The 99,145-nt window shown below is 71.3% G+C and carries 88 protein-coding genes, 3 tRNA genes and 1 pseudogene; 46 read left to right on the plus strand and 46 right to left on the minus strand.

Translation table 11 applies throughout. The annotated features are described in order from the left end of the window. Together IEY71_RS03600 and IEY71_RS03605 are read left to right on the plus strand one after the other, a co-directional pair. A partial coding sequence (locus tag IEY71_RS03600; protein ID WP_189083908.1) for a M15 family metallopeptidase domain-containing protein occupies positions 1–253 on the plus strand: 253 nt, incomplete at its 5' end. Then, positions 250–399: a hypothetical protein gene (locus tag IEY71_RS03605; protein ID WP_189083909.1), complete on the plus strand. Its 150-nt coding sequence runs from the start codon at positions 250–252 to the stop codon at positions 397–399. The genes IEY71_RS03600 and IEY71_RS03605, both read left to right, overlap by 4 nt. Here the strand turns inward: IEY71_RS03605 and IEY71_RS03610 are convergent. The 5 genes from IEY71_RS03610 to IEY71_RS03630 form a co-directional block, all read right to left on the minus strand. Then, positions 396–1,787, minus strand: coding sequence for an MFS transporter (locus IEY71_RS03610; protein ID WP_189083910.1), 1,392 nt, complete (start codon positions 1,785–1,787; stop codon positions 396–398). The two genes, IEY71_RS03605 and IEY71_RS03610, sit on opposite strands and share 4 nt — an antisense overlap. Next, the gene (locus IEY71_RS03615) at positions 1,771–2,445 is read right to left on the minus strand and encodes an ArsR/SmtB family transcription factor (protein ID WP_229781509.1); all 675 of its coding nucleotides are present in this window, start codon (positions 2,443–2,445) and stop codon (positions 1,771–1,773) included. Before IEY71_RS03615 ends, IEY71_RS03610 begins: the two co-directional genes overlap by 17 nt. Before the next feature lie 28 nt (positions 2,446–2,473). Beyond that, on the minus strand, positions 2,474–3,301 hold the full coding sequence (locus IEY71_RS03620; RefSeq protein ID WP_189083911.1) for an anti-sigma factor: 828 nt from the start codon (positions 3,299–3,301) through the stop codon (positions 2,474–2,476). Continuing rightward, complete coding sequence (gene sigK, locus IEY71_RS03625) at positions 3,298–3,870, minus strand: ECF RNA polymerase sigma factor SigK (protein WP_372458678.1); 573 nt, start codon at positions 3,868–3,870, stop codon at positions 3,298–3,300. The genes IEY71_RS03620 and sigK overlap by 4 nt, the downstream gene beginning before the upstream one ends. A gap of 68 nt (positions 3,871–3,938) precedes the next feature. Beyond that, positions 3,939–5,690, minus strand: a complete 1,752-nt coding sequence (locus IEY71_RS03630; RefSeq protein WP_189083913.1) for a cytochrome c biogenesis protein CcdA — start codon at positions 5,688–5,690, stop codon at positions 3,939–3,941. A 214-nt stretch (positions 5,691–5,904) separates the two neighbouring features. Here IEY71_RS03630 and IEY71_RS03635 point away from each other — a divergent pair, with 214 nt between their 5' ends. Next, positions 5,905–6,564: a fasciclin domain-containing protein gene (locus tag IEY71_RS03635; protein WP_189083914.1), complete on the plus strand. Its 660-nt coding sequence runs from the start codon at positions 5,905–5,907 to the stop codon at positions 6,562–6,564. Between the two features lie 122 nt (positions 6,565–6,686). Here IEY71_RS03635 and IEY71_RS03640 read toward each other — a convergent pair whose 3' ends face one another. The 6 genes from IEY71_RS03640 to IEY71_RS03665 form a co-directional block, all read right to left on the minus strand. Further along, on the minus strand, positions 6,687–8,507 hold the full coding sequence (locus IEY71_RS03640) for an oleate hydratase (RefSeq protein WP_189083915.1): 1,821 nt from the start codon (positions 8,505–8,507) through the stop codon (positions 6,687–6,689). 154 nt (positions 8,508–8,661) lie between these two features. Further along, positions 8,662–9,759, minus strand: a complete 1,098-nt coding sequence (locus IEY71_RS03645) for a LacI family DNA-binding transcriptional regulator (RefSeq protein ID WP_189083916.1) — start codon at positions 9,757–9,759, stop codon at positions 8,662–8,664. Continuing rightward, positions 9,756–10,784 carry a DUF2804 domain-containing protein gene (locus tag IEY71_RS03650; protein ID WP_189083917.1) on the minus strand — a complete coding sequence of 343 codons (1,029 nt, stop codon included), beginning with the start codon at positions 10,782–10,784 and terminating at the stop codon, positions 9,756–9,758. The genes IEY71_RS03645 and IEY71_RS03650 overlap by 4 nt, the downstream gene beginning before the upstream one ends. After that, positions 10,759–12,609: a glycoside hydrolase family 2 protein gene (locus IEY71_RS03655; RefSeq protein ID WP_189083918.1), complete on the minus strand. Its 1,851-nt coding sequence runs from the start codon at positions 12,607–12,609 to the stop codon at positions 10,759–10,761. The genes IEY71_RS03650 and IEY71_RS03655 overlap by 26 nt, the downstream gene beginning before the upstream one ends. After that, a complete protein-coding gene (locus tag IEY71_RS03660; RefSeq protein WP_189083919.1) occupies positions 12,606–13,934 on the minus strand; it encodes an MFS transporter in 1,329 nt (442 codons plus the stop codon). The genes IEY71_RS03655 and IEY71_RS03660 overlap by 4 nt, the downstream gene beginning before the upstream one ends. Before the next feature lie 145 nt (positions 13,935–14,079). Then, a complete protein-coding gene (locus tag IEY71_RS03665) occupies positions 14,080–14,730 on the minus strand; it encodes a GntR family transcriptional regulator (RefSeq protein WP_189083920.1) in 651 nt (216 codons plus the stop codon). Between the two features lie 77 nt (positions 14,731–14,807). Here IEY71_RS03665 and IEY71_RS03670 point away from each other — a divergent pair, with 77 nt between their 5' ends. After that, on the plus strand, positions 14,808–17,633 hold the full coding sequence (locus IEY71_RS03670; RefSeq protein ID WP_189083921.1) for an FAD-binding and (Fe-S)-binding domain-containing protein: 2,826 nt from the start codon (positions 14,808–14,810) through the stop codon (positions 17,631–17,633). A 202-nt stretch (positions 17,634–17,835) separates the two neighbouring features. On the opposite strand, the gene IEY71_RS03675 is transcribed toward IEY71_RS03670, so the two are convergent. The 6 genes from IEY71_RS03675 to IEY71_RS03700 all read right to left on the minus strand — a co-directional run bounded on the left by IEY71_RS03675 (position 17,836) and on the right by IEY71_RS03700 (position 23,048). Further along, on the minus strand, positions 17,836–18,984 hold the full coding sequence (locus tag IEY71_RS03675) for an FAD-dependent oxidoreductase (RefSeq protein WP_189083922.1): 1,149 nt from the start codon (positions 18,982–18,984) through the stop codon (positions 17,836–17,838). A 5-nt stretch (positions 18,985–18,989) separates the two neighbouring features. Then, positions 18,990–19,280, minus strand: a complete 291-nt coding sequence (locus tag IEY71_RS03680) for a YHS domain-containing protein (protein ID WP_189083923.1) — start codon at positions 19,278–19,280, stop codon at positions 18,990–18,992. Positions 19,281–19,335: 55 nt separating this feature from the next. Beyond that, the gene (locus IEY71_RS03685; RefSeq protein WP_189083924.1) at positions 19,336–21,606 is read right to left on the minus strand and encodes a heavy metal translocating P-type ATPase; all 2,271 of its coding nucleotides are present in this window, start codon (positions 21,604–21,606) and stop codon (positions 19,336–19,338) included. Beyond that, entirely contained in the window at positions 21,603–22,409 is an 807-nt protein-coding gene (locus tag IEY71_RS03690) for a DUF8832 domain-containing protein (RefSeq protein ID WP_229781510.1), read from the minus strand. Before IEY71_RS03690 ends, IEY71_RS03685 begins: the two co-directional genes overlap by 4 nt. A gap of 125 nt (positions 22,410–22,534) precedes the next feature. Beyond that, complete coding sequence (locus tag IEY71_RS03695) at positions 22,535–22,744, minus strand: heavy-metal-associated domain-containing protein (RefSeq protein ID WP_189083926.1); 210 nt, start codon at positions 22,742–22,744, stop codon at positions 22,535–22,537. A gap of 124 nt (positions 22,745–22,868) precedes the next feature. Next, the gene (locus IEY71_RS03700) at positions 22,869–23,048 is read right to left on the minus strand and encodes a hypothetical protein (RefSeq protein WP_229781511.1); all 180 of its coding nucleotides are present in this window, start codon (positions 23,046–23,048) and stop codon (positions 22,869–22,871) included. A gap of 148 nt (positions 23,049–23,196) precedes the next feature. On the opposite strand from IEY71_RS03700, the gene IEY71_RS03705 reads away from it, so the two are divergent. Then, the gene (locus IEY71_RS03705; RefSeq protein ID WP_189083927.1) at positions 23,197–23,505 is read left to right on the plus strand and encodes a DUF7882 family protein; all 309 of its coding nucleotides are present in this window, start codon (positions 23,197–23,199) and stop codon (positions 23,503–23,505) included. On the opposite strand, the gene IEY71_RS03710 is transcribed toward IEY71_RS03705, so the two are convergent. The 3 genes from IEY71_RS03710 to IEY71_RS03720 all read right to left on the minus strand — a co-directional run bounded on the left by IEY71_RS03710 (position 23,465) and on the right by IEY71_RS03720 (position 26,595). Continuing rightward, a complete protein-coding gene (locus IEY71_RS03710) occupies positions 23,465–24,946 on the minus strand; it encodes a VaFE repeat-containing surface-anchored protein (RefSeq protein WP_189083928.1) in 1,482 nt (493 codons plus the stop codon). The two genes, IEY71_RS03705 and IEY71_RS03710, sit on opposite strands and share 41 nt — an antisense overlap. A gap of 173 nt (positions 24,947–25,119) precedes the next feature. After that, a complete protein-coding gene (locus tag IEY71_RS03715) occupies positions 25,120–25,791 on the minus strand; it encodes a DUF6766 family protein (protein ID WP_189083929.1) in 672 nt (223 codons plus the stop codon). A 174-nt stretch (positions 25,792–25,965) separates the two neighbouring features. Then, positions 25,966–26,595, minus strand: coding sequence for a TetR/AcrR family transcriptional regulator (locus tag IEY71_RS03720; RefSeq protein WP_189083930.1), 630 nt, complete (start codon positions 26,593–26,595; stop codon positions 25,966–25,968). 78 nt (positions 26,596–26,673) lie between these two features. Between IEY71_RS03720 and IEY71_RS03725 the strand changes: the two genes are divergently transcribed. Further along, positions 26,674–27,054: a DUF1761 family protein gene (locus tag IEY71_RS03725; RefSeq protein ID WP_189083931.1), complete on the plus strand. Its 381-nt coding sequence runs from the start codon at positions 26,674–26,676 to the stop codon at positions 27,052–27,054. 11 nt (positions 27,055–27,065) lie between these two features. After that, positions 27,066–27,353, plus strand: coding sequence for a DUF1905 domain-containing protein (locus IEY71_RS03730; protein WP_189083932.1), 288 nt, complete (start codon positions 27,066–27,068; stop codon positions 27,351–27,353). On the opposite strand, the gene IEY71_RS03735 is transcribed toward IEY71_RS03730, so the two are convergent. Continuing rightward, positions 27,346–30,429 (minus strand): right-handed parallel beta-helix repeat-containing protein, encoded by a 3,084-nt coding sequence (locus IEY71_RS03735; RefSeq protein WP_189083933.1) that lies wholly within the window; start codon positions 30,427–30,429, stop codon positions 27,346–27,348. The genes IEY71_RS03730 and IEY71_RS03735 overlap by 8 nt on opposite strands. 443 nt (positions 30,430–30,872) lie before the next feature. Between IEY71_RS03735 and IEY71_RS18515 the strand changes: the two genes are divergently transcribed. Further along, positions 30,873–32,753 (plus strand): CLIPPER-2 domain-containing protein, encoded by a 1,881-nt coding sequence (locus tag IEY71_RS18515; protein WP_189083934.1) that lies wholly within the window; start codon positions 30,873–30,875, stop codon positions 32,751–32,753. Positions 32,754–32,804: 51 nt separating this feature from the next. Here the strand turns inward: IEY71_RS18515 and IEY71_RS03745 are convergent, their stop codons facing one another. Beyond that, positions 32,805–34,580: a sigma-70 family RNA polymerase sigma factor gene (locus tag IEY71_RS03745; RefSeq protein WP_189083935.1), complete on the minus strand. Its 1,776-nt coding sequence runs from the start codon at positions 34,578–34,580 to the stop codon at positions 32,805–32,807. A 238-nt stretch (positions 34,581–34,818) separates the two neighbouring features. On the opposite strand from IEY71_RS03745, the gene IEY71_RS03750 reads away from it, so the two are divergent. From IEY71_RS03750 to lnt, 11 genes are all read left to right on the plus strand, one after another. Then, positions 34,819–35,505 carry a helix-turn-helix transcriptional regulator gene (locus IEY71_RS03750; protein WP_189083936.1) on the plus strand — a complete coding sequence of 229 codons (687 nt, stop codon included), beginning with the start codon at positions 34,819–34,821 and terminating at the stop codon, positions 35,503–35,505. Positions 35,506–35,566: 61 nt separating this feature from the next. Continuing rightward, complete coding sequence (locus tag IEY71_RS03755) at positions 35,567–35,971, plus strand: VOC family protein (protein WP_189083937.1); 405 nt, start codon at positions 35,567–35,569, stop codon at positions 35,969–35,971. Then, positions 35,968–36,249, plus strand: a complete 282-nt coding sequence (locus tag IEY71_RS03760) for a winged helix-turn-helix transcriptional regulator (RefSeq protein WP_189083938.1) — start codon at positions 35,968–35,970, stop codon at positions 36,247–36,249. The genes IEY71_RS03755 and IEY71_RS03760 overlap by 4 nt, the downstream gene beginning before the upstream one ends. Positions 36,250–36,374: 125 nt before the next feature. Further along, positions 36,375–36,818 carry a hypothetical protein gene (locus tag IEY71_RS03765; protein WP_189083939.1) on the plus strand — a complete coding sequence of 148 codons (444 nt, stop codon included), beginning with the start codon at positions 36,375–36,377 and terminating at the stop codon, positions 36,816–36,818. A 370-nt stretch (positions 36,819–37,188) separates the two neighbouring features. Next, complete coding sequence (locus IEY71_RS03770; protein ID WP_229781512.1) at positions 37,189–37,830, plus strand: M23 family metallopeptidase; 642 nt, start codon at positions 37,189–37,191, stop codon at positions 37,828–37,830. Next, entirely contained in the window at positions 37,827–39,041 is a 1,215-nt protein-coding gene (locus IEY71_RS03775; protein ID WP_189083941.1) for a M23 family metallopeptidase, read from the plus strand. Before IEY71_RS03770 ends, IEY71_RS03775 begins: the two co-directional genes overlap by 4 nt. Beyond that, entirely contained in the window at positions 39,034–39,957 is a 924-nt protein-coding gene (locus IEY71_RS03780; protein WP_189083942.1) for a F510_1955 family glycosylhydrolase, read from the plus strand. The genes IEY71_RS03775 and IEY71_RS03780 overlap by 8 nt, the downstream gene beginning before the upstream one ends. A gap of 96 nt (positions 39,958–40,053) precedes the next feature. Then, positions 40,054–40,941 (plus strand): prolipoprotein diacylglyceryl transferase, encoded by an 888-nt coding sequence (gene lgt, locus IEY71_RS03785; RefSeq protein WP_189083943.1) that lies wholly within the window; start codon positions 40,054–40,056, stop codon positions 40,939–40,941. A 52-nt stretch (positions 40,942–40,993) separates the two neighbouring features. Further along, entirely contained in the window at positions 40,994–41,251 is a 258-nt protein-coding gene (locus IEY71_RS03790; protein ID WP_189083944.1) for a hypothetical protein, read from the plus strand. Beyond that, a complete protein-coding gene (locus IEY71_RS03795; RefSeq protein ID WP_189083945.1) occupies positions 41,248–42,786 on the plus strand; it encodes a multicopper oxidase family protein in 1,539 nt (512 codons plus the stop codon). Before IEY71_RS03790 ends, IEY71_RS03795 begins: the two co-directional genes overlap by 4 nt. A gap of 55 nt (positions 42,787–42,841) precedes the next feature. After that, a complete protein-coding gene (lnt, locus tag IEY71_RS03800; protein ID WP_268243552.1) occupies positions 42,842–44,344 on the plus strand; it encodes an apolipoprotein N-acyltransferase in 1,503 nt (500 codons plus the stop codon). Between the two features lie 110 nt (positions 44,345–44,454). Here the strand turns inward: lnt and IEY71_RS03805 are convergent. Continuing rightward, positions 44,455–44,541, minus strand: a tRNA-Leu gene (locus IEY71_RS03805). A 297-nt stretch (positions 44,542–44,838) separates the two neighbouring features. Here IEY71_RS03805 and IEY71_RS03810 point away from each other — a divergent pair. The 9 genes from IEY71_RS03810 (at position 44,839) to pknB (ending at position 57,169) form a co-directional block, all read left to right on the plus strand. Further along, the gene (locus IEY71_RS03810) at positions 44,839–45,624 is read left to right on the plus strand and encodes an HAD family hydrolase (RefSeq protein ID WP_189083947.1); all 786 of its coding nucleotides are present in this window, start codon (positions 44,839–44,841) and stop codon (positions 45,622–45,624) included. After that, a complete protein-coding gene (locus tag IEY71_RS03815) occupies positions 45,621–48,131 on the plus strand; it encodes a glycoside hydrolase family 65 protein (protein WP_189083948.1) in 2,511 nt (836 codons plus the stop codon). Before IEY71_RS03810 ends, IEY71_RS03815 begins: the two co-directional genes overlap by 4 nt. A 66-nt stretch (positions 48,132–48,197) precedes the next feature. Further along, complete coding sequence (locus IEY71_RS03820; RefSeq protein WP_189083949.1) at positions 48,198–48,932, plus strand: FHA domain-containing protein; 735 nt, start codon at positions 48,198–48,200, stop codon at positions 48,930–48,932. Next, entirely contained in the window at positions 48,929–49,477 is a 549-nt protein-coding gene (locus IEY71_RS03825) for an FHA domain-containing protein FhaB/FipA (RefSeq protein WP_189083950.1), read from the plus strand. Before IEY71_RS03820 ends, IEY71_RS03825 begins: the two co-directional genes overlap by 4 nt. 3 nt (positions 49,478–49,480) lie before the next feature. Continuing rightward, a complete protein-coding gene (locus IEY71_RS03830; protein ID WP_189083951.1) occupies positions 49,481–50,710 on the plus strand; it encodes a Stp1/IreP family PP2C-type Ser/Thr phosphatase in 1,230 nt (409 codons plus the stop codon). A 148-nt stretch (positions 50,711–50,858) separates the two neighbouring features. Continuing rightward, the gene (locus IEY71_RS03835) at positions 50,859–52,208 is read left to right on the plus strand and encodes an FtsW/RodA/SpoVE family cell cycle protein (protein ID WP_229781629.1); all 1,350 of its coding nucleotides are present in this window, start codon (positions 50,859–50,861) and stop codon (positions 52,206–52,208) included. Next, a complete protein-coding gene (locus tag IEY71_RS03840; protein WP_189083952.1) occupies positions 52,205–53,659 on the plus strand; it encodes a peptidoglycan D,D-transpeptidase FtsI family protein in 1,455 nt (484 codons plus the stop codon). Before IEY71_RS03835 ends, IEY71_RS03840 begins: the two co-directional genes overlap by 4 nt. Then, positions 53,656–55,407 carry a protein kinase domain-containing protein gene (locus IEY71_RS03845; RefSeq protein WP_189083953.1) on the plus strand — a complete coding sequence of 584 codons (1,752 nt, stop codon included), beginning with the start codon at positions 53,656–53,658 and terminating at the stop codon, positions 55,405–55,407. Before IEY71_RS03840 ends, IEY71_RS03845 begins: the two co-directional genes overlap by 4 nt. Before the next feature lie 67 nt (positions 55,408–55,474). Next, positions 55,475–57,169, plus strand: coding sequence for a Stk1 family PASTA domain-containing Ser/Thr kinase (gene pknB, locus IEY71_RS03850; RefSeq protein WP_189083954.1), 1,695 nt, complete (start codon positions 55,475–55,477; stop codon positions 57,167–57,169). Positions 57,170–57,205: 36 nt separating this feature from the next. Here the strand turns inward: pknB and IEY71_RS03855 are convergent, their stop codons facing one another. The 3 genes from IEY71_RS03855 to IEY71_RS03865 are packed head-to-tail and all read right to left on the minus strand — an operon-like array spanning position 57,206 to position 58,721. Beyond that, positions 57,206–57,838, minus strand: coding sequence for an anthranilate synthase component II (locus tag IEY71_RS03855; protein ID WP_189083955.1), 633 nt, complete (start codon positions 57,836–57,838; stop codon positions 57,206–57,208). Continuing rightward, a complete protein-coding gene (locus tag IEY71_RS03860) occupies positions 57,839–57,994 on the minus strand; it encodes a hypothetical protein (protein WP_189083956.1) in 156 nt (51 codons plus the stop codon). A gap of 1 nt (position 57,995) precedes the next feature. Further along, entirely contained in the window at positions 57,996–58,721 is a 726-nt protein-coding gene (locus tag IEY71_RS03865; RefSeq protein ID WP_229781513.1) for a class E sortase, read from the minus strand. Between the two features lie 176 nt (positions 58,722–58,897). Between IEY71_RS03865 and IEY71_RS03870 the strand changes: the two genes are divergently transcribed. Then, positions 58,898–59,137, plus strand: coding sequence for a cell division protein CrgA (locus IEY71_RS03870; protein ID WP_189083957.1), 240 nt, complete (start codon positions 58,898–58,900; stop codon positions 59,135–59,137). Between the two features lie 240 nt (positions 59,138–59,377). On the opposite strand, the gene IEY71_RS03875 is transcribed toward IEY71_RS03870, so the two are convergent. Beyond that, a complete protein-coding gene (locus IEY71_RS03875) occupies positions 59,378–60,004 on the minus strand; it encodes a rhomboid family intramembrane serine protease (protein ID WP_308426115.1) in 627 nt (208 codons plus the stop codon). Here IEY71_RS03875 and IEY71_RS18580 point away from each other — a divergent pair. Beyond that, positions 59,997–60,173, plus strand: a complete 177-nt coding sequence (locus IEY71_RS18580; protein ID WP_308426116.1) for a hypothetical protein — start codon at positions 59,997–59,999, stop codon at positions 60,171–60,173. The two genes, IEY71_RS03875 and IEY71_RS18580, sit on opposite strands and share 8 nt — an antisense overlap. Before the next feature lie 84 nt (positions 60,174–60,257). Here the strand turns inward: IEY71_RS18580 and IEY71_RS03880 are convergent, their stop codons facing one another. Then, positions 60,258–60,809, minus strand: a complete 552-nt coding sequence (locus IEY71_RS03880) for a peptidylprolyl isomerase (RefSeq protein ID WP_189083959.1) — start codon at positions 60,807–60,809, stop codon at positions 60,258–60,260. A 120-nt stretch (positions 60,810–60,929) separates the two neighbouring features. Between IEY71_RS03880 and IEY71_RS03885 the strand changes: the two genes are divergently transcribed. Both IEY71_RS03885 and IEY71_RS03890 read left to right on the plus strand, forming a co-directional pair. Next, positions 60,930–61,439, plus strand: coding sequence for a DNA helicase (locus IEY71_RS03885; protein ID WP_189083960.1), 510 nt, complete (start codon positions 60,930–60,932; stop codon positions 61,437–61,439). A 530-nt stretch (positions 61,440–61,969) separates the two neighbouring features. Further along, entirely contained in the window at positions 61,970–62,218 is a 249-nt protein-coding gene (locus IEY71_RS03890) for a hypothetical protein (protein ID WP_189083961.1), read from the plus strand. A gap of 123 nt (positions 62,219–62,341) precedes the next feature. On the opposite strand, the gene IEY71_RS03895 is transcribed toward IEY71_RS03890, so the two are convergent. Together IEY71_RS03895 and IEY71_RS03900 are read right to left on the minus strand one after the other, a co-directional pair. Next, positions 62,342–62,779 (minus strand): NUDIX hydrolase, encoded by a 438-nt coding sequence (locus IEY71_RS03895; protein WP_189083962.1) that lies wholly within the window; start codon positions 62,777–62,779, stop codon positions 62,342–62,344. 78 nt (positions 62,780–62,857) lie between these two features. Beyond that, the gene (locus tag IEY71_RS03900) at positions 62,858–65,230 is read right to left on the minus strand and encodes a hypothetical protein (RefSeq protein ID WP_189083963.1); all 2,373 of its coding nucleotides are present in this window, start codon (positions 65,228–65,230) and stop codon (positions 62,858–62,860) included. Positions 65,231–65,398: 168 nt separating this feature from the next. Between IEY71_RS03900 and IEY71_RS03905 the strand changes: the two genes are divergently transcribed. After that, positions 65,399–67,936 carry a helix-turn-helix transcriptional regulator gene (locus IEY71_RS03905; RefSeq protein ID WP_189083964.1) on the plus strand — a complete coding sequence of 846 codons (2,538 nt, stop codon included), beginning with the start codon at positions 65,399–65,401 and terminating at the stop codon, positions 67,934–67,936. A 12-nt stretch (positions 67,937–67,948) separates the two neighbouring features. On the opposite strand, the gene IEY71_RS03910 is transcribed toward IEY71_RS03905, so the two are convergent. The 10 genes from IEY71_RS03910 to dnaA all read right to left on the minus strand — a co-directional run bounded on the left by IEY71_RS03910 (position 67,949) and on the right by dnaA (position 78,866). Continuing rightward, on the minus strand, positions 67,949–68,497 hold the full coding sequence (locus IEY71_RS03910; protein WP_189083965.1) for a putative immunity protein: 549 nt from the start codon (positions 68,495–68,497) through the stop codon (positions 67,949–67,951). A gap of 23 nt (positions 68,498–68,520) precedes the next feature. Further along, a tRNA-Ala gene (locus IEY71_RS03915) sits at positions 68,521–68,596 on the minus strand. Between the two features lie 41 nt (positions 68,597–68,637). Then, positions 68,638–68,711 (minus strand) — tRNA-Ile (locus IEY71_RS03920). A 91-nt stretch (positions 68,712–68,802) separates the two neighbouring features. Continuing rightward, positions 68,803–69,207, minus strand: coding sequence for a DUF3566 domain-containing protein (locus IEY71_RS03925; protein ID WP_189083966.1), 405 nt, complete (start codon positions 69,205–69,207; stop codon positions 68,803–68,805). A 24-nt stretch (positions 69,208–69,231) separates the two neighbouring features. Continuing rightward, complete coding sequence (gene gyrA, locus IEY71_RS03930) at positions 69,232–71,820, minus strand: DNA gyrase subunit A (RefSeq protein ID WP_189083967.1); 2,589 nt, start codon at positions 71,818–71,820, stop codon at positions 69,232–69,234. A 55-nt stretch (positions 71,821–71,875) separates the two neighbouring features. After that, a complete protein-coding gene (gyrB, locus tag IEY71_RS03935) occupies positions 71,876–73,894 on the minus strand; it encodes a DNA topoisomerase (ATP-hydrolyzing) subunit B (RefSeq protein ID WP_189083968.1) in 2,019 nt (672 codons plus the stop codon). A gap of 123 nt (positions 73,895–74,017) precedes the next feature. Beyond that, complete coding sequence (locus tag IEY71_RS03940; protein ID WP_189083969.1) at positions 74,018–74,503, minus strand: DciA family protein; 486 nt, start codon at positions 74,501–74,503, stop codon at positions 74,018–74,020. After that, on the minus strand, positions 74,500–75,789 hold the full coding sequence (recF, locus tag IEY71_RS03945; protein WP_189083970.1) for a DNA replication/repair protein RecF: 1,290 nt from the start codon (positions 75,787–75,789) through the stop codon (positions 74,500–74,502). The genes IEY71_RS03940 and recF overlap by 4 nt, the downstream gene beginning before the upstream one ends. 64 nt (positions 75,790–75,853) lie before the next feature. After that, a complete protein-coding gene (gene dnaN / locus IEY71_RS03950) occupies positions 75,854–77,005 on the minus strand; it encodes a DNA polymerase III subunit beta (protein WP_189083971.1) in 1,152 nt (383 codons plus the stop codon). 442 nt (positions 77,006–77,447) lie between these two features. Continuing rightward, positions 77,448–78,866 (minus strand): chromosomal replication initiator protein DnaA, encoded by a 1,419-nt coding sequence (gene dnaA, locus IEY71_RS03955; RefSeq protein ID WP_189083972.1) that lies wholly within the window; start codon positions 78,864–78,866, stop codon positions 77,448–77,450. Positions 78,867–79,301: 435 nt separating this feature from the next. Between dnaA and rpmH the strand changes: the two genes are divergently transcribed. From rpmH to IEY71_RS03995, 8 genes and pseudogenes are all read left to right on the plus strand, one after another. Next, entirely contained in the window at positions 79,302–79,439 is a 138-nt protein-coding gene (gene rpmH / locus IEY71_RS03960) for a 50S ribosomal protein L34 (protein ID WP_021010601.1), read from the plus strand. 8 nt (positions 79,440–79,447) lie between these two features. After that, a complete protein-coding gene (gene rnpA, locus IEY71_RS03965; RefSeq protein ID WP_189083973.1) occupies positions 79,448–79,822 on the plus strand; it encodes a ribonuclease P protein component in 375 nt (124 codons plus the stop codon). 1 nt (position 79,823) lies between these two features. Next, positions 79,824–80,114, plus strand: a pseudogene (gene yidD / locus IEY71_RS18310) (membrane protein insertion efficiency factor YidD); the annotation flags it as partial. A gap of 195 nt (positions 80,115–80,309) precedes the next feature. Continuing rightward, positions 80,310–81,281 (plus strand): membrane protein insertase YidC, encoded by a 972-nt coding sequence (gene yidC, locus IEY71_RS03975; RefSeq protein WP_189083975.1) that lies wholly within the window; start codon positions 80,310–80,312, stop codon positions 81,279–81,281. A gap of 5 nt (positions 81,282–81,286) precedes the next feature. After that, positions 81,287–81,784, plus strand: a complete 498-nt coding sequence (locus IEY71_RS03980; RefSeq protein WP_189083976.1) for a Jag family protein — start codon at positions 81,287–81,289, stop codon at positions 81,782–81,784. A 32-nt stretch (positions 81,785–81,816) separates the two neighbouring features. Beyond that, positions 81,817–82,458 (plus strand): 16S rRNA (guanine(527)-N(7))-methyltransferase RsmG, encoded by a 642-nt coding sequence (gene rsmG / locus IEY71_RS03985; protein WP_189083977.1) that lies wholly within the window; start codon positions 81,817–81,819, stop codon positions 82,456–82,458. Between the two features lie 2,994 nt (positions 82,459–85,452). Further along, positions 85,453–86,391, plus strand: a complete 939-nt coding sequence (locus tag IEY71_RS18315) for a ParA family protein (protein WP_271202658.1) — start codon at positions 85,453–85,455, stop codon at positions 86,389–86,391. After that, entirely contained in the window at positions 86,391–87,374 is a 984-nt protein-coding gene (locus IEY71_RS03995; RefSeq protein WP_189083978.1) for a ParB/RepB/Spo0J family partition protein, read from the plus strand. Before IEY71_RS18315 ends, IEY71_RS03995 begins: the two co-directional genes overlap by 1 nt. Before the next feature lie 261 nt (positions 87,375–87,635). Here the strand turns inward: IEY71_RS03995 and IEY71_RS04000 are convergent, their stop codons facing one another. The 6 genes from IEY71_RS04000 to IEY71_RS04025 all read right to left on the minus strand — a co-directional run bounded on the left by IEY71_RS04000 (position 87,636) and on the right by IEY71_RS04025 (position 95,681). Next, the gene (locus IEY71_RS04000) at positions 87,636–88,592 is read right to left on the minus strand and encodes a D-alanine--D-alanine ligase family protein (RefSeq protein ID WP_189083979.1); all 957 of its coding nucleotides are present in this window, start codon (positions 88,590–88,592) and stop codon (positions 87,636–87,638) included. Positions 88,593–88,668: 76 nt separating this feature from the next. Continuing rightward, the gene (locus tag IEY71_RS04005; RefSeq protein WP_189083980.1) at positions 88,669–89,994 is read right to left on the minus strand and encodes an aminotransferase-like domain-containing protein; all 1,326 of its coding nucleotides are present in this window, start codon (positions 89,992–89,994) and stop codon (positions 88,669–88,671) included. Between the two features lie 141 nt (positions 89,995–90,135). Beyond that, positions 90,136–90,459 (minus strand): thioredoxin, encoded by a 324-nt coding sequence (gene trxA, locus IEY71_RS04010; RefSeq protein WP_189083981.1) that lies wholly within the window; start codon positions 90,457–90,459, stop codon positions 90,136–90,138. Between the two features lie 70 nt (positions 90,460–90,529). Beyond that, entirely contained in the window at positions 90,530–91,504 is a 975-nt protein-coding gene (trxB, locus tag IEY71_RS04015) for a thioredoxin-disulfide reductase (protein ID WP_189083982.1), read from the minus strand. 129 nt (positions 91,505–91,633) lie between these two features. Continuing rightward, positions 91,634–93,259: a murein biosynthesis integral membrane protein MurJ gene (murJ, locus tag IEY71_RS04020; protein WP_189083983.1), complete on the minus strand. Its 1,626-nt coding sequence runs from the start codon at positions 93,257–93,259 to the stop codon at positions 91,634–91,636. Next, the gene (locus tag IEY71_RS04025; protein WP_189083984.1) at positions 93,252–95,681 is read right to left on the minus strand and encodes a DUF6049 family protein; all 2,430 of its coding nucleotides are present in this window, start codon (positions 95,679–95,681) and stop codon (positions 93,252–93,254) included. The genes murJ and IEY71_RS04025 overlap by 8 nt, the downstream gene beginning before the upstream one ends. A gap of 106 nt (positions 95,682–95,787) precedes the next feature. Here IEY71_RS04025 and IEY71_RS04030 point away from each other — a divergent pair, with 106 nt between their 5' ends. The 5 genes from IEY71_RS04030 to rplI all read left to right on the plus strand — a co-directional run bounded on the left by IEY71_RS04030 (position 95,788) and on the right by rplI (position 99,106). After that, the gene (locus IEY71_RS04030) at positions 95,788–97,224 is read left to right on the plus strand and encodes a CCA tRNA nucleotidyltransferase (RefSeq protein WP_189083985.1); all 1,437 of its coding nucleotides are present in this window, start codon (positions 95,788–95,790) and stop codon (positions 97,222–97,224) included. A gap of 161 nt (positions 97,225–97,385) precedes the next feature. Then, complete coding sequence (rpsF, locus tag IEY71_RS04035; protein ID WP_189083986.1) at positions 97,386–97,757, plus strand: 30S ribosomal protein S6; 372 nt, start codon at positions 97,386–97,388, stop codon at positions 97,755–97,757. Positions 97,758–97,762: 5 nt separating this feature from the next. After that, positions 97,763–98,290, plus strand: coding sequence for a single-stranded DNA-binding protein (locus tag IEY71_RS04040; RefSeq protein ID WP_189083987.1), 528 nt, complete (start codon positions 97,763–97,765; stop codon positions 98,288–98,290). Positions 98,291–98,387: 97 nt separating this feature from the next. Then, positions 98,388–98,642, plus strand: a complete 255-nt coding sequence (gene rpsR, locus IEY71_RS04045; RefSeq protein WP_189083988.1) for a 30S ribosomal protein S18 — start codon at positions 98,388–98,390, stop codon at positions 98,640–98,642. Positions 98,643–98,653: 11 nt separating this feature from the next. Next, the gene (rplI, locus tag IEY71_RS04050; protein WP_189083989.1) at positions 98,654–99,106 is read left to right on the plus strand and encodes a 50S ribosomal protein L9; all 453 of its coding nucleotides are present in this window, start codon (positions 98,654–98,656) and stop codon (positions 99,104–99,106) included. The last annotated feature ends 39 nt before the right edge of the window (positions 99,107–99,145 follow it).

The raw sequence follows: 99,145 nt of genomic DNA on the forward strand, positions 1-99,145 counted from the left end.
GCACCTGCTCGACGACGCGGTGCTCGAGTACGGCAGCCTGGAGGAGGCCCGTCGCTTCGTCAGCACCCCGGAGGCCTCGAACCACGTCACCGGCCGGGCGATCGACATCGGCCCCACCGACGCCGACAGCTGGCTCTCGCAGCACGGCGCCGACTACGGGCTCTGCCAGACCTACGCGAACGAGATGTGGCACTTCGAACTCTCGACCGAGCCCGGCGGCGAGTGCCCGGTGATGCTGCCGGACGCCTCGTGAGCCGGCTCGACGGCCTCGGCGCCGCGTGGTCCGCCCTCGCGCTGCTCGCGCTCGGCGTGCTCGCCGTGCCGCTCCTCGCGGTGTGGCTCATGCTGCCACTCGTGCCGGCGGTGGCGATGCTCGCCCAGCTGCTCGGGGTGTTCTAGGCGGGCCGCTCCGCCCGGCGATGCGCTCGGCTCGCCCAGAACAGCACCGGGATGAGCACGAGCGAGAGGATGCCGCCGCCGAGCGCCAGCGCCGCATAGCTCGACGCCGCCATCACCACGCCGGACATCACGCCGCCGCCGGCCCCCGCGAGCGCGATCAGCACGTCGATCGTGCCCTGGGTGCGCGCCCGGTTCGCGGGTACCGTGGCGTCGACGACGAGCGCGGTGCCGGCGATGAGGCCGAAGTTCCAGCCGAGGCCGAGCAGCACGAGCGCGAGGATCAGCAGGCCGAGCGAGTCCGCCGGGGCGACCGCCGCGACGATGCCGGCCGCGAGCAGGGTCACGCCCGCGGCGATCGCCATCGGCGTGCGGCCCACGCGGTCGACGAGCACGCCCGTGACGAGCGACGGCAGGTACATCGCCGCGATGTGCAGGCCGATGACGAGGCCGACCTCGCTGAGGCCGTGATGATGGGCGCGCATGTGCACCGGGGTCATCGTCATGATCGCCACCATCGCGATCTGCGTGAGCACCATCACGGTGGCGCCCGCGTACGCGCCGGGGCCGGGGCGTACGGGCGCAGGCGGAGCGGATGCCTCGGCAGGAGCGGATGCCGCACCGGGCGCGGATGCCTCGGCGGGCGGCACCGCCTCGGCCGGGTCCGGTGTCTCGACGGTCGCGGGCGCCTCGGCATCCGGCAGCCGGCGGGCGAGCAGGAAGGGGTCGGGCCGGAGCAGTGCGAGCAGCACCGCACCCGCGGCGACGTAGGCGGCCCCGCCGAGCAGGAACGGCCCCGCGAGCGCCGGGATGCCCCAGGACTCGGCGAGCCGGCCGAGCGGCTCGACGAGGTTGGGGCCGGCGACCGCGCCGAGCGTCGTCGACACCATCGCGATGCTGACGGCGGTGCCGCGGGTGCGCGGCGTCGCGAGGTCGGCTCCCGCGTACCTCGCCTGCAGGTTCGTCGCGGTGCCCGCCCCGTAGACGAAGAGCGAGAGGAACAGCAGCGGCACGTTGTCGGCGACGGCGGCGAGCACGACGCCCGCCGCGCCGATGCCGCCCGCGGCGAAGCCGAGGCCGAGCCCGAGTCGGCGACCTCGGCGCTGAGTGACCCGGCCGACGAGGAACGCGGCGAGCGCCGAACCGAGGGTGAAGAGCGCCGTCGGGACGCCGGCGAGGCCGTCGCTGCCGAGCACCTCCTGGGCGAGCAGCGCGCCGACGGTGACCCCGGCGGCGAGGCCGGCGCCGCCCAGCACCTGGCTCGCGACCACGACCGCGAGGGTGCGGCGCTGCAGCAGGCGGCGCAGCTCGTCGTCGGCGGCGACCTCGCGGGCGAGCTCGTCGAGCGCGGCGGCGCCGTGCGACGCTCGCGGCTCAGGCGATGCGGGCAAGGTCGTCTCCGTCCGTCGCGCGCCATTCGATGACGCCCTCGTTCATGGCGGAGGCGCGCAGGCCCTTCGCCCGGAGCAGGAGGGCCGCCTCCCGGGCCATCCGGCAGAACTCGCCGCGGCAGTAGACGACGACCTCCCCGTCGGGGTCGAGCTCGACGTGGCGTGCCTCGAGCTCGTCGAGGGGGATGGAGACGGCGCCCGGCACGTGTCCGGCGTCGTACTCGAGCCGCGGGCGAACGTCGAGGACCGTGGCCGACGGCGCGACCTCGGCGCGCGAGACGAGCGGCAGCTCGGCGGCGCCTTCCGGTGCCCCGAGGTAGCCGTCGAGCGTCGCCCGGAGCGTCGGCGAGTGCCGGAGGGCGACCCGCTTGGCCACGAGGTAGAGCTCGGCGACCTCCGGGCCGGCGAGCGAGTAGTGCACGGTGGTGCGCTCGCGCCGGGCGCGCACGAGTCCGGCCTGGCGCAGCGTCTGCAGCGCCGAGGAGACGGTGGTGAGCGGCATGCCGGTCATCCGGGCGAGCACCTCGACCGAGTGCTCGCCCTGGGCGAGGAGCTCGACGAGTTCGAGCCGACGCCCGTTGGCGATGGCCTTCAGCGCCTCGGCGAGCGCGTCGTAGACCTCGAGCTTGTCGCCCGATCCGATATTCCGTGGATTCACGGAATAAGCCTAACGGCTGGATCGGGCGCTACGTCTGGACCGCGGCGATGGGCTCCGTGGTGGGCTGCTCCGAGCCCCCGGCCGGTTCGACCGTGAGGCCGACGACCATGCCGTCGACGAAGTCGCCCTCGAGCACGCGCCAGCTGTTCGCGCCGACGAGTCCCGCCGGCGCCGGCCCCGCCTCGTCGATGTACCAGAGCTCGTAGTCGTGCGTGGAGCCGAGCTCGGGCAGGCCGTTCGCCATGACCGCGCTGCGCCCGAGTTCGGCCGACCAGAGCACCGTCACCTCGCCGCCGCCGGACACCTCGACCGTCTGCCGCTGGGCGTCCGGGGCCGCCTCGAGGGCGGCGAGCTCGCGCTGCGCGCCCCAGCCGTTCGGGCCGGACCAGCCGATCCCGATCGCGACGCCGATCGCGAGGATCGCCACGGAGGCCGCGGCGGCCAGCGTCGTCACGAGGCGACGCCGCCGGCGCCGGGCGGCGAGCTCGTCGACGGGCCCAGCGTCGGGCTCGGGCGCAGCGGGCTCGGGCGCAGCGACGGGCTCGGGCGCCGTGTCGGGCTCGGATGCCGACGCCGGGAACGCGGTGGGCTCGGCGAGCGGTTCGGCATCCACCGGCGGCAGCTGCGGCGTCTCGTCGAGGCGGGCGAACAGCCCGGCCTTCAGCGAGGGCGGCGGCGCGAGCTCGGGCGCCTCCGCCCCGAGCCCGGCGGCGACGGCGCGGAAGCCGTCGACCTCGGCCCGGAGCTCGGGCGATCGGGCGAGCTCAGCCTCGAAGCGGCGCAGCTCTTCGCCGTCGAGCGCGTCGAGCGCGTAGGCCGCCGCGAGCGCGCGGAGCTCCTCGTCGGGTTCGGTCATGAGGTCACCCCCAGCAGGTGGCGCAGCCGGATCATGCCGTCGCGCAATCGGGTCTTCACCGTGCCGAGGGGCAGTTCGAGCGCGTCGGCGATCTCGGACTGACTCTTCCCCTCGTAATAGGCCATGGCGAGGGCGGTGCGTTGCGCCTCGCTGAGCTCGCCGAGCGCGGCGCTCACGCGCTCGTGCTCGACGCTGAGCTCCACGCGCTCCTCGACGTCCTCGGCGGGCGTGGCGAGCTCGCGGATGCCGGCGCGGAGATCGCGCTCGGCGCTCGCCTGCGCCGAACGCACCCGGTCCACCGCACGGCGGTGCGCGATCGTCAGGAGCCAGGCGACGGCGGCGCCGCGGCTCGCGTCGAAGCGCGCCGCCTGCTGCCAGACCTCGAGGAACACGTCCTGGGTGACCTCCTCCGCCTGGGCGGCGTCGACGAGGATCCGTCGCACGAGGCCGAACACCCGCGGCGCGGTGCGGTCGTAGAGCTCGCCGAACGCGGCGCGGTCGCCGCCCGCCGTGCGCGCGAACAGCACGTCGATCGACGGCTCCCCGCTGCTGCCCTCGCCGTCGCTCACCCGACCAAGCATGGCAGACCCCCGGCCGAGCGTCGCCCGGTCGGCCCGAGGTCGTTCCAGCAGCTGGGTCATCCGAAGGTGAAGGAGTAGGCCTGCACGTCGCCCTCGACCGTGACGTCGAGGGTGCCGCGCTCGGGCGAGTCGGACTGGTGGACCGCGTAGGAGCGGGGGACGCCGGAGATCTCGATCCGCTGCGTCGTCCCGCCGTCGCGCACGGTGATGGTGCCCTCGCCGCCGAGCACCATGCGCACCTCGCTCGCGAGGTACGAGAGCCGCACGGCGGCCTTCCCGCCGTCGGCGGGGGCGATCGACTGGGTGTCGAGCGCCCACGAGCCGTCGAGGGCGAAGCGGTCGTCGGCGAGCTTCGCGGGGAATGCGAACGCGCTCGTGCTGCGCCGGTAGGGCTCCTCGCCGCCGAAGTTCGCCTGCTTCGTGGTGCCGAGGAAGGTCTCGGGCGTGGTCGAGCCGGCGTCGGGCGTCTCGTCGGCCACCTCGGTGGCGGCCGGCAGGGCGACGCCCGGGTCGGCGTCCTCGAGGAGCTGGCGGATGAGCCGCTCGGTGTCGGCGTAGTGGCCCTCGCCGAAGGAGACCTGGCGCACGACGCCGTCGGCGTCGACGAGGTAGTGCGCGGGCCAGTAGCGGTTGCGGAAGTTCGTCCAGGTCGCGAGGTCGTTGTCGAGCGCGACGGGGTAGTCGATGCCGAAGTCGCGGATGCCGGCCTCGACGTTGCGCGGCTCCTTCTCGAAGGCGTACTCGGGCGAGTGCACGCCGATCACGCTGAGCCCGGCGTCGCGGTAGGCCTCGTCCCACGCGACGACGTGCGGGATCGAGCGCTGGCAGTTGATGCAGGAGTACGCCCAGAAGTCGATGAGCACGACCCGGCCGCGCAGCTCGTCGAGGTCGACGGCCGCGCCGTCCGGCGTGTTGAACCACTGCTGGATGCCGCGGATCGAGGGCACGGGCCCGCACGATTCGAGCTCGGCGGCCCCGTTGGTGCACTGGTCGAGCTGGCGGTTCTCGTCGGTGACGAGGCCGCCGAGGTCGAGGGCCTGGGTGACCTCCTCCGACTGCGCGAGCTGCCGCTGCAGGTCGCTCGTGTAGTCGGGCACGAGCCGCTGCAGCGCGCCGGGCAGGTCGAAGACGAGCCCCACGGCGAGCGCGATCATGACGATGCCGCCGGTGATGCGCACGCCCCGCTGGTGCTTGCGGAACGCGGCGACGCGCTCGGCGACCCGGCGGCCGGCGAGCGCGAACAGCAGCAGCGGCGCGGCCGCGCCGAGCGCGAAGGTCACCGTGAGCACGATCGTCTCGACGCCGATGCGACCCGTCGAGCCGGCGACGGTGATCGCGGCGAGCACGGGGCCGGCGCAGGGCACGTAGACGGTGCCGAGCACGAGGCCGAGCACGAAGCCGTTGCCCTCGGTGCCGACGCTGCGCCGCGGGATCCAGGCGAAGGGCTTCTCGAGCAGCTCCTCGAAGCGCGGCACGATGAGGCCGATGCCGATGAGCACGAGCACGACGAGGCCGGCCCAGCGGAGCACGTCCTGCGGCAGGCCGAGCAGCCCCAGCACGAGCGAGCCGGCGAGGGTGATCAGGCTGAAGCTCACGACGAGGCCGGCGATGACGAGGTAGGGCCGCCACCGGCTCGGGCCGGGCGGGGCGGCAGCCGGGACGCCGTCGGGGTCGACCGCGGTCCCCGCGGCGCTGCGTGCGCTCTGCGCGCCGCCCGAGAGCAGGATCACGGGCAGCACGGGCAGGATGCACGGCGAGATCCCGGTGATGAGACCGCCGGCCAGGCCGATCAGGGCGAGCGCGATCATGGGGTCCCTCGATTCAGCTGGGCGACGGGTGGGCTGCCAGGGATTCGGAGCGGACGCCGGATCGGATGGCCCGAGGCATCCGGCGGGGCGGACGCCGCGGTACCCGGCGAGGCCGCCCCGAGGCATCCGCGATTCCGTCCAATCCGATCGGCGGATGCCTCCGAATCCCCCGTGTCGGCCAGAACCGGGCCGACGCATCCGAAGGAGGAAGTCCATGCGCACGATCCGCACTCGCACCGCATCCGCCCTCGTCGCCCTCGCGGCGATCACCTCGCTCGGCCTCGCCGGGTGCAGCATGGGCGGCTCGTCCACTCCCAGCGAGGAGTCGACGCCGAAGACGGAGTCGACGCCCTCGGCCGAGTCGATGGAGACCGACCCCGCCGCCGACCTCGTGGGCTCCGGCTGCGCGGCCTACGCCGAGCAGGTGCCCGACGGCGCCGGCTCGATCGTCGGCATGTCGCAGGACCCGGTCGCCGTCGCGGCCTCGAACAACCCGCTGCTGACGACGCTCGTCGCGGCGGTCTCCGGTCAGCTGAACCCCGACGTGAACCTCGTCGACACGCTGAACGGCGACGAGTTCACCGTGTTCGCCCCCGTCGACGACGCCTTCGCGAAGATCGACCCGGCGACGATCGAGTCCCTGAAGACCGACTCGGCGACGCTCACCTCGATCCTCACGTACCACGTGGTGCCCGGTCAGCTCTCGCCCGACGAGGTCGTGGGCACGCAGACCACGGTGCAGGGCGGCACGGTCGAGGTGACCGGCTCGGGCGACTCGCTCAAGGTCAACGACGCCAACGTCATCTGTGGCGGCGTGCACACCGCGAACGCGACCGTCTACCTCATCGACGGCGTGCTGATGCCCCCGATGTGATCCCCGCGTGCGTCGGCAGCACGACGCACGCGCTCACATCGGGACCCCCGAGTTCATCGGGAACCCCCGAGTTGCCCGACTTTCATGGAAGTCGGGCAACTCGCCTGTTCAGGGGGTGCCGCTCACTCGACGGCGTCGTCCGAGCGTTCGCGCTTCGTCGTCGCCCCGCGCTCGGGGATGAGCGCGTAGTCGGTCAAGAGCTCCCCGATCTGCGTGCCGTCGAGCTTCGCGAACAGCCGCTCGCGCAGGAACTTCGGCCCCGGCAACCCCACCTCGGCGCCGTCGCGCAGGCGGCTCGTCGCGTTCAGCAGCCAGCGCACGTCGTACGTCGAGCCGAACACCTCCGGCACCCCGCGGTCGACGCCCAGCAGCTGGTACGCGGCCTCCATGCCGGTGCGCACCGAGTACTCGGTGGTGAAGATGCAGTCGCGCGTGGTCTCGGCGAACTGCCCGATGAAGGCGAAGTTCTGTGCGCCCGCCGGCACCACCGCGGGCCGGTCGCCCGCCTCCCGCGGCATGAAGAACGAGGTGACGTACGGCATCATCACCGGCACGCAGCTGGCGGCCTCCGCGGCGAGCCCGTCGATCTCCTCGACCGGGACGCCGAGGTGGTACAGCCACTCGCGGGTGATCTCCTCGCCCGTCGACTCCTGCAGCGTCTTGCCCGTGTAGTCGCCCGGCACGTCGACGAACAGGCCGTACACCCAGACCACGATCTGGTCGGCGGGCTGCTGCTTGAAGTGCGGCTGCCGGTTCACCGTCCAGCTCATCAGCCACGCCGAGTCGCGCGCGGTGACGATGCCGCCGGTCACGACGCGGCCGCTGAACGGGTCGCGCTTCGCGATGCGGCGGATGTACTCGGGGATCCGCTCGTCGAGCGTCGTGACCGTCGCCGACTCCCACTTGGTCTTCGCGATGTCGCCGCAGAAGACCTCGGGACGACCGAAGGACGAATGCTTCGCCGCGATGTTCTGCCAGAGCGCCCAGCCGGCCGCGGGGGACTCGTCGAGCTTCGCGGGCGTGTGCTGGTCGCCCTCGTTGGAGTTCTCGGTGAGCCCGCCGATGGTCGCGAGCACGAGGTCGTCGTCGCCGAGGTCGACGCCGCCCTCCACGCCGTCCTGCACCCAGTGGATGCGGGTCGCGCGCTTCGAGGCATCCGGCTCGTCGCCGTCGATCGCGAAGTCGATGTCCGTGACCTGCGTGTCGAAGTGGAAGGTGACGCCCTGGTCGAGCAGCCAGCGGTACATCGGCAGCACGAGCGACTCGTATTGGTTGTACTTCGTGAACTTCAGCGCCGAGAGGTCGGGCAGCCCGCCGATGTGGTGCACGAAGCGGTGCAGGTAGAGCTTCATCTCGAGCGCCGAGTGCCACTCCTCGAAGGCGAACATGGTGCGCCAGTACAGCCAGAAGTTGCTCTCGAGGAAGTCCTTCGAGAACACCTCGTCGATGCGCTTGCGCTCCATCTCCTCGCGGGTGGCGAGGAAGATGCGCACGATGTCCTTCTGCGCGGTGTCGTTGAGCCCGAAGAGGTTGTTCGTGTGGGCGTCCTGGCCCTGCTGCTCGGTGACGCGGCAGAGCGAGAAGTTCGGGTCGTCCTTGTTGAGCCAGAAGAACTCGTCGAGCACGCTCGCGCCCTCGATCTCGAGCGACGGCACCGTGCGGAACGCGTCCCACAGGCACTCCATGTGGTCTTCCATCTCGCGCCCGCCGCGGATGACGAAGCCCTTCGCCGGCTTCTTGATGCCGTCGAGCGCGCCGCCCGGCAGCGGCAGCCGCTCGAGGATCGTGATGCGCTCCCCCGGCAGCTGGCCGTCTCGGATCATGAAGAGCGCGGAGGACATGGAGGCGAGCCCCGCCCCCACGAACCACGCCGACGCCCGATCCGATCGCTCCGGCTTGCGCGGCCTCGCGAATGCCTCGTAATTGCCCGTGCTGTAGTACATGCGTCTCCCCCCGGAACGTCGCGTCGCGACGATGCGCGGCGCACCCTGTTCCCCACGCTAACCCGGTTCGCGCGGATTGCACCCGCGGATTCGGGTTCGCTGAGGCCCCCTGGTTCGCTGAGCCTGTCGAAGCGGGGGCATCCCTTCGACAAGCTCAGGGAACCAGCTGGCCCGCTGAGCTGGTCGAAGCGGGGGGCGCGGAGGCGCGGGGCACCAGACGGTACGGCGCCTGCTCGACGCGCGGCGGCGAGTCGGGGTCGTCGACGAGCCGCAGCACCGAGGCGACGGCGAGCCGGGCGAGCTCGCCGAGATCGGGCGCGATGCTCGTCAGCGGCGGCACCGTGTACGCCGACTCCGGGGCGTCGTCCCAGCCGACGACGGCGACGCGGCCCGGCACCTCCACCCCAGCCTCGCGCAGCGCGCGCAGCGCACCGATCGCGAGCAGGTCGTTCGCGCAGACGAGGCCGTCGAGCCCCGCGAGGCCGTCCGGCCCGGCGAGCAGCGCCCGAACTCGCGCGTGGCCCTCCTCTCGGGAGTAGTCGCCGTCGGGCGAGCGCTGGTCCCACGGCGAGACCTCGAGCAGGTGCCTCGGGTCCGCCTCGAGCCCGGCCGCGCGGAGCGCCGTGCGGAACCCCTCGAGCCGCAGGTCGGCGGCGGCGGCGCCGCTCGAGGCATCCGGAACCGTGCCGAGGAAGCCGAGCGTGCGCCGACCCGCGGCGATGAGGTGCGCGGTCGCGTCGCGCGTGCTCGTCACGCTGTCGACGACGACGCGGTCGACCCGGGCGGCGCGGATGCGCTCGCCCAGCACGACGAGCGGGGTGCGACCGCGGGCCGCCATCAGCTCCTCGTCGCCGATCGACATGGCCGACAGCAGGATGCCGTCGCTCAGCAGGGTGCGGTACCCGGATGCCGCGCGCAGCTCCCGCTCGGGATCGCCGTGGGTCTCGTCGACGACCACGTCGTAGCCGACCGCCTCCGCCGCGGTGACGACGGCGTGCGCGAGCTGGGCGAAGTACGGCAGCGAGAGGAACGGCACCGAGAGGGTCAGCAGGTTGCTGCGCCCGACGCGCAGCTGCCGTGCCGCGAGCTGCGGGCGGTAGTCGAGCTCGGCGACCGCGGCCTCGACCCGGGCGCGCGTCGAGGCGCTCACGGGCGCCTTGCCGCTGATCACGTTCGAGACGGTGCGGTACGAGACGCCGGCGATCGCCGCGACGTCCTTCAGCGTCGGCCCGGCCGAGCGACGGGGGCTCACCAGCGGTTCCGGACGTCTTCGGCCCAGCCGAGCAGGCCGTCGAGTTCGATGCGCTCACCGTCGGCCTCGACCCACCCCGAGTAGTGGCCGAAGCACTGGTGCCCGTGCGAGCCGAACACGCCGAGCTCGGTCGCGCTGACCCGGTCCCAGAACGGCTCGAAGCGCAGCTCGGCGCTCGCGCCGTGGATGCGCCAGGGGGCGAGCCAGTTCCGCTCGTCGTACTCCCAGTCGAGCTCCTCGCTGAGCTTGCGGAGCCGGCCGTCGACGACGATCGCGTTCTCGGTGGAGCCGGTGCCGTCGGTCCACTTGCCGCCGAGCTGCAGTCCGACGACGCGGTCGCCGACCCGGCCCGAGGCGGCGCCCCAGTTCCACACCATGCGGTAGGGCCAGCGGCCCCGGCCGTGATCGAGCACCGCCCAGCTCTCACCGAGCGGCAGCTCCACGATCTCGGGGGCGCCAAGCTCCGGCGCGTCGAGCTCGAGCCGGCCGCGCGCGGGGCGGGCGACGTCCTTCACCGTGTACTGGAACCGCCGCTTCGACCACGGCACCACGACCCCGAGCCGCTCGTGCCCGGCCGGCAGCTCGGCCAGGATCTCGATGCGGGCACCCGGCACCTCGGCGCGCAGCAGCGTGCCCTCCGCAGTCTCCTCGAGGTCGATCGCGAGGTGCTTGGCCCGCGCCCGGGCCGGTCCGTCGCCGAGCGAGGCGGGCAGCATCGCACCGCGGCCGAACGGCACGATCGCCCCGCGGTCGAGCGTGCGCCCGGTGCGCCGGTCGTGCACGAGCACGCCGTGCACCGCCGCGTAGTCGATCGAGGAGACCGTGAGCGCCACGAGATGAGTCGGCGTCGTCACCGCCCAGTACTCCCAGCGCTTGTTGCGCCCCCAGCTGCGCCGGCCGTCGATGCCCGAGGTGTCGTGCAGGGGCGTGCGCGTCCAGCCGACCGCGGCCGCGTTCAGCCGGTTGTCGGCGCCACGCAGCGCGATGGGGGCGGTGAGCTCACGCTCGGTGATCGTGCGAGGCATCCTGGGCCTTTCTCGTGGGGTGCGGCGCGGGCGCGACCGCCTTCGCGAACCGGGCGGCGAGCTCGGCGTTCACCTCGCGCACGCGGTCGGCGTGCAGCTTCCGCACCGTGCGGTCGGCCGTGAGGAGCCCGTTCAGCTCGTCCTCGACATCGGAGAGCTGGGTGTAGACGTAGCCGCCGAGCCCGGCGTCGATCGCGGGGGCGATCTCGGCGCGGTGCAGGGCGACGAAGGCCTCCGTCAGCTCGTCGACGCCGGCGTACCGACGGTAGCCGAACTCGCGCGGCCCGAACTCGTGGCCCGGCAGGCGCAGGCTGTAGCCGCCGTACTCCGAGACGACGATCGCCCGCCGCTCGCGCCGCCAGCCGCGCTCCGGCCGGAGCTTGCGGAAGTACACGTGCAGGCTGCGCAGGTCGCCACCGCCCTGGTCGTGCCAGCCGCTCGCGTGGTCGATCACCCGGTCGGGGTCGAGCTCGCGCAGCCGCGCGGTGACGGCGAGCGCATCGAACTGCCCCCAGCCTTCGTTGAACGGCACCCACACGGCGATGCTCGGGGCGTTGCCAAGCAGGCGGACCGTCTCCTCGAGCTCCGCCAGGAACTCCGCTCGCCCCTCGGCGTCCTGCCGGCCGAATCTGCGATGCCGGCGATCGTCGAGCCGCAGCGGCAGCTTCACCGGCAGCGTCACGACGGCCGGGTGATAGCGGCGTCCGCCGTTCACGAAGTCCTGCCAGACGAGCATGCCGAGCCGGTCGCAGTGGTGGTACCAGCGCAGCGGCTCGATCTTGATGTGCTTGCGCAGGGCGGTGAAGCCGAGCGCCTTCATCTCCTCGATGTCGTGCACGAGCGCCGCGTCGGACGGCGGCGTGTAGAGGCCGTCCGGCCAGTAGCCCTGGTCGAGCACGGCGGCGTGCAGGATCGGCTCGCCGTTCAGCACGAGCCGCGGCCGGCCGTGCGCGTCGGGCGCGATGCCGACGGAGCGCATGCCGAAGTAGCTCTCGACGCGGTCCTCGCCGAGCCGCACCTCGAGCTCGTAGAGGAAGGGGTCGTCGGGGTGCCAGCGGCGAGGCTGCGGCACCGGCAGGCGCAGCGGCTCACCGGTGGGGCCGGTGGCCCGCGCGATCTCGCGGCCGGCGTCGCGCACGATCACGCTCGCCTCGGGCCGAGCGGATGCCTCGGGAGGAGCGGATGCCTCGGGCCATCCGCCCGCCTCGACGACGAGCTCGACCGCCTCCGCATCGAGGAGCGGCCGCACGCGGAGCGCCGCCACGTGCACCGCCGGCACGCGCTCGAGCCAGACCGTCTGCCAGATGCCCGACTGCGCGGTGTACCAGATGCCCCCGCGCTTCAGCGCCTGCTTGCCGCGCGAGTGGAACGAGGTGTCGCTCGGATCGACCACGTCGACGACGAGCTCGTGCGGCTCGCCGTCGCCGAGCTGCGCGGTCACGTCGAGCGTGAAGGGCAGGTACCCGCCGTAGTGCCCGCCCACCTGCACCCCGTCGACGAGCACCCGGCAGCGCTGATCGACCGCGCCGAAGTGCAGCAGCACCCGGCCGCCGCGGGCCCCGCCGTCGAGCCGCACCGTGCGCCGGTACCAGAGGTGCTGGGCGGGCTGCAGCTGCCGTCCGACGCCGGAGAGCTCGGCCTCGGGCGAGAACGGCACGACGATCTCACCGTCCCACGCGCGCGGTTCGAGCGCGTCGTCGGTGATGGCGTACGACCAGCGGCCGTTGAGGTTCTGCCAGTGCTCGCGGACGAGCTGCGGGCGCGGATACTCGGGCAGCGGGTGGTCGGGGTCGAGGTCGTCGGCCCAGGGGGTGCGCCGGCTCATCCGCGGTCCGCCATGGCGGGTTCGGTGCGACGCAGGACGCGTGTGCGGAGCGCGATGCCGAGCGGCACGAGCAGCAGCACGACGGCCGCCGCCGCGAATATCTCCGGGCCGGGCACCGGATGCGCGACCCCGAGCTCGACGTAGCTGTGCGCCGAGCCGGAGATGACGGCCGCGCCGATCGCCGGGCCGATGATCATCGGCAGCATGACGGCCACGATCATGCGCGCGCCCTGCACGCCGCCCGCTCGGTCCTCCGGCGTGTGGTCGCGCGTCAGCGCGGACACCGCGGCGATCGAGCCCATCATCCCGGCCATCATCACGGTGGCCGCGGCGATGACGCCGACGGCGTCGCGCACGAAGATCATCGCGACGAGTCCCGCCGCGAAGGCCGCGACGGCAAACGGCAGCACGCGCGCTTTGCCCAAGCGGTCGATGAGCCGTCCGCCGACGACGCTCAGCGCGGAGGCGAGCAGCAGCACGACGCCGAGCACGATCGCGGAGCCGTCGAGTTCGAGCGAGTAGCGCAGGTAGATGAGCACGTAGGGCAGGAACACCTGCGAGCTGACGCCGATCACACCCCAGATCGCGAGCGTCGCGAACAGCGCGGGTTCGCGCCGCACCGTCGCGGGACGGAGGCCGTCGACGACGGCCTTGAGCACGCCGTGCTCGTGCCGGGCGACGCCGCGGTCGCGAACCAGGAACCACGCCGCGACGCCCGTGGCGGCGGTGAGGCCGCCGACGGTCCCGAAGAAGAGCTCCCAGCGGCCCTCCTGCGTGAGCGGGTCGAGCAGGGCGAAGACGAGCAGCATCCCGACGAGGGGCATGATCGCGAGCCAGCCGTCGACGCGCCCGCGGTTCGCCGGCACGGTGGAGTCGGTGACCCAGGCGGCGAAGGCGGCGTCGTTGGCGCCGGAGCCGATGAAGCTCATCACGCAGTCGAGGGCGATGATCGCGATCACGGCGGTCGCGACGGTCGCGCCGGCGCTCGCGACGGCGGATGCCTCGCCGGCGGCCGCACCCGCGGCGCCCGCGCCGACCAGGCCGAACGCGGCGGTCACGAGCCCCCAGGCGACGTAGCCGATCGCGATGAACTCGCGGCGGCGGGCGAGGCGGTCCGACCAGGCGCCGAAGAGGAGCGTGGCGGCGGTCGCGGCGATCGCGCTGAGCGCGACCATCCAGGCGATGACGGCGGGATCGGTCGAGATGGTGTCGTAGACGAACACGTTGAGGTACATGTTCTCGATGACCCAGGCGAGCTGGCCGACGAGGCCGACGACGAGCACCGCCGTCCAGGTGCGGGCGCCGAGCGGCGCGGGGGAAGCCATGGCTCGGGGACTCCTTGCGGTCGGGCGGGGCTGACCCGGGTTTCAACGTTGAAATCACGGGAACCCTAGCAGGGTGCACGTCCGAACCGCACCTCGAGTTGCCCGACTTTCATGAAAGTCGGGCAAGTCGGGGACTGGGCGCCGGCTACGGCGCGGCGACCGCGGCGGCGAGGCGCTCCTCGGCCCGGCCGAGGTGCTCGGCGAGCACGGCGACCGCGGCCTCGGCATCGCCCGCCGCGATGAGCTCCAGGATGCGCTCGTGCTCGGCGAGGATCGTGTCGACCGAGATCAGCCCGCGGCCCTGCACCTGCGCCATGCACTGCCGCACCTCCTCGATGAGCGAGCGGTAGGCGCGGCTCGTGCGCTCGCTGCCGAGGGCGTCGACGATCGCCGAGTGGAACCGCAGGTCGGGGTCGACGATGTCGACGCTCGAGCCGCCGAGGTGCGTCGCGATCTCGGCATCCGCCTCGGCCGCGGCATCCGGCCGGCTCCGCGTGGCCGCCAGCTCGCGGATCGCGGCGCTCTCGATGCGGCGGCGCGTGCGGTAGACGTCGCGCACCGCGTCGGCGTCGAGCCGGCGCACCCTCGCGCTCCGGTGCGCGGCGCGCTCGAGCACGCCCTCGCCGACGAGCTTCTCGATCGCGGCCTTGGCGCTCGGTCGGGCGACGGCGAAGCGGGCGGCGACCCAGGCCTCGGTGACGGGGCGGTCCGGCTCGAGCTCGCCGCCGATCGCGGCCGCGCGCAGCGCCTCGGCGACGGCGTCGACCACGCCGGTGACCCGGATCCCTTCGACCATGCGCTCGCCCTTCCGCCGCGCGTCAGTATACTTGTCCGACCATCCCGGTATACTTGTCTAACAATCTGGAGCCACCAATGTCGCCTGCCGCCGTCGCCAGCGTCCTCGACTCCGCCCTCCTCGGCGAGCGCGTCGCGGTGAGCCAGCGCTCCATCGACCGCTTCGCGAAGGCGCACGACGCCTCGCACTACCTCTTCGTGCCCGAGGCCGTCGTCACCCCGCACGACGCCGACGCCGTCGCCTCGGTCTTCGCCGCCGCACGGGCGGCCGGCCGCAGTGTGACGTTCCGCTCCGGCGGCACGAGCCTGTCCGGCCAGGGCGTCACCGACGAGCTGCTCGTCGACACCCGGGCGCGCTTCCGAGGCATCCGCGTCGGCGAGGAGGGGCGCACCGTCCGCGTCGAACCCGGCGCCACCGTGCGCCAGGTGAACCAGCGGCTCGCGCGGCACGGCCGCAAGCTCGGCCCCGATCCGGCGAGCGAGATCGCCTGCACCATCGGCGGCGTGATCGCGAACAACTCGAGCGGCATGGCGTGCGGCATCACCCAGAACGCCTACCGCACGATCGCCTCGCTCCGGCTCGTGCTGCCGAGCGGCACCGTGCTCGACACGGGGGCGCCCGATGCGGCCGAGCTCCTCGCCGCCCGCGAGCCCGAGCTGCACGCGGGCCTGCTGCGGCTGCGCGAGCGCCTGCTCGCCTCCCCCGCCTCGGTCGAGCGCGTGCGGCAGCAGTTCTCGATGAAGAACACCATGGGCTACGGCCTGAACGCCCTGCTCGACTTCGCCGAGCCGCTGCGCATCCTGGAGCACCTCGTGATCGGCAGCGAGGGCACGCTCGCCTTCGTCGCCGAGGCGGTGTTCGACACCGTGCCGCTGCTCCCCCACGCGGCGACCGCCCTGCTCGTGCTGCCCTCGCTGCGCGAGGCGACGGCCGCGCTGCCCGAGCTCGTCGCGACGGGCGCCGCGACGATCGAGCTGATGGATGCCACGTCCCTCCTCGTCGCCCAGCGGGCCGCCGACGTGCCCGCGCAGATCGCCGCCCTCGCGATCGACGGCCACACCGCCCTGCTCGTCGAGTACCAGGCGGAGACCGCCGACGCACTCGACGCGGCGCTGGCCGGCGCCGCGCCGCTGCTCGACGCGCTGCCCCTCGCCGCCCCCGCCGCCTTCACCCGCGACGCCGCACAACGGGCCGCGCTCTGGCACGTCCGCAAGGGCCTCTACACGACCGTCGCGGGCGCCCGCCCGAGCGGCACCACCGCCCTGCTCGAGGACATCGTCGTGCCGGTCGAGCACCTGCTGCCCACCTGCGAGCGCCTCATCGGGCTCTTCGCCGAGCACGGCTACGACGACTCGGTGATCTTCGGCCACGCGAAGGACGGCAACCTGCACTTCATGCTCGGCGAGCGCTTCGACGACCCCGAGCAGCTCGCCCGCTACGAGCGCTTCACCGAGGATCTCGTGCAGCTCGTGCTCGAGCAGGGCGGCTCGCTCAAGGCCGAGCACGGCACCGGCCGCATCATGGCGCCCTTCGTGCGACGCCAGTACGGCGACGAGCTCTACGCGATCATGCGCGAGGTGAAGCGGCTGTTCGATCCGAGCGGGCTGCTGAACCCGGGCGTGGTGCTCTCCGACGACCCCGACTCCTACCTGCGGCACCTGAAGCTCGTGCCGACGGTCGAGGCCGAGGTCGACCGCTGCGTCGAGTGCGGCTACTGCGAGCCGAGCTGCCCGAGCAAGGACCTCACGCTCACCCCGCGTCAGCGCATCGCCCTCCGCCGCGACATCGCGAGCGCCGAGGCCGCCGGCGACACCGCCCTCGCCGCCGAGCTCCGCGACGACTACGAGTACGACGGCGAACAGACGTGCGCCGTCGACGGGCTCTGCGCCATCGCCTGCCCGGTCGACATCAACACCGGCGACCTCGTGCGGCGGCTGCGCGCCGAACGCCGGAGCCCGGTGCTGAACGCCGGCTGGTCGGCCGCCGCCGCGGCCTGGGGCCCCGTGACCCGGCTCGGCGGCGCGGCGCTGACCGTCGCGAACGCGCTGCCCGCGGCGCTGCCGAAGGCGGCCACGACGGTCGGTCGCGCGCTGCTCGGTCGCGACACGGTGCCCGAGTACGACGGCGGCCTGCCGCGCGGCGGCGCGAAGCGCCCGGAGCCGGGCGGCGACCCGGCGACGGCCGAGGCGGTGTTCTTCGCGGCCTGCATCGGCACGATGTTCGGCCCGGAGCCCGGCGGCATCGGCGCGACGGCGGCGCTGCTCGAACTCGCAGGCCGGGCCGGCGTCGGGCTCGTCGTGCCCGAGGGCATCGGCTCGCTGTGCTGCGGCACGCCGTGGAAGTCGAAGGGGTTCCTCGACGGCTACCGGTCCATGACGGAGCGGGTGCTGCCCGCGCTCCTCGCCGCGAGCGACGGCGGCCGGCTGCCGATCGTCTGCGACGCGGCCTCCTGCACCGAGGGGCTCGAGACGATGCAGCACCTCGCCGCCGTCGCGGGCCGCGAGGCGCCGGCCCTGCGCTTCGTCGACGCGACGCAGTTCGCCGCCGATCGCATCCTGCCGCGGCTGGAGGTGACGGCGCCCGTCGGCCGGGTCGCCGTGCACCACACCTGCTCGACGACGGCGCTCGGCGCGGGCGGCGCGATCGACCGCATCGCGCACGCCCTCGCGGCCGAGGTCGTGCTGCCCGACGACTGGAGCTGCTGCGCGTTCGCGGGCGACCGCGGCCTCCTGCACCCGGAGCTCTCGGCGAGCGCGACGGCACGCGAAGCCGCCGAGGTCATCGCCGCCGACGCCGACTGGCACGTCTCCGCGAACCGCACCTGCGAGATCGGGATGACCCGGGCGACGGGTCGCCCGTACCGCCATCTGCTGGAGCTGCTCGAGGCCGCGACCCGGCCCTGACGACCGCCGCCGAGAGGCCGCACGAAAATTCTCGAAAAATCTTGGATTCGCCTGTAACGCTTTGCCCTCTGGTGGAAACAGAGCAATTGAGGTGGCCGGCGTGGTCCGCAGGTTCGGGGGAGCTTCGGACCCCGGCCACCTTCAACGTCGAGCTGTCGACCCCTCGAGCCGTCACGTCGGCGAGCCGGCGCGCGCGGCCCGATCAGGCGGATGCCTCGTGCAGACGCGGGCTCCACTGCACCACCGTGCCCACCGCGCCGATCCCGCTCACGCCCACGACCCGGCCGCCGAGCTCGTGCCGGGCGACGAACTCCTCGCCGTCCTCGAGCCGAGCCTCGCCGCACGCCGGCGCGCCGACCCCCGAGACGACGAGCCCGTGCACCATGGCGAGGTACGAGCTTCTGGGCCGGTAATCGCCGGGGTCCGCTCCCGCGCCGAACTCGTGAAGCACGGACTGCGCCGCGTGCGCCCCCTGCGCCGCGGCGTCCTCCCAGTGGTCGATCCGCCAGCTGCCGAGCACCTCGTCGCGGTGCACGGCCACGCCGCCCGCACCGAAGACCCCCGGCGCGTCGGCCCGCAGCCGGCCGTCGACGTGCACGCCGTCGGCCCACGGCGCCGGCCCGGACGGCTCGGTGCCGAACGCGAGCAGCGCGAAGTCGGCGACGACGCGTTCGCCCCGATCGAGTTCGATCACGAGCCCGCCGTCGGCCGCCGCGACCGCGTCGACGCTGCGCCCGAAGCGGGTGAGGACGCGGGCGCTGTGTTCGGCGGCCAGCCGCTCGGCGACGGGAGCGCCGAACGCGGCGATGCCCGGCACGCGGCTGCGGGCGATCAGGATCACCGTGTGCCCCTGCGCCCGCAACGTCGAGGCCGTCTCGGCGGCGATCGCCCCGCCGCCGAGGATCGCGATGCGTGCGGCGCCCGCGAAGCCGGCCAGCCGCTCCCGCAGCCGCAGCGCGTCGTCGAGCGAGTGCAGCCCGTGCACGAGGCCGGCAGAGCTCGCCTCGGCGGCGCCGGGCAGCTCGGGCGGCAGCCCGCGAGGCCGGCTTCCCGTCGCGACGATGAGGGCGTCGTACCCGAGCCGGGCGCCGGAGGCCAGCCGCACCCGCCGCGCGCCGAGCTCGACCTCGTTCGCGGTGTCCGCGACGAACTCGACCTCGGGCAGCGGCAGGGCGACGGCCTCCGGCGGGAGGGGGCCGAACGCGACCCCCGTGATGAGCATCCGCGTGGACGGCGTCTCATCGCTCCGGGCCACGAGCGTGACCCGGGTGTCGCCGCGCGACGCGAGCATCCTGGCGGCCCCCACCCCGGAGGCTCCCGCCCCCAGGACGACGACGTGGCGCGACGACACGTCGGCTACGCCATGTTCGCGGCGTACTTGGCCGGGTCGGAGTCGAAGGCGGGCCCACAGCCGGCGCAGCAGAAGTAGTAGCGCTGGCCCTCGTAGTCGCGGAACAGTCCGACGGCCTCCGCCGCGGCCTTGCTGACCGGGCTGCCGACCATCACGGGGCAGGTGGTCTGGTCGTCGGCGGAGGCGCCGCCGAGCAGGTTCGCCTTGCCGTGGCCGCTGACCGCGGCGGTGTGGGCGGCGTCGCTCGCCGCCGCGCCGGTGCTGCAGCAGGAGCCCGTCTGGGTGTCGTTCGTCATGGTGGTGCCTTTCGTCTCTCGGTTGGAGCTGGTGGATCGGGCCGGGCGGCCCGGGTCAGGACTTGGCGACGCTGCGGAACCCGCGCAGCCGCAGGCTGTTGCCCACGACGAACACGCTCGAGAACGCCATCGCCGCGCCCGCGAGCATCGGGTTGAGCATGCCGAGGGCCGCGATCGGGATGGCCGCCGTGTTGTACGCGAAGGCCCAGAACAGGTTCGTCTTGATCGTGCTGAGGGTCTTGCGGGAGAGCCGGATGGCGTCGACCGCGCTGCGCAGATCGCCGCGCACGAGCGTCAGGTCGGATGCCTCGATCGCGACATCCGTGCCGGTGCCCATCGCGAGGCCGAGGTCGGCCTGCGCGAGCGCCGGCGCATCGTTCACGCCGTCGCCGACCATCGCGACGACCTTGCCCTCCGCCTGGAGGCGGGCGACGACGTCGACCTTGTCCTGCGGCAGCACTTCGGCGTACACATGCTCGATGCCGACCTCGCTCGCGATCCGGCGCGCGACCGCCTCGTTGTCCCCGGTGAGGAGCACGGGGGTGAGCCCGATCTCCTTCAGCTGGGCGATCGCCTCGGCGCTCGTCGGCTTGACGGTGTCGGCGACGACGAGGATGCCCCGCGCCTGCCCGTCCCAGCCGATGGCGACGACGGTCTTGCCCTCGCCCTCGGCGCGCGCCTTGGCCGCGGCCACCTCGGGGGACAGCGTCAGCGCCCAATCGGCGAGCAGCGACTCGCGGCCGATGACGACGGATGCCCCGTCGACGATGCCCTGCACGCCCTTGCCCTCGACGTTCGCGAAGTCCTCGGGCACGGGCAGCTGGCCGACCTCCTGGGTCGCCCCCTTCGCGATGGCCTGCGCGATCGGGTGCTCCGAGGCATCCTCCAGCGCGCCCGCGAAGCGGAGCAGCTCGGCGCGGTCGACACCCGACTCGGTGATCACCTCGACGAGCGTCATCTTGCCGGTGGTGACCGTGCCGGTCTTGTCGAGCACGACGGTGTCGACCTTGCGCGTCGACTCGAGCACCTCGGGTCCCTTGATCAGGATGCCGAGCTGCGCGCCGCGGCCCGTGCCGACGAGCAGGGCGGTCGGGGTCGCGAGGCCGAGCGCGCAGGGGCAGGCAATCACGAGCACCGCGACGGCGGCGGTGAAGGCCGCCGCGACCGGGAAGCCGGCGCCGAGCCACGCGCCGAGCGTGACGAAGGCGATGACGATCACGATCGGCACGAACACGCCGGAGATGCGGTCGGCGAGGCGCTGCACCTCGGCCTTGCCGGTCTGGGCGTCCTCGACGAGCTTCGCCATCTGCGCGAGCTGCGTGTCCGAGCCGATGCGGGTCGCCCGCACCACGAGCCGGCCGCCCGCGTTGACGGTGGCGCCCGTGACCGGGTCGCCCGCGGCCACCTCGACCGGCACGGACTCACCGGTGAGCATGGAGGCGTCGACGGCGGAGCTGCCGGAGACGACCACGCCGTCGGTCGCGATCTTCTCGCCCGGGCGCACGATGAACTCGTCGCCGACTGCGAGCTCCTCGACCGGGATCTTCACCTCGGCGCCGTCGCGCAGCACCGAGACCTCCTTGGCGCCGAGCTCGAGGAGCGCGCGCAGCGCGGCCCCCGCCTGGCGCTTGGAGCGCTTCTCGAAGTAGCGGCCCGCGAGGATGAACATCGTGACGCCCGCGCCGACCTCGAGGTAGATGTTCGCGGCGCCGTCGGAGGGCGCGATCGTGAACTCGAAGGGGTGCGTCATGCCGGGGACGCCCGCGGTGCCGAGGAAGAGGGCGTAGACCGACCAGAGCAGCGCGACCGAGGTGCCCATCGAGATGAGCGTGTCCATCGTGGCGGCGCCGTGCTTGAGGTTGGTCCATGCGGCCTTGTGGAACGGCCAGGCGGCCCACACGATGACCGGCGCCGCGAGGGCGAGCGACGCCCACTGCCAGTACGTGAACTGCAGCGCGGGGATCATGGCCATCGCGATGACCGGAACGGTGAGCACGATCGAGCCGATGAGCCGCTGGCGCAGCGAGGTCAGCTCGGGGTCGTGCTCGGCGTCGTCGGCCGAGCCGTCGCGCGAGCGCTCGCTCGCCTTCGGGGTCGGCAGCAGGGCGGTGTAGCCGGTCTTCTCGACCTCGGCGATGAGCAGTGCCGGGTCGTAGCCCTCGGGCACGGTGACCTTCGCCTTCTCGGTCGCGTAGTTGACGGTCGCCTGCACGCCGTCGAGCTTGTTCAGCTTCTTCTCGATGCGGTTCGCGCAGGAGGCGCAGGTCATGCCGCCGATCTCGAGCTCGATGCCGGTGCCGCCGGCGAGGGGCGCGGTGGTGCTCATCGGTGCGCCTCCCCCGTCGCTCCGGCCGACGCGTCGACCACGAACTCGGCCGTGTGCACCTGTCCGTCGACCTGGAAGTCGAGGTAGAGCAGGTAGCGACCGGGCGTCGGGGCGTTCGCGGCGAACGCGATCTCCGGGCCGCCGGTCGACCCGGCCTCGGGCTCCTCGCCCTCGGGGTGCACGTGCAGGAAGGCGAGGTCGCCCTCGCGCAGGGCCACGAGGTGGCCGAACGCGCCGAGGTACGGCTCGAGTTCGGCGACGGGTCGCCCGTCGCGCTCCACCGAGAGGGTCAGCTCGCTCGAGGCGCCCGCGGCGAGCTCGCCGTCGAGGGTGACGACGAAGCCGTCGACCTCGCTGCGGCGGTTCGGCTCGGCCGTGACCGGCACGAACTCGCCCGCCACGTCGATCGTGCGGGTCAGGGTGATGCCCTCGGCGCCGTCGCCCGCGGGGGTGAAGTCCGCGTAGAGCCGGTAGCTGCCGGCCGCGTCCCACGTCCAGGGCAGCGACCAGACGCCGCTCGCCTCGTCGAGCACGGGGTGCACGTGCCGGAAGCCGGCGCCGTCGGAGCGCACCACGATGGTGTGCAGCTCGCGCTCGTGCGAGGTCGTGTACTCGGTGACGGGGTGGCCCGAGGCATCCAGCACCTGGAAGCGGAGCTCGCCCGCCTCGCCGACCGTGCCGGGCGCCGTCACCGGCGAGAGCAGATAGCCGTCGGCGTCGATCGAGACGCCGTTCGGCGCGTGCGCGGCCGTCTCGGCGCCGGCTCCGCCGTGCGCGTTCTGGTCGTCACCGTGTGTTTCCATGTCGCTTCCTTCCGCCCATGCCGCTACGAGGGAGTCGGGGACGACGACCCCGGCGAGCGCGAACGCGCCGCCGAAGGCCACCGCGACCCCCGCCCCGTAGAGGGCGAGTCGTGCCCCGGCCTGCATCAGATGCGCACGGCCGAGTAGCCGGCCTCCTCGACGGCCGCGAGCACCGCGGCGTCGTCGATCTCGTCGGCCGAGCTCACGACGAGCCGACCGGTCTGCGCACTGACCTGGATGTCCTGGATGCCGGCGAGCTCGCCGACCTCTTCGCGGATCGACAGCTCGCAGTGCCCGCAGGTCATGCCGGTCACCTGGTACTCGTTGGCGGTCATCGCTTCTCCCTTTCAAGCCCGTACCCGTCGGGGTACCTGTGCACGAGACAACGATATACCCTCCGGGGGTATTCCGCGAGTCGCGCAGAAGCGCAGAAAGGCGGCGGGCGGACGCCGGTGCGCGCTACTCCTCGCGGCTCGGGCCCGGCTTGCCCGGCCGGACGGCCGCGGAGTCGGCGACGTCGATGCGCGTCACGTCCTCGTCGCTCTCGGTGACCTTCACGCGCGGCGCGGCGTCGCCGGGGTCCGCCTTCGGGGCCGCGGTGAGCTGCTCACGGCGCTGGTCGGGATCGGCTGCGGGCACGGTGATCCTCCGTTCCTGGGGTGACTCCCCCAGTCCATCGCGGAGTCCCGTCGCGCAGAAGCGGGTTGACACGGATCGGGCGGAGCACAGCCGGCCGGCCGCTGTCAACGCGCTCGCCCGGACATCCGGGCGGGCGTACGGTCGCCGGATGGGCAGGATCGGATACAGCACCCGCGACTTCGAGGTCCCGGACCGCACGCTCGCGCACCTGCAGGTGGTCATCCTCGACAAGCTCCGACGCTCGGAGACCTTCAGTCTGACCCTGGGCAGCGGAAGCGACGGCGGCGCCCGCACCTTCGTCATCGGGCCGGGCACCGAGCTCGCCTTCGTCTACGCGGGCAACCGCCCACCGCGATTGAACCGCCGCTGGCTCGCCCAGCTGGCCGGGGTCGCCTCGACGAACAGCGGCCTGCTCGTCATCTCCGAACCGGACGACGGCGAACCACTGCCGGAGTGACGGCCGCGAGCCCCAGCGCGATCAGCAGCAGGCCCGCCGTCGCCGGTCCGGCCAGCGGACTGCCGGTCGCCGCGAGCTCCTTCGCCCCGCCGTGCTGCGCCGGCGCCGACACGACCGGCGCCGCCTCCACCGTCACCGTCTGGGCGGCATCGGCCAGATCGTGGTGCACGGCGACGGGCTCGGCGATCTCCGCCTGCGTCAGCGTCTCGAAGGCGACGAGCTGCTGCCCGGCGTAGCCGGACGGCACGGTGAACGACACCTGCACGGTGCCGTCCGGCACGGTCGGCGTGAACGTGGCCGAGGCGGTGATGCCGGTCGCGGATCCGTCGCTCTTGCGCATGAGCTCGCCGGACACCGTGTACTCGACGCCCGGGATGAGGTGCTGGTACGCGATCGTGTCGGTCGCGGTGCCGCCGTTCCAGGGCAGCGTCTGGTCGCCGTCCGCGGCGTCGACGAGCGTGGTGCCGATCACGGGCGGGACCGCGTCGCCGACCCACTCCGCGGCGGCGCTGGCGGTGGAGACCGCACCGGCGGGCGCGACGAGGGCGATGGTCTGCGAATGGGCGGCCTCGCTCGGGGTGCCGCCCGGCGTCGTCGGGACCGAGACGATCCGGCCGCCGACGGTCGTGCCCTCGGCGGTGGCGGTGACGGTCGCGCTGCCGCTCGTGTTCGCATCGCGCAGATCGAGGTAGAGCTCCTGGCCGTCGACGACGGCATCCGCGTCGATCGGGGTGCCGGCGGCGTCGGTGATCGCGAACGCCGGGTCGGCCGTGACGCGCACGCTCGGCCGGTCGGTCGTCACCGTGAACGGTCCGACCAGGGTGCCGGCCTCCTGCGGGCCGGAGGGCCCGGAGATCGACAGGGTGATCGAGAGATCCGCGGGCGTGAGTCCGCCGCTCGCCTCCGCCCCGTCCGCGAGGTAGTGGTACACCGCCTCCGAGTTGGGGGTCTCCCACGGCCAGGTCGCGTCGAAGCCGAGGTCCGTGTACCGCCAGATCGCGTACTGGGTCGCCTCGAACGCGTCGTTGGCGTCGAGCCCGGGCGCCCCGGCGGCCGTGCCGAGGTCCGCCAGTGAGACCGCCGGATAGCTGTGCGCGAGGATCCACAGCACCTTGCCCTGCACGACCGGGTCGAGGAACAGGTTGTCGCCGAGGAATTCGTCGGCTTCGCCGATCGTGCCCTCGAGCCCCGTTCGCGCGGTCACGTCGTGTTCGATGCAGAAGGCCCAGAGGTCGGGCTCGCCGGGGGCCGACGGGTCGACCGGGGTGTCGAGATAGATGGGGAAGGCGCCGGTGCCGCTGTAGCCCTGCCGCGGCCCGATGTAGACGGAGTCGCCGGCCTCGGGCGCCGCGACGGCCCCGAGGGGCACCGCCAGCAGTGCGCCGATCGCCAGCGCGCCGATCGCCCCGATGCTCCGCAGTCGACCAGTCCGTGTGCTCACCACAATCCCACCGCCCTTTCGGTTCAGCGCGCGCGGGATCACCCCCGGCGGGCATCACGCTAACCCCGCAGGGGCGACTGTGGCGAGAGGCGGCACCGGATCGCCCCCCGAACGGGGTCCAGGGCAGGCCCGACCGAGCAGCGCTGGTCGACCCTGCTGAGCGGATGGCCCGCCTACTCGGCTGCCACCGCGCTCGCCTCGTGCGGCGCTCCCACCGGCTTCGACTCGGACGAGCCGCGCTGCCGGAGGAAGATCGAGAACGCCACCATGCTGCCGACGGCCAGGAACTCCGACTGCCAGTTCTGCAGCGTCCGGTTCCAGAAGTCGGCCGAGACGGCGTAGCCGAGCCAGTCGACCGCCGCCTGGCCGTGCTCGGCCTGCTCCGCGTTGAAGGCGACCATGCCGGCGATCGACTGCGCGAGCCACGACAGCAGGAAGACGGCCCCCATCACGAGCAGCAGCGAGTTGGAGAAGAGCCAGCGACGCCATCCGTCGGCCCGGGCCCAGGCCGGCGAATCCGGCCGGGCGTAGCGCCCGACCAGCTGGGACTCGTCCGAGCCGACTCCCTCGTCGCCCGGCTTCTTCGACTCCGGGCTGCCGCGCTGCACGAGCCAGATCGTCGTCAGGATGAAGAGGAAGAACTGCAGGTATTCCGACTGCCAGTTCTCGGCCACGTCGACGACGAACTGCGAGGACAGCAGGTACTCGCCGAGGCCGGCCGACGGCAGCCCGTGCGAGGCCTGCTCCTCGTTTGTCAGCGCGAGGCCCGTGAGCGCCTGACCCGCGAGCGCCGCGAGGAAGATCGCGGCGAAGAACACGCTCAGGGCGTGCTGACGGACGCGCATCACACCGACCTCCCGAGCAGGCCGATGACCAGCATGTAGACGATTCCGGCGGCGATGAACACCAGCCATCCGGTGAACACGACTCTCATGCCCGCACGCTAGCCCTGGGGCGCAAGCGGCCGGCAGGGGCTTGAAGCGCGGTGCGCGACGCGGTACGGATGCCGCGGCGTCCCCTTACCCCGTCGAGGTGCCGTAGCGGGCGAGGAACGTCGTGACCGCGCTCGTCACGTGGGCGTCGAGCCCCTCGAACCGCTCGCCGAGGAGCGCGGCGTTGAGCGGGGCGCCCACGACGAGCCACGTAAACTCGGCGGCCGCAGCCAGGGGGTCGTCGACCGTGAGTGCGCCGGCGCGGTGGAGCGTTTCGAATGACGTCGCGAGGGCCGCGACGTTCCGCTCCCAGCTGTCCCGGCGGTAGGCCGCGGCCACCTCGGGCTGCACGTTCGCCTCGGTGATCACGAGGCGGCGCATCTCGACGACGGGCGGCGAGAGCATGCCGCGCAGCATGCCGTGGCCGAGCTCGACGAGGCCGTCGCGCGGCTCGGCGGCCGCGGCGAGCCGCTCGAGCATCGGCCGCGTCGCGTCGCTGCCGGAGGCCGCCCAGTCCGCGACGACCGCGGCGAACAGCTCGGACTTCGACGGATGCTCCCGGTACAGCGAGCTCTTCGAGATCCTGGCGCGGGTGGCGATCTCGTCCATCGTCGTGGCGGTGTAGCCGCGCTCGAGGAACACGGCCCGCGCCTCGGCCAGCAGCGCCGGCCCGGCCAGGCCAGGGGGGCGGCCTCGGGTTCGGGGGGCGACGGGCATGGTCCCACTTTAGTACTTGACGGGACTAAATCACGCGACTACCTTGATTAGTACTCACCAGTACTGAAAGGACCGCGCATGGCTCTCCTCGGCGTCGCACTCGCGACCATCGTCTCCTTCGTCGCCAGCGCGGTGCTCTACGCCACCCCGCCGGTCGCCCGGCTCATCGCGGCGAACAGCACACCGCGTCCCGGCATCCCCGCCGTGGTGCAGATGCTCCTCGTCGTGCTCCGCAGCCTGCTCGTCTCGCTGCTCGTCCTCGGGCTCATGGTCGCCGCCGACTGGCACGGTGCCGGCCCGGGCGCCCTGCTCGGGCTGGCGCTCGCGGTCCTCCCCGCCGTGCTGCTGCTCGGATCCGTCGTGCACGAGAACACCCCGGTCGCCGTCGCCGCCGTGCACTTCACCGACTGGCTGGCCAAACTCGTCATCATCGGCGCCCTCGTCGGCGCCTTCCTCTGAACGGAGTCGTCATGACCGACCACCCCACCCCGCTCGACCTCACCTTCACGTCCGTGCTGGGCAAAGTCCGCGAGGGCGACACCTGGACCTGCGCGCAACTGCCCGGCTCCGCCGAGATCTTCGGCACCCGCGGCCTCGTCAAGGTCGAGGGCACCGTCGACGGCGAGCCGTTCCGGGGCGCCTTCATGGCGCTCGGCGACGGCACCCACAAGCTGCCGGTCTCCGCCGCCGTCCGCTCGCGCATCGGCAAGGGCGACGGCGACACCGTCACGATCCACCTCACCACGCGACTCAACTGAACGGCGCGACGCGGCGCGAACGGCGCAGCGTCAGGATGCCTCCCTCGATGACGAGCAGCCCGAGCACCAGCGGCACCAGCGGCTCGGCACCGGTCGAGGCGAGCCCGCCGCCCTTCGATCCGCCGCCGCCTCCGCCCGATCCGGCCGTGACCGCCCAGACCCCCTGCGCGTCGTTGTCCGTCGGCGAGGCATCCGTGTCCGTGTCGATCGTCGGCACGACGAGCGGGCCGAACTGCTCCACGACCGTGTCCACGAAGCCGTCCCCGTCGAGGTCGCTCGGCGAAGCCGGAGCGACGTAGGCGACGTTCCGCATCGTCGCCGCACCGACCGGCACCGCGACGACCCGGGCGACGATCGTGAGCGGCGGGCCGTCCTCACCGGCCGGGATCTCCCCCGCGGCGGTCGCGACGTCGCCCGAGCGCGCGTAGCCGTCGCCCGACATGCCGACGAGCTCGACGCCCGACGGCAGCAGCTGCGTGATCGACCACCCGGCCGGTGCGGCACGCGGGCCGGCATTGTGCGGCGTCAGCGTCCACGACAGCGTGTCGCCGGCGCGAAGGGCGCCATCGGGCGCCGCGAGCTGCTCCGTGAGGGAGAGGTCGATGCACGTCATCGGGTAGAGCACCGGCGCGACCGCGAGCTCGCGAACCGCGGCCCCGCCGCCGTCGTACCAGAGCGCGCCGTCGAGGTACCCCGTCGCCCGGCACGCCGAGCCCCAGTCGTTCGGATCGTCGTAGTCGCGGGCGTCGACCGCCACCGGCCCGCCGTCCGGGAGCGACTGCAGCGCGGGTGCGGCGTCCTCCCCCTCGACCGCGTTCGGGAAGGTCACCACCGCGGTGGATGCCGCGGGGAACACGTTGCCCGTCACGAGCACCGGGTCGCGGAGCGTCCGCCGCTCGGCTTCCGGGGTCTCCGAGTCGGCCGTGCCGACCGAGATCCAGGTGCCGGTGCCGCGGAAGACGTTGCCCTGCACCCGGATGCCCGAGGACGAGTACGAGCCGGCCAGGGCGCCGTCCTGCCAGAGCGGCTCGACCGAGACCGCCACGGCCCCGTCGGCCTGCTCGACCGTGTTGCCCGCGATCGTGAGCCGGTGCGCGCCGCCCGCCGTGACGAACGCCGGCTGCCCCGAGACCGTGTTCCCTTCGATCGCGACGTCGCTCGTGCCCTGCAGCACGCGGATGCCGTCGCCGTTGCCGGTCATCTCCACGTCGTGGATGCGCACGTCGTGGCTGATCCCGTCACCGGGGTTCGTCACGACGAAGAGCCCCGCCGCGCCGTTGTCCGCGAGCGTCGATCCGCTCACCTCGAGATTCGCGACGCTCCGCCCGTAGAGCGCGCGTTCGACGACGCCCTCGACGGTGGCGTTCACGACCGTCGCGCCGTCCGTCGCGGAGTAGAAGAAGCCGTAGGAGCCCGCGTCGATCGAGGCGCCGTCGACGTGGACGCCCTGCGAGCCGTACGCACGGAGGATCGCCGCCCCGGTGACGGACGTGGGGCCCTCCCGGCCGTGCACCACGATGCCCGAGGCGGTGACCCCGGTGGACTGATGCACCACGAGCGCCGCCCCGGTGAGCTCCGCCTCGACGTCGCTGACCACGGCGTCGACCGCTCCGAGCAGGTAGATGCCGCTCGAGGCGTCGGGCGCGCCCGTCGCGGTGACGTCGCTGATCGAGATGTCCGCGCGGTCCGAGCCGGGCAGCATCGACGACTGACTGCCGATCGCGTAGAGGAACCCGGTCGCCGTCAGCGCCGTCACCGTCGCGCGGCCCGCGTTCACGAGGTTCACCCCGGTGCCGCCGGGGCCCCAGGCGCCGGCGTCGACGACCGCCCCGGTGACCGACGCGCCCTGCGTCGAGCCGAGCGTCACCGCGCCGAAGGCGGTGATCTGCGGGGAGGTGATCACCGGCCCCTGGCCGGTGTTGTCGAGGTGGGTCGTGATGCCGTACATCATGCCCGTCACGACGGCGTCCTCGATCTCGGTCTGCGTCGAGCGCAGCACGAGGATGCCGGTGGACTGCGCGGCATCGGCCCCCGTGATGCGCGGCCGGACGACGCTCGGCGCCGCCGTGGCCCCGAGCGCGATGCCCTCGCGGCTCGTTCCCGTGATCGTCGCGTCCGTGATCGTCGGGCCGGCGGCGGCGTTCGTCGTCGCGGTGCCGATGCCGCGGGCGAAGCCGTCGACGGTCACCCCGTCGACCACGGCGCTGCTCGAGTTGGCGAGGTCGATGCCCGTGCCCGTCCCCGGGGTGCCGCTGACCTCGACGCCGGTGACGAGCGGCGCGGTGGCCGAGCCGAGGCTGATCCCGGCGGTCTGCGCGGCGATGGTCCCGCCGGTGACCTGGATGCCCGAGGTCGTCGCCGCCGCGGTGACCGCGATGCCCGTTGCGACACCGCTGATCGCGGCGTCGGTGATCGTCGCCGAGCCGGTCGTCAGATTGACGCCGTAGGAGGATGCCTCGCCGGCACCGTTCATCGTGAGCCCGTCGATGACGACGCCGGTCACGCCCGCGGCGAGCTGCACCCCGATCGGCCTGGCCACCGGCGTGGGATTGCGCACCGTCACATCGCGCAGCGCGACATCCGATCCCGTGACCTGCACGATGGCACCGGTCGCCGCGGCCGCGATCGCGACGTCGGCGCCGAGCGCCAGCCCGCCGGCCGAGACGGTGAACCGCGAGTACAGCGTGGATGCCGCCGAACTGTCGATGGTCACCGAGCGCGCGACGGTCAGCGCCCCGGTGAACGCGTAGTCGCCGGGGTCGAAGGAGACGGTGCCGCCCGCGGCGACCGTGTTCAGCGCCACCTGCAGCGTCACGAGGCCCGCGGGGTCGACGGGCCGTTCCGCCGGAGTGCCGAGCCACGCGATCCGCAGCGCGTTCGCGTTCGGGGTGATCGCCGGGTCGGTCGGCGGCGAGTCGACGATCGAGTCGTCGATCGGCGGCGTCGGCTCGTCGAGGCCGTCGGGCACGTCCGCTCCGGCCGGGGGCGGCGGGTCCCCGGTCGCCGGATCCTCCGGCGCCAGCAGGGCGGGACGTACGGCCGCGCCCGGCGCGGCGGTCGCCGGTGCCGCCGTCACGCCGATCGCCCCGACGGCGACCCCCGCGCAGAGCAGCACTCCGAGCCAGCTCGGAACGGCTCGCCGACGTCGAACGGTGTGCGCATCGCCCATTGCATCCCCCCGGAGCCGTCGGCCGTCCAGGGCGGGCCGACGCTCCGAAGTGTACCGAGCGGCCGGAGGAATGCCCAGGGTCGATCCGCCGACGCGGCGCTGCGCGACGCGTCGCGAGCTGCGGCTCCGTGACCCCTCTCGGGGAGCATTTCGCCGATTCGCTCGGAGCTGACGAACGACCCTCCTTAGCGTGAGCCGAAGGGGGTCGTTCCCCTGTCGCGCGTTCGGTGCGCTCTTCGCCCCTGCCCGGTCGGGCATCCTTTCGCGCGCCCGACATGGCAAAGAGGTAAGGACGCATTTCGATGACGCTACGTAGAGCTGAACGCCAAAGATCCGCACGAATCCCGCTGTTGGCGGGCGCCGCCGCCGTCGCGCTGCTGGCCCCCGCGCTGAGCGCCACGGCCGCGTTCGCGAGCCCGGCCCCGGATGCGGAACCCACCACGATCTCGGCCGCGGGCGCCTTCAGCCAGACGGTGCCCGACGGCGTCTGCAGCGTCCGGGTGACGGTCGCCGGGGCGCCGGGCGGGATGGCGATCATCGCCGGCGGCGGCGGCCCCGGCGGATCCGTCAGCCCGAACGGCGCGGGCGGCGCGATCACGGCGACGCTCGCGGTCGGCGCAGGATCCGTCCTCACCGGAACCGTCGGAGGCGCCGGTGCCGACGGCGGAACCGGCGGCGCGCCGGGCGGCGGCGAGAGCGGCACCGGTCAGCACCGCGGCGGCGGCGGAGGCGGGTACTCCGAACTCTCCGCCGGGGGCGCGCTGCTCCTGCTCGCCGGCGGCGGCGGCGGCACCGGCGGCGGCCACACGGCCGAGTTCGGCCAGGGCGGCGACGGCGGCTCCGAGCTCGGTGCGGGCGTCGCGGTCGCCGGCGGCACCGTGTTCCCGGGCGGCGACGGCATGCAGGGCCAGGACACCGGCGTCGGCGAGACGCCGGCGACGGCGCCCGGTGGCGGTGCCGGCGGGAGCGCCGTGGGCGGCGCTGCCGGCACGAACCCCCGCAGCCAGACCGACGCCGAACTGCCCGGATTCGACTGGAACGGGAAGCCCGGCTCGGAGCGCCAGGGCGGCGCCGGCGGCGACGACAACAGCGCCGACACCGGCGGCGCCGGCGGCGGCGGCTACTTCGGCGGCGGCGGCGGTGCGGCCACCGACGGCGACGTCGGCAGCGGCGGCGCCTCGTTCGTCGGAGGCGGCGGAGGCGGCGGCTCGAGCTTCGCGGCCGACTCCGCGCTCATCGGCTCGGGTTCGGTGGCCCTCGCGACGAACCGCGACAGCGACGGAGAGGCGCTCGCCGGCCACGTCACCTTCGACTGGGTGATGTGCGAGTACGACCTCGCCGTCACCAAGGCCGTCGTCGGCGACGCGGTCTTCGAGGACGGCGCCACCGTGCGGTACGCCGTGACGGTGACGAACGCGGGCCCCGACGACATGGCGATCGGCGACACGGTCTCGCTCGTCGACGAACTCGCGACCGGGGGCACGCTGATCTCCGTCGACGGGCTCGGCGCCTCCGTGCCGGCGGTCGGCGAGGAGATCCCCGCCGACGGCATCCAGGCCTACGACCTCGTCGACCTCGGCATCCCCGACGCCCCGGCGGCCCAGCGCGGGCTGCCCGCCGGCGCCACCGTGGAGTTCGTGTACGAGACGACCGTGACCGGCACGGAGGACGTCACGAACATCGTGACGGTCACCGACCGCGGCGACCAGAGCAACAACCGCGCCGAGGCGACGGTCGTCCCCGCGGCCCCCTCGCTCGCGCTGACGAAGAGCGCCGACACCGAACGCGCGACGAAGGTCGGCCAGCAGATCACGTACACGTTCGTCGTCACGAACACCGGCAACATCGAGGTGCGCGACGTCGCGATCGAGGAGCAGGAGTTCGACGGCGCCGGCACCCTCCCCCAGCCCAGCTGCGAGGACACGGTCCTCGCGGCCGGCGACCGCACCACCTGCACCTCCGTGTACACGGTCGTCGCCGCCGACCTCACCGGCGGCGCCCTGCGGAACACCGCGATCGCGAGCGGCACGACGCCGCTCGGCGCCGCGGTGGAGAGCGCCGAGTCGGCCGCGGAGCTCCTGACGGTCAAGCCGCAGCTCCCCGCGAAGGCGGCGCTCGCCGACACCGGTGTGGACGAGGGGCTCGGCCTCATCGCCGGCGGCGCGGCGCTGCTGCTCCTCCTCGGGCTCGGCCTCCTGGTGATCCGGCGCTTCTCGCCGAAGTCGTCGTAGTCGATCCGACCGGGAGAGGTGGGGCGTGCAGGAGCGCGCCCCACCTCTTCGTCATTCCTCGGAGATCTCCCAGCTCTGCACGTCGTCCATCACCCACGGATCGAAGACGCCCTCCACGACGGAGACCGTCCGCGGGGTGTCGGGGCCGAAGGCGTCGCCGTCGCAGGGCGTGACCCGGAGCACGTACAGGCCGTAGTTCCAGAAGCGGAGCACCCGCTGCGCCGAGCCCGTGCCGTCGAGCGCGACCTGCGCCGACTGGCCGGTGTCCGAGTCGATGCAGACGGTGCCGCCCGGTGCACCGCGGAGGGTGAAGCGGAGGCCGTCTCCCATGCCGTCGCCCAGGGTGATCGGCTGGTACTCGGAGAGGCCGTCGATCCCCAGCGGCTCGATGGTGAACTCCGCGATCGCGGGCGTCGAGGCGACGCCGTCGGCGACCGTCCACACCCGCGCGAGGTGCGTGCCCGCGGCCAGGGGCACGGTGCGCAGGTCGAACGTCCAGTCGCCCGCCTCGCTCGGCTCCGTCGTGTAGGTCAGCCCGTCCACCGCGACGGCGATCACGGTCTCCGGCTGAGCCGTTCCGCTCAGCACGGGCGCGAGGAACGTCGACGAGGGCGCGGACACGACGACGCCGGGCGGCGGGGCGGCCGAACCGTCGTCGGGCGGAACCACCGTCCCCGGGGTCGCCGGCGTCGCGGGCGGCGGGCGCTCGGGAAGGCCGGCGTTCGGAGAGGCCGGGTCCCAGAAGATGTCGATCGACTCGACCGGCGGCGTCTCGGGCCCGACGAGGGGCGGCGGGAGCTCGATGGGCAGCTGCGACGACTCCCTCGGCGGTGCGACGGGACCGGTCGGAGCAGCGACCTCCTCGCGGGGCTGGGCCGGACCGGGCAGCGCTTCGACCCTGGGGATCCACGGGTCGAGGAGACCGGGCACCAGACCCGTGACGAGCGCCCCGGCGACGACGGCGGCGGACCCGGCGAGCGCGAGGCCGGCCGCCACGGCCGTCGCCGTTCCGCCGGCCAGTGACGTCGCCCCCGGGAGGACGACGCCCAGCGCGCCGAGCCCGCTGATCGAGACGACCGTCTTCCGCCCCGCGCGGTACGCGGATCGCAGCTCGAGCTCGACGGCGCGGCAGCGCTCGCAGGCCTCGAGGTGGCGGATGACGCGGTCGGCGGTGTGCGCCCCCGCTCCCACGATCAGGGCGGGGAGGGCGTGCGCGACGTGGCCGGTGTCGTCGCGAAGCTCCTCCGGGATCTGGTGGTGCAACCACTGCACCCGGAGCCCCTGTCGGGCCCGGCCGTGGAGCGCCGAGAGCGCATTGGGACGGATGCCGAGCTCGGCGGCGACCTCCGCGCGCCTCGCGTTCTCGATCTCGGTGAGCCAGAGCACCCGCTGCCACCGGTTCGGGAGCGAACGGAATGCGCTGAGCAGGAGCGCGCCGTCGTACTCGCGTTCCAACGACCGCAGGCCGGACTCCTCCACCGTGTCGTCGACGTCCGGGGTGGCGACGAACTGCGCGTCCGTGCGATGCCACCGCGCGGCCGTGTTCCGCATGATCGTGAAGAGATAGGCGCGGAAGGAGCTGACGGGTCCGCCGCCGCGCACTCGGACCTGGTCGTAGATCGCGAGGAACGCCTCCGAGACGAGGTCGTCGGCGTGCAGCGGCGCGATGCGCCGGGCGGCGCGGCGGGCGGCGTCGACATGCCTGACCCACAGCGCCTCGTACGCCGCGTCGTCGCCATCGCGCAGCGCGGCGAGCAGGTCCTCGTCGCTCAGGACCGGATCCCGCGGGGAGGCCGTGCCGGACGAGGCAGCGATGGGCTGCGACACCCGAGCATGCTATCCAGCCGATCACCTCCATTTTCGGGCGAACGCCTGATCAGGCCCAGATGACCCCCGTTGGGGGTCGATTCCGTCGGTGTCGCGTCACTTCGGCGCGCGTTCCGACCCTCGTGGGGTGAGGACGTCGCAGCGGCGGACTCGCCGCCCTTCCGGGCGGATCCCGCGGGGAGGCGATGTGAGGCGAGACGGGCTGGGCTCGGCACCGCGGCTGCGGCGTGCGGCGGTCGTGGAGGAATCCGTCCTGCAGCGGAGCTACGCGGCGCAGCTGCTGGCCGCCGCCGGCATGGACGTGGTGCTGGCGTGCGGGACGTTCCAGGAGTTCATGCGCTGGCTGCCGCAGTCCGAGCCGGCGTCCCGGCCCGAGCTCCTGGTCGTCGATCTCGCCCGCGACGTGCACTCACGGCGGCGGTTCGAGGCGGTGGCCGCACTCCGAGCGGCCGGGATCCGCGTGCTGGCGCTCTCGCCGATGCGGTCGCGCGCGACCGCCCGCTACCTGCTCGATCTCCAGGTCGAGGCGATCGTGTCGACGAGCGACAGTGTGGAGGAGTTCCTCGCCGCCGTCGAGGCCGTGCGCGCGGGTGGAACGGCGATCGCTCCTGTGGCGAGCGCGGCGATCCACGGACTGGAGTCGGCGCCCCGCCTGAGCGCGCAGGAGGAGCGGACGCTCGCGCTGTACGCGACGGGCCTGACGATCCTGCAGGTGGCCGAGCAGATCGGCGTGCGGCCGGACACCGCCCGCAAGTATCTCAAGCGGGTGCGCGCCAAGTACGCGGCGGCCGGGCGGCCCGCGCGCACCAAGCTGGAGCTCGCGCAGATCGCCTGGGCCGAGGGGTACGCGACGCTCGGTCGCGGCGCACCGGCCGGGCGGACGGATGCCGCGTCCGCCCCCGCGGATGCCGCATCGGAGGCGTAGCTCCGAGCCGGTCGTGCGATTGGGGCTTGACGCCGCACTTTCATTTTACAAGTATGTGCCCATGAGCCTCTTCATCAGCTGTCCCGTCGCGGACGTCGAGCGCGCGACCGCCTTCTACACCGCCCTCGGGTGGGTCCTCAACACCGAGATGTCGGATCACAACGTGTCCTGCTTCGCCATCGCCCCCGAGCAGTACGTCATGCTCTCCAGCCGCGAGATGTACGCCAGCGTCGGCGGCACCGAGGAGCTGATCGGCGGCCCCGACACCCCCTCGAAGGTCACCGTCTCCTTCGACCTCCCCAGCCGCGAAGCGGTCGACGAGCTCGTCGAACGGGCGCGCGCCGCCGGCGGTCGCATCGGCGACATCGACGACTACCCCTTCATGTACCAGCGCCAGTTCGACGACCCCGACGGCTACCACTACTCGCCGTTCTGGATGAAGCCGGACGCCGATCCGACCGCGTGAGCGACCTCGCCGCCGCCCTCGACGTCGTCGGATCCCGCTGGGCGCTCCGCATCGTCGAGCAGCTGCTCGACGGCCCGCAGCGCTACGGCGACCTGCAGCGCGAGCTCGGGGCGCCCACCAACATGCTCGCGATGCGCCTGCGCGAGCTCGAGGAGGCCGGCTTGCTGTACCGCCTGCCCCTCAAGCACAACACCCGGGCCTACGCGCTGACCGAGCGCGGCCTCGCCCTTCGCGACGCGATCACCGCGCTCGGGCGCTGGGGCGCCGAGCAGGCCTAGCTCGACCCCCGACGGCATCGAGTCGACGGCTCACGAAACTCTCAGGACCGTCGGAAACCCCCTGAGGTACGCTGTGGGGTATTCGTGTTGCCGCCGAGTCCGACGGATCAAGGGAGGTGCGTCGCGTGCTGAACCTGACTCGTTCACTGTCGATGCGTCGCCTCCGACTCCTGCGGAACACCCTGCTGAGCGCGCTCGGCATGGCCGCGATCGTGATGGGGCTGCTGGCCATGCACTCGTCCGGTGCCGAGCACGGCGGCCTCCCCGGCTCCGCAGTCGTGAGCTCCGCTTCCGTCGATGCCGCCCAGTCGCCTGCAGTGCAGGCAGCGGCCTCGAGCGGTGCGCACTGCGACGGTGACTGCTGGCACGACCTCATGGGTTGCGCCCTCGCGGTCATGGGTTGCGCGATGCTCCTGGGCGTCGCCGTGTCGCTGCTGTTCGCGCACCGCCCCGGCTTCTTCCGGTCGCTCCTCGACGCCGGCGGCCGTGCCGGGATCCGACTCCGCGGCCTCCTCCCGCCATCCGCGCCGCGCCCGGACCTCGTCATCCTCTCCATCAGTCGCACCTGAACCCGGCCGCCCCACCACCGCGGCCCCTGCGACCGCGCTCGCCCCAACTGGCCTGACCTGTGGCGCGCCATGCCGGCGTGGACCCGGAGCAGCCCACCGCACTGAGTCGACCGAACTGAGTTCACCGCACTGAGCCCCGGCGCGGTCCGCTGCCAGCTGCGGAGCCGTCACCCCAGCCCCGAGATCTCAAGGACCTTCTTCATGCCTCCCCTCTCCCCCATTCCGGCGTGCCATGACTGAGCCGCCCCTGACCCGCCGCGCCCTCCGCGAGGCCGAACGTTCCCGACCGCGTCGACACCGCGCCTCCCCGGCGCCCCGAGCGGCGAGACGACGCCTCCTGCCGACCCTGGCACTCACCTCCGCGGCCCTGATGCTCGCGAGCACCACCCTTCCCGCATTCTCGGCCGGCCCAGCCGGCGCAACGGCGACCCCCGCCACCGTCACCGCCGGCGAGGAGCCGCAGGACGTCATCGTCGGCCCGGAGGTCGCCCAACTCGACCTCCAGCGCGACAGCTACACGGCCGGCAAGGCCGCGACGAGCGGCGACTATGCGCAGACCGCGGCGACCTTCGTGAACTACTCCGGAGCGATCCAGTGGCCGTTCCTCACCGGGGTGCCGATCAGCACTGATTTCGGTCCGCGCATCCCGCCCTGCGCCGGCTGCTCCAGCTACCACAAGGGCATCGACATGAACCCCGGCGACGGGTCCCCCATCCAGGCCATCGCCGCCGGCGTCGTCCGAGAGGTGTCGGCCTCCGACAACGGCGGACTCGGGGTGTACGCCGTCATCGATCACGTCGTCGACGGGCAGCTGGTCAGCAGCGTCTACGCGCACATGCGGGAGGGGAGTCTCGCCCTCTCCGTCGGCGAGACCGTCGCGGTCGGCGACCTCGTCGGCAAGGTCGGCAACACCGGCCAGTCCACGGGGCCGCACCTGCACCTCGAGATCCTGCTCGACGGCACCACCCCCACCGACCCGGTCGAGTGGTTGTCGGAACGGGTCGTCCCGTGACGGGCACGCGCCCCGCCGTCGCCGCGATCGCGGCCGCGGCCGCCCTGAGCTTCGCGATCGTCGGCGGGGTCGCCCCGGCGGCGGCCGGCAGCGACTACCCCTCCTGGCAGGACGTGCAGAACGCCCGCGCGTCCGAGTCGGAGAAGCAGACGCAGGTCGCCGAGTTGCAGGCGCTGATCCGATCCCTCACCGCGGAGGCGCAGGCGGCGGAGGAACTCGCGACCCGCCGCGGCGACGAGTACGAGCAGGCGCAGGGCAAGTTCGACGAAGCCACCTACGCCGCGAACACCCTGCAGGCCGAGGCGGATGACGCGGCCGCCGATGCGGAGTCCTCCGGCCGGGCCGCGGGCCAGCTGGCCGCGATGATGGCCCGCACCGGCGCATCCGATCCGGCCCTGACGATGTTCCTCGATGCGAGCGTCGCCGACGACCTCCTCGGCCGGCTCGCATCGATGGACAAGCTCACCGAGCGCATCTCCCTCGTCTATGAGGCCGCGGACGCCAGCCGGAACACCGCCGAAGCCCTCACGGAGCAGGCGCGGCTCGCGCAGAACGCGCTCGGCGAACTCGCCGAGGCCGCCGAGTCTGCCCTCGCCGCCGCGATCACGGCACGCGAGGACGCCAATCGCACGCTCGCCGAGCGGCAGGCCAACGAGGCGACGATGCGGGCGCAGCTCGCGGTCCTCACCGAGAACCGCGAGGCCACCGAGGCCGACTACGAGAAGGGCGAGGCGGCCCGTCGCGCCGCCGAAGCCGCCCGCGGCGGCGGCGACGGCGGCCTGGATTCCGGGCAGCTCAGCGGCCAGGGGTGGGCGCTCCCCGTCTCCGGATGGATCAGCGACCCGTTCGGCCCTCGCCCCAACCGTCCGGTCGCGGGCGTCGGTGCGTTCCACTACGGCACGGATCTCGCCGCCGGCTGCGGTCGACCGGTGTACGCCGCGACCGGCGGAACCGTCGTCTACGCCGACTGGCTCGGCAGCTACGGCTTGTGGGTCCTCATCGACCACGGCAACGGGGTGCAGACCGGGTACGCGCACAACAGCGCCCTCCTCGTCTCCCCCGGCCAGTCGGTGCCCGCCGGCGCGAACATCGCCGAGGTCGGCACCACGGGCGCGTCCACCGGCTGCCACCTGCACTACGAGGTGCGAGTGGACGGCGCCCGGATCGACCCGCAACCGTTCATGAGCAACAGAGGAATCACCCTTGGCTAAGTCCGCCCCATTCATCACCACCGGCGCGGCGGTGCTCGCGCTTGCCCTGACCGGATGCGCCGCCGGAAGCCCGACGACGACCGTGCCGCAGGCCGCGCTCGGCCATGTGCACGGCCTGGGGTTCGACCCCGACTCCGGTGGAACCTACGCCGCCACGCACAACGGCGTGTGGTTGCTCCCCACCGAGCAGCTCCCCGCTTCCTACCCGAGCCAAGAAGCGGCCTCGATCGGCGCCCCGCGGAAGGTCGGCGGCCACACCCAGGACACCATGGGGTTCACCGTCGCCGACGGCGGAGAGCTCTTCGCCTCCGGCCACCCCGGCCCGGACGATCAAGAGGACCTCGGCGATCCGCTCGGCCTCGTTCGCAGCACCGACCGCGCGAACAGCTGGGAGACGGTGTCGCTCGCCGACGTGGTCGACTTCCACGATCTCGACGCTGTTCCCCTCCCCGGTGGGGAGCTGCGCGTGTACGGGTACGACGCCACCGCCGGGGTCGTCCGGGTCAGCGACGACGGCGGCGCGAACTGGCAGCAGAACGCAGCCATCGAGCTCCGCGACCTCGCCGCCGACGCCGCGAACCCCGACCGGGTGTACGCGACGACGTCGAACGGGTTCCTCGTCAGCGACGATCGGGGCGCGACCTTCGACCGGGTCAAGGGCGCCCCGCCGCTCTATCTCGTCGACCTCCTCGACGACGGGGGCGGGTTCGTCGGCGTCGACGTCACCGGTCAGCTCTGGAGCTCCGACAGCCGGAGCTGGGTGAAGCACGGCATGGTCGAAGGCACGCCCGAAGCGCTCACCTCCGTGACCGGCGACGACGGCGAGCACTGGATCCTCATCGCCGACGCCCGCGGCATCGTCGCGACCTCCGACTTTGGCGAGACGGTCACGGTGCTCACCACGAACGGCGGGTGACCCCGTGCGTTCAGCCGTACGCAAGTTCGCCCCAGCCGCTGTGGTGCCGGAACTGCCGCTCACCGGCCGCGCCCCGACCTTGACGGAGACGGATTGATGCTCGAACTCGCCAACGGGATCCCCAGCCCCGACCTCACCTCCTTCCAGCTCGGCCCGATCACCGTCCGCTTCTATGCGCTGTTCATCCTGACCGGCATCGTCCTCGCGGTCTGGCTCACCTCTCGTCGGCTCACCCGACGCGGCGGCGCGCCCGGCGTCGTCCTGGACATCACGCTGTGGGCCGTGCCGTTCGGCATCATCGGCGGCCGGTTTTACCACGTCATCACGCACCCCAGCGACTATTTCTTCCCCGGCGCCGATCTCTGGAAGACGCTGTACGTCTGGGAGGGTGGACTGGCGATCTTCGGCGCGGTGCTCCTCGGCGGGGTCGGCGCCTACCTCGGATGCCGGCGCGCCAGGATCCGCTTCCTCTCCTTCGCCGACGCGCTCGCCCCGGGGCTGCTGCTCGCCCAGGCGGTCGGCCGGCTGGGAAACTACGTCAATCAGGAGCTGTTCGGCACTCCGACCACGCTGCCCTGGGGCCTGCACATCGACCCGGCGTCGCCGGCGTTCCCCGAGGGCCTGCCCGACGGAACGCTCTTCCATCCGCTGTTCCTCTACGAATTGCTCTGGAACCTCGCGGGTGCCGCCCTGATCCTGCTCCTGGACCGGAGGCTCTCGCTTCGATGGGGCAAGGCGCTCGGTCTCTACCTGATCGTCTACGGCACCGGCCGCGCGTGGTTCGAGTCCTTCCGGCTCGACCCCACCGAACTCCTCCTGCTGGGCATCAAGGTCAACCTCCTGACCGCGCTCGTCGTCGCGCTCATCGGGGTTCTGCTCATCGTCGTGCAAACGCGTCGGCACCCTGAACCGGAGACCAGCGTGTACCTCCCGGGGCGCGAGCCCTCGGCCGGCGAGGCACCCGCTCAGCCTGGTTCGAGTTGACCGGGTCCACCGCTTCCACTCGTACTCGGATCTCACCACGCAAAGGAGCATCATGACCCCTCGCACCCCCGCTCCGCCGGGAAGCCCCGAAGACGCCCAGCGCAGGTACCGGCGCCGGCAACGATTCCTCCGCATCGGTCAGGCGGTGATGGCGCTGGGCTTCCTCGTCGCCCTGATCCACTGGCTGGCCCATCTGGAGGCCTTCGGGCCGGCCCAGCCCGAAGGCTGGATCGACCTGGTCGCTGGCTACCCGATGGGGGCGCTCCTCCTCGTCGCGGGCGCGATCCTCGCCAGCCGGAAGACGACATGAACCACGGCGCATCCTCACGAGTCGGGCGGGCGGACTCCCCGCGCGGGCCACGCCAGCTGAGTCGTCGCACCCTCCTCGGCGGAGCGGTCGGCAGTGCGGCACTGCTCGCCCTGGCCGCGTGCACGCCCACGCCGCGCTTCCTCTCCCCCACCTCTGCCGCGGTGGCCGCTACAGAGGCGGCCCGCCAGACCACCGGAGCCGTCACGAAGGTGGCCCTCGACGCGGCCCCCACCACGATCGACCTCGCCGGAGCGCAAGTGCAGACGTGGGCGTACGGCACGATCCCCGCTCCCGTGATCAGGGTCCGGCAGGGCGATCGGGTGCAAGCGACCTTGCGCAACGGCCTGCCCGACGCGTCGAGCGTCCACTGGCACGGGGTCGCACTCCGAAACGACATGGACGGGGTCCCCGTGCTCACCCAGGACCCGGTCTCGGCGGGCGGGTCGTTCACGTACGACTTCGTGACGCCGCACTCGGGGACGTACTGGTTCCATCCGCACTCCGGCACCCAGCTCGACCGCGGGCTCTACGGTGCGCTCATCATCGACGATCCGCGCGAGCCCGGGGGCTACGACGACGAGTGGGTCGTCATCCTCGACGACTGGCTGGACGGCGTCAGTGCCACCCCCGATGACGTCCTGCAGGAGCTCTCCGGCGGCATGGGCGGGATGGGTGAGATGGATGGCTTCATGCGGATGGGCAACCTGCTGATGGGCGCCGATTCCGATGCGCTGGGCGGCGACGCCGGCGACGTGTACTACCCGCACTACCTGCTCAACGGCCGGCCCTCGGCGGATCCGGAGACCTTCCGGGCGAGTGCCGGCGCGCGAGTGCGGATCCGCTTCATCAACGCGGGGTCGGACACCGCCTTCCGGGTCGCGCTCGCGGGACACCGGATGACGGTGACCCACACCGACGGGTTCCCGGTCGAGCCGCTCACCGGTGACGCCGTCCTGATCGGAATGGGAGAACGCTACGACGTCGTGGTCACCCTCGAGGACGGCGCATTCCCACTGGTCGCCGGGGCGGAAGGGAAACGGGAGCGGGTGCGGGCCGTCGTCCGCACCAGCGACGCGGCGACGCCACCGGCGGACGTGGCCGTGCCCGAGCTGTCGGGGCAACTGATCACGGCGGATCTCCTTCGGGCCGCCGCGGACGTGCAGTTGGACGGCCGCTCACCGAGCCGGAAGCTGACGGTTCGGCTCACCGGGGGGATGGCGGCCTACGACTGGGCGCTCGATGGGCGGGCGTTCGATATGGACGACCCGATGAAGAACGCCATCCCGATCACCGAGGGCGACCGGGTCAGACTCACGTTCGTGAACGACACGAAGATGTGGCATCCGATGCACCTGCACGGCCACACCTATCAGCACGCGGGCGGGGGGCCGCGGAAGGACACGTCCATCGTGCTGCCCGGCGAGCGGCTGGTGGTGGACTTCGATGCCGACAACCCGGGGCGGTGGCTCACCCATTGCCACAACCTCTACCACGGCGAAGTCGGGATGATGGGTGTCCTCGCCTACACCGACTGAGTTCGTCCGGCCCCGCCCGGTCACGCCTTCCTCCCGCCGGAGCGCGTCGGCCGTGATGCCGTTCGCGAGCGCAGCCGCCGGTGGACTGGCGACCGCGCTCGCGTTCCCCGGCGTCGGGTGGTGGCCGTTGCTCTTCGTCGGCGTCCCGCTGCTGATGGCGGCGATGACCACCCCCCGTCTCGGCGTCGCGCTGTCGGCGAGCGCGTTGGGCGGCGGCGTCTTCTGGGGCGTGCACGTGTTCTGGCTCACGGTTTACCTGGGTCCGGCGCCGTGGCTCGGCTTGGCCGGGTTGCAGACGCTGTTCTTCGTGGTGGGCGGCGCAGCGACCTGGGCGGTCCACCGGGCCCTGAACCGGGAGGCCGGGGTCCGCCGGCTCCTCCTCGTTCCCGCGGCCTTGGCGGCGATCTGGGCCGCCCGGGAGTGGGTGACCGGGGTGTGGCCGTACGGCGGGTTCGGCTGGGGCAAGCTCGCGTATTCGCAATCGGAGAGCCCGTTCGCCGAGCTGATCGGCTGGACCGGTGCGACCGGGATGTCCTTCGTCCTGGCTTTCCTGGCCGGCGTCCTCCTCCAGTCCGTCCGGTATCGCTCGACCGCACCGGCCCGGGGCGGCTACGTCGCGATGGTCCTCGTGCTGGCAGCCGCGCTGGTCCCCGCGTTCCCGGTCGCGAGCTCGGGAACCCTCCGGGTCGGCGCGGTGCAGGGAAACTCGGAGGCGGGCCTGCTCGCCGTGAACCGGCCGGGGCGGATCCTCGAGGACCATCTGCGGGCTGCGACCCCGTTGCTGGCCGAGGACCTCGACCTGCTCGTCCTCCCCGAGAACGCGGCGGACCTGAGCCCGCTGGACGACCCGGGGGCCGCCGACGCGATCGACGGACTCTCCCGCCTGGTCCGCGCGCCGGTACTGCTCGGGACGATCACTCGTAGCGGTGACGACACCTACAACTCGGCACTCGTGTGGGAGGAGGGCGACGCCGTCGCCCAGTACGACAAGAAGCACCCGGTCCCGTTCGCCGAGTATCTCCCCGATCGTGAGTTCTGGTTCCCGCTCGCACCCGATCTGTTCTCGCTCATCCCCCGAGACTTCTCGTTCGGCGAGCGCAGCAACGTCCTCGACATCGGCGATGTGCGAGCCGGTGTCGCGATCTGCTACGACATCGTCGACGACGCGCTCATCCGGGAGATGATCGCCGGCGGCGCCCAGGTGATCATCTCCCCCACGAACAACGCGGACTTCGGCCGCACCGATCAGAGTGCGCAACAGCTCGCAATCGCACGTCTGCGCGCCATCGAGAGCGGACGCAGCCTCGTGAACGCATCGACCGTCGGCGTTTCGGCCATGATCAGTCCCGATGGGCGGACCATCGAGGGGCTCACTCCGTTCACGCCGGGTGCGATGGTGAACGATGTCCCCTTGTCCGCGACGGTCACGCCGGCGATGGCCTTCGGCGACGCCGTCGAGATCCTGCTGGTCGGCGCGGGCGCGATGCTCGTCGTCGGGGCGACCCTCCGGATGCCGGGCGGCGGCCGGAGGCGGGCTTCGGCGAACGGAGAGCGGTGAACTCACCGAGCTCGCCGACCTCGCCGAGGGCGTCAGCGACCGGCCACGCGCGTCACGGCTGGAGGGCGAACGACGAAGGCCCCGGCGAACCCGCCGGGGCCTTCTCGTGGTGGTGCGCAAGGGGGGAGTTGAACCCCCACGCCCTTTCGGGCACACGGACCTGAACCGTGCGCGTCTGCCTATTCCGCCACTTGCGCATGCCGGCACTCGCGTGCCAGCCGATCGAGACTAACACTTCACCCGCCCGAACTCCATTCGACGGCCGCCCCCTCGCGCCGTGCGAGTCGCACTACAGACCAGGGCACGCGCCCGTTCGGGTGGCGCTGCCGACGAATCGTCGTGCAACTCGCACCCCGGCGCGCGCCGCACGACGCTTCGAACCCGCTGAGCGTCCTCGCCTCCCCTCGCGGGCCGCGCGCCTCCGGGCATAGCATCGGACGCGGGTGTTGACGCCCAGACCGACGTGACGACGACGACGTGACGAAAGGACCGGCGTGACTACCGTCGACCCCTCCCCCGATCTCTCCCCCATCCGCGCGTGGCTCTTCGACCTCGACGGGGTGCTGACGCCGACCGCGGTGGTGCACATGCACGCCTGGGCGCGGCTGTTCACCCCCTACCTCGCCGAGCACGGAGCGGCCCCGTACACCGAGGCCGACTACTTCGCGTACATCGACGGCAAGCCCCGCTACGACGGCGTGCGCAGCCTGCTCGCGAGCCGGGGCATCCGCATCCCGGAGGGCGAGCCGAGCGATCCGCCGAGCGCCGACACGGTGCACGGCCTCGGCAACCGCAAGAACGCCGTCTTCACCGACACCCTCGCCGAGGAGGGCGTCTCGCCCTATCCCGCGAGCGTCGCCTTCCTCGATGCGATCGAAGCGGCCGGATGCCTCGCCGCGGTCGTGTCGAGCTCGAAGAACGCCCCCGAGGTGCTGCGCGCCGCCGGCCTCGCCCCGCGCTTCGAGGTCGTCGTCGACGGCGGCTACGCGGCCGCCGAGCAGCTGCCCGGCAAGCCCGCGCCCGACACCTACACGCGCGCGGCCGAGCTGCTGGGCGTGCCGTCGCAGGCCTGCGCCGTCGTCGAGGACGCCGAGTCCGGCGTGCAGGCGGGCGCCGCGGGCGACTTCGGTCTCGTCGTCGGCGTCGACCGCGGCGTCGGACGCGATACGCTGCTGCGGCTCGGTGCCGATGTCGTCGTCGACGAGCTCGACGAGCTCGTCCCCGCGCTGAGCACCGCACCGCCCTGCCCCGACCCCACGACCGGAAAGCGCACTGCATGAGGTTCGCCGACACCGACCCGCTGAACCGCACCCGGTTCCCGCTCGACGAGTGGGCGCTGGTCGAGACCGATTTCCAGGCCGACGACCAGGGCCGCACCGAGACCCTGTTCGCGGTCGGCAACGGCTACCTCGGCCTCCGCGGCAACATCGAGGAGGGCCGCGACGGCTTCGCGCACGGCACCTTCGTCAACGGCTTCCACGAGACCTGGCCCATCCGGCACGCCGAGGAGGCCTTCGGCTTCGCCCGCGTCGGCCAGACGATCGTGAACGCGCCGGACGCGAAGATCATCCGCCTCTACGTCGACGACGAGCCGCTCGTCATCACCGAGGCCGAGATCCTCGCCTACGAGCGCCGGCTCGACTTCCGCACGGGCGTGCTGAGCCGTTCGATCGAGTGGCGCACCCCGGCCGGCAAGCGGGTGCTCATCACGAGCCGCCGCATGACGAGCTTCGTCGACCGGCACCTCGCGGTGCTCGACTACGAGGTGGAGCTGCTCGACGCCGACGCCGCGGTCACGATCACGAGCCACATCCTGAACCGTCAGGACGGCCGCGACGAGTACCGCTCCGGCGTCACCGAGGCCCCGGGCGCCTTCGACCCGCGCAAGGCCGAGACGTTCACCGAGCGGGTCCTGCAGCCGCGGGTGAAGCGGCAGCACGGCGACCGCTACCTGCTCGGCTACCAGACCACGAATTCCGGGATGGCCCTCGCGGTCGGCGCCGAGCACGCCATCGCGACCGACAACCCGTACACCGAGACCGGCACGATCGACGACGACCTCGCCAAGCACACCTACCGGGTGCAGGCGAAGCAGGGCCATCCGATCCGCGTGACGAAGCTCGTCAGCTACCACTCGGCCCGCTCGGTGCCGGCGCGCGAGCTCGGCGACCGCGCCGACCGCACGCTCGACCGGGCGCTCGAGCAGGGTGTCGCCGAGCTCTTCACGCAGCAGCGCGACTGGCTCGACGACTACTGGGTCCGCTCGGACGTCGAGGTCGGCGGGCAGCCGCTGCTGCAGCAGGCGATCCGGTGGAACCTGTTCCAGCTCGCCCAGGCCTCCGCCCGCACCGACGGCGGCGGCGTCGCGGCGAAGGGGGTCTCGGGGTCCGGCTACGGCGGCCACTACTTCTGGGACTCCGAGATCTACGTCATGCCGTTCCTCACGTACACGGCGCCGATCGTGGCGCGGAACGTCATGCGCTTCCGGCAGAAGATGCTGCCGGCGGCCCGCGCCCGCGCGCTCGAGCTGAACCAGCAGGGCGCCCTGTTCCCGTGGCGCACGATCAACGGTCTCGAGTCGAGCGCGTACTACGCGGCGGGCACCGCGCAGTACCACATCGACGCCGACATCTCCTACGCGCTGATGCACTACGTGCAGGCCACGGGCGATGAGGACTTCCTCGCCCGCGGCGCGATCGACATCCTCGTCGAGACGGCGCGGATGTGGGAGGACCTGGGCTTCTGGCGGCACAACGCCGACGACGTGTTCCACATCCACGGCGTCACCGGGCCCGACGAGTACACGACCGTCGTGAACGACAACCTGTACACGAACGTCATGGCCCGGGCGAACCTCGAGGACGCGGCGAGCGCGGTCGACCAGCTGCAGGTGCGGCATCCGCTCGAGTACCACAAGCTCGTCGAGCGGCTCGGCGTGACCCCGGCGGAGGTCGCCGGCTGGCGCCGCGCCGCGGCGCACATGCACATCCCCTTCGACGCGAAGCTCGGCGTGCACCCGCAGGACGCCGCGTTCCTCGACAAGGAGCTGTGGGACCTCGAGCAGACCCCCGAGCAGCTGCGCCCGCTCCTGCTGCACTACCACCCGCTGGTGATCTACCGCTTCCAGGTGCTGAAGCAGGCGGATGTCGTGCTCGCCCTCTTCCTGCAGGGCGACCGGTTCACGACCGAGCAGAAGCTCGCCGACTTCGAGTACTACGACCCGCTGACCACGGGCGACTCGACGCTGTCGGCGGTCGTGCAGTCGATCATGGCGGCCGAAGTCGGCTATCACGAGCTCGCGCTGCGCTACTTCCGCTCGGCGCTGTTCGTCGACCTCGCCGATCTGCACCACAACGCCGCCGACGGCGTGCATGTCGCGTCGACGGGCGGCGTGTGGAGCGCACTCGTGTTCGGCTTCGGCGGCTTCCGCGACCACAAGGGCAAGTACGGCTTCGACCCGCGGCTCCCCGACGGCTGGGACGAGCTGACCTTCCGCATCACGCTGCGCGGGGCACGGGTCCGCGTCACGGTGCAGCCCGAGGCGATCCGCTTCGCCCTCGAGACGGGCGAGCGGGTGGAGCTCGCGGTGCGCGGCACGCCGGTCGTCGTGACCGCCGAGGCGGAGGTCTCCGTGCCCCTCGACGGGCAGGGCCCGCGCATCCTCGGCCGGCCGACGATGCGCGACGTGGAGGGGGCCCGCCGGGCCGACGGCACGCTGCTCACCGCGTCGGTGCCGACGCTCTCGCTCGACGTCGACGAGGGGGATGCGACCATCCCCCTGGACTGATCACCCAGCATTTTCAGCCGCTCGCGCTAACATGACGCGAAGTCAGACACCGGAATCGGGAGACCTGTGGGCCTACTGGACAACTTCGAGAAGGGTCTCGAGCGCGCCGTCAACGGCGCGTTCGCGAAGACCTTCCGTTCCGGTCTCCAGCCGGTGGAGATCACCTCCGCCCTGAAGCGCGAGATCGACACGAAGGCCGCCGTCGTCTCGCGCGACCGCGTCCTGGTGCCGAACACCTTCACGGTGCGGATGTCGGCGGAGGACTACGACCGGATGTCCCGGCTGGGCCCCGCGCTCACCGACGAGCTCGTCGACCTCGTGCAGAAGCACGCCGCGAGCCAGCGCTTCCAGTTCGCCGGCGGCATCACCATCGAGCTGCAGCCCGATGCCGAGCTCAGCGTCGGCATGGTGCAGGTCGACTCGCAGAACGTGAAGGGCCAGGTCGCCTGGACGCCGGTGCTCGACATCGACGGCAAGCGCTACCCGATCATCAAGGGCCGCACGGTGCTCGGCCGCGGCAGCGAGGCCGACATCGCCCTCGGCGACACCGGCGCCTCCCGCCGGCACGCCGAGGTGCAGTGGGACGGCTCGCGCGCGCGCGTGCGCGACCTCGGCTCGACCAACGGCATCCAGCTCGACGGCGCCCCGGTGTCCGACTCCGTCCTGGAGCCGGACTCGGTGATCACCATCGGGCGCACCCGCATCGTGTTCCGCGTCCTCGCGCAGGCCGCGGCCGCGCCGCGCCGCGAACCCGCGACGGAGCGCCACGACATGAACGGGTTCTGGGGGCCGGCCGAATGAGTCAACTCACCCTCCTCGTCCTCCAGATCGGCTTCCTGCTGCTGATGTGGGTGTTCGTGTTCGCCATCGTGTACGCCCTGCGCAGCGACCTGTTCGGCCAGCGGGTGCGCAAGCTCCAGCCCGATGCGGCGCAGGCCGGCACCCCGGCGGCGTCCGGCTTCCCGAGCTCGCCGATCACGCCCGGCGGCGGCACCCGCAAGCCGGCCCCGGCCCCGGCTCCTGCCCCGGCCAACGGCGAGATCGCCTCGGCGCAGAACGCCCGCACGCTCGTGATCACCTCCGGCCCGAAGGCCGGTGCCGAGTTCCCGCTCGGCCGCGACGAGATCACCATCGGCCGCTCGGCCGATTCGGCGATCATCATCCGCGACGACTACACCTCGACCCACCACGCCCGGCTCATGCTGTGGAACGACCGGTGGATGATCCAGGACCTCGATTCCACGAACGGCACCTTCCTCGACGGCTCCCGGGTGAGCGTGCCGACCCCGATCCCGCTCGGAGTCCCGGTCAAGGTCGGCGCGACGACGTTCGAGCTCCGGCGGTAGCCCATGACGCACGTCAAGGCGAGCGCGGCGGTCTCACACGTCGGCCGGGTCCGGAGCAACAACCAGGACTCCGGCTTCGAGGGCAACCACCTCTTCTTCGTGGCCGACGGCATGGGCGGTCACGCCGGCGGCGATGTGGCGAGCGCGATCGCGACGCACCGCATCGCGGAGGTCGACCACGCCTTCACCGACCCCACCGAGGCGGCCGCGACGCTCGAGGGCGCCCTGATCGCGGCGAACCGGCGGCTCGCGGAGACGGTCGCCGAGCACTCAGAGCTGACCGGCATGGGCACGACCGTCAGCGCGATGATGCTGACGGGCGACCGCGTGGTCATCGCGCACATCGGCGACTCCCGCATCTACCTGCTCCGCTCGGGGGAGCTCAACCAGGTCACGATCGATCACACCTTCGTGCAGCGGCTCGTCGACGCCGGCCGCATCACCGCCGAGGAGGCGATGGTGCACCCCCGCCGTTCGGTGCTGATGCGCGTGCTCGGCGATGTCGAGGCCTCCCCGGAGATCGACACGATGGTGCTCGAGACCCGACCGGGCGACCGCTGGATGCTGTGCTCCGACGGCTTGTCGGGCGTCGTCTCCTTCGAGGAGATCCACGACTTCCTCGCGAGCGATCAGAGCGCGAAGCCCGTCGCCGAACGACTCGTCAAGGCCTCGCTCGACGGCGGCGCCCCCGACAACGTGACCGTCATCGTCGTCGACATCGGCGAACCCCCCGCACCGGAGACGCCCGGCGTCATGGTCGGCTCGGCCGCCGCGCCGCTCGCGTTCAAGACGCCCGAGCCCGCCCGGCCCCGCGGCATCCGGCTCACCCCGTTCCGCCCGCACCCGGTGCAGGAGACGCACTTCGAACCGGACTCGGTCGACTACTTCGACGAGCTGATCGAGGAGGACGAGCGTCGCCGGCGCCGCCGCCGCATCGTGTGGGGCGCCTGGATCGTGCTGCTCGTCGGCGCGATCGTCGCGGCCTTCGTCATCGGCTACCAGTGGACGCAGACCCGCTTCTACGTCGGCGAGCACAACGGGCGCGTGGCGATCTACCAGGGCATCCAGCAGAACCTCGGGCCGATCTCGCTGCACGAGCTGCACACCGAGACGACGATCGACGTCTCCGAGCTGCGCACCTACGACCAGCAGCGGGTGGAGCAGACGATCAGCGCCGACTCCTATTCCGAGGCGTCCCGCATCGTCCAGCGATTGGAGGCGTCGCTTGACTGACCCCATCGCCCCCATCGCCTCGGGTTCCTCGAGCTCGACTGGTTCCCCGAACTCGGCCGGTTACCCGAGCTCGACTGGTTCCCCGAGCTCGTCGAGGGGCGGCCGTCGCGCCGCCCGGGCCGCCGGCGAGCCGACGCCGCCCTCCGGCATCCGCCGCATCCGCCTGCCACAGAAGCTCCGCAACCTCGAGCTCGCCCTGCTGCTCTTCGCCTGCGCGATCAACGCCGGCGCGATCGTGCTCGTGCAGCTCGGCGCGCTCGGCGCCATCGACACGCAGCTGATCCTGCTGGGCGCCGGGCTCTCGGCGCTCGTCCTGGCGCTGCACATCTCGATGCGTTTCGTCGCGCGCGACGCCGACCCCTTCCTGCTGCCGATCGCGACCCTGCTCAACGGCATCGGCATCGCGATGATCTACCGCATCGACATCGCCGAGGGCGACACCGGCTGGGACAGCGCGGCCGTGCGCCAGATCGTGTGGAGCGCGATCGCGATCGTCTGCGCGATCGTGACGATCCTCGTGATCCGCAACCACCGGGTGCTGTTCAAGTACACCTACCTGTCCGGACTCGTCGCGATCGTGCTGCTCCTGCTCCCCCTCGTGCCGGGGCTCGGCGACGACCACGACGGCGCGCAGGTGTGGATCTCCATCGCCGGCGTCATGAACTTCCAGCCCGGCGAGATCGCGAAGATCGCCCTCGCCGTCTTCTTCGCCGGCTACCTCGTGCGCAACCGCGACTCCCTGTCGATGGTCGGCCGCACCTTCCTCGGCATGCGCTTCCCGCGGGCGCGCGACCTCGGGCCGCTGCTCGTCGTGTGGGCCCTGTCGATGGCGGTCATCGTGTTCCAGCGCGACCTCGGCACCGCCCTGCTCTACTTCGGGCTGTTCCTCGTGATGCTGTATGTCGCGACCGGTCGCCTGTCGTGGATCGTGCTCGGCCTCTCGCTGTTCCTCGCCGGCGCCCTCATCGCCAGCCAGGTGCTCGAGTACGTGGGCAACCGCTTCGCGAACTGGCTGAACCCCTTCGACCCGGCCCGCTACGAGGCCGAGGTGGGCGGCAGCTACCAGCTCGTGCAGGGCCTGTTCGGGCTCTCGAACGGCGGGCTGATCGGCACCGGCTGGGGTCAGGGCCGCCCGGACATCACGCCCGTGCCGCAGTCGGACTACATCATCGCGAGCCTCGGCGAGGAGCTCGGCCTCGCCGGCATCTTCGCGATCCTCGCGCTCTACCTGCTGTTCGTGTCCCGCGGTTTCCGGATCGGCTTCGCCGGGCAGGACGACTTCGGCAAGCTGCTCGGCGTCGGGCTCTCCTTCGTCGTCGCCCTGCAGGTGTTCATCGTCGTCGGCGGCGTCATGCGCGTCATCCCGCTCACCGGCCTGACGACCCCGTTCCTCGCGGCCGGCGGATCCTCGCTCGTCGCGAACTGGATCATCGTGGCGCTGCTGCTGCGGCTCTCCGACACGGTCCGCAACCATCCGAGGCTGGTGATCGACGGATGAACCGGGAACTGAAGCGCATCACGATCCTCGTCTTCGTGATGTTCCTGTCGCTCTTCGTCGCCTCGACGATCGTGCAGTACGCGCAGGCGGAGGCGCTGGCCAACGACCCGCGGAACTCGCGCACGCTGTACGAGAGCTACTCGGTCGAGCGCGGCCCGATCCTCGTCGGCGGCGAGCCGATCGCGTACTCCCAGCCCTCCGACGACGACTACAAGTTCCAGCGCGTCTACGCGAACGGCCCGCTGTACGCGCCGATCACCGGGTTCCTCCCGGTCAACGGCGAGGCGACCGGCCTCGAGCGCTCCCTGAACTCGTACCTCAGCGGCCAGTCCTCCACGCAGTTCTTCGACCAGCTGAACCGGCTGATCTCGGGCCAGGACCCGATGGGCGCCTCCGTCGAGGTCGCGATCGATCCCGTCGCCCAGCAGGCGGCGTGGGACGCCCTCGGCGACTACACCGGTGCGGTCATCGTCACCGAGCCCTCGACCGGCCGCATCATCGCGATGGTCACGAAGCCCACCTACGACCCGAACTCGCTCGCGGTGCACAACAGCGGCGAGGTCCAGGACACCTACCAGGCGCTCCTCGACGACCCCTCCGACCCGCTCTACAACCGCGCGACGGGCGGCGACATGAACCCGCCCGGCTCGGTCTTCAAGCTCGTCGTCACCGCCGCGGCCCTCGAATCCGGGCAGTACACGCCGGACAGCACCTTCCCGAACCCCGCCGAGCTCACCCTCCCCGGCACGAACTCGGTCGTCCGCAACACCGACGGTGGAACGTGCGGCGGCGGTGCCCAGGTGACCCTCGCGGACGCCCTACGGCTCTCGTGCAACATCCCGTTCGCCGAACTCGGCATGGCCCTCGGCGACGACGCCATCCGCGAGCAGGCGGAGAAGTTCGGCTTCGACTCGGAGTTCGACATCCCGACCGCCACGGAGCCGAGCACGTACCCGCGGGCGCTCGACGAGCCGCAGACGGCGCTCACCGCGTTCGGCCAGGGCGACGTTCGGGCCACGCCGCTGCAGATGGCGATGGTCTCGGCCGCGATCGCGAACGGCGGCATCGTGATGAACCCGAACCTCGTCGACCAGATCACCGCTCCCGACTTCACTCCGCTGCAGGAGTTCCAGAAGAGCGAGTTCGGCCGCGCGATCAGCAAGCAGACGGCCGACACCATGGTGCAGATGATGGTGAACGGCGTCGAGAACGGCGCCGCGAGTAATGCAAGAATAGACGGCGTCAGCGTGGCTGGGAAGACGGGCACCGCGGAGAACGGCGAGAGTGACCCGTACACTCTCTGGTTCACCGGTTTTGCCCCGGCCGACGCCCCCCAGTATGCGATCACGGTCCTGGTGGAAGACGGCGGGGGACAAGGGCAAGAGGGGTTCGGCAACGGAATTGCCGCACCGGTGGCGAAACAGGTACTAGAGGCGGTGCTGAACAAATGAGACCGAGCGCAGGGCTCACCTTCGGTGGGCGCTACGAACTGCAGTCGCGCATTGCGATCGGCGGCATGGGCGAGGTGTGGCAGGCCACTGACCTCGTCATCGGCCGACAGGTCGCCCTCAAGATCCTGAAGGACGAGTACCTCGGCGACCCGGGCTTCCTCGAGCGCTTCCGCGCCGAGGCCCGGCACGCGGCGCTCGTGAACCACGAGGGCATCGCCAACGTCTTCGACTACGGCGAAGAGGACGGCAGCGCCTACCTCGTGATGGAGCTCGTGCCCGGCGAAGCGCTGTCGACCATCCTCGAGCGGGAGCACGTGCTCTCGACCGACAAGGTGCTCGACATCGTCGCGCAGACCGCCGCCGCGCTCCAGGCCGCGCACGCGGCGGGCCTCGTGCACCGCGACATCAAGCCCGGCAACCTGCTGATCACGCCCGACGGGCGCGTGAAGATCACCGACTTCGGCATCGCCCGCATCGCCGACCAGGTGCCGCTGACGGCCACCGGCCAGGTGATGGGCACCGTCCAGTACCTCTCGCCCGAGCAGGCCTCCGGGCACCCGGCGTCGCCGACGACCGACATCTACTCGCTCGGCATCGTCGCGTACGAGTGCCTCGCCGGCCGCCGCCCGTTCACAGGCGAGTCGCAGGTCGCCATCGCGATGGCGCAGATCAACGAGACGCCGCCGGAGCTGCCGGTGACGGTCTCGGAGCCGGTTCGCAACCTCGTCTACGCGTGCATCGCGAAGAACCCGGCCGACCGGCCGCAGTCGGCGGCCCACCTCGCACGGGCCGCGACCGCGCTGCGCCGCGGCGACGTCCAGGCCGCCGCGGCCGCGGTGCCGGCGGTGCTCGGCGCCGGAGACGGCACCGCCGCGACGATGCTCATGCCGCAGCAGGGGGCGCCGACCGCGGCGACCACCGTGCTGGCGGCCGGAGCCGGTGCAGCCGCCGGCGCGGCGCTCGGCGCCGACGGTGCGGCGGAGGCCGACGACCCCGAAGCGGGCAAGAAGAAGCGCAGCAAGTGGACGTGGCCGCTGATCATCCTGATCGCGATCCTCGCGATCGTGCTGATCGGCACGATCGTCGCGCTGCTGCTCAACGGCGGCAAGGCGGGTCCGGCGACGACGAGCGCGCCGCCGAGCTCGAGCGCGCCGCCGAAGACCACCAGCGCGCCGCCGACCTCCGAGGCACCCCAGACCGTCCAGATCGACCGCACGCACTTCATCGGCATGAACGTCGACGCGGCGCGAGCGGAGATCGAGGGCATGGGGCTCCCGGTGAACGCGGTCGAGGGCGGCCCGGCCACTGAGCCCGGCCTCGCGAACACCGTCTCCGACGTCAACCCGAGCGGTCCGGTGCAGCCGGGCACGACGATCACCCTCACCTACTACGGGGAGCCGGAGACGCCGGCGGCCCCCGGCTCGGCGCCCACGGTGAACCCCGCCTCGGTGAGCCCCGGGCAGTCCTTCGACGTGTCGTGGCCGGCCGCCAACTGCCCCGCCGGGCAGACGCTCTCGGGCTACGCAATCACCGTCGAAGGTCCCGCCACCCAGCCGTCGCCGGTGTCGGACAAGGTGCAATCGGTGACGATCGCCACGAACGGTAACGCGACCGGCGAGGTGAACGTGAGCTACAGCTACTTCTGCGGTCAGCTCAACTCGCCCTCGTCCCCGGCCGCGACCGTGACGATCACCTCCTCCCCGCTGCCCGGCAACGGCAACAACGGCAACAACGGCAACAACGACTGACCCGCACTGGCGCGGCGAGCGGGGCCCCGAGCACCCGGGCTCGCGCCGATGGAAAGGACTGCACGACGTGAACGATGAAGGACGCATTCTCGCGGGTCGCTACCGCGTGGGCGCGCTCATCGGGCGCGGCGGCATGGCCGATGTGCACGTCGGCACCGACACCCGGCTCGGTCGGCAGGTCGCCATCAAGCTGCTGAAGCCGCAGCTGGCGACCGATCCGGCCTTCCGGATGCGCTTCCGGCAGGAGGCGCAGTCGGCGGCGCGGATGGCGCACCCGACCATCGTGCGCGTCTTCGACGCGGGCGAGGAGACCGTGGTCGACCCCTCCGGCCACGAGGTGCAGCTGCCGTTCATCGTGATGGAGTACGTCGAGGGCCGGCTGCTGAAGGACGTCATCAGCGACGGCCCCCTCGAACCGCAGGCGGCGGTGCGGATCGCCGAAGGCGTCCTGACCGCCCTCGAGTACTCGCACCGCGCCGGCGTCGTGCACCGCGACATCAAGCCCGGCAACATCATGATCACCACCGCCGGCCAGGTGAAGGTCATGGACTTCGGCATCGCCCGGGCCGTCTCCGACTCGTCGACGACGGTCGCGCAGACCACCGCCATCCTCGGCACCGCGGCGTACTTCTCGCCGGAGCAGGCCAAGGGCGAGACCGTCGACGCCCGCACCGACCTGTACTCGATGGGCGTCGTCCTCTTCGAGATGCTGACCGGGCGGCCGCCGTTCCGCGGCGACACCCCGGTCGCGGTGGCCTACCAGCACGTCAGCGAGCGCCCGGTGAAGCCGAGCGTCATCAACCCGAAGGTCTCGCCGGCGCTCGACGCCGTCGTGCTGCACGCGCTCGCGAAGAGCCGTGACGACCGCTACCAGACTGCGGCGGAGTTCCGGGCGGATGTCGAGACGGCGGCGTCCGGCCGCGTTCCCGTGCACCGCGAGCCCGAGGGCGCCGCACTGCTGTTCGACGCGCCCACCGGCTCGCTCTCCAGCTCCGAGCTCGCCCTGCGGCAGCTCACCGAGGACGAGACGATGACGCGCACGCAGCGTCGCCCACCGGCCGTCTGGATCTGGTCGGGCATCGTCGCGGTCGTGGTCATCGTCATCGCGGTCATGTACTGGGCGCTGAACCTGCAGCCCACGACCGAGCTGCCGTCCGACGTCGCGCGGGTCCCGGACCTCACGGGGCAGACGTACGAGCAGGCCGTCGATCAGCTGCAGGACCTCAACCTGCCGGCCACCAGGGTCGATCAGACCGACCCGTCGATCCCGGCGGGACAGGTAATCGACACCGACCCTCCGGCCGGCGAGACGGTCTCGAGCGGCACGACCATCACCGTCTTCGTGTCCAGCGGGCGCGAGGCCGTCGCCGTGCCGGATCTCGCGAACCTGACGCTCGACCAGGCGAAGCAGGCCATCACCGATGCCGGCCTCGTCCCCGGCAGCGAGACGCGCGAGAACTCCCCCACCGTGGCCGAGAACACCGTGCTCGGCAGCGACCCGGCCGCCGGCACTTCGGTCGAGCTCGGGTCGACCGTGAACTTCAAGATCTCGAACGGCCGGGTCACGCTCACCGACCTGACGGGCCAGTCCCTCGCGGCGGCGAGCTCGTTCCTGCAGTCGCAGAACCTGCAGCTCGTCCCGGTGCCCGTGCCCGATCCGGAGTGCCCCTCGCAGCCCGGTTCGCCGGTCACCCAGCAGTCGCTGCCGCCCGGCGAGGTCCCGCAGAAGTCCGAGGTCGAGCTGAGCTACTGCGCCGGCTGAGTCCTCGCAGGCTGAGCTCCTGCGCGGGCTGAGCGCCTACTTGAGGAGCGGGTTCAGGCCGGCGGCGCGCTCGCGCGCCTCGGGGAGGCCTGCCGCCGCGAGCCAGTTGCCGAGCATGCGGTATCCGCCCTCGGTGAGCACCGACTCCGGGTGGAACTGCACCCCGTAGATGGGCGCCCGCTCGTGGCGCAGCCCCATGATGACGCCGCCCTCGGTCCGGCTCGTGACGACGAGCTCGGGGGGCAGGGTGCCGTCGACGACCGCGAGCGAGTGGTACCGGGTCGCGGTGAACGGCTGCGGGACCCCCGTGTAGAAGTCGCCGTCGTCGTGGCGCACGTTCGAGGTCTTGCCGTGCATCAGCTCTTCGGCGTTGGTCACGACGCCGCCGAATGCCTCCGCGATCGCCTGGTGCCCGAGGCACACCCCAAGCAGCGGCTGCCCGCTCGCGAGCGCCGCCTCGACCGCGGGGATGGAGATGCCGGCGTCGGCCGGCTTGCCGGGACCCGGCGAGACGAGCACGGCGTCGAACTCCGCGAGGCGCGCCGGCACGTCGGCGACGGCGATGTCGTCGTTGCGGATGACCTCGGTCTCCGCGCCGAGCTCCTGCAGGTAGCCGTTGAGGGTGTAGACGAAGCTGTCGTAGTTGTCGATGACGAGGACGCGGAACATTTACTCCACCGTGACGTTGATCGGGTTCAGGATGTGGTCGACCCAGGGGAACACCCAGGTGAAGAGGGCGTAGACGGCCGCTGCGGCCAGCACGAGCATGATCAGCAGCCGCAGCCACCACGGACCGGGCAGAATGCGCCAGAGGGCTCCGTACACGTCACTGCTCCCATCGTGCGACGTCTGCCGCGATCTCGGCGGGCGGCCCGGCGGACAGCGGCTGCCACGACTCGAGCACCCCGTAGGCGATCAGGCGCTCGGCGGTGGAGTACAGCGGGTTGCAGGTCGTGAGGGTGACGATCCGGTCGGTCGCCTGCAGGTCCGGGCGGTGCGGCACCGGGGCGAGGACGTCGACCGTGTCGGGGGTGACGTACTCGAAGTCCCGGAAGCGGTAGGTGTACCAGCCGTCCTTCGTCTGGATGAAGATGCCGTCGCCCAGCTGGAGCTGCTCGATCTCGTGCATGCCGCCGCCGTAGGCGCTGCGGTGCGCGGCGATCGCGAAGTTGCCGACCTCGCCGGGCATCTGCGTCTCGGGGTAGTGCCCGACGCCGAGGTCGAAGCTGTTCAGCACGTCGAGGCCGTAGCCCTGCGCGATCGTCCGCACCGAGTCCACCGTGTCGGGGCTGTTGAACCGGGGCACGTACATCACCGCGAACGGCTCGGCGTTGCCGTACTCGCTCGTGTCGACGACGGGATCGCCGTAGTCGGCCGGATCCGGCGGCGGGGCGTCGCCCCGCGTCGCGCGCTCCTCCTCGATCCACTTCGACGACTGGGTGGATGCCGCGGCGGACTGCTGCCCGGCCATGATCGCGTCGTTCCACCAGAGCTGCCAACCGAGGAAGAGCAGGATGAGCACGCCCGCGGTCACGAGGAGTTCGCCGAACACCCCGACCACGCTCACCCGTGGGCGCGGCCTCGCCGGGCGACGCGAGGCGCGTCGCCCACCCTCAACCGGCGCGGGCGCGGACATACCCGTGAGTCTACTGCCGCCCGGCTGTGCCGGAACCGTGCGCTTCGCCGCCGGGATGGGCTCCGCGCCCCGCCTCGGCTAGAATCTCGGGCATGGCACGTGCGAAATCCCCGAAGCCCGCGAACGCGGAGCAGCCGAGCGGCGAAGAGGCCCCGAACCCCGTCTGGTTCAAGCCCGTCATGTTCGGCTTCATGCTGCTCGGACTGGCCTGGATCATCGTGTTCTACGTCTCCGGCGGGGCCTGGCCCATCGCCGACCTGGGTCCGTGGAACATCCTGATCGGATTCGGCATCGCCTTCATCGGCTTCCTCATGACCACCCGCTGGCGCTGACGCCGGACGGACCGACGACGAGAAAGGGGCGGGTGCTTCGGCACCCGCCCCTTTCTTCATGCCGAGCGAACCGCTTTCCACAGCTCTCCACAGCGTTCTCCCCATTCTCCACAGACTCCTGTGGAATCTGGGGATAACCCCGCTCGCGGCGAGATTGCCGGGAATCCGGGCCTCTGGAGCAGCATCCACTGAATCACACCTCTGTAATTCTCCCCAGACTGTGGAGAGGGTGTGGATAACTCAGAAGGCGCCGATCTTCCAGCGGGCCACGAGGAAGCCGAGCACGAAGAGCGCGACGACGAGCCCGGCAAGCAGGCCGATCTGGAGTCCGCGGCGCGAACGGTCCCGCGTCTCGAGGTAGATGAGCCCGACCAGGGCGCCGCCGATCAGGCCGCCGAGGTGGGCCTGCCAGGAGATGTTCGCGCCGGGCAGGAATCCGATCGCGAGGTTGATGGCGAGCAGCACGTAGAGCTGGGTGAGGTTGCCGCCCAGCCGTCGCTGGATCACGACGAACGCGCCCATCAGGCCGAAGATCGCTCCGGATGCGCCGAGCACCCAGGTGAACGGGTCGGCGAACACGACGACCCCGATCGAGCCGGCGAGCCCCGCGATCAGGTACAGCGCGAGAAAGCGCCAGCGGCCGAGCATCGACTCGAGCAGCTGGCCGAACAGCCACAGCGTGTACATGTTCAGCAGCACGTGCAGGATCGACCCGTGCAGCAGCAGGCTCGTGAGCGCCCGCCACGGCTCGATCGACAGCACGAAGGCCTGCGGCGTGAACGCGAAGAGGTTCGTGAGCAGCGAGCCGGTGAGGAACTGCAGCAGGTAGACGACGAGCGTCACGCCGATGATCGAGTATGTGACCACCGGAGCGCCGCGGCCCGCGGCGCTCCGCATGCGGGTGAAGGCGGCCGGTTTCGTGCGCGGCGCCTGTGCGCGCTGCTCACGCATGCACTCGGGGCAGATCACCCCGACGGGCGCCGGGGTCTGGCACTCGCCGCACACGGTGCGGCCGCAGCGCTGGCACAACACGTAGCTCCGCCGATCGGGATGCCGATAGCAGAAGTCCTCGCGGGACGGCGCGCCCTCGCTCACCCGATGCTCGAGATTCTCGGGCGGGTCAGCGCTGCTCGATGGCGATCGACTCGATCACCACGTCCTCGAGCGGCTTGTCGCGGCCGTCGGTGGGAACCGCGGCGAGCTTGTCGACGACCGCCTGGCTGGCGGCGTCGGTCACCTTGCCGAAGATGGTGTGCTTGCCCTGGAGCCAGGTGGTCGGCCCGACGGTGATGAAGAACTGGGAGCCGTTGGTGCCGCCGCCGGTGATGCGGTCGGGGCCGGCGTTGGCCATGGCGAGCACGTAGGGCTCGGTGAAGTCGAGCTCGGGGTTGATCTCGTCGTCGAACTGGTACCCGGGACCGCCGATGCCCTGGCCGAGCGGGTCGCCGCCCTGGATCATGAAGCCGGGGATGATGCGGTGGAACACGACGCCGTCGTAGAGCGGCACACCGCTCTGCTTCTGGCCGGTGCCCGGGTGGGTCCACTCCTGCTCACCGGTCGCGAGACCGATGAAGTTGCGCACCGTCTTCGGCGCGTGGTTGCCGTAGAGCTCGACCTCGATCGGGCCGTGGTTCGTCGTGATCGTCGCAACAGCGGTGGGGAGAGCAGCCATGTCGGCCATTCTCTCATGCACGAAGCGGCATCCGCTGGCAACCCCCGACGACTCCCACCTCGTTTCCAGGCGGTTCGGTGGCAAGATGGAGGAGTTCGCTGCACAACGATGGAGGTCGACATGAGCCTGTCACGCAAGCGCCGGAAGGAACTCAAGCGGCTGCGGGGGAGTGCGGAAGAACTGTGGGGGAACCAGCAGGCCGTACTGGAGCACGCGAATTCCGTCGCCCGTGAGGCCAGCCGCCAGCTCGGCAACCTGACGCGCGAAGAGGTCGTCCCGCGGGTTCGAGACGGGTACCAGACGTACGTCCGGCCCGGAATCGACACCGCGCGCGTCGTCGCGAAGCGCGCGGGCGACACCGCCGAGCGCACGGTGGGCGGCTTCCTCGGCTCGCTGCTCTCGGTCGGCGACATCGCCAACGACACCCGGGTGCGCCGCGCGATCGAGCGCGTCAACCCGCGCGCCGTGGTCGTCGAGCAGAAGAAGGGCCCGGGCGTCGGCACGATCCTCGCGATCGGCGCCGGCGTGGTTGTCGCCGCCGGCGTCGCGTACGCCGTCTGGCAGACGTTCCGCGCCGACGACGAGCTCTGGGTCGCCGACGACGAGCCCGAGAGCCCCGCGGCATCCTGATCCCCCGCGTCCCTTCCGACGCGCACCACTGAGCGATGGCCCCGCTGATCCAGCGGGGCCATCGGTGTTTCCGGATCGTTCGGATCCGATTTCGGCCAGGCACTTGCGCGGGCGGCGCGAACACCGATAGGTTCGTGACCGTTCGTTTCCGCCGAGTTTCAGAGAGGAGTGATGACCGATGATGAAGCAGACGTTCCAGTCGCCCGCCGGCCACACCTTCCTCGGCGCAGCGTTCGCGGCCTCCGTCGCCGCCTGCTGAGCCCGGGCTGAGCGCCGCCAGTCTGCACTGGCCCCGTCGCTCTTGAAGGCTCCAGCCCCACGGGCACGTCGCGCCATCGAGGCGCATCGCCCATCACCGAGTCGGTGACTCGGACGCCGTACGCTGCGGCTCCCCGCTCCGGAACCTCCGGTGCGGCCGCGCGACGCCGGTCCGCCCGGACCCGTCGCGACTGAGACTCGGCGCGCCCGCGCGCGTCGACCCGGCTCCGAGCATCCTCGGGCGCCGACCATCCTGAAACGAAGGAACCATCGTGAATCCCACGACCATCACCACCATCGGGACCACCGAATCCCGAGCGAGCGACGTGCGCACCGGTGCGCGCATGCTCCGCGAGCGCGTGGCCGCACGGCTCGGGCTCGCCCTCCTCGAATGGAGCCGTCGTCACGACGAGCGGCGCACGCACCGAGCGGTGGCGCACCACCGCGAGGCGCAGCGCATCGCGACGGCGCTCCGTGACGAGGAGTTCGCCCGCATCGCACTGAGCGTCACCGCCAGGTGACCCCGTGAGCACCGTACGTCCCGCCGGGTGCACCGCCCCGGCGCCGATCCAACGGCCCCGTCCGCTCGGACGGGGCCGTTCCCTTTTCTCCGAGGCGGCGACGTGCTGCGGGGCACGGACCGCTCAGCGCTGACGCCCGTCCGCGGGCTCCTCGGCGTTGAGTCGCAGCCCGATGTCCAGCAGGCTCACCCGCTTCAGACGCGGGATCTCCTCGAGCCGCACCCAGCGCGCCTCGTCGCTCGACCCGCCCACCTCGTTGCGCAGCTCGCCGCCGACGACGTGCGCGCGGTAGACCACCCGCATCGCGTAGAGCGGCGCCTGCCCCGTGTTCCGCCGCTCCGCCGGGATCACCATCGTGTCGATGCCGAGCAGGCGATCGATCTCGGCGTCGTAGCCGGTCTCCTCGCGGATCTCGCGGACCGCCGCTTCGAGCGGATGCTCCGACCCCTCGATGCCGCCACCGGGGAGGGTCCACCCCGAGCGGCCGTGCTCGTTCCAGTGCGAGAGCAGCATTCGCCCCTGGTCGATGATGACGCCATACGCCGCGATGCGGATGTCCATTCGGTCACTGTACCCGCACGAGCCGAAGCCCCGGCGCCCGCACTGCACGCGGACGCCGGGGCGGTCGGATGCCGGGACTCAGCCCAGACGGCGGCGCAGGAACACCGTGCCGCCGGCGGCGAGCAGCGCCATGGCGAGCAGCGTCAGGCCCCCGATCGCGGCACCGTCGACGCCGGTGTCGGCGAGGCTGCCCCCGTCGCCCGTGCCCGGGTTCGGGCTCTGGCCCGGAGCGGGCGTGCCCGGACCCGGCGTGCCCGGACCCGGTGTGCCCGGCCCGGACGCCGCAGTCACGGTGAGCGTCGCGCTGGCGACCCGGTCGCCGCGGCCCACGGTCACCTCGTACTCACCGGGCTCGACCCCGGCAGCCCGAAGGGTGTAGCGCACCTCGCCGTCGCCGTCGGGCACCGCCGTGCCGATCTCCTCGCCGTCGAAGAACACCGAGACCTCCTCGCCCGCGATGAAGCCGCTCGCGGTCAGCGCCACCCCGGCGCCGGCGAGGGCGTCGCTCGCGATGCTCGTCTGGGCGAGCTCGAGCGTCGGCTCGCCCGGGCCCGGGTCGGCCGTGACCGTGAGCGTCGCCTCGCCGAGCACATCGCCGGCCGCGAGCGGGCCGACCAGCGCGAACGGCTGCACCGGCAGGATCGGAGCGAATCCCGGACCCTCGACGAGCTGCACGAGGTATGAGCCCGGAGCGACGTCCGCGACGCTGAACTCCAGCGACCCCCCGCCCGTCGGCGAGCTGGTGAAGGCACCGACCTGGTCGCCGTCGAACAGCACGCGGACCGGAACCCCGGCGGGGAGGCCGTTGACGTCGAGCGTGACGCCGTCCCCCTCGAGGTCGCTGCTGCTGAGCTCGTTCGGCGTCAGCACGACCTCGGCCGGGACCGCCGGGTCCTCGGTGACGACGAGCTGCGCCGAGGCCTCCCACTGCCCGCTGCGGAGCAGCACGGTCGACGTGCCGACCGGCGCGCCGGCCCGGACGAGCTGGGTCGAGACCGCGCCGTTCGCATCCGACCGCACGGTGGTGACGAGCTCGCCGTCGAAGCGCAGCTCCACGTCGGCGTTCTCGGGGAACCCGGCTCCCGTGACCCCGACCCCGGTGCCGGCGAGTCCGCTCTGCGTGACCGACCCCGGCGACACGGACGTCTCGGGCTCGTAGACGATCGGGTCCTCGGTCACCTCGAAGCCGGTCTCGGCGCTCCACTGCCCGCTGCTCAGCACGACCGTGTGCGGCCCCGTCGCGACGTCGGCCCGGACGAACACGTGCGTGAGCCCCCCGTTCGCGTCGGCCGCGACCGTCGCGACGGTCTCATCGTCGACCGCGATCGCGACCGGCTCGTTCGGCGGGAAGCCGACGCCCTCGATGGTCACACCCTCGGTGCCGAGCTGCTCGACCGTCAGCGACGCCGGCGAGGCGCTCGCCTCCGGGTCGTACTGCACCGGATCCGCCTCGACGGTCAGCGCCGCCTCGGCCGACCACTGCCCGGCGGTGAGCTTCACCGTGTGCGCACCCGGCGCCACGCCGGCCCGCACGAGCGTCGTCGCCACGGACCCGTCCGCGCCGCTCGTCACCGTCGTGACCGGCGCGCCGTCGAAGGCCAGCTCCACCGCCGTCGACGGCGGGAAGTCCGTTCCGCTCACGGCGACGCCCGCGCCCGCGAGCCCGGAGACGGTCACCGTGGCCGGGTCGACGGCAGCGGTCGGCGAGTAGCTCGGGTCCTCGACGATCGTGAGCGTGGTCTCGGCCGAGCGCGAGCCGCTGACGAGACGCAGCGTGTGCTGCCCGACCGTGGCGTTCAGCCACGCGAGCTGCACGGCGACGTCGCCCTGGTCGTCGGCCGTGCGTTCGGCGGCCTGCTCGCCATTGACCGTCAGCGCGACGGTGGAGCCCGGCACGAAGCCGGAGCCCGTGATGTTCAGCGCGCCCGCCGGGTCCTGCGCCTGCGAGAGGGTCGCGGGGTTCGGGGCGACGTCCATCTCCGGCGCGGCCGCCGCGATGGCCGCATCCCAGGTGAACTGCTGGCCTGAGCAGAGGAGGCCGACGCCGACCATGTCGGCGGCGTTCGATCCGGCGCTCGTGGCCGTCCCGTCGTCGGCGATGACCCCGCCCAGCCAGTACTCGGCCGTGTAGTCCGCGTCGACCTGGTAGGTCCAGTGCGCGGCGAACGAGCCGTCGGCGGCGATGGGCGTGACCGGGATGTCGTTGTACGGGAGCGGCGTCTGGATGCCAGAGCAGACGACCCAGGCCGTGGTGACGACGTCGGTCACCGCCCCGCCTTCCACCGTGATCGAGAAGTCGAAGCCGCTGCTCGTCTCGCCGGTGTAGACGCCGTCCTGCGGAGCGGCGTGGGCGGGCAGCGCGACGGCGAGGCCGCTCGCGCCCACCGCGAGCACCGTACCGGTGAGTGCGGCGAGCAATCGCGACCATCGTGGTCGACGGGTCGTGGTCATTTCGTGTTCCTCAAGGTTCGGGCGGACACAATCAGGCACACGCTACGGCGGCCCCCGATCGGGGCGCATCCGTAGAACCACGCAACATCGGGAATGTCATCCTCTGGAGTGAGCCGGGAGATGCGGGATTCCAGATAATCTGACGCGAACCGTGTCGGAGGGGACCCGATGATCGTTGGCAGAACAGCAGAGTTGGCGCGTCTGCGCTCCGCGCTCGGCGCGGAGCCGCCGAGGGCATCCCACCGTTTGGTATTCCTCGAAGGCGCGATCGGCATCGGCAAGTCCGCCCTCGTCAACGAGTTCCTCGCAGCCTGGCGAGGGGCTCGCATCCTCTTCGCCCGGGCCGACGAACTCGACTCGCGCATCCCGTTCGACGGGATCCGCGGCATCCTCGAATCCCTCCTCGACACCGAGCTCGGCCCCCTCCTGCAGGCGCACCGCTCGCCGCGCGCACTGCTCCGCTCGGTCCGGACCGGCCTCGTCGCCTCCCCCGCCCTCCTGGTGATCGATGACGCCCACTGGCTCGACGCCGCGTCGATCACGCTGATCGAGCAGCTCCTGCTGGAGCCCGCGTCCCCCGGCCTGCGACTCCTGATCAGTCACCGCACCGGGCGCGCACCGGGTGCCCTCGCGGCGGCGGCGCGTCGGAGTGGGAGCTCGATGCACCGCATCGTGCTCGCCCCGCTCGCCCCGGAGGACGCCAGTGCCCTCCTCTCGACGCAGGGCGTCGACGACGCCCGACTCGTCGCGCTCGGCGGCGGGAACCCGCTCTTCCTCCGTCTGCTCGCCGAAGGCCACCACCGGAGCGGGGCGATGCAGATCGATCCCATCGAGGCGGTCGGAGCGAGCCTCGACGATGCCCTGAGAGGCGAACTCCTCGCGCTCGACGAGGAGGCCCGTGCGCTCCTGGGTGCCATGTCGCTGCGCCAGACCGTGCCGCCCGGTGCGCTGCACCTCGTCGCCGGCCTCTCGGAGGAGGCCGGGGCTCGTGCGGCGGATCGGCTCGCCGCGCGCGGGCTGATCGACGTCGAGCGGATGCGGGTCGCGCATCCGCTCGTCCAGGCGGCCGCCTACCGCGGCATGTCCTCGTCCAGCCGCCATCGAGCGCACCGACGCGCGGCGCAGCACGCAAGCGACGCGATCGAGCGGGCGTCGCAGCTCCAGCACCTCGGTGCGATGCTCGACAACGCGGAGCTCGCGGTCATCGTCGAAGCGGCGGCGATCGTGCTGGCGACCTCACCGCAGAGCTGCATCGGACTGCTCGAGCGAACGCGACGGGTGCCGTCGCGCGAACGCGACCTCCTGCTGGCCCGCGCACTCCTCCTCGACGGGCGACCGGCTGAGGCCGAGGGCCTGATCCGCGCGGCGTACCGGGCCGAGGAGCCGAGCGGGGCCGCACTGGCCCTGCTCATCCAGTGCCTGCGCATCCAGGGACGGCCCGACGAGGCGCTCGAGCTCGCCCTTGATGCGAGCCCCGCGGCTTCCTCGCCCGAGGTGGCCGTCGAGCTCGCGACGCTCGAGGTGATGCACGACGGGAGCCCGAGCATCCGGTCGAACGACCGCCTCGAAGCGCTCGATCCGGCGAGCAACCCGCCGCTCGCGGCGGCGATGTCCGCGCTGCGCGCACTCGCCGGTCTCCGCGACGGCGAGCTCGAACTCGCGCGGCGGGAGTATGCGAGTGCCAAGCACGGCTTCGCCCGGCTGTCCGGGAACGAGGTGCTCTCCGTCATCGACGCAGCGACGGCGCTCGGCTGGTGCGCGCACTTCCTCGGCGACTTCGAAGCGGGAGCCGAGCTCCTCGAGCGCGCGCTCGGACTCGCGGAGCGGCACGGTCGTTTCCACGCGCTCCCCCACCTCTACGTGGTCCTCGCCTTCATCTGCATTCCGCTCGATCGCTGCACCGAAGCCGAGGAGTTCGTCGAGCTCGCGATCGATGCCGGGCGACGATACAACTGGCCGGACGCGATCCCGCTCGCGGCGACCGCGGCGCTCGTCGCAGCACCGGGACGCGTCTCGCCGGCGGACTTCCACACCCGCTACCGCCGGCTCCAGGACGCGGGCCTCCCGCAGATCGCGTGGTGGCGCCGCATCGTCGAGCTGTTCAGCGTGCGCGCGGCCATCCGGCTCGGCCTCGAGGTCGATCGCGCGCCGCTCGCGGTGGGGCCGCACGACCTCTTCGGCGGTCAGAAGCACCTCGGTCTCGGCGAGCTCGCGCTGGCGTCCGGCGACCCCGCGACCGCGCTCGAGCACGCCGAGGCCGCGATCGCGGTCGGGTTGCGTGCGCGGCATGCCTCTCAGACCGGGCACGGCCTGCTGTTCCGCTCTCAGCTGTTCCATGCGCTCGGGCGGAACGCGGACGCCCGCGAGGACGCGAACCGCGCAGCCGATTGCTTCCGTCGCGGCACTGCGCCGTTGTACGCCGGCTTCGCAGAGCGTTGGGTGCAGCAGCTGTCGGCCCCCGGCCCTTCGACCCCGGGTACGCTCACCGAGCAGGGCGGTCGAGCTGCCGCCCTGGAGGGCGCGGCGCTCACCCCGCGCGAGCGCACCGTGGCCGAACTCGTCGCCGAAGGGCGCAGCAACCGCGACATCGCCGCGACGCTCCACCTCAGTCCGCGGACGGTGGAGACCCACGTCTCACGGATCCTGCGCAAGACGGGGCTGCGCTCGCGGGCGGGCCTGGCGCGGCGCCTCGACGCGGCGGGGTGAAGTCCAGGGCCGCTATCCGGTCGGGCGAGAGGCGCCGAGCGCGGCCTGGATCTCGCGGATGGTCGTGGCGAGCACGCCCGTCGTGAGCAGTCCCGGTCCCAGCGGGCCGGCGGAGTCCGTGCCGAGCAGCGGGAGGCGCGACAGCGCGTCGCGCGCCTCGGGCGTCAGCCGCTGGAGCTGCCACTGCACTTCCTCACGCCGAGCGGATTCCGGATCGCCCGCGGCGAGGGCGGCCGCCTTCGCCGCGTAGGCCGCCGCGCCGAGCGCGTGCGCGCCCATGTGCGCGACCCCCGCGGCCTGACCGGCCGCTCGCGCGGCGGCCACGGCGGCGGGGCTCTTCGCCGAGCCGGCGGCCCGACCGGCGACGAAGCGGATGCGGATCTGCTCCGCGGTGTCGAGCTCACCGCGCCCGAAGGCCCGTGCCCGGTCGATCCCGTCGCGCGCGCGATCGTCGGCGGCGGCCTCCGCCTCGAACAGCGGCAGGACTCGTTCGGCGCAGTCGGCGGCCCAGGATGCGACGATCCTGCGGTCGGCCTCGCTGAGCGCCTGCGGTGTGGTCATGCGGAACCCCCCGGTGACCGAACTGGTGGAGCCTAGGAGAATCGAACTCCTGACATCCTGCTTGCAAAGCAGGCGCTCTACCAACTGAGCTAAGGCCCCGGAACCGGCGGAACGCCGCCGGTGAGTGTGGAGTTTTGGAGTGGGGATACGAGGACTTGAACCTCGGACCTCTTCGTTATCAGCGAAGCGCTCTAACCGCCTGAGCTATATCCCCGAATCGGTGCCGGCCCGTGAAGGCCGAAGGACAGCCTACCCGACCGTGGGCGAAACTCCGAATCGGGTTCCGCCACGCCGGCACCGTCGGATCAGTTGTTGGTGAAGCCGACCAGGATGCCGCCGGTGACCTTCACGCTGAGGTTGTAGAGCACCGCCATGATGGCGCCCAGCGCGGTCGTGACGACCAGGTTCAGCAGCGAGACGACGATCGCGAAGCCCATGACGTTGCCGAGCGAGAGGATCGACGTGAGGTCGCCCCCCTGGCCCGCGACGTCCTGCACCAGCTCGTTCACCTTGCCGAAGATGCCGGTCGAGTTGAGCACCGTGTAGACGAGGAACGTCGCGACGATGTTCACGACTGCGAGGCAGACCGCGATCAGGAAAGACAGCTTCACGGCCGACCAGAAGTCGATGTAGACCAGGCGCAGGCGCACCTGCTTGGCCGGGGCCTTCCGGCCGGACTTCTTGGCCAGCTTCTCGGCGACGCTACTCATCGGTGGTGATTCTCCCTCAAGCGGTTACTCGGTGTCCGTCGACTCCACCGACTCTTCGGTTTCCTCGTCGAGGTTCCTCTCAGAATTCTTCGCAATCGCGATGATGCGGTCGTCGTTCGCGAACTTCGCGAACACGACGCCCATCGTATCCCGGCCCTTAGCCGGGACTTCGGCGACATGGGAGCGTACCACCTTGCCACTGGCAAGAACCACAAGGACCTCGTCGTTCCGCGAGACCATCAGGGCGCCGGCCAGATCGCCGCGGTCCTCGGAGAGCTTGGCCACCTTGATGCCGAGGCCGCCGCGGTTCTGCTTGCGGTACTCCTCGATGCGGGTGCGCTTCGCGTAGCCTCCCTCGGTGACGACGAAGACGTACGCGTCGCTCGGGCTGAGCTTCTGGCCCGCGGAATCCTCCGGGGCATCCGCCTCGTCGTCGTCATCGGAGGACGGGACGACGGATGCCGCGAGCAGCGCGTCCCCGTCGCGGAACGACATGCCCTTGACGCCCGAGGTGGCACGGCCCATCGGACGCAGCGCCTCGTCGGTCGCCTCGAAGCGGAGCGACATGCCCTTCTGCGAGACGAGCAGGATCTCGTCGGTCTCGTTCGCGAGCATCGCGGAGACGAGCTCGTCGCCCTCGCGGAGGTTGATCGCGATCACGCCGCGCGAGCGGTTGGTGTCGTACGCCGCGAGCTCGGTCTTCTTGACGAGGCCGTCGCGGGTGGCGAGCACGAGGTAGGTGGCCACCTGGTAGTCGCGGATGTCGACGATCTCGGCGATCTGCTCGTCGGGCTGCATCTCGAGCAGGTTCGCGACGTGCTGGCCCTTGGCGTCGCGGCCGGCCTCGAGGATCTCGTAGGTCTTCGCCCGGTAGACGCGCCCCATGTTCGTGAAGAACAGCAGCCAGTGATGCGTCGTCGTGACGAAGAAGTGGTCGACCACGTCGTCGGCGCGCAGCTGCGCGCCCTTCACGCCCTTGCCGCCGCGGTGCTGCGAGCGGTAGTTGTCGCTGCGGGTGCGCTTGATGTAGCCGCCGCGCGTGACGGTGACGACCATCTCCTCTTCGGGGATCAGGTCTTCCACCGACATGTCGCCGTCGAAGCCCGGCATGATGTGCGTGCGCCGGTCGTCGCCGAACTTCGCGACGATCTCGGTGAGCTCCTCGGAGATGATGGTGCGCTGGCGCCCCTCGTCGGCGAGGATCGCGAGATACTCGGCGATCTCGAGCTCGAGCTGCGCGAGGCGGTCGATGATCTTCTGCCGCTCGAGGGCCGCGAGGCGGCGGAGCTGCATGGTGAGGATGGCGTCGGCCTGCAGCTGGTCGACCCCGAGCAGGTTCATCAGGCCGGTGCGGGCCTCGTCGACGTCGGGCGAGCGGCGGATGAGCGCGATGACCTCGTCGAGCGCGTCGAGGGCCTTCACGTAGCCGCGCTGGATGTGCGCGTCGGCCTCGGCCTTCTTCAGACGGAAGTTCGTGCGGCGCACGATGACGTCGATCTGGTGCGCGATCCAGTGCGTGATGAAGCCGTCGATCGAGAGCGTGCGCGGCACGCCGTCGACGATCGCGAGCATGTTCGCGCCGAAGTTCTCCTGCAGCTGGGTGTGCTTGTACAGGTTGTTCAGCACGACCTTGGCGACCGCGTCGCGCTTCAGCACGAGCACGAGGCGCTGGCCGGTGCGGCCGGAGGTCTCGTCGCGGATGTCGGCGATGCCGGAGAGCTTGCCGTCCTTGACGAGCTCGGCGATCTTCACCGCGAGGTTGTCGGGGTTCACCTGGTACGGCAGCTCGGTGACGACGAGGCAGGTGCGGCCCTGGATCTCCTCGACGCTGACGACCGCGCGCATCGTGATCGAGCCGCGGCCCGTGCGGTAGGCGTCGTGGATGCCCTTGACGCCCAGGATCTGCGCGCCGGTCGGGAAGTCCGGTCCCTTGATGCGCTCCATGAGCGCCTGCTGCAGCTCCTCGTGCGAGGCATCCGGGTGCTCGAGCGCCCAGAGCGCGCCCTCGGAGACCTCGCGCAGGTTGTGCGGCGGGATGTTCGTGGCCATGCCGACCGCGATGCCGACGGAGCCGTTGACGAGCAGGTTCGGGAAGCGCGCCGGGAGCACGGTCGGCTCCTGGGTGCGACCGTCGTAGTTGTCTTGGAAGTCGACGGTCTCTTCCTCGATGTCGCGCACCATCTCGAGGGCGAGCGGCGACATCTTGGTCTCGGTGTATCGGTGCGCGGCCGCGCCGTCGTTGCCGGGAGAGCCGAAGTTGCCCTGTCCGAGCGCGAGCGGGTACCGCAGCGACCACGGCTGCACCAGGCGCACGAGCGCGTCGTACACCGAGCTGTCGCCGTGCGGGTGGAACTGGCCCATGACATCGCCGATGACGCGCGTGCACTTCGAGAATGCGCGGTCGGGACGGTAGCCGCCGTCGTACATCGTGTAGATCACGCGGCGGTGCACCGGCTTCAGGCCGTCGCGGACGTCGGGCAGCGCGCGCCCGACGATCACGCTCATCGCGTAGTCGAGGTACGAGCGCTGCATCTCCAGCTGCAGATCGACTTGGTCGATCTTGCCGTGGTTGTGCTCGCCGTCTGCGGCTTCGGTGCTGAATTCGTCAGTCATGTCTTCTCGTCGATTCGAACTGCTCGCGGATCGCGCGCCGGGTCACGGCGCGCGCTCAGATGTCGAGGAAGCGGACGTCCTTCGCGTTCTTCTGGATGAAGGAGCGACGGCTCTCGACGTCGTCGCCCATCAGCGTCGAGAAGATCTCGTCGGCGGCCGCGGCATCCTCCATCGTGACCTGCAGCAGCGTGCGGGTCTCGGGGTTCATGGTGGTGTCCCACAGCTCCTGGTGGTTCATCTCGCCGAGACCCTTGTAGCGCTGGACGCCGTTCTCCTTCTGGAGGCGCTTGCCCGCGGCCTGGCCGGCGGCGAGCAGCGCATCGCGCTCACGGTCGGAGTACACGTACTCGTGCTCGGAGTTGGTCCACTTCAGGCGGTACAGCGGCGGCTGCGCCAGGAACACGTAGCCCATCTCGATGAGCGGCCGCATGAAGCGGAACAGCAGCGTGAGCAGCAGCGTGGTGATGTGCTGGCCGTCGACGTCGGCGTCGGCCATGAGCACGATCTTGTGGTACCTGGCCTTCTCGGGGTTGAAGTCCTCGCCGATGCCGGTGCCGAAGGCGGTGATCATCGCCTGGATCTCGGCGTTGCCGAGGGCCCGGTCGAGGCGCGCCTTCTCGACGTTCAGGATCTTGCCGCGCAGCGGCAGGATGGCCTGGGTCGCCGGGTCGCGGCCGGTCTTCGCCGAGCCACCGGCGGAGTCGCCCTCGACGAGGAAGATCTCGGAGATCGTCGGGTCCTTCGAAGTGCAGTCGCTCAGCTTGCCGGGCATGCCGCTGGTCTCGAGGAAGCCCTTGCGTCGCGTCGCCTCGCGGGCCTTGCGCGCCGCGATGCGGGCCGTCGCCGCCTGGATGGCCTTGCGGATGATGTCGCGGGCCTGGTTCGGGTTGCGCTCGAACCAGTCGCCGAGCTGGTCGCCGACGATGCGCTGCACGAACGACTTCGCCTCGGTGTTGCCGAGCTTCGTCTTCGTCTGGCCCTCGAACTGCGGCTCGGAGAGCTTGACCGAGATGACCGCGGTGAGGCCCTCGCGCACGTCGTCGCCGGAGAGGTTGTCGTCCTTCTCCTTGAGCAGGCCCTTCTCGCGCGCGTAGCGGTTGACGAGCGTCGTCAGCGCCGCGCGGAAACCCTCCTCGTGCGTGCCGCCCTCGTGCGTGTTGATCGTGTTCGCGTAGGTGTGCACCGACTCGGTGTACGCCGTCGTCCACTGCATCGCGACCTCGAGCGCGATCTTGCGCTCGGTGTCCTCGGACTCGAAGGAGATGATCTCCTCATTGACGAGCTCGGCGCGCTTCGACTTGTTGAGGTACTCGACGTAGTCGCTCAGGCCGCGCTCGTAGAGGAACGTGTCGCTGCGCGGCACGAAGGCCTCGGGGTCGGCGTCCGCCTCGACGTCGGCGGGGTCCACCGGGACGCCGCCGTTCGGCCGCAGGTCGGTGAGCGTGATGCTGAGGCCCTTGTTGAGGAAGGCCATCTGCTGGAACCGGGTGCGGAGCGTCTCGTAGTCGAAGACGACCGTCTCGAAGATCTCGGGGCTCGGCCAGAACGTGATCGTGGTGCCGGTCTCGTCGCTCGCCTCGTCCTGGGAGAGCGGGGCCTCGGGGACGCCGATGTTGAAGGCCTGGCGCCAGACGTTGCCCTCGCGCTTCACCTCGACCTCGAGTCGCGTCGACAGCGCGTTCACGACGGAGGAGCCGACGCCGTGGAGACCGCCCGAGACGGCGTAGCCGCCGCCGCCGAACTTGCCGCCGGCGTGCAGCACGGTGAGCACGACCTCGACGGTCGACTTGCCCTCGGTCTTGTGCATGCCGACGGGGATGCCGCGGCCGTTGTCGATGACCCGGACCGCACCGTCTTCGAGGATCGTCACGTCGATCGCCGTGGCGTAGCCCGCGAGCGCCTCGTCGACGGAGTTGTCGACGATCTCGTACACGAGGTGGTGCAGGCCGCGCGGACCCGTCGAGCCGATGTACATGCCGGGACGCTTGCGGACCGCTTCGAGGCCCTCGAGTACCTGGATGTCGTCGGCGCCGTATTCGGATGCGCCCTGGGCCTTCGTCGGTTCCGCTGTCATGGGTGAATCGAGGCTCCGCTCTGTCGTTCTGGCGACTCTCGATCCTATCAAATCGCCCGACTCAAAAGGCCGGAAACGCCGATCTGAGGCAATGAACGGGGCAGGTTGACCGAATTTGTCGTCTCAACCGTAGGTGTCGCGCGGACCGCGGCCTGGAACCGATCTGGGACCGCGTTTCCAGGTGGGGGCGTCCGGCCCTTGGAACCGGATCGATTCCACCCCCGCCCCCGGGTGCACTTCGGCGATGCGCGCGAGCAGCTGCTGGCGCATCAGCCGCAGCTGGGTGGCCCAGGCCGTGGAATCGCAGCGGACCTGCAGCGTGCCGCCTTCGATGGCGATCGGCTCGGAGTGCCGCGCCGTCTCCTCTCCGGCGATGTCGCGCCACGTGGTGAGCAGGTCGGCCTGCGAGAGCGGGCCGCTCCAGCCGAGCTGCGAGGAGAGCTGATCGATCGCCGTGCCGAGCGGGCGCGGGTCGCGGCCCGGGGTGAACGGCTCGCTGCCGGACGTCTCGCGCGTGCGGCGCGCACGGCCCGGGCGGTAGCGCGGCTCGCCGCCGAAGATCTCGCGGAAATGCTGATAGACCCGGACGGCCTCGGAGGCGTCGCTCATGCCGTCGCCCCCTCTTCGGCGGCCGGGGCGTCGTCGGGCGCGGACGCGGAGGCCGGATGGGCGGGGGGCGCCGGGGCATCGACGATGCGGCCCGCGTCGATGTGCACGATCGTCGCGGTGAGCGGCTCGGGTACGTCTTCGAGCACTGCTGCGGTGACGAGCACCTGCTCGTAGCCGCCGATCGCCGCGGCCAGACGTTCCCGCCGCAGGCGGTCGAGTTCGGCGAAGACGTCGTCGAGCACGAGCACCGGGTCGCCGGTGGCCGAGTCGCGGCGCAGCAGCTCGGCGGCGGCGAGGCGCAGCGCGAGGGCGAACGACCAGGACTCGCCGTGGCTCGCGTAGCCCTTGGCCGGCAGGCCGTTGAGCAGCAGCAGCACGTCGTCGCGGTGCGGGCCGGCGAGCGTCACGCCGCGCTCGAGCTCCTTGCGGCGGAGCCCGCGGAGCGCGGCGGCGAAGCGCTCGGCCGTCGGCACGGCGGCGGCTCCCGTCGCGCTCGCGGCGGAGCCGTCGGCGGATGCCTCGCCCGAGGCATCCGCTGCGTCCGCCCGCGGTGCCGAGCGCGGCTCGTCGTCGTCCTCGGCGACCGCCCCGTCGATGGAGAGCACCGGCTGCAGCGACGGCCCGTGGTCGGCGTCGACGATCGAGTGGTACGCGGCCGCGAGCGGATCGGCGAGCTCCGCGAGGAGCGCGAGCCGCTGGTCGATGAGCTCGGCGCCGAGGGCGACGAGCCGCTCGTCCCAGATGTCGAGCGTGGTGAGCTTGTCGGCGCCGAGCCCTCTGGCGCGGGCGCTCTTCAGCAGGGTGTTGCGCTGGCGGAGCACCCGGTCGTAGTCGCCCATGACGCCGGCGAGCCGGGGCGAGCGCTGCACGAGCAGCTCGTCGAGCATGCGCCGGCGGACGCCGGGCTCGCCGCGCACGATGGCGAGGTCTTCGGGCGCGAACAGCACGGTGTGCGCATAGCGCGGAAGCTCGCGGGTCTTGACCGGCGAGCGGTTGAGCTGCGCACGGTTCGCGCCCTGACGGTTGAGCTGCAGCTCGAGGAGGAGCTGGCGGTCGCCGTGCACGAGGAGGGCGCGGACGATGGCCGACTCGGCCCCGGCCCGCACGAGCGCCTGGTCGCCGGAGACCCGGTGCGAGCCGAGCGTGGCCAGGTAGCCGATCGACTCGACGAGGTTGGTCTTGCCCTGGCCGTTTCGGCCCACGAGCACGGTGGCGCCCGGGCCGAGCTCGAGCTCGGCGCGCTCGTAGTTGCGGAAGTCGGTGAGGGAGAGGCGGGCGACGTGCACCGGCACCACTCCTCTCGCTCGACCTCCGTCTACGGTACCCGCGACCGCCGACAGCGGCGCGGGATCAGCGCAGCAGCAGGTTCGGCTGCAGCAGGTAGCGGTAGCTGTCGCTGCCGGCCTGCTCGCGCGAGGTCTGGCTGGTGATGAGCACGGGCCCCGGCTTGTTGGGGTTCTCGGTCTTCGTGAACGAGACGCGCACGAACTCGGAGTGCACGGCGCCGAGCCCGTCGAGCAGGAACTGCGGCTTCAGCGAGACGACGGTCTCGTCGCCGGTGAGGATGGCGTCGATCGACTCGGAGGCCTGGGCCTGCTCGCTGCCGATCGCCTCGAGGGTGAGGCCGTCGGGCGTGAACGAGTAGCGGAGGGCCGCCTCGCGCTCGAGCACGAGCGCGACACGTCGGGTGGCCTCGATGAGCTCGGCGGTGTTCACCACCGCGTAGTTGTCGACGACCTCGGGGAAGAGCCGGCGCACGGGCGGGAAGTTGCCCTTGATGAGCAGGCTCGTGACGGTCTTCTTGTCGGCGCTGAAGGCGATGAGCTCACGGTCGTCACGGCTCGTGATCGAGACCGAGATCGTGCCGGAGTGACCGAAGGTCTTGCCGACCTCCTGCAGGGTGCGGGCGGGGACGAGCGCGGTGAGCGCCTCCTCGGCCGTGGCGACGGAGCCGCCGTCCCAGTCGATCTCGCGCACGGCGACGCGGTAGCGGTCGGTGGCGACGAGGCCGAGGCTGTTCTCGCGGACCTCGAGCTGCACGCCCGTGATGACCGGCGTGACGTCGTCGCGGGACGCGGCGACGGCGACCTGCGCGACGGCGGCCGCGAACTCCTCGGCCGGGACGACGCCGGACTGGTCGCCGATCTCGGGGATCGAGGGGTACTCCTCGACCGGCATCGAGAGCAGCGTGAAGCTCGCCGAGCCGCAGCTGACCTGGATGCGGTTCTCTTCGGTGGCGATGCGCACCGGGGCGTTGGGCAGACGGCCCGCGATCTCGGCGAGGAGTCGGCCGGAGACGAGCACGGTGCCCGGCTCCTCGACGTCTGCCTGGATCTCGGTCTGGCTGGAGACCTCGTAATCGAAGGAGGAGAGGACGAGCCCGTCTTCGTTCGCCTGGATCAGGACGCCGGAGAGGATGGGCAACGTCGTCCGCTGCGGGAGCAGCTTGACCGCGAACGACACGGCCTCGCTGAAGACGTCGCGGTTGACCTGGAACTTCACGGCTCTCCTGTCGTCATGGCGCGTGCTCCGCACGACCGTGCCCTCCCGCGTCGGTGGACGCGGGTTCCCATGCTATCGAGCGACCTTCGAGGCATCCACACCGTCAGGTTGTCGAATCCCCGTCATTGAAGGCTTAAGTCTCTTAACGGTGTTAACCGCTGTGGAAACTGTGGATGGTGTTCGGAGATCCGCGGAGTGATGCCGATCCGGGCCCATTCGATCTGTGCACACCGTGTGGGAATCACCGAGGGGACACTGAACGGTGTGCTGGGACGAATTCGGGTTGTACACAGGCCGAGCTCGCGTCTCAACAGCTGGGAGCCGGTTGCTCGTTAACAATCCACAGGCTTTCCACAATTGTGGGGAACGCCCCGAACGGCCCGCAGAACGCGGTCTGCGGCCGCTCCGAGGCATCCTTCGAACCCGCCGCGACGGCCGGAACTCAGCGGTAGCGCGCGGTCTGCTTGATGCGGGCGGTGAGCTCGGTGACCTGGTTGTAGATCGAGCGGCGCTCCTTCATGAGCTCCGAGATCTTCTTGTTCGCGTACATGACCGTGGTGTGGTCGCGATTGCCGAACAGCTGCCCGATCTTCGGCAGCGAGAGGCTCGTCAGCTCGCGGCAGAGGTACATCGCGATCTGCCGCGCCGTGGCGACCGCCTGTGAGCGGCTCGAACCGTAGAGGTCGTCGACCGTGAGCTTGAAGTAGTCCGCCGTCGCCGTGATGATGTCGACCGGCGCGATGACGTTGTCGGAGTCGTCGGTGATGAGGTCCTTCAGCACCGTCTGCACGAGCGGCATGTCGACCGGCGTGCGGTTGAGGCTCGCGAACGCGGTGACGCGGATCAGCGTGCCTTCGAGCTCGCGGATGTTGCTCGAGACCTTCGAGGCCATGTACTCGAGGATGTCGTCGGGCACCTGCAGCCGCTCCGACTGGGCCTTCTTGCGGAGGATCGCGATGCGCGTCTCGAGGTCGGGCGCCTGCACATCCGTGATGAGGCCCCACTCGAAGCGGCTGCGCATGCGGTCCTCGAAGCCGGTCAGGTGCTTGGGCGGCACGTCGCTCGTGATCACGACCTGCTTGTTGTGGTCGTGCAGCGTGTTGAAGGTGTGGAAGAACGCCTCCTGCGTCTCCGCCTTGCCCTGCAGGAACTGGATGTCGTCGATCAGCAGGATGTCGATGTTGCGGTAGCGCTGCTGGAAGAGCGAGCCGCGGTTGTTCGCGATCGAGTTGATGAAGTCATTCGTGAACTCCTCGCTCGAGACGTAGCGCACGCGGATGCCGGGATAGAGGCTCATCGCGTAGTGGCCGATGGCGTGCAGGAGGTGCGTCTTGCCGAGACCGGAGTCGCCGTAGATGAAGAGCGGGTTGTACGCCTTGGCGGGCGCCTCGGCCACGGCGACGGCGGCGGCGTGCGCGAAGCGGTTCGACTGGCCGATGACGAAGCTGTCAAAGGAGTACTTCGGATTCAGCCGCGAGTCGCGCGGGCGGTCCTGCGGGGAGCTCTCGAAGACGGCCGGCGGGGCGGCGTGCAGTTCCACGGGCTCCGCGTACTCGTCGCCCGGGCCCTGCGGCTCGCTCGGGCGCACCTCTTCGAGCTCGGGGTTCACGACGACGTAGAAGGAGGTCACCGGTGACGGCACGTCGAGCTCCGACATCGCCGCCAGCAGCGGCACCCGCATCCGCTGGTTGAGCATGCTGGCGGTGAACTCGTTCGGCACCTCGAGGTAGAAGGTGCCGGCGGCGATGCCCTTCGGCTCGACGAGGTTCAGGAAGCCCTGCAGCATGGGGGTGATCGCGTCGTCCTGCGAGAGTCGCTCGAGCACCGTCGCCCACGTCTCGGAAATGGGCTGTTCCGTCATTGCTCCCCGCAATCTGCCGCGCTCGGCTGTGCGCCGTCGATCGAACGCATTCTCCGGTCCCCCTCCGGAGCGCGAAACGGCGCCAGGCGAATTGTTCACAATGTTGTCCACCGCCTGTGAGCAGATCGGCCGGAAACCCGATGATTCCGCGTTCGAGGCTGGGGATAACTGGTCACTCACGCTAGCGAATGGATGTGCCGCCGACAAATGCCGCGAGCGGGATTCGACGCGCCCGGCGTGTCGATCCTCAGCGCTCGCGCAGGATGGCGGGATACTGTGTGGTTCGATCGCCGAAGGTCTCGGTCGTGGTCGGTTTGACCCCAGCGCGCCCAGGCCGTAGTTTTAATAGGTTGACCGCCGCCCTTTGGGCACCCAGTTTTCCCGCAGACGCACCGTTGACGCGTCGCGAGGAGAGTCCGACAGCCGGAGAGAAGAATGAGCAAGCGTACCTTCCAGCCCAACAACCGTCGTCGTGCCAAGAAGCACGGCTTCCGTCTGCGCATGCGCACCCGTGCCGGCCGCGCCATCCTGGCCGCTCGTCGTCGCAAGGGCCGCACCGAGCTCTCCGCGTAGTTCTTCCGGTGCTCGCCAAAGCCAATCGCCTCACGAGCGCCGATGACTATCGAGTCGTCGTGCGCCGTGGAGCGAAGGCGGTCGGCCCCAACACCGTGAGCTATCTGCGATCGGGTGAACCGGGATCGGCCGCACGCTTCGGCTTCATCGTCTCGAAGAAGGTCGGCACCGCCGTGCGACGCAATCTCGTGAGACGCCGCCTCAAGGCCGCGTGCTCCGAGCTCGTCGACAGCGGTGCCGTCGGCGTAGACATGGTGGTGCGAGCGCTCCCGACCGCGGCCGACGCCGATTGGGCGTCGTTGCGCGCGGAGGTCTTCTCGGCGTTCGAGCGCCGGGGCCGCCGCGTCGCCGCCCAGGCATCCGCTCCCTCTCGAGACGTGTGACATGCGAAACCTTGCGCGATTCGTGCTGCTGCTCCCCCGCAATGCCGGGGTCCTGCTGCTCCGCGGCTACCGCGCACTGATCTCGCCCCTCTACGGCGACGTCTGCCGCTACTACCCCTCGTGCTCGGCGTACGGGCTCGGCTCGGTGCAGCAGCGTGGGCTGATCGTCGGCTCGGCCCTGACCGCGTGGCGCATTCTCCGGTGCAACCCGTGGTCCGCCGGCGGCATCGACGACGTGCGGGCGGCTCGCCACGACCGGGATCGGATCACCCGCTTCGGCTGGGTCGTCCCCGCCGGCATGTTCCCCAAGGCCGAGGCCGCTGCAGAGGCGGCTCGACAGGCCCACCTGAGCGAGCACCTTCGTCGGGACGAGGCCGCGGCGGCTCGTCCGGCGGCGTCGCCCGCTCCAGTTCTCCGCACGCCCGCGCCGCTCGGCGCGCCCGTGCTCGCGACCTCCTCCCCCATCCCGTCCCGGAAGGACTGATCCTTGGATCTCATCGGCACGCTCCTATGGCCCATCAAGTGGGCCATCGAGCTGATTCTCGTGGCGTTCCACTGGCTGTGGACCACCATCGGCATGGACCCCGACGCCGGGGTCACCTGGGTGCTGTCGATCGTCGGCCTGGTCATCGTCGTCCGTGCCGCGCTCATCCCGATCTTCGTCAAGCAGATCAAGAGCCAGCGCCGCATGCTCGAGGTGGCGCCGCAGCTCAAGAAGATCCAGGACAAGTACAAGGGCAAGAAGGACCAGTTCTCGCGCGAGGCCATGTCGCGCGAGACCATGGACCTCTACAAGCGCACGGGCACCAACCCCCTCTCGTCGTGCCTCCCCCTCCTGCTGCAGATGCCGATCTTCTTCGGCCTGTTCTCGGTGCTGAACGACGCGCAGCACGACAAGGCGGGCGTCGGCCTGTTCACGCAGCAGCTCGCGAACTCCTTCGCGAACGCCGAGTTCTTCGGCGCGCCCCTGAAGTCGACCTTCATCGGCGAGTGGAACCACATGACGGCCGGCCAGCCGTTCAGCCTCTCGGTGATGCTCATCGCGCTCACGATGATCGTGCTGATGACCGCCTCGCAGTTCATCACCCAGCTGCAGATCGTCTCGAAGAACATGTCGCCGGAGACCAAGGCGAGCCCGATGTTCCGTCAGCAGCGCATCCTGCTGTACCTGCTCCCCCTCGTGTTCGCCTTCTCCGGCGTCGCCTTCCCCCTCGGCGTCATGTTCTACTGGCTCGTCTCGAACTTCTGGACCATGGGCCAGCAGTTCGTCGTCATCCGCAACATGCCCACCCCCGGTAGCGAGGCGGCGAAGGCCCGCGAGGCCCGCCTCGCCAAGAAGGGCAAGCTCGTCGCCCCCGACGCTCCCGCCGCGGACGCCGAGGAGCCGGCGAAGCCGAAGACCACGCAGCGCCAGCAGCCCATCAACAAGTCGCGCGCGAAGAAGCAGAGCGGAAAGTGACCGACATGACTGACGTGAAGCAGGACACCGAGGAACGCACCCTCTCGCAGATCGAAGAAGAGGGTGACATCGCGGCCGACTACATCGAGGAGCTGCTCGACATCTGCGATCTCGATGGCGACATCGATATCGACGCCCGCAACGGCCGCGCTTACGTCTCGGTCAATGCCGGTGACGGCGCGAACCTCGAGTTGCTGTCGAAGCCCGACACGGTCAATGCGCTGCAGGAGCTCACTCGCCTCGCCGTGCAGAGCCGGACCGGGGCGTTCTCGCGCCTCATCCTCGACATCGGCGGCTCGCGTGACGCGCGTCGCACGGAGCTCGCGGCGCTGGTCTCGCGTGCTGCCGAGCGCATCGACGGTGGTGCCGCCGAGGCTGCGTTGCCTCCGATGTCGTCGTACGAGCGCAAGCTGGTGCACGACCTCGTGGCTGAGCGTGGCCTGCACTCGGCGTCGCGGGGTGAAGGCGCCGACCGGCACACGGTCATCACGCGCGTCGGCTGATCACCGCGGTGGCGGATGTTTCACGTGAAACGATGACCGAGAACCTGGAGCCGGAGCCGGCTTTTGCGGCTGAGTTGTTCGGCGAGACGCTGCCGAAAGCTCGCGCCTTCACGGAGGCGCTCGCGAAGCACGGCGAGGAGCTGGGTCTGATCGGCCCGCTCGAACTGCCGCGCCTGTGGACTCGCCATATCATCAACAGTGGTCTGGTCGCACCCTTGCTGCGGCCCGGCCACGTGGGAGACGTCGGCTCGGGAGCCGGGCTCCCGGGGCTCGTGCTCGCGATTGCACGACCGGACGTTTCATTCACGCTTATCGAGCCGATGGAGCGTCGCGTGGCGTGGCTCGAGCAGCAGGCGGCCGAGCTCGAGCTGACGAACGTCTCAGTGATGCGGGCGCGAGCCGAAGAGGCGAAGCTCAAGGGCGCCCTGGATCAGGTGACCGCGCGAGCCGTGAGCGCACTGCGCACGTTGATTCCCATGACCGCTCCCCTGCTGAAGCCAGGGGGTGAACTCGTGCTGATGAAGGGCGCGAGTGTCGAGCAGGAGATCGCGGGCGCCGAGAAGGCGATGCGCAAGTTCCGCCTTCGCGACGCGGAGGTCATCGTGCTCGGCGAGGGCAAGGTCGACGAGCGCGAAGTGACGCGCGTGTTCCGCGCGACGGTCGCCGTCGGCTGACGCGGGCTTGGGCTGTTCCTGCCTACTGTCTCAGCACGGCGGGTGGCCCCATGGTTCGGTGGTTCACGTGGCACGCTCGCGCGATGCGTCAGGTTCTTTGAAGAGATCTCGCGCCGTCTCGGTCTCGCCGTTGCTCCTCGTCATCGACGCACGTCGTAGGGGTCACGTCGGGCTTGGCTGCTGGTGCGCAAAGGGAACTTGGCCGTGGTGGGAAGGAACGAGCGAACCCCATCTGCTCGCGCTGACGTGTTTCACGTGAAACATCGCTGGACAGCCACGCCCGCCGGCTCACACCAGCTGGTCAGCTAGGCGCTTGATCGGGAGTCCGCGAACTGGATCTGCCGGGGTTCGCCTTGGCTCTTCTCACCGAGCGGTGTGAGAGAGCCCGAGGTGAACATGTTCCGCGGTTGGCGGGCGTGCGATGGCGTGTGGGTACGTGTTGACTCCTTGGGGCCGGCGGACCCGTCGAACGTCTCCGACCCGTCTGAGTCATCGGTCTCTCCACACTTGTCGGGTTCCTCGGGTTCCTCGGGTTCCTCGGACGTCTTCGGTGTCTTCGGTGTCTTCGGACTCTCCGGACTCTTCGGACCTCTCGGAGTCCTCGGTCTCCTCGGATGTCTTGGCCGGTCCCGGCGGACACCGTCGTACAGCACAGACGCCCCCGGTGCGCGCCGGGCCAGAGCGTGCGCTGGACAGAACGGACGGGTGGGCGATGCGCCGTCCTTCAGTGACATCGGCTGCGCTGGATGCGACGCTCACCGACATGGCCTCCGCTTGCCTTCGGCCTGTGGGCTGGCGTTGGCGCGAGGTGGACGCTGCTGAGCATGCTTGTGCTTGCCTCGCGTGAGGGAGGTCACCTGAAGTATGAGTTGACACGCCTACCGCTGACTCTCCCGCTGCTTGACGGGCGAGCGTGCGAGTTTGGCGGCACGAGCTTGCTGGCGCGAGTCGGCCTACCGAGGCGCGATGGATGTGGTTTCCGTCGCCGATAGCTCAGACTGCGCTCTTCCTGCCCGATCGCGAGACCTGGCGTCAGTGTGGCGGCGGTATGCAGGCTGACCCATTCGTGACTTCGCAGCTGTCGAGGCTGGCGGCGGAGAGCCACTGCGCCTTGGGGAGTGTCGACTACACGCGCTCCCCGACCATGGCCCTCAACGGTACTACCTCGCGGCTCGCGGTGTCGACGCGCATCAATCTTTAACCAACCGATGAGTGCGCTGTTCTCCGACCGGACCCGCGTCGCTCTTGGCCAGGGACTCTGCGCCTTGTGCAAGGAGCTCGCGAAGCTCTCGAGGTTCCGACGCGGGTCCACCTCCTCGCGGCACGGCGAAGTTTCACGTGAAACACTGCGCTGATCGAGCTCGTCCCGATCCCTGCACCTACCGTTCAACGTGCTCTTGGGTCGGTCGCCTGTGGTGGCTCTGCGGCGCACAAGCCGCGAGGCTTCCTCCGCGAGCGGCGGTTCGTCGGCTGAAGTCATGGAGAGCCCTTGCGAACTCGCTCAGTCGTCATGTTTCACGTGAAACGATGCGAAGTTCCGCGCCTGGGACCAGGGCGATCCGTGGTGATCGCGGAAGGCAAACTCTTTCCGCACCTCGTCCACTGGCCGCGCGTACGCGGCCCGAAATCGCGCAGCGACGAACACTGTCGTAGCGCCCAGCCCGGGACGCGGGCTCGCCACAGCGAGCGTCACCGGCGACGGTGGGACAGAGATCATCACCGAGGGCCGAATTCCAGGCACTCCTCCCCCAGTGCTTCTGAGGGGCGCGAGGCCTCGGTGTTCAAGTGCTATGCGCGTGCTGATTCAAGCCGAGGGCGAATCGCTCGTGCAACTGCGGCCACGCCCGTCCGACCAAGGACCCAGCCACACCACGCCGCGCCATGTTTCACGTGAAACATGGCGCGGCGAATGGCATCGCTCCTCCGCGCACAGCGCTGATTTCCGCAATGTGCCCACAGAATCGTCACCTCCGCGTAGCTGCTGCTGGTGCTGACGGTTAGGCTTGTGGAGGCCACTCGCGAGATGTCTCTCGCGCAACTGCATGGCATTTCGGTTCGAGGTTTCGGGAGTCTCATCACATGGCACAGAGCGGGGGTCGAGGGTGGTTCCGCCGCCGCACCCACGCCGATGAGGTGCATGAAGCGGGTCTCGATTCCGATCAGCTCAGTGGCGACCGAGCGGCCAGTTCCGCGGACGATCGTGATGCGCCGAGCGTCCCGACGGCGACCACCGACAATGAGCCAGAGCCGGGTGGGACGCACTCCGTTGGAGCAACCTCCGCGATGCACGTACCTGACGAGACGCGGCTGCCAGTGAGTGAAGGCACCACGGATGCCCCTACCCACCCCGCCCGCGTCGACTGGGATGCAGCGACCGCAGCCGCACTGGCCGATGACACGGCGGTCGCACCGAGCGCCTCTCAGACCGGGCACTCGGCTGATCCGCTCCTGGAAGAGATCATCCGCGAGATCGTGGGAGATGCCGCAGTCGACACCGTCGAGTCCCTGCAGCCACGTTCCGCAGAGTTGAGCGCGGGGTCGCCGACTGGCGGATCGCGTGTCGACGACGATGTTCACCCGCCCGCCCGCAGCGCCGCTGCCGCACGCGTGAGTGACGCGGTAGCTGACGACCCCCCCACCAACTCCACTCCCCCGGCCGTGGCTGCATCTCACCCCGCTGAGCCTCCTGCCGTCGGCAGCGAGACGTCTGCGCGTCCCGAGGCCCCTGAGCACGCCGACGGCCTCGGCGAGATCGACGCGGACAGCAGCGCGCCGCACCCGCCATCCACGAACACGGAACAGCTTCGCATCGCGATATCGGGAGCGCTCGACCGCAGTCTGGGGCCGGCACCGGTTCCCGAGGCGCCGCAGAGTGCGAGCCCGTCTGTCCCAGCGGCGCCCGGAGGCTCAGTTGGCGCGGAGCACGGCGTCGTGGATGCGGTCCAGGCCTCACCGTTGGCCCCCGACTCTGCCGAGGAGCCGACCGCAGACCTCATCACCACGCCTGATGTTTCACGTGAAACGTCGATCATCCCTGGAGGAACTCCCCTGGCTGACGCATTGGCCGACGAAACCCGCCGTCGGATCGCACTCGAAGAGGCGGTACTCCCCCTCCCCCCGAAGACCCGGGTGCTCACGATCTCGAATCAGAAGGGCGGCGTCGGCAAGACGACGACTGCCGTCAACCTTGCCGCAGCGCTCGCGCGGTCCGGCGCGAAAGTGCTCGTGATCGACCTGGACCCGCAGGGCAACGCTTCGACCGCGCTCGGTGTGGACCACCGTTCCGAGGAACGAAGCGTCTACGAAGTGCTGGTGTCGGATCTCGCGCTCGGTGAAGTCATCCGCCCGTCGACCGAGCACGAAATGCTCGACTGCGTCCCGGCGACGATCCACCTTGCCGGCGCCGAGATCGAGCTCGTTTCGCTCGTCGCACGCGAACAGCGTCTGCGCCGCGCGCTCGACACCCACCTCGCCTCGATGGAGCGGCCGTACGACTACGTCTTCATCGACTGCCCGCCGTCGCTCGGGCTTCTCACCATCAACGCGTTCGTCGCCGCGCGCGAAGTGCTGATCCCGATCCAGTGCGAGTACTACGCGCTGGAGGGCCTGTCTCAGCTGCTGAGCAACATCGAGCTCATCGAAAAGCACCTGAACCCGGAGCTCCGACTCTCCACCATCCTGCTCACCATGTACGACTCCCGCACCAACTTGGCGCAGCAGGTCGCACAGGAGGTGCGCAACCACTTCCCCACCCAGACTCTGCAGACGATCATCCCCCGATCGGTCCGCGTCTCCGAAGCCCCGAGCTACGGCCAGAGCGTGATCAGCTACGACTTCGGGTCGACCGGTTCGCTCTCCTATCGGGAGGCCGCGGCGGAGATCGCGAAGCGGGGTGCCGCCAAGAACGGCGAGCCGAGCAAGGAGCAACACTGATGGCCAGCAAGCGTACGGGTCTCGGCCGAGGAATCGGCGCCCTGATTCCCACCGGCGATGACAGCCCGAAGGCGAATCGTCCGGTCGATGTCTTCTTCCCCGACTCCTCCGAGACCGCGACCGCAACTGCTGTCGCGGCGGTCGAGCAAGCCGCCTCCGCCGAGGGACTGCTCACGGTGCCGGGTGCCCGGCTCGCTCGGCTCGACCCCAGCACGATCGTCCCGAACGCGAATCAGCCGCGCAGCGTCTTCGACCCTGAAGACCTCGCAGAACTCGTGCACAGCATCCGCGAGTTCGGGGTGCTGCAGCCCATCGTGGTGCGTCCTCACCCGAGCGAGGCGGGCAAGTACGAGCTCGTCATGGGAGAACGTCGACTGCGCGCCACCAGGGCGGCCGGTCTCGACACCATCCCCGCCGTGGTTAAGGACACCGCTGACGACGCGATGCTTCGCGACGCGCTGCTCGAGAACCTGCACCGCTCGCAGCTGAATCCGCTCGAAGAGGCGTCGGCGTACCAGCAGCTCCTCGCTGACTTCTCGATCACGCAGGAGGAGCTCGCGAGCCGCATCGGCCGGTCGCGGCCACAGATCTCGAACACCCTTCGCCTCCTGAAGCTGCCGGAAGCGGTGCAGCTCCGTGTCGCGGCTGGGGTGCTGAGCGCCGGCCACGCTCGCGCGATTCTCGCGATGCCCGACGCCGAGTCGATGCAGAAGCTCGCCGACAAGATCGTCAACGAAGACCTTTCGGTGCGGCAGGCGGAAGCGATCGCCGCGTCGGCGCCGAAGCCGAATCGGGTGAAGCCCGCCGCCGGTAAGCGCCAAGAGTTCCTCGACGACCTCGCCGTGCGGCTCGGTGACCGCCTCAACACGCGGGTCAAGATCGCTCTCGGGGCGCGAAAGGGCCAGATCAGCATCGATTTTGCGACAGTCCAGGACCTGCGCAGGATTCTCACCGATCTCGGCGAGGAGCTCGAAGGCGTCTGAAATCGAGCGGCTCAGAAACGCGGGTCTCGCTCGGCTGATTCTGAGCGCAGAATCGCTCCTGACGAACTGAAACGGCCCGGTTCCGGAAGCGGAACCGGGCCGTTTTGCGTCAGCGAAGACCGAGCGGTCGAGCCCCCGCAGTCGCGACCGGGCGGGCGACACTGAGCGGTCGACGCCGGGCCGTCGAGCCGGGCCGTCGAGCCGGGCCGCCGAGACCGAGCCGCCGAGACCGAGACGGAGCCGCCGGCCCCGCCCCGAAGCTCAGCCGCGCGTGATCGCCGCGCGCACGAGCTCCGAGTACAGTTCCGACGTCTCGATCCCCGCCGCCTCGGCGGCGAGCGGGAGGAGCGACGTCTCGGTGAGGCCCGGCAGCACATTCGCCTCGAGGAACCAGGGCGTGCCCGAGGCATCCACGATCAGGTCGACGCGGGAGACATCCCGCAGCCCGAGCTCGAGGTGCGCGCGGATCGCGACTGCCTCGACCTCGCCCAGCACCTCCGGCGAGAGCCGAGCCGGAACGTAGAAGGTGGTCTCCCCCGCGTTGTACCGCGCATCGAAGCTGTAGACGCCCGCCGTCGGCACGATCTCCACCGGCGGCAGCGCACGGGGGCCGTCCCCCGTGTCGACGATCGAGACCGCGAGCTCGGTGCCGACGACCCGCCGCTCGACGATCGCCACGTCCGCGTAGGTGAACGCCTCGACCATGGCCCGCGGCAGTGCGTCGGGATCGGTGACGACCGTCACGCCCTGCGCCGATCCGCCCGAGGCGGGCTTCACGACGAGCTCGCCGGGCAGAGCCCGCCGGATGACCTCGAGCACGCTCGCCGCACCGAGCTCACGGAAGGACTCGTGCGAGAGCACGATCGACTCGGGCACCGGCAGGCCGGCGGCCTGCACGATCGAACTCGCGGCCGGCTTCGACCAGGCGAGTCGGGCGGCCTCCGCCGTGGAACCGACGGTCGGGATGCCGAGCGCCGACAGCAGCTCGAGGAGCGCGCCATCCTCCCCGCTCGACCCGTGCAGCGCCGGGAACACGGCGTCGGGGCGGTGCTCCGCGAGATACGGGAGCAGCGAGGCATCCGGGTCACGCAGGACCACACGGTGGCCCGCGGCCGTCAACGCGTCGGCGACTCGTCGGCCCGAGCGCAGCGAGACATCGCGCTCATGGGAGATGCCGCCGGCGAGGACGACCACGGTGAGGGCTCCGGATTCGCTCATGATCTGGGGTTTCTCCGTTCGGATCTGACTGTTCGCTTGCGTCGGCCGCCATGCAACCGGATGACAGGGTTACGGGCTACTTGAGGTCGCTCGGCGGGGCCGACTCGATCCCCGGCTTCGCGGGGAGTTGCAGCGTGCCGGTGCCGGCGAAGGTATCGAGTAGATCGAGCTCGCCGTTGATGACGGTCGCGAGGCGGCGGATGCCGAGCCGGATCGCCTCGGGCGTCGGATAGCAGTAGGACAGGCGCATCGCGTGCCGGCCTCGGCCGTCCGCGAAGAACGCCGTGCCCGGGGTGTACGCCACGAGTTCTCGCACGGCCCGAGGCAGCATCTGCTTCGAGTCGAGCACGTCGGGCATGGTGACCCAGACGTAGAAGCCGCCGTTCGGGTTGGTCCAGCGCAGCTGCGGCAGGTACTCCCCCAGCGCCTCGATCATCGCGTCCTTGCGTTCGCGGTAGACGCCGCGGAAGGTGTCGATCTGCCCGCGCCAATCGGCCGTGGACAGGTACTCCGCGACGACGAGCTGACTGAAGGACGACGGCGAGAGCACCGCCGACTCGGCCGCGAGGATGAGCTTCTCGCGGATCGCGTGCGGAGCGAGCGCCCAGCCGACGCGGAACCCGGGGGCCAGCGTCTTCGAGAAGGAGCCGAGGTAGATGACGCCCTCGGGGTCCATCGAGCGCAGGGCGTTGGGCGCGGGCTCGCCGAAGTGCAGCAGCCCGTACGGGTTGTCCTCGAGCACGAGGATCTCGTTCTGCCGGCAGATCTCGAGGATCTCGGGGCGGCGCTCGGCCGAGAGCGTGACGCCGGCCGGGTTGTGGAAGTTCGGGATCGTGTAGAGGAACTTGATCCGCCGGCCCTGGCTGCGCAGGAAGCCGATCGTCTCGCGCAGCGCCTCGGGGATGAGGCCGTCGTCGTCGGTCGCGACATGCACGACCGAGGCCTGGTACGAGCGGAAGACCCCGAGCGCGCCGACATAGGAGGGCGCTTCGGCGAGCACGACGTCGCCCGGATCGAGGAAGAGCTTCGCGACGAAGTCGAGCGCCTGCTGCGAGCCGGTCGAGGTCACGACATCGTCGACCGAGGCGCCGCGGATGCCCTCCAGCGACATGACGTCGAGGATGTGCTCGCGAAGCGCCGGAATGCCCGCTCCCCCGCCGTACTGCAGCGCGGTCGGGCCCTGCTCGCGCATGACCCGGTCCATCGACGAGGTGATGAGGTCCTGCGGGAGGGCCGAGACGAACGGCATGCCGCCGGCGAGCGAGACCACCTCGGGCCGCGACGCGACGGCGAACAGAGCTCGAACCTCGGAGGCGGCGAAGCCGGCGGCTCGCTCGGCGTAGTTCGCATACCAGGGGTCGAGGTTGTTGCCAGTCCGCTCGGGGACGCCGTCAGTGCTCACGTGCCATCCGTTCTGTTCAGGGTTCTCATGCTAGTCATCGGTGAGTGGCCTCGAAGACCGCGTGACGCGGTCATCGGGGGGAACGCGAAGGACCCGCCCGGCGGGTGCCGGGCGGGTCCTTGGGTCGTTCGAGGATGCCGGCTACTGGATGTAGGCGGCGAGGTCGGCCTCGAGGGCCGGCTTGGGCTTGGCGCCGACGAAGCTCTGCACGACCTCGCCCTGCTTGAAGACCTTGAACGCCGGGATGGCGGTGATCTGGTACTTCATGGCGAGCTGCGGGTTCTCGTCGACGTTGAGCTTGACGATGTCGATCTTGTCTGCGTGCTCGGTCGCGATCTGGTCGAGGATCGGGCTGACCGCGCGGCACGGGCCGCACCATTCGGCCCAGAAGTCGACGATGACGGGCTTGTCGTTCTCGAGCACCTCGGCCTGGAAGGTGGCCTCGGTCACTGCACGTGCGGACATTGCATTCTCTCCTTCGGTGAAACTCCTGGTGAATCCGCGAAAACCGCGGAAACCGGATGAACCGGTGTCGCTACTCGGCGACGGCGGCCAACTGCGCCGCCTGGGCGGGCTCGCCCGCCGCATCGTCGAGCGCCGCGAGGTAGTGCTCGGCGTCGAGCGCCGCGACGGTGCCCGAGCCGGCGGCCGTGACGGCCTGACGGTAGTGCGGGTCGATGACGTCGCCGGCGGCGAAGACGCCCGGCACCGAGGTGCGCGAGGAGCGTCCGTCGACGGCGATCGTGCCCTCGGCGGTCAGCTCGAGCTTGCCGTGCACGAGGTGCGTGCGCGGGTCGTTGCCGATCGCGACGAAGAGCCCGTCGAGGTCGAGCGCGCGGAGCTCGCCGGTGACCGTGTCGCGCAGGCTCACGCCCGAGACCGCCTCGGTGCCGTGGATGGCCGCGATCTCGGCGTTCCAGATGAACTCGATCTTCTCGTTGTCGAAGGCGCGCTGCTGCATGATCTTCGAGGCCTTGAGCGAGTCGCGACGGTGGATCACGTAGACCTTGTCGGCGAAGCGGGTGAGGAAGGTCGCCTCCTCCATCGCCGAGTCGCCGCCGCCGACGACCGCGATGGTCTTCTGGCGGAAGAAGAAGCCGTCGCACGTCGCGCACCACGAGAGACCGTGACCCGACAGGGTCGCCTCCTCGGGCAGCCCGAGCTTGCGGTAGGCCGAGCCCGTCGCGTAGACGATGGCGCGCGCCTCTTCGACCCCGCCGTTGCCGAGCTTCACGCGCTTGACCGGGCCGTCGAGCTCGAGCTCCACGACATCGTCGTAGACGATCTCGGTGCCGAACTTCTCGGCCTGCTCCTGCATCTTGGTCATGAGGTCGGGCCCCATGACGGCCTCGGGGAAGCCGGGGAAGTTCTCGACCTCGGTCGTGTTCATGAGCTCGCCGCCGATTTCGACGGAGCTCGCGATGAGCAGCGGTTTGAGCTCGGCGCGCGCGGCGTAGATGGCGGCGGTGAACCCGGCCGGGCCGGACCCGATGATGATGATGTCGCGCAAGGGGCGCTCCCTCGAGTGCTGTCGGTGAAAGCGGCATCCGACGGAATCGGATGTCACGACGTGGTCAACACAGTCTAGGCGGCGGGTATTCCGCGCGACGAGGCGACGAGCGGCGGATGCAGCGGGTGCTCAGCCTCGGCGGAGGCGGCGGAGCACCGGCTCCGCGAAGCCGCGCAGCTCCGGGGTGCGGATGAGCCAGAGCGTGCCGAGGTAGGCGAGCGACATGACCACGCCGATGACGGCCATCGAGAGCACCGCGGGGACGAGGCCGGACATCGCGAAGCCGTCCTCGGAGATGCCGCCGAGCAGCACGAGGGTGACGAAGCCGACGATGACGGCGGGCACCGCGCCGATCGCGTACCGCACGAAGCTCGAGGTGATGTGCCAGCCGTCGATGCCGCCAAGGCGGCGGCGCAGCAGGATCGCTGCGAGGGTGACCTGCGCCACGCAGGCGAGCGAGGTGAGCAGGGCGATGCCGATCGCGATGAACTCGGGGAGCACGTTCAGAAGGAGCAGCGCGCCGCCCGAGAAGAGCACGACCTGGAAGAGGGTGAAGAAGAAGGGGGTCTTCGTGTCGCCGAGCGCGTAGAACGTGCGCTGCACGATGAAGAGCATGCTGAACGGCAGCAGCCCCACCATGTAGGCGACGACCACGTTGCCGAAGACGAGCTTCGTGTCGAACGACGCGCCGCTGACGAACGCGGTGGCGAACGGGTAGCTGCACATCACGAGCACGATCGAGGCGAGCACGATGATGAGGCCGACGCCGCGCGTCGCGCTCGAGAAGTCGGCCCGGACCCGGTCGGTGTCCCCGAGCGAGGCGTGCTCGCTCATCCGGGTGAAGTAGGCGGTGGCGATCGAGACGGTGATCACGGAGTGCGGCAGCATGAACAGCAGCCAGGCGTTGCCGAGCGCGGCCACCGAAGCGGACCCCTGGCCGGACGCCTCGCCGACGACGTTCGTCTCGACGAGCCCCGCGAAGGTCGTGAGCAGGAGCATGCCGAACGTCCAGCTCGCCATCCGTCCCGCGTCGCCGAGACCGACGCCGCGCCAGCGGAAGTCGGGCCGATAGCGCAGCCCGATCCGCCGCCAGAACCAGAACAGCACCACGGCCTGCACCGCGATGCCGAGCGACGCCGAGCCCGCGAGCACGGCGATCATCGCCGGGTCCCAGCTGCTCGCGTCGCGGAGGCCGTCGGGGTCGCTGCCCCACACCGCCATGAAGACCACCAGGCCGGCGATGGCGACGAGGTTGTTGAGCACGGGCACCCAGGTGAAGGGGCCGAAGCTCCGGCGGGCGTTCAACACCTCGCCGAGCAGGGTGTACAGCCCGTAGAAGAAGATCTGCGGCAGGCACCAGTACGCGAACAGCGTCGCGAGGTCGCGCGTCGACTGGTCGAGCTTGATGCCGTACAGCCAGGCGAGCAGCGGCGCCGCGAGCGTGGCGAGCAGGGTGATGCCGACGAGGATGACGAGCGCGAGCGTGAGCAGTCGGTTGATGTAGGCGCGGCCGCCGTCGGCGTGCAGCCCGGCACGCACGATCTGCGGCACGAGCACCGCGCTCAGCACACCGCCCGCGACGACGACGTAGACGGTGTTCGGCAGCTGGTTCGCGACCGCGAAGGCGTCGGCGCTCGCGCCGGTGATGCCGATCGCGCTCACGAGCACCGCGGCCTTCACGAACCCGAGGATCCGCGACACCACCGTGCCGGAGGCGAGGAAGAGGCTCGCGCGGCCGATGCGGTCGTCACTCATCGCGCGGGTCCTCGTCCTTCTGCGCCGGGGCGTCGGCTTCGGGGGCGGCATCTGCGGCGCGGCCGGCTTCGGCGGCCGGAGCGGATGCCTCGGCGGGGGCGGCATCGGACGGAGCGGATGCCTCGGCGGCGCGGGCCTTGCGGCGTCGGTGGACGTTCCGCCAGATGCCGATGCCGAAGAACAGCACGACGATCGTGGCGAGTACCGCGGCGCCGACGCCCTCCCAGTCCGCCTGCACATTGGCGGACAGATAGGTGGGCGAACCGATCTCGACGCCCTCGGTCGAGTAGAGGGAGACGGTGAGCAGCACGTCGCCGCTGCCGACGCCGGCGGCGACCGGCACCACCACGCTGGCCCGCGATTCCGGCTCGACCGTCACCGTCTGGCGGCCCTCGACGATCAGGCGGCCGTTGGAGGGGGCGACATCCACCTCGAGCGTCACCGCGTACGGCAGCGTGTTCTCGATGGTGGCGGGGACGCCGGACTCCCGGGAGATGACGTTGATCGTGCTCGAGGGGACGACCGAGATGCCCGCGCGGGTCTGCACCTGCGTCGTGAGCCACTCGTTCGCGGCCGACTGCCAGTCGGTCGGGGTGCTGATCCAGCCGGCGTCGAGGAGCGCGAGGAGGTCGCGGCGAGTGGGGTCGGCGAGCTGCGACGGCTCGATGAGCGCCGTCGCGAACGAGACCGTCTGCGCCTCCGAGTCGATGAGCCGCTGCACGGTCGCCCGGCGCTCCTCGGCTTCGGGCGAGCTCGCCAGCGTTCGCGCGACCGGCGGGGCCCCGATGGCGTCGGACAGGCTGGCCGCTTGCGCCCAGGGGAGCGTCGCGAGCGCCTCCAGGGTCGCCTCGACCCGGTCCGCGGCGCTGCCGCCCGCGCGTGCGAAGCTCGCGAGCAGCGAGCTCGCCGAGGCATCCTCCGCCGCGTAGCCGGCGAGCTCGGCCGACAGGCGACCCATCGCCTCGCGCCACTCCGCGTCGCTCGTCGCGGAGGCCGCGGCACGCAGCGCCGCGGTCAGGCGGGCATCCGCGACGACCGCCGTGCCGCCGTCGATCGAGCTCGCCGCGTTGCCGGGCGCGGTCGAGACCGGGGTCGACTCCTCGTCGTCCTCCTCGTCGACCGCGGGCGCGGGGGGCTCGACATTGCCCGGCGAGAGCAGGCTCGTGGTGAGCCCGCCCGCCGCCAGCCACGCCAGATCGCCCGCCGCGACGGTGTCGTCCGCGGGCCAGGCGATGTCGGCGCGGGTGTACGGCCAGGACAGCAGCTGCTCGGTGGTCGGTACTTCGTCGACGGTGCCGTCGCCGTCGACATCACCCGGGGTCGCGGTCGGCGTCGGCGTCGGCGTCGACCCCTGCGTCAGCGCGCGGCCGTCGAGGCTCGCCGGCCCGGTCACGGGCTCCTGCGTCGGCGGGGTGGCCGGAACCCCCGGCATCCCGTTCAGGAAGTCGGCCGCGTCGAGCACGTCGGCGAAGGACTCCGGCTTCAGCGGGCCGGGGAGTCCGAGCTGAGACTGCACGGCCAGATCGGCGTCGGCGTAGGCGAGGGGGAACACGACATTGCCGACCGTGCCCAGCCGCTCGAGCCAGGCGGTCGCCGACTCCGGCGCGCGGGAGCCGAGCACCCGCACCGAGGCGATGATGCGCGGGTCGACGCCGATCGCGACCGAGCGGTCGGCGACGGCGTCGAGCTGGCGGGTGAGCAGGCCGTCGGGCGCGGTCCACGCCTCGAGCTGCTCGGCGTCGATGAGTCCGGCCGTGTCGTCGGGAACGGTCAGGGGATACGCGAGTGCGAGGCGCGGCGCGCCCGCCGACGCGGCGTGCGGGGAGGGGAACGCCGCGTCGTTCGTCGCCACCACGACGCCGTCGACGAGGAGCTCCGCGCGCAGGCCGGTCACGGCCGCCGCGCCGTCGAGCCTTCCGGCCGGGATGCTGACGAGGACTTGCGTGGTGCCGCCGCTGACGAGGCCGGGCGCCTGCGACTCGCCCACCGCGCTCGCGGTCCTGGCGGCGTCGCCGAGCCAGGCGTCGAGGGCGGCGGCATCGTCGGGGGCGTCGTCGGCGACGCTGAGCCGCACGACGCCCTGGCTGAGCAGTTCGGTGGAGCCGTTGACGATCTCCACGCCGATCGTCGTCGCGGCGGTCGGATCGAGCACGAACGCGCCGGTCGGGGCGAGGTGCAGGGAGACGGTGCCGGCGTCGCTCGCCACGGCGGCGAGCGGTTCGGTGGCGCGTTCGACCGAGTCCGCTGCGAGCTCCGCCGGCGGCGCGGCCTGGACGGCCGCGGCGATCGGGACGGCGGCGCCGAGCGATCCCAGGGCGACGAGGCCGATGACCCCGGCGGCGGCGACCCGGCGACGGGGCGTCGCCGTGGCCCGGTCGAAGAGTCGGCGGAGTCGACGCGCAGGGTTCGACTCGGCCACCATGCACGCGATTCTACGGTGTGACGCCGGGTGGATCGTGGGCCGCAGCGGGCGCTCGCGGCATCCGCCTCCGGCCACCGCGGCACCCGTGTTGCGTACGATGGTCGGCATGCAGAGCGTGGCCGAGGCCCTCGATCGACTCGGCGAGCTGGCCGCGTCGACGACCGTGTCGACCCTCTCCGCCGCGTTCGAGCGTGCGGGGCACGAGCTCGCCCTCGTCGGCGGACCGGTGCGCGACGCCTTCCTCGGCCGGCCGGTGCACGACCTCGACTTCACGACGGACGCGACGCCCGAGCGGATCCTGGAGATCGTGAAGCCGATCGCCGACGCCCACTGGGACATCGGCCGGGACTTCGGCACCATCGGCGCCCGCATCGCCGGTGAGACGGTCGAGATCACCACGTACCGCGCCGACAGCTACGACGGGCAGTCGCGCAAGCCGGAGGTGGTCTTCGGCGATTCGCTCGAGGGCGACCTCGTACGACGCGACTTCACGGCGAACTCCCTGGCCCTGCGGCTGCCGAGGATCGAGCTCGTCGACCCCTCGGGCGGCGTGGAGGACCTGCTCGCGCGGGTGCTGCGCACGCCCTCCGCCCCCCAGACCTCGTTCGGCGACGACCCGCTGCGGATGATGCGTGCGGCCCGCTTCGCCGCCCAGCTCGGCTTCGAGGTGGAGGACGCGACGCTCGCCGCGCTCGAGGAGCTCGCGCCGGAGATCGACCGCATCTCCGCCGAGCGGGTGCGCGAGGAGCTCTCGAAACTCCTGCTCGCCGATCACCCGGTGCCGGGACTGCGCATCCTCGTCGACACGGGCCTCGCGCAGCGCGTGCTGCCCGAGCTGCCCGCGCTGCGCCTCGAACGCGACGAGCACCACCGGCACAAGGACGTCTACGAGCACAGCCTGAAGGTGCTCGACCAGGCCATCGACTACGAGCGCGCTCGGGGGCGGCTCGACTCCCCCGACCTCGTGGTGCGCCTCGCGGCGCTCCTGCACGACATCGGCAAGCCCGCCACACGGCGGCTCGAGCCGGGCGGCGCGGTCAGCTTCTACCACCACGACGTCGTCGGCGCGAAGCTCGCGAAGAAGCGGCTGCGGGAGCTGCGCTACGACAACGACACGATCGCGGCGGTCGCGCGGCTGATCGAGCTGCACCTGCGCTTCTTCGGGTACAGCGACGGGGCGTGGAGCGATTCCGCGGTGCGGCGCTACGTGCGCGACGCAGGCACGCCCGAGCAGCTCGAACGCCTGCACATCCTCTCCCGGGCGGACGTGACGACGCGGAACAAGCGCAAGGCCGACATGCTCGCCTTCGCGTACGACGACCTCGAGCAGCGCATCGCCGAGCTCGCCGAGCAGGAGGAGCTCGCCGCGGTGCGCCCCGAGCTCGACGGCGAGCAGATCATGGCTGCGCTCGGCATGCGCCCCGGCCGCGAGGTCGGCGAGGCGTACCGCTTCCTGCTGGAGCTGCGGCTCGACGAGGGGCCGATCGGCGAGGATGCCGCGCGCGAGCGCCTGCTCGCCTGGTGGGCGGCCCGCGAGGGCTGAGCCCGGCGGACCCGGGCAAATGGCGCGGGGGCGGGGCATCCGTTACACTGTGAAGGTTGCCCGTGTGCCGCATTCGCGGCCTCCACGACGCACAGTATGAACACCCTCCTGCTCCCGAGACACGCTCGGGAGCCGCTGAGTCCGAAGGAGGTGGGTACGTCATGCACCAGTACGAGCTGATGGTCATCCTCGATCCCGAGATCGACGAGCGCACCGTTGCTCCCAGCCTCGACAAGTTCCTCAACGTCATCCGCAACGATGGCGGCACCGTCGACAAGGTCGACATCTGGGGACGTCGCAAGCTGGCCTACGAGATCAAGAAGAAGGCCGAGGGCATCTACGCCGTCGTCGACTTCACCGCTGAGCCCGCGACCACCAAGGAGCTCGACCGCCAGCTGAACCTCAGCGAGGCCGTCATGCGCACCAAGGTGCTCCGCGCCGAAGAGGCCATCGCCCAGGTCGCCGCGTACGCGAAGGCCCAGGAGGCCAAGGCCGCCAAGAAGGCCGCCGCTGCCGCCAAGAAGGACGCCTAGTCCTCATGGCCGGCGAGACCGTCATCACCGTGGTGGGCAACCTCACTGCAGACCCCGAGCTGCGTTACACGCAGAACGGACTCGCGGTTGCCAACTTCACCATCGCGTCCACCCCCCGCACGTACGACCGTCAGTCGAACGAGTGGAAGGACGGTGAAGCACTGTTCCTGCGTGCGAGCTGCTGGCGTGAATTCGCCGAGCACGTCGCCGGTTCACTCACCAAGGGTTCCCGGGTCATCGCATCCGGGCGTCTCAAGCAGCGTTCCTACGAGACCAAGGAAGGCGAGAAGCGCACCACCATCGAGCTGGAGGTCGACGAGATCGGCCCCTCGCTCCGGTACGCGACCGCCCAGGTCACCCGCGCGCAGTCCAACCGCGGCGTCGGCGGAGGCGGCTCCTTCGGGGGCGGCCAGTCCGACGACGCGTGGGCCCCGTCCGCTCCGGCCCAGTCGGGCAACAGCGGCGGCGGCGCGGGCGGCGGCGACGTCTGGAACACGCCGGGCACGAGCTACGGCGACGAGACGCCCTTCTAAGCCCGAGCGCTCCGCACCGGAGCAGGGCCCGCGATCGGATGCCTCGAGCTGAGGCATCCGGCGCAACAGAACGTATTCACTCAGACAGGAAAGATCCATGGCTGGAAAGAGCAGCGGCGACCGCCGCAAGCCGCGGAAGGGCGCGAAGAACGCCGCCCCCGCGAAGTCCGTCAAGGTCGGCGTCATCGACTACAAGGATGTCGCGACCCTTCGCAAGTTCATCTCGGAGCGCGGCAAGATCCGTGCCCGTCGCATCACCGGTGTCTCCGTGCAGGAGCAGCGCCTCATCGCCCGCGCCGTCAAGAACGCGCGCGAGATGGCGCTCCTGCCCTACTCGGGCTCCGGCCGCTAAGGAGCACGAAAATGGCAAAGGTAATCCTCACGCACGAGGTCTCGGGGCTCGGTGCCGCCGGCGACGTCGTCGAGGTCAAGAACGGCTACGCCCGCAACTACCTCGTCCCGCAGGGTTTCGCGACCCCGTGGACCCGCGGTGGCCAGAAGCAGGTCGACCAGATCAAGGCGGCCCGTGCCGCTCGCGCGCTGCACTCCCTCGAGGACGCGCAGGCCCTCAAGGCGAAGCTCGAGGACGGCAAGGTCAAGCTGACCGTCAAGGCCGGCCTCGGCGGCCGCCTGTTCGGCTCGGTCAAGACCTCGGCCGTCGCCGACGCCGTGGCCGCTGCCGGCCTGGGCGAGATCGACAAGCGCAAGGTCGAGTTCCCGACCGCGATCAAGACCGTCGGCGACCACGAGGTCTCCGTCCGTCTGCACGACGACGTGACCGCGACGATCACCCTGCAGGTGATCGCGGCCAAGTAGTCGCACCGTACGAAGCGGCGGCACCCGATGGGTGCCGCC

The sequence above is a fragment of the Agromyces mediolanus genome (genome assembly GCF_014648575.1).
Classification (GTDB): domain Bacteria; phylum Actinomycetota; class Actinomycetes; order Actinomycetales; family Microbacteriaceae; genus Agromyces; species Agromyces mediolanus.

Bases quoted from the DNA above. Each gene is read 5' to 3' on its own strand.
- IEY71_RS03620 (WP_189083911.1), bottom strand. From the start codon at position 3,301: ATGACCGAACCCGACGAGGAGCTCCGCGCGCTCGCGGCGGCCTACGCG.
- IEY71_RS03630 (WP_189083913.1), bottom strand. From the start codon at position 5,690: ATGATCGCGCTCGCCCTGATCGGCCTGGCCGGCGGTCTCATCACCGGG.
- IEY71_RS03635 (WP_189083914.1), top strand. From the start codon at position 5,905: ATGCGCACGATCCGCACTCGCACCGCATCCGCCCTCGTCGCCCTCGCG.
- IEY71_RS03640 (WP_189083915.1), bottom strand. From the start codon at position 8,507: ATGTACTACAGCACGGGCAATTACGAGGCATTCGCGAGGCCGCGCAAG.
- IEY71_RS03650 (WP_189083917.1), bottom strand. From the start codon at position 10,784: ATGCCTCGCACGATCACCGAGCGTGAGCTCACCGCCCCCATCGCGCTG.
- IEY71_RS03655 (WP_189083918.1), bottom strand. From the start codon at position 12,609: ATGAGCCGGCGCACCCCCTGGGCCGACGACCTCGACCCCGACCACCCG.
- IEY71_RS03660 (WP_189083919.1), bottom strand. From the start codon at position 13,934: ATGGCTTCCCCCGCGCCGCTCGGCGCCCGCACCTGGACGGCGGTGCTC.
- IEY71_RS03665 (WP_189083920.1), bottom strand. From the start codon at position 14,730: ATGGTCGAAGGGATCCGGGTCACCGGCGTGGTCGACGCCGTCGCCGAG.
- IEY71_RS03670 (WP_189083921.1), top strand. From the start codon at position 14,808: ATGTCGCCTGCCGCCGTCGCCAGCGTCCTCGACTCCGCCCTCCTCGGC.
- IEY71_RS03680 (WP_189083923.1), bottom strand. From the start codon at position 19,280: ATGACGAACGACACCCAGACGGGCTCCTGCTGCAGCACCGGCGCGGCG.
- IEY71_RS03685 (WP_189083924.1), bottom strand. From the start codon at position 21,606: ATGAGCACCACCGCGCCCCTCGCCGGCGGCACCGGCATCGAGCTCGAG.
- IEY71_RS03690 (WP_229781510.1), bottom strand. From the start codon at position 22,409: ATGGAAACACACGGTGACGACCAGAACGCGCACGGCGGAGCCGGCGCC.
- IEY71_RS03695 (WP_189083926.1), bottom strand. From the start codon at position 22,744: ATGACCGCCAACGAGTACCAGGTGACCGGCATGACCTGCGGGCACTGC.
- IEY71_RS03705 (WP_189083927.1), top strand. From the start codon at position 23,197: ATGGGCAGGATCGGATACAGCACCCGCGACTTCGAGGTCCCGGACCGC.
- IEY71_RS03715 (WP_189083929.1), bottom strand. From the start codon at position 25,791: ATGCGCGTCCGTCAGCACGCCCTGAGCGTGTTCTTCGCCGCGATCTTC.
- IEY71_RS03720 (WP_189083930.1), bottom strand. From the start codon at position 26,595: ATGCCCGTCGCCCCCCGAACCCGAGGCCGCCCCCCTGGCCTGGCCGGG.
- IEY71_RS03725 (WP_189083931.1), top strand. From the start codon at position 26,674: ATGGCTCTCCTCGGCGTCGCACTCGCGACCATCGTCTCCTTCGTCGCC.
- IEY71_RS03730 (WP_189083932.1), top strand. From the start codon at position 27,066: ATGACCGACCACCCCACCCCGCTCGACCTCACCTTCACGTCCGTGCTG.
- IEY71_RS03755 (WP_189083937.1), top strand. From the start codon at position 35,567: ATGAGCCTCTTCATCAGCTGTCCCGTCGCGGACGTCGAGCGCGCGACC.
- IEY71_RS03770 (WP_229781512.1), top strand. From the start codon at position 37,189: ATGCTCGCGAGCACCACCCTTCCCGCATTCTCGGCCGGCCCAGCCGGC.
- lgt (WP_189083943.1), top strand. From the start codon at position 40,054: ATGCTCGAACTCGCCAACGGGATCCCCAGCCCCGACCTCACCTCCTTC.
- IEY71_RS03790 (WP_189083944.1), top strand. From the start codon at position 40,994: ATGACCCCTCGCACCCCCGCTCCGCCGGGAAGCCCCGAAGACGCCCAG.
- IEY71_RS03795 (WP_189083945.1), top strand. From the start codon at position 41,248: ATGAACCACGGCGCATCCTCACGAGTCGGGCGGGCGGACTCCCCGCGC.
- lnt (WP_268243552.1), top strand. From the start codon at position 42,842: ATGCCGTTCGCGAGCGCAGCCGCCGGTGGACTGGCGACCGCGCTCGCG.
- IEY71_RS03815 (WP_189083948.1), top strand. From the start codon at position 45,621: ATGAGGTTCGCCGACACCGACCCGCTGAACCGCACCCGGTTCCCGCTC.
- IEY71_RS03825 (WP_189083950.1), top strand. From the start codon at position 48,929: ATGAGTCAACTCACCCTCCTCGTCCTCCAGATCGGCTTCCTGCTGCTG.
- IEY71_RS03830 (WP_189083951.1), top strand. From the start codon at position 49,481: ATGACGCACGTCAAGGCGAGCGCGGCGGTCTCACACGTCGGCCGGGTC.
- IEY71_RS03840 (WP_189083952.1), top strand. From the start codon at position 52,205: ATGAACCGGGAACTGAAGCGCATCACGATCCTCGTCTTCGTGATGTTC.
- IEY71_RS03845 (WP_189083953.1), top strand. From the start codon at position 53,656: ATGAGACCGAGCGCAGGGCTCACCTTCGGTGGGCGCTACGAACTGCAG.
- IEY71_RS03855 (WP_189083955.1), bottom strand. From the start codon at position 57,838: ATGTTCCGCGTCCTCGTCATCGACAACTACGACAGCTTCGTCTACACC.
- IEY71_RS03870 (WP_189083957.1), top strand. From the start codon at position 58,898: ATGGCACGTGCGAAATCCCCGAAGCCCGCGAACGCGGAGCAGCCGAGC.
- IEY71_RS03880 (WP_189083959.1), bottom strand. From the start codon at position 60,809: ATGGCTGCTCTCCCCACCGCTGTTGCGACGATCACGACGAACCACGGC.
- IEY71_RS03885 (WP_189083960.1), top strand. From the start codon at position 60,930: ATGAGCCTGTCACGCAAGCGCCGGAAGGAACTCAAGCGGCTGCGGGGG.
- IEY71_RS03895 (WP_189083962.1), bottom strand. From the start codon at position 62,779: ATGGACATCCGCATCGCGGCGTATGGCGTCATCATCGACCAGGGGCGA.
- IEY71_RS03900 (WP_189083963.1), bottom strand. From the start codon at position 65,230: ATGACCACGACCCGTCGACCACGATGGTCGCGATTGCTCGCCGCACTC.
- IEY71_RS03905 (WP_189083964.1), top strand. From the start codon at position 65,399: ATGATCGTTGGCAGAACAGCAGAGTTGGCGCGTCTGCGCTCCGCGCTC.
- IEY71_RS03910 (WP_189083965.1), bottom strand. From the start codon at position 68,497: ATGACCACACCGCAGGCGCTCAGCGAGGCCGACCGCAGGATCGTCGCA.
- IEY71_RS03925 (WP_189083966.1), bottom strand. From the start codon at position 69,207: ATGAGTAGCGTCGCCGAGAAGCTGGCCAAGAAGTCCGGCCGGAAGGCC.
- gyrA (WP_189083967.1), bottom strand. From the start codon at position 71,820: ATGACTGACGAATTCAGCACCGAAGCCGCAGACGGCGAGCACAACCAC.
- gyrB (WP_189083968.1), bottom strand. From the start codon at position 73,894: ATGACAGCGGAACCGACGAAGGCCCAGGGCGCATCCGAATACGGCGCC.
- IEY71_RS03940 (WP_189083969.1), bottom strand. From the start codon at position 74,503: ATGAGCGACGCCTCCGAGGCCGTCCGGGTCTATCAGCATTTCCGCGAG.
- dnaA (WP_189083972.1), bottom strand. From the start codon at position 78,866: ATGACGGAACAGCCCATTTCCGAGACGTGGGCGACGGTGCTCGAGCGA.
- rpmH (WP_021010601.1), top strand. From the start codon at position 79,302: ATGAGCAAGCGTACCTTCCAGCCCAACAACCGTCGTCGTGCCAAGAAG.
- IEY71_RS03980 (WP_189083976.1), top strand. From the start codon at position 81,287: ATGACTGACGTGAAGCAGGACACCGAGGAACGCACCCTCTCGCAGATC.
- rsmG (WP_189083977.1), top strand. From the start codon at position 81,817: ATGACCGAGAACCTGGAGCCGGAGCCGGCTTTTGCGGCTGAGTTGTTC.
- IEY71_RS03995 (WP_189083978.1), top strand. From the start codon at position 86,391: ATGGCCAGCAAGCGTACGGGTCTCGGCCGAGGAATCGGCGCCCTGATT.
- IEY71_RS04000 (WP_189083979.1), bottom strand. From the start codon at position 88,592: ATGAGCGAATCCGGAGCCCTCACCGTGGTCGTCCTCGCCGGCGGCATC.
- trxA (WP_189083981.1), bottom strand. From the start codon at position 90,459: ATGTCCGCACGTGCAGTGACCGAGGCCACCTTCCAGGCCGAGGTGCTC.
- murJ (WP_189083983.1), bottom strand. From the start codon at position 93,259: ATGAGTGACGACCGCATCGGCCGCGCGAGCCTCTTCCTCGCCTCCGGC.
- IEY71_RS04025 (WP_189083984.1), bottom strand. From the start codon at position 95,681: ATGGTGGCCGAGTCGAACCCTGCGCGTCGACTCCGCCGACTCTTCGAC.
- IEY71_RS04030 (WP_189083985.1), top strand. From the start codon at position 95,788: ATGCAGAGCGTGGCCGAGGCCCTCGATCGACTCGGCGAGCTGGCCGCG.
- rpsF (WP_189083986.1), top strand. From the start codon at position 97,386: ATGCACCAGTACGAGCTGATGGTCATCCTCGATCCCGAGATCGACGAG.
- IEY71_RS04040 (WP_189083987.1), top strand. From the start codon at position 97,763: ATGGCCGGCGAGACCGTCATCACCGTGGTGGGCAACCTCACTGCAGAC.
- rpsR (WP_189083988.1), top strand. From the start codon at position 98,388: ATGGCTGGAAAGAGCAGCGGCGACCGCCGCAAGCCGCGGAAGGGCGCG.
- rplI (WP_189083989.1), top strand. From the start codon at position 98,654: ATGGCAAAGGTAATCCTCACGCACGAGGTCTCGGGGCTCGGTGCCGCC.